Origin of the sequence: Massilia horti (assembly GCF_004614195.1) — a bacterium.
GTDB lineage: Bacteria > Pseudomonadota > Gammaproteobacteria > Burkholderiales > Burkholderiaceae_D > Telluria > Telluria horti.
The window spans coordinates 1-115,343 of sequence record NZ_SPUM01000107.1; the positions used below are offsets into that span (position 1 = coordinate 1).

The 115,343-nt window shown below is 63.7% G+C and carries 94 protein-coding genes and 1 tRNA gene (1 of these 95 running past the window's edge); 61 read left to right on the top strand and 34 right to left on the bottom strand.

Annotated elements, in window-relative coordinates; translation table 11 throughout:
• Positions 1–92: 92 nt before the first annotated feature.
• Complete coding sequence (locus E4O92_RS15465) at positions 93–2,444, bottom strand: penicillin-binding protein 1A (protein ID WP_135190634.1); 2,352 nt, start codon at positions 2,442–2,444, stop codon at positions 93–95.
• A 317-nt stretch (positions 2,445–2,761) separates the two neighbouring features.
• Here E4O92_RS15465 and E4O92_RS15470 point away from each other — a divergent pair, with 317 nt between their 5' ends.
• From E4O92_RS15470 to E4O92_RS15505, 8 genes are all read left to right on the top strand, one after another.
• Positions 2,762–3,838, top strand: coding sequence for a pilus assembly protein PilM (locus E4O92_RS15470; RefSeq protein ID WP_135190635.1), 1,077 nt, complete (start codon positions 2,762–2,764; stop codon positions 3,836–3,838).
• The gene (locus tag E4O92_RS15475; protein ID WP_135190636.1) at positions 3,838–4,443 is read left to right on the top strand and encodes a PilN domain-containing protein; all 606 of its coding nucleotides are present in this window, start codon (positions 3,838–3,840) and stop codon (positions 4,441–4,443) included. Before E4O92_RS15470 ends, E4O92_RS15475 begins: the two co-directional genes overlap by 1 nt.
• On the top strand, positions 4,440–5,120 hold the full coding sequence (locus E4O92_RS15480) for a type IV pilus inner membrane component PilO (protein ID WP_135190637.1): 681 nt from the start codon (positions 4,440–4,442) through the stop codon (positions 5,118–5,120). The genes E4O92_RS15475 and E4O92_RS15480 overlap by 4 nt, the downstream gene beginning before the upstream one ends.
• On the top strand, positions 5,117–5,656 hold the full coding sequence (locus E4O92_RS15485) for a pilus assembly protein PilP (protein ID WP_307721751.1): 540 nt from the start codon (positions 5,117–5,119) through the stop codon (positions 5,654–5,656). The genes E4O92_RS15480 and E4O92_RS15485 overlap by 4 nt, the downstream gene beginning before the upstream one ends.
• Positions 5,653–7,803: a type IV pilus secretin PilQ gene (locus E4O92_RS15490; RefSeq protein ID WP_135190638.1), complete on the top strand. Its 2,151-nt coding sequence runs from the start codon at positions 5,653–5,655 to the stop codon at positions 7,801–7,803. Before E4O92_RS15485 ends, E4O92_RS15490 begins: the two co-directional genes overlap by 4 nt.
• Positions 7,804–7,841: 38 nt before the next feature.
• Positions 7,842–9,794, top strand: coding sequence for an Ig-like domain-containing protein (locus E4O92_RS15495; protein WP_135190639.1), 1,953 nt, complete (start codon positions 7,842–7,844; stop codon positions 9,792–9,794).
• A 65-nt stretch (positions 9,795–9,859) separates the two neighbouring features.
• A complete protein-coding gene (aroKB, locus tag E4O92_RS15500) occupies positions 9,860–11,497 on the top strand; it encodes a bifunctional shikimate kinase/3-dehydroquinate synthase AroKB (RefSeq protein WP_135190640.1) in 1,638 nt (545 codons plus the stop codon).
• Positions 11,497–12,633 (top strand): deoxyguanosinetriphosphate triphosphohydrolase, encoded by a 1,137-nt coding sequence (locus E4O92_RS15505; RefSeq protein WP_135190641.1) that lies wholly within the window; start codon positions 11,497–11,499, stop codon positions 12,631–12,633. Before aroKB ends, E4O92_RS15505 begins: the two co-directional genes overlap by 1 nt.
• Before the next feature lie 137 nt (positions 12,634–12,770).
• On the opposite strand, the gene mutY is transcribed toward E4O92_RS15505, so the two are convergent.
• From mutY to mutM, 3 genes are read right to left on the bottom strand one after another with little or no spacing between them, the layout of a single operon-like run.
• A complete protein-coding gene (gene mutY, locus E4O92_RS15510) occupies positions 12,771–13,874 on the bottom strand; it encodes an A/G-specific adenine glycosylase (protein ID WP_135190642.1) in 1,104 nt (367 codons plus the stop codon).
• Positions 13,871–15,799: a dynamin family protein gene (locus tag E4O92_RS15515; RefSeq protein WP_135190643.1), complete on the bottom strand. Its 1,929-nt coding sequence runs from the start codon at positions 15,797–15,799 to the stop codon at positions 13,871–13,873. Before E4O92_RS15515 ends, mutY begins: the two co-directional genes overlap by 4 nt.
• 28 nt (positions 15,800–15,827) lie before the next feature.
• Positions 15,828–16,661, bottom strand: coding sequence for a bifunctional DNA-formamidopyrimidine glycosylase/DNA-(apurinic or apyrimidinic site) lyase (mutM, locus tag E4O92_RS15520; protein ID WP_135190644.1), 834 nt, complete (start codon positions 16,659–16,661; stop codon positions 15,828–15,830).
• 134 nt (positions 16,662–16,795) lie between these two features.
• Here mutM and E4O92_RS15525 point away from each other — a divergent pair, with 134 nt between their 5' ends.
• The 7 genes from E4O92_RS15525 (at position 16,796) to pth (ending at position 22,952) form a co-directional block, all read left to right on the top strand.
• Positions 16,796–18,556 carry a tetratricopeptide repeat protein gene (locus E4O92_RS15525; RefSeq protein ID WP_370660014.1) on the top strand — a complete coding sequence of 587 codons (1,761 nt, stop codon included), beginning with the start codon at positions 16,796–16,798 and terminating at the stop codon, positions 18,554–18,556.
• A 109-nt stretch (positions 18,557–18,665) separates the two neighbouring features.
• On the top strand, positions 18,666–19,256 hold the full coding sequence (locus E4O92_RS15530; RefSeq protein ID WP_135190646.1) for an outer membrane lipoprotein LolB: 591 nt from the start codon (positions 18,666–18,668) through the stop codon (positions 19,254–19,256).
• Between the two features lie 3 nt (positions 19,257–19,259).
• Complete coding sequence (ispE, locus tag E4O92_RS15535; protein ID WP_167759807.1) at positions 19,260–20,165, top strand: 4-(cytidine 5'-diphospho)-2-C-methyl-D-erythritol kinase; 906 nt, start codon at positions 19,260–19,262, stop codon at positions 20,163–20,165.
• 68 nt (positions 20,166–20,233) lie between these two features.
• A tRNA-Gln gene (locus tag E4O92_RS15540) sits at positions 20,234–20,310 on the top strand.
• Between the two features lie 146 nt (positions 20,311–20,456).
• Positions 20,457–21,407 (top strand): ribose-phosphate pyrophosphokinase, encoded by a 951-nt coding sequence (locus tag E4O92_RS15545; RefSeq protein WP_135190647.1) that lies wholly within the window; start codon positions 20,457–20,459, stop codon positions 21,405–21,407.
• Between the two features lie 201 nt (positions 21,408–21,608).
• Positions 21,609–22,208 carry a 50S ribosomal protein L25/general stress protein Ctc gene (locus E4O92_RS15550; protein ID WP_135190648.1) on the top strand — a complete coding sequence of 200 codons (600 nt, stop codon included), beginning with the start codon at positions 21,609–21,611 and terminating at the stop codon, positions 22,206–22,208.
• A 159-nt stretch (positions 22,209–22,367) separates the two neighbouring features.
• Positions 22,368–22,952, top strand: coding sequence for an aminoacyl-tRNA hydrolase (pth, locus tag E4O92_RS15555; protein ID WP_135190649.1), 585 nt, complete (start codon positions 22,368–22,370; stop codon positions 22,950–22,952).
• Between the two features lie 18 nt (positions 22,953–22,970).
• Here the strand turns inward: pth and E4O92_RS15560 are convergent, their stop codons facing one another.
• From E4O92_RS15560 to E4O92_RS15575, 4 genes are all read right to left on the bottom strand, one after another.
• Positions 22,971–24,821, bottom strand: coding sequence for a DUF3857 domain-containing transglutaminase family protein (locus tag E4O92_RS15560; protein ID WP_135190650.1), 1,851 nt, complete (start codon positions 24,819–24,821; stop codon positions 22,971–22,973).
• A 100-nt stretch (positions 24,822–24,921) separates the two neighbouring features.
• Positions 24,922–26,271: a dihydrolipoyl dehydrogenase family protein gene (locus E4O92_RS15565; RefSeq protein ID WP_135190651.1), complete on the bottom strand. Its 1,350-nt coding sequence runs from the start codon at positions 26,269–26,271 to the stop codon at positions 24,922–24,924.
• A 23-nt stretch (positions 26,272–26,294) separates the two neighbouring features.
• Complete coding sequence (locus tag E4O92_RS15570) at positions 26,295–27,053, bottom strand: SDR family NAD(P)-dependent oxidoreductase (RefSeq protein ID WP_229483415.1); 759 nt, start codon at positions 27,051–27,053, stop codon at positions 26,295–26,297.
• Between the two features lie 16 nt (positions 27,054–27,069).
• Positions 27,070–28,200 (bottom strand): family 1 glycosylhydrolase, encoded by a 1,131-nt coding sequence (locus E4O92_RS15575; RefSeq protein WP_229483403.1) that lies wholly within the window; start codon positions 28,198–28,200, stop codon positions 27,070–27,072.
• Positions 28,201–28,767: 567 nt separating this feature from the next.
• Between E4O92_RS15575 and ychF the strand changes: the two genes are divergently transcribed.
• Entirely contained in the window at positions 28,768–29,859 is a 1,092-nt protein-coding gene (ychF, locus tag E4O92_RS15580) for a redox-regulated ATPase YchF (RefSeq protein ID WP_135190654.1), read from the top strand.
• 1,266 nt (positions 29,860–31,125) lie between these two features.
• Here the strand turns inward: ychF and E4O92_RS15585 are convergent.
• The 11 genes from E4O92_RS15585 to E4O92_RS15635 form a co-directional block, all read right to left on the bottom strand.
• A complete protein-coding gene (locus E4O92_RS15585; protein WP_135190655.1) occupies positions 31,126–31,446 on the bottom strand; it encodes a hypothetical protein in 321 nt (106 codons plus the stop codon).
• Positions 31,433–32,329, bottom strand: a complete 897-nt coding sequence (locus tag E4O92_RS15590; protein ID WP_135190656.1) for a hypothetical protein — start codon at positions 32,327–32,329, stop codon at positions 31,433–31,435. The genes E4O92_RS15585 and E4O92_RS15590 overlap by 14 nt, the downstream gene beginning before the upstream one ends.
• A gap of 24 nt (positions 32,330–32,353) precedes the next feature.
• On the bottom strand, positions 32,354–32,566 hold the full coding sequence (locus tag E4O92_RS25505; RefSeq protein WP_135190657.1) for a helix-turn-helix transcriptional regulator: 213 nt from the start codon (positions 32,564–32,566) through the stop codon (positions 32,354–32,356).
• Positions 32,567–32,991: 425 nt separating this feature from the next.
• Positions 32,992–33,270 carry a PAAR domain-containing protein gene (locus tag E4O92_RS15600; RefSeq protein WP_135190658.1) on the bottom strand — a complete coding sequence of 93 codons (279 nt, stop codon included), beginning with the start codon at positions 33,268–33,270 and terminating at the stop codon, positions 32,992–32,994.
• 12 nt (positions 33,271–33,282) lie between these two features.
• Positions 33,283–34,059 (bottom strand): hypothetical protein, encoded by a 777-nt coding sequence (locus E4O92_RS15605; RefSeq protein ID WP_135190659.1) that lies wholly within the window; start codon positions 34,057–34,059, stop codon positions 33,283–33,285.
• Positions 34,060–34,062: 3 nt separating this feature from the next.
• Positions 34,063–35,445 (bottom strand): hypothetical protein, encoded by a 1,383-nt coding sequence (locus tag E4O92_RS15610; RefSeq protein ID WP_135190660.1) that lies wholly within the window; start codon positions 35,443–35,445, stop codon positions 34,063–34,065.
• 12 nt (positions 35,446–35,457) lie between these two features.
• A complete protein-coding gene (locus tag E4O92_RS15615) occupies positions 35,458–38,061 on the bottom strand; it encodes a type VI secretion system Vgr family protein (protein WP_135190661.1) in 2,604 nt (867 codons plus the stop codon).
• 664 nt (positions 38,062–38,725) lie between these two features.
• Entirely contained in the window at positions 38,726–41,509 is a 2,784-nt protein-coding gene (locus tag E4O92_RS15620; RefSeq protein ID WP_167759808.1) for a TonB-dependent receptor plug domain-containing protein, read from the bottom strand.
• Between the two features lie 208 nt (positions 41,510–41,717).
• Positions 41,718–43,331: an ABC-F family ATP-binding cassette domain-containing protein gene (locus tag E4O92_RS15625; RefSeq protein ID WP_135190663.1), complete on the bottom strand. Its 1,614-nt coding sequence runs from the start codon at positions 43,329–43,331 to the stop codon at positions 41,718–41,720.
• Between the two features lie 173 nt (positions 43,332–43,504).
• Positions 43,505–44,728, bottom strand: a complete 1,224-nt coding sequence (locus E4O92_RS15630) for a right-handed parallel beta-helix repeat-containing protein (RefSeq protein ID WP_135190664.1) — start codon at positions 44,726–44,728, stop codon at positions 43,505–43,507.
• Positions 44,729–44,977: 249 nt separating this feature from the next.
• Positions 44,978–46,690: an AMP-binding protein gene (locus E4O92_RS15635; RefSeq protein ID WP_135190665.1), complete on the bottom strand. Its 1,713-nt coding sequence runs from the start codon at positions 46,688–46,690 to the stop codon at positions 44,978–44,980.
• A gap of 255 nt (positions 46,691–46,945) precedes the next feature.
• Here E4O92_RS15635 and bla point away from each other — a divergent pair, with 255 nt between their 5' ends.
• The 4 genes from bla (at position 46,946) to E4O92_RS15655 (ending at position 52,618) form a co-directional block, all read left to right on the top strand.
• Entirely contained in the window at positions 46,946–47,842 is an 897-nt protein-coding gene (bla, locus tag E4O92_RS15640; protein ID WP_135190666.1) for a subclass B3 metallo-beta-lactamase, read from the top strand.
• A gap of 129 nt (positions 47,843–47,971) precedes the next feature.
• Positions 47,972–48,817 carry an MOSC domain-containing protein gene (locus E4O92_RS15645; RefSeq protein ID WP_135190667.1) on the top strand — a complete coding sequence of 282 codons (846 nt, stop codon included), beginning with the start codon at positions 47,972–47,974 and terminating at the stop codon, positions 48,815–48,817.
• A gap of 145 nt (positions 48,818–48,962) precedes the next feature.
• Complete coding sequence (locus E4O92_RS15650; protein ID WP_167759809.1) at positions 48,963–51,401, top strand: sensor domain-containing protein; 2,439 nt, start codon at positions 48,963–48,965, stop codon at positions 51,399–51,401.
• A 98-nt stretch (positions 51,402–51,499) separates the two neighbouring features.
• The gene (locus E4O92_RS15655; RefSeq protein WP_135190669.1) at positions 51,500–52,618 is read left to right on the top strand and encodes a GGDEF domain-containing protein; all 1,119 of its coding nucleotides are present in this window, start codon (positions 51,500–51,502) and stop codon (positions 52,616–52,618) included.
• Positions 52,619–52,796: 178 nt separating this feature from the next.
• On the opposite strand, the gene E4O92_RS15660 is transcribed toward E4O92_RS15655, so the two are convergent.
• The 3 genes from E4O92_RS15660 to E4O92_RS15670 form a co-directional block, all read right to left on the bottom strand.
• Positions 52,797–54,515, bottom strand: a complete 1,719-nt coding sequence (locus E4O92_RS15660) for a S8 family peptidase (RefSeq protein ID WP_229483405.1) — start codon at positions 54,513–54,515, stop codon at positions 52,797–52,799.
• A 444-nt stretch (positions 54,516–54,959) separates the two neighbouring features.
• On the bottom strand, positions 54,960–56,504 hold the full coding sequence (locus tag E4O92_RS15665; RefSeq protein WP_135190671.1) for a S8 family serine peptidase: 1,545 nt from the start codon (positions 56,502–56,504) through the stop codon (positions 54,960–54,962).
• A gap of 295 nt (positions 56,505–56,799) precedes the next feature.
• Complete coding sequence (locus E4O92_RS15670) at positions 56,800–58,776, bottom strand: monovalent cation:proton antiporter family protein (protein ID WP_135190672.1); 1,977 nt, start codon at positions 58,774–58,776, stop codon at positions 56,800–56,802.
• A 119-nt stretch (positions 58,777–58,895) separates the two neighbouring features.
• Between E4O92_RS15670 and E4O92_RS15675 the strand changes: the two genes are divergently transcribed.
• The 9 genes from E4O92_RS15675 (at position 58,896) to E4O92_RS15715 (ending at position 67,335) form a co-directional block, all read left to right on the top strand.
• Positions 58,896–59,894, top strand: coding sequence for a KpsF/GutQ family sugar-phosphate isomerase (locus tag E4O92_RS15675; RefSeq protein ID WP_135190673.1), 999 nt, complete (start codon positions 58,896–58,898; stop codon positions 59,892–59,894).
• The gene (locus tag E4O92_RS15680; protein WP_206076889.1) at positions 59,894–60,427 is read left to right on the top strand and encodes a KdsC family phosphatase; all 534 of its coding nucleotides are present in this window, start codon (positions 59,894–59,896) and stop codon (positions 60,425–60,427) included. Before E4O92_RS15675 ends, E4O92_RS15680 begins: the two co-directional genes overlap by 1 nt.
• Before the next feature lie 18 nt (positions 60,428–60,445).
• The gene (gene lptC / locus E4O92_RS15685; RefSeq protein WP_229483407.1) at positions 60,446–61,036 is read left to right on the top strand and encodes an LPS export ABC transporter periplasmic protein LptC; all 591 of its coding nucleotides are present in this window, start codon (positions 60,446–60,448) and stop codon (positions 61,034–61,036) included.
• Between the two features lie 28 nt (positions 61,037–61,064).
• On the top strand, positions 61,065–61,634 hold the full coding sequence (gene lptA / locus E4O92_RS15690; RefSeq protein ID WP_135190675.1) for a lipopolysaccharide transport periplasmic protein LptA: 570 nt from the start codon (positions 61,065–61,067) through the stop codon (positions 61,632–61,634).
• Between the two features lie 5 nt (positions 61,635–61,639).
• Positions 61,640–62,404: an LPS export ABC transporter ATP-binding protein gene (gene lptB, locus E4O92_RS15695; RefSeq protein ID WP_135190729.1), complete on the top strand. Its 765-nt coding sequence runs from the start codon at positions 61,640–61,642 to the stop codon at positions 62,402–62,404.
• A gap of 3 nt (positions 62,405–62,407) precedes the next feature.
• Positions 62,408–63,877 carry an RNA polymerase factor sigma-54 gene (locus E4O92_RS15700; protein ID WP_135190676.1) on the top strand — a complete coding sequence of 490 codons (1,470 nt, stop codon included), beginning with the start codon at positions 62,408–62,410 and terminating at the stop codon, positions 63,875–63,877.
• A 60-nt stretch (positions 63,878–63,937) separates the two neighbouring features.
• Positions 63,938–64,291 (top strand): ribosome hibernation-promoting factor, HPF/YfiA family, encoded by a 354-nt coding sequence (gene hpf, locus E4O92_RS15705; RefSeq protein ID WP_135190677.1) that lies wholly within the window; start codon positions 63,938–63,940, stop codon positions 64,289–64,291.
• Between the two features lie 383 nt (positions 64,292–64,674).
• Positions 64,675–66,132, top strand: coding sequence for a hypothetical protein (locus E4O92_RS15710; RefSeq protein WP_229483409.1), 1,458 nt, complete (start codon positions 64,675–64,677; stop codon positions 66,130–66,132).
• Between the two features lie 120 nt (positions 66,133–66,252).
• On the top strand, positions 66,253–67,335 hold the full coding sequence (locus tag E4O92_RS15715) for an enoyl-CoA hydratase/isomerase family protein (protein WP_135190678.1): 1,083 nt from the start codon (positions 66,253–66,255) through the stop codon (positions 67,333–67,335).
• Between the two features lie 133 nt (positions 67,336–67,468).
• On the opposite strand, the gene rapZ is transcribed toward E4O92_RS15715, so the two are convergent.
• From rapZ to ilvA, 5 genes are all read right to left on the bottom strand, one after another.
• The gene (rapZ, locus tag E4O92_RS15720) at positions 67,469–68,332 is read right to left on the bottom strand and encodes an RNase adapter RapZ (RefSeq protein WP_135190679.1); all 864 of its coding nucleotides are present in this window, start codon (positions 68,330–68,332) and stop codon (positions 67,469–67,471) included.
• Positions 68,333–68,606: 274 nt separating this feature from the next.
• The gene (gene hprK / locus E4O92_RS15725; RefSeq protein ID WP_135190680.1) at positions 68,607–69,542 is read right to left on the bottom strand and encodes an HPr(Ser) kinase/phosphatase; all 936 of its coding nucleotides are present in this window, start codon (positions 69,540–69,542) and stop codon (positions 68,607–68,609) included.
• A 45-nt stretch (positions 69,543–69,587) separates the two neighbouring features.
• Entirely contained in the window at positions 69,588–70,070 is a 483-nt protein-coding gene (locus E4O92_RS15730; protein ID WP_135190681.1) for a PTS sugar transporter subunit IIA, read from the bottom strand.
• 338 nt (positions 70,071–70,408) lie between these two features.
• On the bottom strand, positions 70,409–71,248 hold the full coding sequence (queF, locus tag E4O92_RS15735) for an NADPH-dependent 7-cyano-7-deazaguanine reductase QueF (protein ID WP_135190682.1): 840 nt from the start codon (positions 71,246–71,248) through the stop codon (positions 70,409–70,411).
• 66 nt (positions 71,249–71,314) lie between these two features.
• The gene (ilvA, locus tag E4O92_RS15740; protein ID WP_135190683.1) at positions 71,315–72,850 is read right to left on the bottom strand and encodes a threonine ammonia-lyase, biosynthetic; all 1,536 of its coding nucleotides are present in this window, start codon (positions 72,848–72,850) and stop codon (positions 71,315–71,317) included.
• A gap of 188 nt (positions 72,851–73,038) precedes the next feature.
• On the opposite strand from ilvA, the gene E4O92_RS15745 reads away from it, so the two are divergent.
• From E4O92_RS15745 to E4O92_RS15795, 11 genes are all read left to right on the top strand, one after another.
• Positions 73,039–73,542, top strand: a complete 504-nt coding sequence (locus E4O92_RS15745; protein ID WP_135190684.1) for a YqaA family protein — start codon at positions 73,039–73,041, stop codon at positions 73,540–73,542.
• Positions 73,543–73,766: 224 nt separating this feature from the next.
• On the top strand, positions 73,767–77,777 hold the full coding sequence (locus E4O92_RS15750) for a DUF3683 domain-containing protein (protein ID WP_135190685.1): 4,011 nt from the start codon (positions 73,767–73,769) through the stop codon (positions 77,775–77,777).
• Positions 77,774–78,202 carry an HIT family protein gene (locus E4O92_RS15755; protein ID WP_135190686.1) on the top strand — a complete coding sequence of 143 codons (429 nt, stop codon included), beginning with the start codon at positions 77,774–77,776 and terminating at the stop codon, positions 78,200–78,202. The genes E4O92_RS15750 and E4O92_RS15755 overlap by 4 nt, the downstream gene beginning before the upstream one ends.
• A gap of 36 nt (positions 78,203–78,238) precedes the next feature.
• Positions 78,239–78,658, top strand: coding sequence for a gamma-butyrobetaine hydroxylase family protein (locus E4O92_RS15760; protein WP_135190687.1), 420 nt, complete (start codon positions 78,239–78,241; stop codon positions 78,656–78,658).
• Positions 78,659–78,863: 205 nt separating this feature from the next.
• Positions 78,864–79,598, top strand: a complete 735-nt coding sequence (gene ubiE / locus E4O92_RS15765; RefSeq protein ID WP_135190688.1) for a bifunctional demethylmenaquinone methyltransferase/2-methoxy-6-polyprenyl-1,4-benzoquinol methylase UbiE — start codon at positions 78,864–78,866, stop codon at positions 79,596–79,598.
• A gap of 9 nt (positions 79,599–79,607) precedes the next feature.
• Positions 79,608–80,555, top strand: a complete 948-nt coding sequence (locus E4O92_RS15770; RefSeq protein ID WP_135190689.1) for a Tim44 domain-containing protein — start codon at positions 79,608–79,610, stop codon at positions 80,553–80,555.
• 102 nt (positions 80,556–80,657) lie between these two features.
• Positions 80,658–81,323: a ubiquinone biosynthesis accessory factor UbiJ gene (locus tag E4O92_RS15775; RefSeq protein WP_370660013.1), complete on the top strand. Its 666-nt coding sequence runs from the start codon at positions 80,658–80,660 to the stop codon at positions 81,321–81,323.
• Positions 81,320–82,882 (top strand): ubiquinone biosynthesis regulatory protein kinase UbiB, encoded by a 1,563-nt coding sequence (ubiB, locus tag E4O92_RS15780; protein ID WP_135190691.1) that lies wholly within the window; start codon positions 81,320–81,322, stop codon positions 82,880–82,882. The genes E4O92_RS15775 and ubiB overlap by 4 nt, the downstream gene beginning before the upstream one ends.
• A 1-nt stretch (position 82,883) precedes the next feature.
• Entirely contained in the window at positions 82,884–83,486 is a 603-nt protein-coding gene (locus E4O92_RS15785) for a methyltransferase (RefSeq protein ID WP_135190692.1), read from the top strand.
• Positions 83,487–83,537: 51 nt separating this feature from the next.
• Positions 83,538–84,464: an RpnC/YadD family protein gene (locus tag E4O92_RS15790; RefSeq protein ID WP_135190693.1), complete on the top strand. Its 927-nt coding sequence runs from the start codon at positions 83,538–83,540 to the stop codon at positions 84,462–84,464.
• Positions 84,465–84,537: 73 nt separating this feature from the next.
• On the top strand, positions 84,538–84,765 hold the full coding sequence (locus E4O92_RS15795; protein ID WP_167759811.1) for a DUF4351 domain-containing protein: 228 nt from the start codon (positions 84,538–84,540) through the stop codon (positions 84,763–84,765).
• Between the two features lie 16 nt (positions 84,766–84,781).
• Here the strand turns inward: E4O92_RS15795 and E4O92_RS15800 are convergent, their stop codons facing one another.
• Positions 84,782–85,099 (bottom strand): hypothetical protein, encoded by a 318-nt coding sequence (locus E4O92_RS15800; RefSeq protein ID WP_135190695.1) that lies wholly within the window; start codon positions 85,097–85,099, stop codon positions 84,782–84,784.
• A 411-nt stretch (positions 85,100–85,510) separates the two neighbouring features.
• Here E4O92_RS15800 and E4O92_RS15805 point away from each other — a divergent pair, with 411 nt between their 5' ends.
• The 13 genes from E4O92_RS15805 to E4O92_RS15865 all read left to right on the top strand — a co-directional run bounded on the left by E4O92_RS15805 (position 85,511) and on the right by E4O92_RS15865 (position 99,100).
• Positions 85,511–85,810, top strand: coding sequence for an FmdB family zinc ribbon protein (locus E4O92_RS15805; protein WP_135190696.1), 300 nt, complete (start codon positions 85,511–85,513; stop codon positions 85,808–85,810).
• A 36-nt stretch (positions 85,811–85,846) separates the two neighbouring features.
• Complete coding sequence (locus E4O92_RS15810) at positions 85,847–86,449, top strand: DUF502 domain-containing protein (protein WP_135190697.1); 603 nt, start codon at positions 85,847–85,849, stop codon at positions 86,447–86,449.
• Positions 86,450–86,524: 75 nt separating this feature from the next.
• Positions 86,525–88,318, top strand: coding sequence for an aspartate--tRNA ligase (gene aspS, locus E4O92_RS15815; RefSeq protein ID WP_206076890.1), 1,794 nt, complete (start codon positions 86,525–86,527; stop codon positions 88,316–88,318).
• A 108-nt stretch (positions 88,319–88,426) separates the two neighbouring features.
• Entirely contained in the window at positions 88,427–88,879 is a 453-nt protein-coding gene (gene nudB / locus E4O92_RS15820) for a dihydroneopterin triphosphate diphosphatase (protein WP_135190699.1), read from the top strand.
• Between the two features lie 271 nt (positions 88,880–89,150).
• A complete protein-coding gene (locus E4O92_RS15825) occupies positions 89,151–89,366 on the top strand; it encodes a hypothetical protein (RefSeq protein WP_135190700.1) in 216 nt (71 codons plus the stop codon).
• 72 nt (positions 89,367–89,438) lie between these two features.
• A complete protein-coding gene (locus tag E4O92_RS15830; protein ID WP_135190701.1) occupies positions 89,439–90,251 on the top strand; it encodes an endonuclease/exonuclease/phosphatase family protein in 813 nt (270 codons plus the stop codon).
• Between the two features lie 4 nt (positions 90,252–90,255).
• On the top strand, positions 90,256–91,416 hold the full coding sequence (clsB, locus tag E4O92_RS15835) for a cardiolipin synthase ClsB (protein WP_135190702.1): 1,161 nt from the start codon (positions 90,256–90,258) through the stop codon (positions 91,414–91,416).
• A gap of 17 nt (positions 91,417–91,433) precedes the next feature.
• Positions 91,434–91,814, top strand: a complete 381-nt coding sequence (locus E4O92_RS15840) for an RNA-binding S4 domain-containing protein (protein ID WP_135190703.1) — start codon at positions 91,434–91,436, stop codon at positions 91,812–91,814.
• Positions 91,815–92,108: 294 nt separating this feature from the next.
• Positions 92,109–92,717, top strand: a complete 609-nt coding sequence (locus E4O92_RS15845; RefSeq protein ID WP_135190704.1) for a TetR/AcrR family transcriptional regulator — start codon at positions 92,109–92,111, stop codon at positions 92,715–92,717.
• A gap of 51 nt (positions 92,718–92,768) precedes the next feature.
• Positions 92,769–94,559 carry an acyl-CoA dehydrogenase C-terminal domain-containing protein gene (locus E4O92_RS15850; RefSeq protein ID WP_135190705.1) on the top strand — a complete coding sequence of 597 codons (1,791 nt, stop codon included), beginning with the start codon at positions 92,769–92,771 and terminating at the stop codon, positions 94,557–94,559.
• A gap of 24 nt (positions 94,560–94,583) precedes the next feature.
• A complete protein-coding gene (locus E4O92_RS15855; protein WP_135190706.1) occupies positions 94,584–96,980 on the top strand; it encodes a 3-hydroxyacyl-CoA dehydrogenase/enoyl-CoA hydratase family protein in 2,397 nt (798 codons plus the stop codon).
• Between the two features lie 23 nt (positions 96,981–97,003).
• Positions 97,004–98,200: an acetyl-CoA C-acyltransferase gene (locus tag E4O92_RS15860; RefSeq protein WP_135190707.1), complete on the top strand. Its 1,197-nt coding sequence runs from the start codon at positions 97,004–97,006 to the stop codon at positions 98,198–98,200.
• Positions 98,201–98,320: 120 nt separating this feature from the next.
• Complete coding sequence (locus E4O92_RS15865) at positions 98,321–99,100, top strand: enoyl-CoA hydratase (protein ID WP_135190708.1); 780 nt, start codon at positions 98,321–98,323, stop codon at positions 99,098–99,100.
• 79 nt (positions 99,101–99,179) lie between these two features.
• Here E4O92_RS15865 and E4O92_RS15870 read toward each other — a convergent pair whose 3' ends face one another.
• Together E4O92_RS15870 and E4O92_RS15875 are read right to left on the bottom strand one after the other, a co-directional pair.
• Positions 99,180–100,073, bottom strand: a complete 894-nt coding sequence (locus tag E4O92_RS15870) for an NAD(P)/FAD-dependent oxidoreductase (RefSeq protein ID WP_135190709.1) — start codon at positions 100,071–100,073, stop codon at positions 99,180–99,182.
• Complete coding sequence (locus E4O92_RS15875; protein ID WP_135190710.1) at positions 100,063–100,527, bottom strand: Rrf2 family transcriptional regulator; 465 nt, start codon at positions 100,525–100,527, stop codon at positions 100,063–100,065. The genes E4O92_RS15870 and E4O92_RS15875 overlap by 11 nt, the downstream gene beginning before the upstream one ends.
• A 263-nt stretch (positions 100,528–100,790) precedes the next feature.
• On the opposite strand from E4O92_RS15875, the gene E4O92_RS15880 reads away from it, so the two are divergent.
• The 3 genes from E4O92_RS15880 (at position 100,791) to E4O92_RS15890 (ending at position 104,162) form a co-directional block, all read left to right on the top strand.
• The gene (locus E4O92_RS15880; RefSeq protein ID WP_135190711.1) at positions 100,791–101,261 is read left to right on the top strand and encodes a GyrI-like domain-containing protein; all 471 of its coding nucleotides are present in this window, start codon (positions 100,791–100,793) and stop codon (positions 101,259–101,261) included.
• Between the two features lie 206 nt (positions 101,262–101,467).
• Positions 101,468–103,132 carry an acid phosphatase gene (locus E4O92_RS15885; protein WP_135190712.1) on the top strand — a complete coding sequence of 555 codons (1,665 nt, stop codon included), beginning with the start codon at positions 101,468–101,470 and terminating at the stop codon, positions 103,130–103,132.
• A 160-nt stretch (positions 103,133–103,292) separates the two neighbouring features.
• Complete coding sequence (locus E4O92_RS15890; RefSeq protein WP_229483412.1) at positions 103,293–104,162, top strand: DUF4142 domain-containing protein; 870 nt, start codon at positions 103,293–103,295, stop codon at positions 104,160–104,162.
• 67 nt (positions 104,163–104,229) lie between these two features.
• On the opposite strand, the gene E4O92_RS15895 is transcribed toward E4O92_RS15890, so the two are convergent.
• The gene (locus E4O92_RS15895; protein WP_135190713.1) at positions 104,230–104,757 is read right to left on the bottom strand and encodes an FMN-binding negative transcriptional regulator; all 528 of its coding nucleotides are present in this window, start codon (positions 104,755–104,757) and stop codon (positions 104,230–104,232) included.
• Between the two features lie 2 nt (positions 104,758–104,759).
• The gene (locus tag E4O92_RS15900; protein WP_135190714.1) at positions 104,760–105,218 is read right to left on the bottom strand and encodes an OsmC family protein; all 459 of its coding nucleotides are present in this window, start codon (positions 105,216–105,218) and stop codon (positions 104,760–104,762) included.
• Between the two features lie 101 nt (positions 105,219–105,319).
• Between E4O92_RS15900 and pdxR the strand changes: the two genes are divergently transcribed.
• Positions 105,320–106,813: a MocR-like pyridoxine biosynthesis transcription factor PdxR gene (gene pdxR / locus E4O92_RS15905; RefSeq protein ID WP_135190715.1), complete on the top strand. Its 1,494-nt coding sequence runs from the start codon at positions 105,320–105,322 to the stop codon at positions 106,811–106,813.
• Positions 106,814–106,943: 130 nt separating this feature from the next.
• Here pdxR and E4O92_RS15910 read toward each other — a convergent pair whose 3' ends face one another.
• A complete protein-coding gene (locus tag E4O92_RS15910; RefSeq protein WP_135190716.1) occupies positions 106,944–107,855 on the bottom strand; it encodes a carbohydrate kinase family protein in 912 nt (303 codons plus the stop codon).
• A gap of 84 nt (positions 107,856–107,939) precedes the next feature.
• Here E4O92_RS15910 and E4O92_RS15915 point away from each other — a divergent pair, with 84 nt between their 5' ends.
• From E4O92_RS15915 to E4O92_RS15930, 4 genes are all read left to right on the top strand, one after another.
• Entirely contained in the window at positions 107,940–108,503 is a 564-nt protein-coding gene (locus E4O92_RS15915) for a DNA-3-methyladenine glycosylase I (protein ID WP_135190731.1), read from the top strand.
• The gene (gene mnmC1 / locus E4O92_RS15920; RefSeq protein WP_307721752.1) at positions 108,479–110,173 is read left to right on the top strand and encodes an FAD-dependent 5-carboxymethylaminomethyl-2-thiouridine(34) oxidoreductase MnmC1; all 1,695 of its coding nucleotides are present in this window, start codon (positions 108,479–108,481) and stop codon (positions 110,171–110,173) included. The genes E4O92_RS15915 and mnmC1 overlap by 25 nt, the downstream gene beginning before the upstream one ends.
• Positions 110,174–110,268: 95 nt before the next feature.
• A complete protein-coding gene (locus E4O92_RS15925; RefSeq protein WP_135190717.1) occupies positions 110,269–110,991 on the top strand; it encodes a sensor histidine kinase in 723 nt (240 codons plus the stop codon).
• On the top strand, positions 110,988–112,670 hold the full coding sequence (locus E4O92_RS15930; RefSeq protein ID WP_167759812.1) for a tetratricopeptide repeat-containing response regulator: 1,683 nt from the start codon (positions 110,988–110,990) through the stop codon (positions 112,668–112,670). The genes E4O92_RS15925 and E4O92_RS15930 overlap by 4 nt, the downstream gene beginning before the upstream one ends.
• Before the next feature lie 117 nt (positions 112,671–112,787).
• Here the strand turns inward: E4O92_RS15930 and E4O92_RS15935 are convergent, their stop codons facing one another.
• Positions 112,788–115,343, bottom strand: the 3' portion of a protein-coding gene (locus E4O92_RS15935) for a patatin-like phospholipase family protein (RefSeq protein ID WP_135190719.1). It continues 789 nt past the right edge of the window; 2,556 of the gene's 3,345 nt are visible here — the last part of the coding sequence; its start codon lies off the right edge, out of view — the gene reads right to left on this strand; the stop codon is at positions 112,788–112,790.

Consider the following 115,343-nt stretch of genomic DNA (forward strand, 5'->3'; position numbering starts at 1 on the left):
CGCGCCCCCTACGATGTGCAGGAGACGTAGGTGGCGGCGCGCGCCGGAGGCTATCATGGGTGCGCACTTTCGTGCGCACCCTCCCTCATCCCTTAGAACAACTCGTTCCTCACCGCGTCGCGCGTCTTCTGGTCGCTTGGCGGCGGCGTGCCGACGTCCAGCGACGTCACGCCCGTCCCCGGCGGGTTCTCGGCGTAGTAGTACTCGTCGCCGTACAGCACCAGCCCTTCCGGCACCGGCCGCTCCTCGACCGGCACGTTTTTCAGTGCCTTTTGCATGTAGCTGATCCAGATCGGCAGCGCCAGTCCGCCGCCGGTTTCCTTGTTGCCCAGGTTCTTGGGCTGGTCGTAGCCGATCCAGGCGATCGCCACCAGCTTGGGCTGGTAGCCGGCAAACCAGGCGTCGATCGAGTCGTTGGTGGTGCCGGTCTTGCCCGCCAGGTCGGGGCGCTTGAGCATCTGCCCGGCCTTGGCAGCGGTACCGTAGCGCACCACGTCCTTGAGCATGCTGTCCATCAGGTACGCGTTGCGCGCGTCGATCACGCGGTTGGTCTCCACGCCGGCGCGCTCGGGCCGCGCCTCGGACAGCACCTTGCCGTCCGCATCCGTCACCTTGGAGATCAGGTAGGGGCTGATGCGGTAGCCGCCGTTGGCGAACACCGCGTAGGCGCCTGCCATCTGCAGCGGCGTGGTCGCGCCCGCACCCAGCGCCAGCGTCAGGTAGGCCGGGTTCTTGTCCGCGTCAAAGCCGAAGCGGGTCGCGTATTCCTGGCCGTAGCGCGCGCCGATCTTGTTCAGGATGCGGATCGAGATCATGTTCTTCGACTTGGTCAGGCCGCGCCGCATCGACATCGGGCCTTCGTACTTGTTGTCGTAGTTCTTCGGCTCCCACGCCTGGCCGCCGGTGGCGCCGGCATCGAACGAGATCGGGGCGTCGTTGATGATCGTCGCCGGCGACAGGCCGCGCTCGAGCGAGGCCGAGTAGATGAACGGCTTGAACGAGGAACCCGGCTGGCGCCAGGCCTGGGTCACGTGGTTGAACTTGCTGCGGTTGAAGTCGAAGCCGCCCACCAGCGCGCGGATCGCGCCATCTTCGGTGCTGGCCGCGACGAACGCCGATTCCACCTGCGGCATCTGGGTGATGTTCCACTCCGAGTCGTCGTCCTGGCGCACGCGGATCACCGCGCCGCGCCGCACGCGCCGTTCGGGCGCCGCGTTCGTGGCCAGCCAGGCCTTGGCGAAGGCCAGGCCCTGCCCCTGGATCGTGATCTCTTCGCCGGAGGCGATCACCGCGCGCACCTTGGCCGGGGAAGCTTCGAGCACGATCGCGGCGACGATGTCGTCGCTGTCCGGATGCTCGGCCAGCTCGGCCTCGATCGCCTCGTCGGCCTCGGTCTTGTTGCCCGCGAGGTCGATGTAGGATTCCGGTCCGCGGTACGCGTGGCGCCGCTCGTAATCGATCACGCCGCGCCGCAGCGCGAGGTAGGCCGCGTCCTGGTCCGCCTTGGTGATGGTGGTGAACACGTTCAGGCCGCGGGTGTAGGTGTCTTCCTTGAACTGTTCGTACACCAGCTGGCGCGCCATCTCGGCCACGTACTCGGCGTGCACGCCGAAGGTGGTGCTGTCGGTCTTGATCTTGAGCTTTTCGTTCTTGGCCTGTTCAAACTGGGCTTCGGTGATGTAGCCCAGCTGGCGCATGCGCAGCAGGATGTACTGCTGGCGGGTGCGCGCCCGGGTCGGGTTGACCACCGGGTTGTAGGCCGACGGCGCCTTGGGCAGGCCGGCCAGCATCGCCGCTTCGGCCACGGTGATGTCGCGCAGGTCCTTGCCGAAATAGATCTGGGCCGCCGACTGGAAGCCGAACGCGCGCTGGCCCAGGTAGATCTGGTTCATGTACAGCTCCAGGATCTGGTCCTTGGTCAGGTTCTTTTCAATCTTCCACGCCAGCAGCGCTTCGTACGCCTTGCGCTTCCAGGTCTGCTCGGACGAGAGGAAGAAGTTGCGCGCCACCTGCTGGGTGATGGTGGAGGCGCCCTGGCGCGAGCGGCCGGTGGCGTTGTGCAGCATGGCGCGCGCGATGCCCAGGTAGTCGATGCCGCCGTGCTCGTAGAAGCGGTCGTCCTCGATCGCCAGCACCGCTTTCTTCATCACGTCCGGGATGTCCTTGAAGTGCACCAGGGTGCGGCGTTCCTCGCCGAATTCGCCGATCAGGACGTTGTCGGCGGTGAAGATGCGCAGCGGCATCTTGGGCCGGTAGTCCGTGATCGTGTCCAGCGCCGGCAGGTTCGGGTAGGCCATCGCCAGCGCAAACACGATGACCAGGGCGCCAACCACGCCCAGCCCGGCCAGGGAGCCGATCGCTATCAGGATCAGCCGCTTGAGGCTGAACTTGCCCGAACGAGGCTTGGGATCAGGGGGCGTCGCGCCAGATTGCGTTGATTTCATGCTCGCTTTCGCTACTGTTGACTCAATTCATTATAAGACAGGCCTTCACCGCACCACCCCTGCGTTCCGCGCGCAGTATGGGCGTGGCAGAGTAAAGAACCTTGATCTGCCTCAATCCAAAACTGTCGTTTTCTCGCGCCGGATCATAATGTTCCAGTACAGAAATTTCTTGCCGGTACTCAGCCGAATTGCTACGATCTAATGTAGTGCCTCATAAACGTGCACTAGATAGTTGTTTTGTAACAAACATTCCCCCAGCGGGCGTTCAATTGGTATTCCTGCGCGGGTGCAGGTGTTGCAGGTGAGGGAGTACGCTCGTGATCAATCTCGGTTCCTTGTTTGGAAAGTCCAGCCCGCCGTTGGTCGGGCTCGACATCAGTACGTCCGCGGTGCGCCTGGTCGAGCTGGCCGACGCCGGCAAGGGTGACATGCGGCTCGAGCGCTACGCGTCCGAGCCGCTGCCGCGCGGCGCCATTGTCGACGGCAATATCGAGAACATCGAAGCGGTGTCGGAAGCGGTGCAGCGCGTCTTGAAAAAGAGCGGCACGCGGGCCAGGCTGGTCGCGCTTGGCATGCCGCCGGCCGCGGTCATCACCAAGAAGATCATCCTGCCGGCGGGCATGTCCGAAGACCAGCTCGAAGTGCAGGTCGAGTCCGAGGCGAGCCAGTATATCCCGTTTGCGCTCGATGAGGTAAGCCTGGATTTCGACGTCATCGGCCCGGCCGCCAATTCAAGCGACGACATGGAAGTGATGCTGGCCGCGGCGCGCCGCGAGAAGGTCGAGGACCGGGTCGCGGTCGCCGAAGCGGCGGGCCTGAAGGCGACCGTGATGGACATCGAATCGTACGCGGCGCGCGCCGCGCTCGAGCCGGCGATCGCGCGCCTGCCCAATGAAGGAAAGGACCAGGTGGTGGCGCTGTTCCAGATCGGCGCCCAGGCCACCCACATCTCGGTGCTGCTGGGTGGCGAGGCCGTCTACGAGCGCGAGCAGCCGTTCGGCGGCAACCAGCTCACCCAGGACATCGCGCGCGCCTACGGCATGTCGTTCGAGGAGGCGGAAACCCGCAAGAAGGCGGGCGAGCTGCCGGAGAACTATGCTGCCGACCTGCTCGCGCCGTTCCTGGAAAGCGCGGCGCTGGAAATCACGCGCGCGATCCAGTTCTTCTACACCTCGACCCCGTACACCCGGATCGACCAGCTGTTCCTGGCCGGCGGCTGCGCCCGGATTCCTGGCCTGCTCGAGATTATCGGCAGCCGCACCCGCATCCCCAGCAGCGTCGCCTCGCCCTTCGCCGGCATGCAGCTCGCACCTGGCGTGCGCGAACACCAGCTCAAGGCCGAGGCGCCGGCCTACCTGGTGGCGTGCGGGCTGGCCAAGAGGAGGTTCGGCTGATGATCAAGATTAACCTGCTCCCGCACCGGGAAGTCAAACGCCGGCAGAAGCAGGCCGCCTTCGTGGCCCTGCTGGCGCTGGGCGGCATCCTCGGGGTGGCGGTGGTGCTGGCCGTGGGCGGCTACAACGCGCGCCGGATCTCGATCCAGGGCGAGCGCAACCTGGTGCTCAAGGGCGCCAACGCGGAGCTGGACAAGAAGATCGGCGCGATCAAGGCGCTGAAAGAGGAAATCGAGGCGCTCAAGGCGCGCCAGCAGGCGGTCGAGGACTTGCAGGGCGACCGCAACCAGCCGGTCTACCTGCTCGATGAACTGGTCAGGCAGACGCCGGACGGGGTCTACCTGAAGAACTTCAAGCAGGACGGCCAGCGCGTGACGCTGCAGGGCTACGCGCAGTCGCAGGAGCGCGTGGCCGAGCTGCTGCGCAACCTGTCGGGCAATTCGCCGTGGCTCGAGCGCCCCGACCTGACCGAGGTGCGCGCTGCCACGCTGGCGCAAAACAGGACCGCCCGCAAGGTCGTCGAATTCACGCTCGCGGTCCACATCAAGCGCGCGCGTGAGGCCGACGAGCCGGCCAAGGGAACGCCGGGAGCAAAATCGTCATGAACATCGACCTGAAAGACCTCGGCGGGGAGCTCGCGGCCCAGTTCCACGGGCTGCGCGGACGCAAGCCCGGGCAGTGGCCGCTGGCGCCGCGCCTCTTGTGCGCGGCCGGCGTGATGGCCGCCGTAACCACCCTGGGCTACTTTGCCTACTGGAGCGGCCAGTACGAGGACCTCGAAACCGGCGCCAGGCAGGAAGAAAAGCTGCGCGCCGACTACCGGGCCAAGATGGCGCAGGCCATCAACCTGGAAGCGTTGCAGGCGCAAAAGCTGCAGGTCGACCAGTCCGTGGAGCGCCTGGAGAAGCAGTTGCCGAGCAAGGCCGAGATGGCCGCGCTGCTGTCGGACATCAACCAGGCCGGCATCGGCCGCGGCCTGCAGTTCGAGCTGTTCAAGCCGGGCCAGGTGGTGGTCAAGGATTACTACGCCGAGCTGCCGATCGACATCAAGGTCACCGGCAGCTACCACGACGTGGGCGCGTTCGCGGCCGACATGGCCAACCTGCCGCGCATCGTCACCCTGAACAACCTGTCGCTCACCGCCGGCAAGGACGGCATGCTGTTGCTCGATGCGGTGGCCAAGACCTTCCGCTACCTCGATCCGGACGAACTGGCGTCGCAGAAGGCGGCGCGCGCCAAGAAGAAGGATGCCAAGGCCAAACCGCATGGAGGCGCGGCATGATGGCCCGCACCACAATACTCGCGCTCGCGGCCCTGCTGCTGGCCGGCTGCGGCGACAGCGACGTCAAGGAAGTGCGCGACTGGATGGCGCAGGTGCGCAAGGAAACCAAGCCGGGCGTCAAGCCGCTGCCCGAGCCCAAGGAGTTCATCCCCTACGCCTACAAGCTCAGGGACGCGGTCGATCCGTTCAGCCCGAACAAGCTCCAGGTCGAGCTGGCCAACGGGGCCGAGGCGTCGGAAAACCCGCTCAAGCCGGACTCGCGGCGCCCCAGGGAACTGCTCGAGCAATACCCGCTCGACACGATGCACCTGGTGGGCACGCTGCACAAGGCCGGGGTCGGCTATGGGCTGGTGCAGATCGACAAGAACGTCTACAAGGTCAAGGCCGGCCAGCGCATCGGCGAAAACTACGGACTGGTCACGCGCGTGACCGAAAACGCAATCGACATCAAGGAAACCGTCCAGGACGCGGCCGGCGAGTGGGTCGAGCGCAAGACGAGGCTGGAGTTGCAGGTAAGTAAGGAGAGTGGCAAATGACCCGACTTGGAACCGTGCTGGTGCGCCTGTGCGCGCTGCTGCTGGCACTGGCGAACGGCACCGCGCTGGCCCAGGATAACGCGATCGAATCGATCAGCGCCACCCAGCACGGCGCGAACGTGATCGTCAACATCGCGCTGAAAGAGGCCCCGGGCAAGCTCCCGATCGGCTTTTCGATCACCAACCCGGCGCGCATCGCGCTCGATTTCGGCGCCACCGCCAACGCGACCGGCAAGACCTTTCATGAGATCAACCTCGGCGACCTGCGGGGCGTGAACCTGGTGCAGGCCGGCGAGCGCACGCGCCTGGTGTTCACCCTCAAGCGGCCGCTGAACTACGCCACCGCCATCGACGGCAAGTCGGTGATCGTGACGATCGACGGCTCGGGCGGCGTGGCGCACGCCGTCGACGCAGGCGGCGTGCCGGTGGGAGAGGCGCGAGTAGCGAGCGCGCCGCGCCAGCAATTGCGCGACCTCGACTTCAAGCGCGGGCCGAACGGCGAGGGCCGGATCGTGGTCGACCTGCCCAACAGCCAGGTGGCGGTGGACGTGCGCCAGGCCGGCAACCAGATCCTGGTCGATTTCCTGCACACCAGCCTGCCGGTGAACCTGCGCCGGCGGCTGGACGTAACCGACTTCGGCACCCCGGTTTCGCGCGTGACCACGGCGGCGCAGGGCGATAACGTGCGCATGACGATCGACGCCCACGGCCTGTGGGAGCAGAGCGTGTACCAGAGCGACACCCAGCTGGTGGTCGACGTCAAGCCGGTCAGGGAAGACCGCAACAAGCTGGCCCAGGGCAGCGGCGGCTACCGCGGCGAGAAGATGTCGTTCGACTTCCAGAGCGTGGAGGTGCGCGCGGCGCTGCAGATGGTGGCCGATGTCTCGGGCCTGAACATCATCGCCAGCGACACCGTGACCGGCAACCTGACCCTGCGCCTGAAGGACGTGCCATGGGACCAGGCGCTGGACGTGATCCTGCAGGCCAAGGGCCTGGACATGCGCAAGAACGGCAACGTGCTGTGGATCGCGCCCAAGGAAGAGCTGCTGACCAAGGAGAAGCTCGAGCTCGAGCAGAAGGCGCAGATCGCCGACCTGGAGCCGCTGCGCTCGGAGATCTTCCAGCTGAACTACCAGAAGGCCGAGGCGTTTCGCGCCGTGTTCGGGCTGGACGCGAACGGCGCGGCCGGCGGCGACGGCAAGAACCGCGTGCTGTCCAAGCGCGGCAGCGCGATCATCGATTCGCGCACCAACCAGCTGTTCGTGACCGACATCGCGTCCAAAATCGAGGACGTGCGCAAGCTGATCCAGAAGGTCGACATCCCGTCCAAGCAGGTGCTGATCGAAGCGCGCCTGGTCGAGGCCAACGACGGCTTTTCGCGCAACCTCGGCGCCAAGCTTGGCTTTGCCGACCTGCGCGGCTTTCGCGGCGGCGATCCCGGCTACCAGGTCAGCGGCAACCAGCGCGTCGCGATCGGCGGCAACCTGACCGGCGTCGGGCAGGTGACCATGCAGACGCCGGACAAGGGCGACGGCTACACCAACACCACGATGGTCAACCTGCCGGCGGCGAGCATCAACGCGGTGCAGCCGTCGTCCATCGCGTTCAGCCTGTTCTCCTCGGCCGCCAACCGCTTCCTGAACCTGGAGCTGTCGGCGCTGGAAGCGGACGGCAAGGGCAAGGTGACCTCCAGCCCACGCGTGGTCACCGAGGACAACGTGCCGGCGGTGATCGAGCAGGGCGTCGAGCTGCCGTACCAGCAGTCCACCAGCAGCGGCGCGACCTCGGTGGCGTTCAAGAAGGCCAACCTGCGCCTGGAGGTGACGCCGCAGATCACCCCGGACGGCAACGTGGTGCTCGAAGTGGACATCAACAAGGATTCGAAGGGTGACCTGACCCCGGCCGGTTTCGCGGTCAACACCCAGCACGTGAAGACCCGCGTCATGGTCGAGAACGGCGGCACGGTGGTGCTGGGCGGGATCTACCAGCAGGTCGAGCGCAACGACGTGAACAAGGTGCCGCTGTTGGGCGACATCCCGGTCGTGGGCCACCTGTTCAAGACCAACAGCCGGGAAAACAACAAGACTGAATTGCTGGTATTCATCACGCCCAAGATCGTGACGGAAAAGCAGGCGACGGCACGCTGAGCGCCGCCAAAAACAACATCAAGAACAATCAGGCATCCATGAACAACAACCAAAACAATCTGGCAGGGAGGGCGCAAGCGCGCCTGCTGGCACTGGCGCTGGTGCTGGCGCTGTCGAGCTGCGGCGGTGGCGGCGGCAATCCCGGCGCGGTGATCGGGGGCGGCGGTAACCCTGCTCCTGGCGGCGGCACCGGTGGCGGCGGCACCGTCCCGGCCGCGCCCACCGTCACCCTGGCTTTCGTGAACGCTGCCGGCCAGCCCTCCAACTCGCTGACCGGCGCCACCCCGCTGACCGTCAAGGCGACCGTGCGCGACGCCGCCGGCAAGCCGGTTCCGAACGTGATCGTGGCTTTCGCGACCGATGAAAAGCTGGCGCTGTTCTCCCCCTCGGCCGGCACCGCGCTGACCGATCCCAACGGCGTGGCGAGCGTTACCATGCGCGCCGCCAGCCTGGCCGCCGGCGGCGCCGCCAAGGTCACCGCCACCTCGACTGTGGCCGGGACCACGGCCACCGCCGAAGGCAACTATTCGGTCGGCGCCACCGCGCTCAGCTTCGGTCCGCTCACCGCCACGCCGTCCAAATTGGATGCCTACGGCTCGACCGTGCTGTCGGTCGACCTGCTGGCCAATGGCGCCAAGTACATCGACCAGCAGGTTAACGTGAATTTCTCCTCGGCCTGCGTGGCGGCCGGCAAGGCGACCCTGGCATCGGTCGTGCCGACCAATAACGGCACCGCCCAGACCGTGTACCGCGACCAGGGCTGCGCCAACAATGACGTGATCACCGTGTCCGCCGACGGTGTGGTCAAGTCGGCCACCGCAGCGCTCACCATCGCGCCGCCCGCTGCCGCCTCGGTCCAGTTCGCGTCCGCCTCGCCCACCGACAAGTCGATCGTGATCCGCGGCCAGGGCGGGGTGGGCCGCACCGAGACCGCGACCCTGACCTTCAAGGTGTTCGACACCTTCAACCGTCCGCTCGCCGGGCAGACCGTCACCTTCAGCACCACCTCGCCCTACGTCACGCTGAACAAGACCACCGACAACACCGACCAGGACGGCGTGGTCATCACGACCGTCAATTCGGGCGCGGTGCCGACCACCTTCCGTGTCCAGGCCACGCTCAAGTCGGGGGTCTCGACGCTGTCGGACTCGATCGTCGTGACCACCGGCCAGCCGGTCCAGCGCGCGATGTCGCTGTCGGCCACCAAGAGCAACGTCGAAGGATGGTCCTACGACAGCGGCACCAGCATCCCGGCCAGCGTCATCAACGTGCTGCTGGCCGACATCAACGGCAACCCGGTCGCGGACGGCACGCCTGTCGTGCTCCAGACCAACATCGGCGCGATCGGCTCGTCGGACAAGGGCGGCTGCCTCACCGTCAACGGCGGCTGCTCGGTCGACTTCCGCACCCAGCAGCCGCGTGTGGCCGTGCCCGGTTCCCCGGTGACGCCCTGCAACAGCGGCTACGGCGCCACGCCGGACAGCACGCGCCCCGGCGTGGCCACGATCTGCGCCAGCAGCAACGACGGCACCAACACGCTGTCCACGAAGATCGCGCTGTTCTTAAGCGACAGCCATGTCGCTTTTGCCTACCTGGACGGCGGCAGCACCCCGTTGTCGAAGACAGTCGCGACTGACCTTGGCAGCGTGCACTCGGACGAGTCGAAAGTGTTCAGGCTCCAGTTCAATGACCTGCACATGAACCCGATGCCGGTCGGTAGCAAGGTCGAGATCACCGCCCTGGCCAACGGCACCGCGGTCGGCGTGGCGCCGGCGACTGTGCTGAATATCTTCCCGCATTCGGACCAGGGAGATGACATCACCGGCAACAACGTCAGCGGAGCGCAGGGCTCGACGCATACGATCAGCCTGACCAGCAACCAGCAGAAGAACTGCACCGGGCCCGCCACGGCCACGTTTAACGTCACGGTTACCACGCCGCTGCAATATGTGACGGCGTTTCCGTTTAAACTGACGTTTACCTGCCCGTAAATGGCATAACGTCAACTTGAGCGGCCAGGATCGAACCTGGCCGTTTTTATTTTCAGACCGTTCTCGTGCCTGACGCAAAAAACAACAATATCTTCCTCGTCGGCCTGATGGGGGCCGGCAAGACCACCATTGGCCGCCTGCTGGCGCGCCGGCTCGGCGCACGCTTCGTCGACTCCGACCACGCCATCGAGGCGCGCACCGGCGCGTCGATTCCCTGGATCTTCGAAATCGAGGGCGAGGCGAGCTTTCGCCGGCGCGAAGCCGACATGATCCGCGAGCTCACCGCCCAGCAAGGCATCGTGCTGGCCACCGGCGGTGGCGCCGTGCTCAATCCGGACAGCCGCAAGCTGCTGGCCGAACGCGGGACCGTGATCTACCTGCGCGCCAGCGTCTCGAGCATCCTTGCGCGCACCTCGCACGACAAGAACCGCCCGCTGCTGCAGACTGCCGACCCGCGCGCCAGGCTGGAGGAACTGACCGCCCAGCGCGAACCGCTGTACCGCGAGATTGCCGATCTCGTCATCGACACCGGCCGACCTAACGTACAATCGATGGTCCAGACCATTATTGACCAGCTGTCCGCGCTGGGGCAGCAGGAACCGACCTCGATGAACGAACCGACCACCATCTCCCTTAACGTCGAACTGGGCGAGCGCAGCTACCCGATCACGATCGGCCCGAACCTGCTGGCCGATCCCACACTGCTGGCGCGCCATGTGACCGGCACCAAGGCCGCGATCGTGACCAATACCACAGTCGCGCCGCTGTACCTGGAACAGGTGGCCGCGCCTTTGACGACGGCCGGGCGCGAAGTGGTCGAAATCGTGCTGCCGGACGGCGAAGAGTTCAAGACCTGGGAATCGCTGATGCTGGTGTTCGATGCCCTGCTCGCCAACAAGTGCGACCGCAAGACCACCCTGGTGGCGCTGGGCGGCGGCGTGATTGGCGACCTGACCGGCTTTGCCGCCGCCAGCTACATGCGCGGCGTGCCGTTCGTGCAGGTGCCCACCACGCTGCTGGCCCAGGTCGATTCCTCGGTCGGCGGCAAGACCGGCATCAACCACCCGCTGGGCAAGAACATGATCGGCGCGTTCTACCAGCCGCGCGCGGTGCTGGCCGACACCGCCACGCTCGCCACGCTCCCCGATCGCGAACTGGCGGCGGGCCTGGCCGAAGTGATCAAGCACGGCGCGATCCTGGACGCCGCATACTTCGACTGGATCGAGCAGAACATCGCCCGCCTGGTCGCGCGCGAACCGGCCGCCATGGCTTACGCGATCGCGCGCTCGTGCGAGATCAAGGCCGACGTGGTGCGCCAGGACGAACGCGAAGGCGGCCTGCGCGCGGTGCTCAACTTCGGCCACACGTTCGGCCACGCGATCGAGGCCGGACTTGGCTTTGGCACCTGGCTGCACGGCGAAGCGGTCGGCTGCGGCATGGTGATGGCGGCTGACCTGTCGCACCGCATGGGTCTGGTCGACGCCGCCACCGTGGAACGGGTGCGCAGCCTGGTCAAGGCCGCCGGGCTGCCGACCGTGGCGCCCGACCTGGGTGCCGAGCGCTGGATCGAGCTGATGGAGGTGGACAAGAAGAACGAGGGCGGCGCGATCAAGTTCATCCTCATCAAGCCTCTGGGCAGCCCCCAGATCACCAGCGTGCCGCGTGAACTGCTGCTGGCGACGTTGGCCGCCTGCGTCGGCTGATGGATTTCGACGCCCACCTCGCCCCGTACGCTGCGCACTCCGCAAAATCGCGCGGGCGGCGACATGCCGAACCGGGGCCCGGTTCGCGCAGCGAGTACCAGCGCGACCGCGACCGCATCATCCATTCGACCGCCTTCCGGCGGCTGGAATACAAGACCCAGGTATTCCTCAACCACGAGGGCGACCTGTTCCGCACACGCCTGACGCACTCGATCGAAGTGGCGCAGATCGGGCGCACGCTGGCGCGCCGCCTGCGCCTGAACGAAGACCTGGTCGAGGCCACCGCGCTCGCGCACGACCTCGGGCACACGCCGTTCGGGCACGTGGGCCAGGATGTGCTCAACGAGTGCATGAAGGACTACGGCGGCTTCGAGCACAACCTGCAAAGCCTGCGCGTGGTCGACGCGCTGGAAGAACACTACGGCGCCTTCGACGGCCTGAACCTGACGTTCGAAACGCGCGAAGGCATCCTCAAGCACTGCTCGCTGGCCAACGCGCGCCAGCTGGGCGAACTGGGCGAGCGCTTCATCAACCGCACCCAGCCGAGCCTGGAAGCGCAGCTGACCAACCTCGCCGACGAAATCGCGTACAACAACCACGACATCGATGATGGCCTGCGATCGGGGTTGCTGACGATGGACCAAATGGCGGAGGTGGAGCTGTTCGCGCGCCACCGGCACGCGGTCGAGGCCCAGTATCCGGGCCTGCCGGGACGGCGCGCGCTGTACGAGACGATCCGGCTGATGATCACGGCGATGACGGCGGACCTGGTCGAGACCTCGGCCGCGCAGCTAGCCGATGCGGCGCCGGGCAGCATCGACGACGTGCGCGCGGCGCCGCCGCTGATCCGCTTTTCCGCGCAGATGCGCGCCGAGACCACGCAGCTCAAGCGCTTCCTGTACGCGAACCTGTACCGGCATTACCAGGTGAACCGGATGCGTGTGAAGGCGAGCCGCATGGTGCGTGAGCTGTTCGATGCGTTCATGGACGATACGCAGTTGCTGCCGCCGGATTATCGGGCGGAGGCGGGCGATACGGTCAAGCAGGCGCGCAAGATAGCGGATTACATTGCGGGGATGACGGACCGGTATGCGGTGCGCGAGCACCGCAGAATCTTTTCGCTGGAAGAGCTGTAGCGTACGCAGGCGTGCCACCTGCTGCGCGTAAACAGGCGTAGGGTGCGCACCTGTGCGCACGCGGTCACCGCATGCTGACTTGCGGCTGCCGCTTCACTACGCAACGTTCGCGAACCGCGTGCGCACAGGTGCGCACCCTACGGGAACAGTCCCGGCTGCGTCAGCCCGGTCAGCAGCTTCTTGATGGGCGCGGGGAGGGCAGCGTCCGCGATGTCATCGAGCCTGACCCACACGTATCCCGCCGGCGTCTTCCCCCGCCGCACCAGCGCCACCTTGTACGGCACGATATGCAGCTTGTAGTGCGTGAACACGTGCACCAGCGGCAGCAGCGCCTGCATCTCCTCGACTTCGCCAAACGCGGCCGCCGCGCGATCTACCTGTTCGATATCCTCGCCGGCCTGTTCAAACGCCACATGCCCGTCCACTTCCGGCAGCGACAGCAAACCACCCCAGATGCCGCTGCCCGCGCGCTGCTGCAGCAGCACTTCGCCACCATCGATCACCACCAGCATGCGCGCGCGCTTTTCCGGTGACGCTTTCTTCGGTTTGCGCACCGGCAGCTCGGCCGTGCGCCCGCTCGCATAGGCCACGCAGCGCGCCTGCAGCGGGCAGCGCGCGCAATCGGGCTTGCTACGCGTGCACAAGGTCGCGCCCATGTCCATCAGGCCCTGCGTGTACGCCTCGATTCCTTGTTCCGGCAGCAGCGCGTCGGCGCGCCGCCACAGCGCTTCCTCGACCCGCTTCTCGCCCGGGTACTCGTCAACGCCGAACACGCGCGCGAACACGCGCTTGACGTTCCCGTCCAGGATCGCCGCGCGGGTGCCGCTTGAGAACGCCGAAATCGCAGCCGCCGTCGAACGGCCGATGCCCGGCAGCTCGGCCAGCAGCGCCGGGTCGCTCGGGAACACGCCCCCATACTGTTCCATCACTCGCTTGGCGCAGGCATGCAGGTTGCGTGCACGGGTGTAGTAACCGAGCCCGCTCCAGTGCGCCATCACGTCGTCGATTGGGGCACAGGCCAGGTCGGCCAGCGTCGGGAACCGCTCCAGAAAGCGCGTGTAGTAGCCAAGCACCGCCGCGACCTGGGTCTGCTGGAGCATGATCTCGGACAGCCAGACGCGGTAGGCATCAACCGTGTTCTGCCACGGCAGGTCGTGGCGCCCGTGGGCGCGCTGCCAGTCGATCACCGCCTGGGAAAACGTCGGGTCGGTCAGTTCGTCAAATTCGGTCAATCGCTTCATGCAGCTCGTTCCAATGGCTTCGGGTCGGCGTCCAGCGCCGTGCGCACGCCTTGCGCCAGTTCCGTCAGGCGCGTCTTGAGTTCGTCGAGATCGCCCTGGATCGCCTCGAACGCCGCGATCTTTTGTTCCAGGCTGTCGGTCGCGTCGTGGATGCGCTGGATCGACGCCTGCCGTCCCCGCAATTGGTCGCGGTGCTGGCGGATCTGCGCTTCGAGCGGCGCCATGGCCACCTTCAGCCAGGCTTCCACCTCGCCGTTTGCAAGGCGGAAGGTGTGCCGTATGCGCGAGGCGATCGAGTCGAAGAAGCGCTGCAGCAGCGTGCCGCGGCTGGTGATAAGCAGGGTGGCGGTGCCGAACTGCTTTTGGTAGATGTCCTCGATCTCGTCGATGTCCTTGCGGTAGCGATCGAGCGAGAGCGCGCCTGGCACCGCCAGCGACAGGCCATGCTCGGCCGAGAACTTGCGGTACATGGTCTCCATCATCGCCGCGATCTCGGAGAGCTTGGCGTTGGACTGGACGAGGTTGGCGCGCGCCTGGTCGAAGAACTCGCGCACCGGAGCGCGCATGCCGGTGGCAAAGCGCGCCGCTTCCATGGCCGTGCGCACGGCCGCGGTCTCGCGTTCGACCACGTCCATGCCCAGCGTCGTGTACAGCTCCGTCGACAGCCGGGTGAACACGGCGCGCGTGCCCTGCAGCTTGAACAGGCTAGCGTCGAATTCCTTCTTTTCGAGCTCGACGCGCTTGACCATGTGCGCGATGACAGTCCGGTTCTTGCCGCGCAGGCTTTTGAGTTCCTGTAGCTGCTCGAGCTGGCTGCGTCCGCGCGAGCCGGCCAGCGCCTGCTGCGCGGCCAGGACGCTGTCCACGTCCTCTTGCAGCTGCCTCCTCAGGATGTCCTGCCTGGCCGGAATCAGCTGGTTGAACAGCGCCGCCTCGAGCTGGGCGATGCGGCTTTGCTCGAGCAGCGCCGTGTCGCCGTTGATCCTGGCGACCAGCGCTTTTTGCGCGGAGACCGGGAACACCTGGTGCGCCTCCAGCCCAAGCAGCTGGGCTGCGCTGTGCTGCTGGCGTGCGATTTCGGCGTCGTTCTCAAGGGGCGTTTTCAGTTCGTCCCACATCGCGTCGATCTTGTTGAGCACCGCGATCCGTCCCGGCGCGCCGCCGATGTGCTTGCGCCAGACCTCGATGTCGCTTTTGGTCACGCCGGTTTCGGCGGCCAGGATGAACAGCACCGCGTGCGCATTCGGGATCAGGTTAAGCGTCAGTTCCGGCTCGGTGCCGATCGCGTTCAGGCCCGGGGTGTCGAGGATCACCAGCCCCTGTTCGAGCAGCGGATGCGGGAAGTTGATGATCGCATGGCGCCACTGCGAGATTTCGACGAGGCCGTCCTCGCCCAGCGTGACCGCGAGGTCGGGATCGGTCTCGTCGTACAGCCCGTAGCGCTGCGCCTCCTGCACCGTGACCCGGCGCGTCATGCTGACCTGGCGGAACGCCTCGTGCATGCGCTCCGGCGAGGCCGGGTCGAGCGGCACCTCGGTCCACGCGCCGGGATCATCGCGAAAGTCGCTGGTGGACAGGTGCCGGGCGCGCGTGTCGATCGGCAGCAGGCGGATGCAGGGCGCGTGGCCCGAGTCGTACCGCAGCTCGGTCGGGCACATGGTGGTGCGCCCGGCGGCGGAGGGCAGGATGCGCTGGCCGTAATCGGCGAAGAAGATCGCGTTGATCAGCTCGGATTTCCCGCGCGAGAATTCGGCCACGAATGCGACCGTGAGCTTGTCCTCGCGCAGGCGGTCGAGCGCGCGCGCGAGGCGCTGCTCGCTGGCCGCATCGAGCAGGTCGGTCGTCCTGGCCCAGTCGCGCCAGCTCTCCAGCGCCGCCGCCACGCTTGCGCGCCATGCGCCATGTTGTTGAAAATCGTGCACCATGTTGTCGCCCGCCTGTTGTTGTCGCCCGTTACCGCTGGCAGTGTACGCAGTAGAACGTGGAGCGCTGGCCCTGCTTGATCTGGCGGACCGGCGTGCCACAGTTGCGGCAAGGCACTCCAGCACGATCATAGACGAAATAGGTCTGCTGGAAGTAGCCGGATTGGCCATTTACCGACAGAAAATCCTTCAAGGTGCTGCCGCCTTGCGCAATCGCGGCGGCGAGCACCTCTTTAATGGCCGTGGCCAGCTTGTCGTAGCGGGCGCGGCTGATGCGCGCGGCCGGCGTCTTGGGGTTGATTCCGGCACGGAACAGGCTTTCGCAGGCGTAGATGTTGCCCACGCCCACCACAATGTCGCCCGCCAGCAGCACCTGCTTGATCGGCGCACTGCGCGTGCGGGTGGCGCGGTGCAGCAGGGCGCCCGAGAAGGCGCCGCCCAGCGGTTCCACGCCCAGGTCGCGCAGCAGCACATGCTGTTCCAGCGAGCCCTCGTGCGCGCCGTGCCAGAGCACCGCCCCGAAGCGGCGCGGGTCGTGCAGGCGCAGCACCTGGCTTCCGGCCTCGCTGGCAACTTGCAGGTCGAAGTGATCGTGCTTGTTGGGATCGATGCCGGGCGGCAGCACGCGCAGGTGGCCGGACATGCCCAGGTGGATGATCAGGGTGCCGTGCCCGAAGCCCAGCAGCAGGTATTTACCGCGCCGGCCAGTTGTCAGGATGCGCTGGCCGGCCAGCAGCGCGTCCAGGTTTGCCGGAAACGGCCAGCGCAGCCCAATGCGCCGCAGCACCACCTGTTCGACCACGCGGCCTTCCAGGTACGGGGCGACGCCGCGCCGGGTAACTTCGACTTCGGGGAGCTCAGGCATGAGAATCGGTAAAAACAATGTAAATTCGTGTTGCGGCCTCGCACGCGCGCTTAGCCATCAGCGTAGAATCGGACATCCATCACGACCTTGGACTTGCCTTGAAAAACGCTTTCGTCATTGTAACCCTCTCCGCCATGCTGTCGGCATGCGCCGTCGCGTCAAAGCAGCAGGGGGAAACTCCGGCCCCGGCGCCGCAGCCGCCAGCGGCCAGAGCGCAGAGCGGCGACGCGGCGGCCGACCCCGCAACCGACGCCAGCCAGACTGACGAGAAACTTCCGAACGTCAAGCTCACGCCCACGCTGATGTACCAGCTGATGAAGGCCGAGCTCGACTACAAGAAGGGGGACTGGCAGGGACCGTACCTGACGATGCTGAGCCTGGCGCAGCAGACCAAGGATCCGCGCCTCGCGCAGCGCGCGGCCGAAATGGCGCTGTCCGCCAAGCAGCCGGATGACGCGCTGGCCGCGGTGCGCCTGTGGCGCCAGCTGGCCCCGGATTCGGAGGAGGCCTCGCAGTACTACCTGGGCCTGGTCGTCATTTCGGACAACATCGCGGAAGCGGAGCCGATCTTCCGGCAGCGGCTCGCGCAGGCCGATTCGACCATCCGTCCCCTGCTGCTGTTCCAGATGCAGCAGTTGCTGATGCGCGCCAAGGACAAGGAGGCGGGCAACGCCATGCTCGAGCGCCTGGTCGAGCCCTACCGTAACACGATGGAAGGGCACGTGGTGCTGGCCCAGGCGGCGCAGGCGCGCGGCGCCAGGGACGTGGCCCTGCGCGAGGCCAACGCGGCGCTGGCGATGAAGCCCGATTCCGAGATCGCGGTCCTGACGCTGGCCCAGGTGACCGAGGACGAAGCGAAGATCGTCGACCTGCTCGGCAACTTCCTCGCCAGCCACCCCAAGGCGCGCGAGGTGCGCGCGGCGCGGGCAAGGGTGCTGGTCAACCAGAAACAGTTTGAGGCGGCGCGCAAGGAATTTTTGGTGCTGCTCGCGGACCAGCCGAACAACGCCGGCACGCTGTACGCGCTTGGGCTGTTGTCGCTGCAGATGAACGATTCGCCGGCGGCGGAAAAGTACCTGTCGCATTTCGTCGACGTGCTGGGCGACAACCCCGACGATGAGCGCGATCCATCCAAGGCGCTCCTGATCCTGTCCCAGATTGCCGAGGACCGGCGCGATTACAGCGCCGCGCTGGGCTGGCTCGACAAGATTCCGGACGACGACTCGAAAGTCGCGTTCGGCACCCAGTTGCGGCGCGCCCAGTTGATGGGCAAGCAGGGCGATGTGGAAGCCGCGCGCAAGCTGCTCGCCACGCTCAAGCCCGAAGACGTCGCCGACCAGGCCCAGGTCGCCGTGACCGAAGCCATGGTGCTGCGCGACGCTGGCCGGATCGAGGACGCGTACCGGCAGATGGCGGCCGCGGCCAAGCGCTTTCCGGCCAACACCGACCTGCTGTACGACTTTGCGTTGATGGCGGAAAAGGCCGGCCACCTGGACGTGATGGAAACCACGCTGCGCAAGGTGATGGCGCAGGCGCCGGACAACCACCACGCCTACAACGCGCTGGGCTATTCGCTGGCGGAACGCAACGTGCGCCTGCAGGAGGCGTTCCAGCTGATCGACAAGGCGCTGAAGATGGCGCCGGGCGATCCGTTCATCATGGATAGCATGGGCTGGGTGCAGTACCGCCTGGGCAACCTGAACGAAGCCGAACTGCTGCTGCGCCGTGCCTACGCGCTGCGCAGCGATCCCGAGATCGCGGTGCACCTGGGCGAAGTGCTGTGGAAGAAGGGCCAGAAGGCAGCCGCCCAGCAGTTGTGGCACGAAGCGCACGCCAAGGACCCGCAAAACGACGCGCTGCGCGAGACGCTGGCGCGCCTGCACCTTTCGCTGTGAAATAATTGGCGCTGTCACCGGTAGGGTGGGCAGGAGAACCTGCCCACCCTACGCCCTCCAGCTAACGGTGACAGTGCCTATTGTGCCCAATTAACCACCTACCCAACCAATGCCGATTACCCGACGCCTGACTCTTTTTGCGCTTGCCGCCGCCCTGGCCGGCTGCGCCACCGCCCCCGCCAACCGCGCCACCGTGGGCGCTTACCGCGACACGATCGACCTGACCGGGCGGATGTCGGTGAATTACCAGAAGGAGGGCAGGCCGGAAGCGGTGACCGTCAATTTCAACTGGATCCAGCGCCCGGGGCGTGTCGACGTGAGCGTGGCTTCGCAACTGGGCCAGACGGTGGCCGAGATCAATGTCACGCCGCAGGAAGCGACCCTGACCCTGCCCAACCAGCCGCCGCGCGTGGCCAGCGACATCGACACCTTGACCTATCAGGCGCTGGGCTGGGAGCTGCCGGTGTCGGCCCTGCGCGACTGGCTGCAGGGCTTCGCCAACGACGCCCAGGGCCAGCGCTTTGTCGCTTCGCCCGCCAACAACAGCGTGTTCACGCGCGACGGCTGGCGCCTGCGCTTCGTCAGCTGGCTGGGCGAGAACTCGGCACACCCCAGGCCGCGCGTGATTTACGCCGAGCGCGGCACCATGGGCAACAGCGATGCACTGGAGATTCGCATCGTCATCGACCCGGAAACCTGACGCATGGCTTTGACTTCGCTGCACAACTGCCCCGCGCCGGCCAAGCTCAACCTGTTCCTGCACGTGGTAGGGCGGCGTTCGGACGGCTACCACCTGCTGCAAAGCGTGTTCCAGCTGATCGACCGCGCCGACCGCCTGCATTTCGACCTGCGTGAGGACGAGCGCATCGTGCGCACCACCGATGTGCCCGGCGTGCCGGAAGAGCAGGACCTGATCGTGCGCGCGCTTAAGCGCCTGGCGTCGGAATACGCACGCCGCCACGGGCACAATCCGCCGGGCATCAGCGTGGCGGTCGAGAAGGTGCTGCCGATGGGCGGCGGCCTGGGCGGCGGCTCGTCCGACGCGGCCACCGCGCTGATGGCGGCAAACTGCCTGTGGCAGGCAGGCTTCACCAGTGATGAACTGATGGCCGTGGGCCTGCCGCTGGGCGCGGACATCCCGTTTTTCCTCTTCGGCCAGACGGCGTTCGCGCAAGGGGTGGGCGAGGCGCTGGCCCCGGTTGCCGGTCCGGATTGCTGGTATGTGGTGATCGAACCGGGCGTGGCGGTGCCCACGCCGGCGATATTTGGCGCACCTGATTTGACAAGGGATACGAAAGGCGTCACAATATCGGACTTTTCCAGACACCTCGAAAATCGTCGCGATTTAAGTGGGTTTGGGAAAAATGATTTGCAAGCCGTGGCAATCCGCATGTTTGCGCCAGTAGCAGAGGCGCTTGAATGGCTGGGACGGTACGGGGATGCCAGGATGACTGGCTCGGGGGCATGCGTGTTTTGCGCGTTTTCCAGCGAAAGCGAAGCAGATCAGGTGCTGGCCGATGTGCCGGGCGCTTGGTCCGCATGGAAAGCCAAAGCGCTGGACAGCCATCCGATGAAATCCCTCTTGCAAAATCAACGAGTTGTAGAATAAAATTTTGCCTGTGGTTGGGTTTGACGGTAAAATAGTCGAGCTTAACGGCAAGCAGTAAAAGTTAGCGTAGGGGAATCGCCAAGTTGGTTAAGGCACCGGATTTTGATTCCGGCATTCCAAGGTTCGAATCCTTGTTCCCCTGCCACCGTTTTGTCTGGCCTGTCGATGCCTTGAGCGTCCAGCAGACGAAGCCGGAGATGTTGCTCTCGCAACTCATCCTTTACGCATCGTCAGCCGGTCAAGCCGGCTGATTGTTTTTCAAGTTTCAAGATTACCTCACTGGGACTCCCAATGGCTTACGAAAACCTGATGGTTTTTACCGGCAATGCCAATCCGGCGCTAGCAGAAGGGGTCGCAAAAACCCTCGGCATTCCTCTCGGCAAGGCCGTGGTCTCGAAGTTCTCCGATGGCGAAGTCATGGTCGAAATCAACGAGAACGTTCGTGGCAAGGACGTCTTCGTTCTGCAATCGACCTGCGCTCCCACCAATGACAACCTGATGGAAATCATGCTGATGGTCGACGCTCTCAAGCGCGCATCGGCTGGCCGCATTACCGCCGCCATTCCATACTTCGGCTACGCCCGCCAGGACCGTCGCCCGCGCTCGGCGCGTGTCGCGATCTCGGCCAAGGTGGTGGCCAACATGCTGCAACAGGCTGGCTGCGAGCGTGTCCTGATTATGGACCTGCATGCCGACCAGATCCAGGGTTTCTTCGACATTCCCGTCGATAACATCTACGCTTCCCCGATCCTGCTGGGCGACCTGCAGAAGCGCAACTACGAAGACCTGCTGGTCGTGTCGCCGGACGTCGGCGGCGTGGTGCGCGCCCGCGCGCTGGCCAAGCGCCTCGGCTGCGACCTGGCGATCATCGACAAGCGCCGCCCGAAGGCGAACGTGTCGGAAGTGATGAACATCATCGGTGAGGTCGAAGGCCGCAACTGCGTGATCATGGACGACATGGTCGACACCGCCGGCACGCTGACCAAGGCGGCCGAAGTGCTCAAAGAGCGCGGCGCCAAGAAAGTGGTTGCCTACTGCACGCACCCGGTGCTGTCGGGTCCGGCAATCGAGCGCATCACCAATTCGCCGCTGGATGAGCTGGTCGTCACCGACACCATCCCGCTGACCGCTGCAGGCCAGGCTTGCACCAAGATCCGCCAGCTCACCAGCGCGCCGCTGCTGGCCGAGACCTTCAAGCGGATCGTCAAGGGCGACTCGGTGATGTCGCTGTTCGTCGACTGAGCAATTCGACGGCCGTTTGACCGGCGCGCCAGGCTGAAATCAGCCGGCGCGCCGTTGTAGTATCTGGATTTTCTTGAGTGCAAAGGTAACCTTGCGCTCAACTTCCCGGTAGCCCCTGGTCGCGGGGGCTGCCATCAACCTGGGCAACCGGGTCTGGAGCAGTGCTCCAGGCATTCGGGCCCGTATTTTTTGGAGTTACAAATGAAAGTAGTCGCATTTGCCCGTACGCAGCAGGGGACCGGAGCGAGCCGCCGCCTGCGCAACGCTGGCCAGACCCCGGGTATCGTTTACGGTGGCGCAGACGCCCCGCAACTGATCGCCCTGGATGGCAACGCGTTGTTCCACGCGCTCAAGAAAGAAGCTTTCCACGGCTCGATCCTGGACCTGGAAATCGACGGCAAGACCCAGCAAGTCCTGCTGCGTGACTTCCAGATGCACGCATACAAGCAGCTGGTCCTGCACGCGGACTTCCAGCGCGTCGACGCATCGAAGAAGATTCACACCAAGGTCGCCCTGCACTTCGTCAACGCTGAAACCTCGCCGGCCGTCAAGCTGGGTGGCGCAATCGTTTCGCACGTGCTGAACGAACTGGACGTCGAGTGCCTGCCGGCCCAACTGCCGGAGTTCATCACCGTTGACCTGGGCAACCTGGAAGCCGGTGGCTCGGTCCACGTGAACGACCTGACCCTGCCGGCAGGCGTGACCGCGCTGACCCACGGCCAGAACCTGACCATCGCCACCGCTTCGGTGCCGGCTGGCCAGGCTGCTGCCGAAGCTGCTGCAGCTGAAGAGAAGAAGTAATTTGCACCCGGCCGCAGCGATGCGGCCTTGCAAAGGAAAACCCGCCACGGCATGCCCGGCGGGTTTTTTGTTTTTGTTTCACCATCCGCTGAGGTCGCCGGCTTGTTTTCTACCGGTTTGCACCGATAATGCTGTCTTTGCGCTTATTCTCACTCTTCCATGTCCATCCGCCTGATCGTCGGCCTTGGCAATCCTGGCCCCGAATACGAACAAACCCGCCACAATGCCGGCTTCTGGCTGGTCGATAACCTCGCCAACACCCTGCCGGGCTGTCGGCTGCAGCGCGAATCGCGCTTTAATGCGCTGGTCGCGAAGACCTCGATCGCGGGCAATGACGTCTGGCTGCTCGAGCCGCAAACCTACATGAACCGTTCCGGCCAGTCGGTGGGCGGGCTGGCGCGGTTCTTCAAGGTCAACCCCGACGAAATCCTGGTCGTGCACGACGAGCTCGACATCGCGCCGGGCGTGGCCAAGCTCAAGAAGGGCGGCTCGTCGGGCGGGCACAACGGCTTGAAGGACATCACCGCCGCGCTCGGCACCCAGGACTACTGGCGCCTGCGTCTGGGCATTGGCCATCCGCGCACACAGAACCTGCAGCAGGTGGTGGCCGACTACGTGCTGCACCGGCCGCGGCGTGAGGAGCAGATGCTGATCGAGGAATCGATCGACAAGGGGCTGCGGATTATCCCGCTCGTCTGCGAGGGCAAGTTTGACGTGGCGATGATGCGGCTGCATACGCCGTAACGGAAAGCGCCCGGCTGTTCACGGCCCTTGCACCACGACCTGTCCGCGCAGGTCGCGCATCATGCGGTCCAGCGCCGGTTGCAGGCTGCGGTAGTCGCCGGTTGAGCAGATGACGCTGGCACGCCTGAAGACCAGGCTGCGCTTGACGAGCACCGCATTGTTTTTCAGGACATAGCTTGAGCGGTAAGCAAAATTCGCGTCCCTGATCGTCACCGGTTTGGGAATGGCGAGGATGCGCACACCCTTCGGGAAGCGCAATCCCAGCTCGTCCTCGACATCGATCGACGGGCACACGAAGTCCTGGCGCCGGTCTTTTTCCTGTCCAAAATTGAAAACAGCTTCGCCGACGCCGCCCCAGAAATTGTAGGTGGTGGCCAGCCCCGTCGGCCCGGGCAGGTTGATGAAATTTTCGCTGGTGCCCGCGAACGACAGGCTGTACTCATCGGCATTGCTGTCGACCTGGCCCGGGTTGAAGGTGCCAAAACCCTTCTGGCCCAGGCCTTGCAACATGCGCTGCACTAACTGGTCGCGGTCGGCCTGTTTGGTGTCGCGCACGGCTTGCCGGTATGGCTCCGCGATCGCGCCGAACGTGGTCTTGGTCACCTTGAAATCGCTGCGGCCGTCCGGCCTGATGTCGAACCAGGCCGTGGTCCGGTGTTTTGCCCGCTGCGCCGAAGGCGTGGCGGCGAGCATGCCCGTTTTGGTCAGCAGGACCGGTTTGCCCAGGGCGCCCACGGGCAGGTAGCCGGCGGCGGTCGATTCGGCGGTGGAGTCGAGGTACAGGTCCAGGCCCGGCACGTAGGTGATCATGTGGTTGAAGATGCCTAGCGTGGGCGTGCGCGGCAGCCGGTAAGCGTTGCCGCTATTGATCAGTACGCTGGTGCTCTCGATGCCTGCCGCAGCCAGCAGCGTTTCCAGCAGGGCGGCATGGTCCTTGCAGTCGCCGTAGCGGTTCTCCAGCACCTGCGCCGCGCTGTGCGGCACGACGCCGCCGGGGCCGATGTACACGCCGACGTAGCGGATGTTGTGGCGGACCCAGTCCGACAGCGCCAGGGCGCGCGAGCGCGCATCAGGCAAGCCGGCGGTGATCTGGCGGGCCAGCGCCGCGATTTCCGGCGTCGACTGCGTCTTGCCGGCGGCACCTAGCTGGTAGGCACGGGCGAATGCGGCGTAGTCGGCGAAGGTCGATACCGCGAGGCGCTTGCCATAGTCGAGGTAGCTGACTGAATCGGCCTCGATGCGCTCGTTCTCGCCATTAACGTAGCGCCACTGGTAGCGGCGCCGGCCCGCCGGGCTGTCGCCAGCCACCGGCGTGAAGCCGACCGCATCCGCATACAGCGGCATCGACTCGGGCATGTCGTAGATCAGCCGGAAGTCCTTGTTCAAGTAGAACTGCGACGAGGACAAATCCTCGAAATGGCCGGGGAACAGCGGCGTGGCGCGGTGGATCACATAGCGCACGGCCAACCGGTCGCCGACCGCAACCTCGGGGAAGATGACGATCTTCAGGCGCGTGTCCTGGAACATGGGGGCGTCGGTGGACGCGCTCTCCTGCTGGTCACGCACCTGTTCCGGTTGCACCGGCACGCGCCGGCCATCGGGCTTTTCGGTGTAGGCCTCGACCGCCGTCACTTCGTCGAGCGTCTTGTTGTAGGCAATGTAATACTGGGCGTTGGACTGGATCGCGCGCTGCTCGTTGATCGTCTTGGCGTGATCGACCGTAACGGTGTAGCTGCCGTCGCGCTCGACCACGAAGTGCTGGATGTACTTGTCGATCACCATGGCAGGGTCGGTGCCGGTGTCGCGCGCGCCGGCGCGGCAGCACAAAGCCAGGAGGAAAGTGAGCACTGCGGCGAGGCGAAAGGGCATGGCGTGGGCTCCACAGGCGGTGAGCGCATGAGCTCGACCGACCCATGTTACTCAAGAGCAGTCTCGTACTCTTGAGCGGCCGCAAGTCCACCGCTGCGAGTTACCCGAGCATCGAGCCGATATCCGATGCACCCGTGGGGTAAGCGAACAGGGTTTCTTTCAGCGCATCGGCGCTTAGCCCGTGACGGATCGCGAGCGCAAACAGGTTGATCAGCTCGTCCACGTTGGGACCCACAAGGTGCGCGCCCAGGATGCGGCCACTATCCTCCTCGACCAGGATCTTGTAACCATACACGGGTTGCGCCGAGCGGCGCGCGGTGAACCAGTCCGCAGCATTGGCGCAACACACCCGAAACTTAAGCTGCTTGTCGTTTGCTTCCTGCTCGTCGAGGCCGACCGTCGCAATCGGCGGAATGGTGAACGCAACGCTTGGAACGACCGAATAATCCACAGTTCGATGGTTGCCCTTCAGGATATTGTCGATGGCAACTTTCGCATCGTAGGTAGCGACCGGCGTCAGCTGCGGGCCCATCGATGCCGCGTCTCCCGCTGCATATACCGCCGGGTTCGACACGCTCTGCAGGTATCCGCTCAGCCGCAGGCGGCCATGCTCAAGTTCAATCCCGGCCGCCTCCACCCCGAGCGCCTGCAGGTCCGGTTTGCGACCGGCCGCATGCACCACCAGGTCGGCATTGAACTGAAGGGGTTTGCCGTCCTTGGATGCGCGCACGAGGTAGGCGCCGTCGCGTTGTTCGATCGCCTCCACAGCCGTTCCCGTATGCACCTCGATGCCCGCGGCATCAAACGCGGGCATCAGCCAGTCGACGGTTTCGGCGGCGAACTCGGACAGCATCCTGTCGCTTTCGCCCACAATGGTCACCTGGGCGCCGCCGCGGGCAGCCACGTGCGAAAATTCGGCCGCGATAAAGCCGCCGCCGACGATCAGGATCCGGTGCGGCAGCAAGTCGAGCGTCAGCAGCGTCTCACTGGTCACCAAATACTGTTCGCCCGGGATGCCGAGATTGGCTGGTTCAGCGCCGGCGGCGATCAGGATGTAGCGGCCTTCGAGCGTATCGCCATCAACGTCGATCACGTTGGCGCCCGTGAAGCGCGCGTGACCGTGAAAGGCGGCGATGCCCTTGTCGGCATATAAGGCTTCCCTTTTTTCAGGAACAGGATCGGTGAAAGTTCGCTTGAAGTTCATCAGCACCTGCCAGTCCAGCCGAACTTCGCCTGCCAATCCTTTTCCGTGCCGGCGCTTGGCGTCGTCATATGCCGCCGCGGCGTCGACCAAAACCCTTTTCGGGTCGCAGCCGCGCAATGCGCAGGTGCCGCCAAAACGTCGATAATCAATGACGGCCACGCTCCATCCCGCGTCGCGCGCGCGCCATGCAGCCACCGTGGCCGCAGTGCCGGTTCCGACGACAAGCAAGTGGAATTGTTTATGCATTGTTGGCTCCGGATGTCGGGATATCAGCTTGCGTGGCTGGCCAGGATCGGCAAGCGGCCGGCGTCGGCGGTGAGCACGGCGCCGGACACGAATCGCGAGCGTTGGCTTGCCAGGAACAGGGCCAGTTCCGCAATCAGTTCCGGGGATGCGACCTCATTAAGATCGACCTTTTCTTCGCCGGACTGGACATCGGGGTTATTCCACAACATCCCGGTATCCACAGCGCCAAGCCGCAGCGCGTTGACGCGAATCTTGCGCGGGTAGCACTCGATTGCCAGCGCGCGCGTCAAGGCCTCCAGGCCGCCCTTGCTAGCGGTGTAGGCGGCAGTATTGGCATCGGTCGCAATCGCGTGCACCGACGAGATGTTGACGATCGCAGCCTCCGGCGGCATGACTGGAATCGAATATTTCGACAGCAGGAACGGGCCTCGCAGGTTGATCGCCATGGTCTCGTCCCAGTCAGCCACATCCATGTCGACCAGGGCCCCGCTCTTCATGATGGCGGCGTTATTGACCAGAACATGAACCTGGTGCCATCGCTCTGTCACTACCCGCAGGGTGTTTTGGACCTCGGTACTGTCGCTGACGTCGGTGTGCAGGTAGATGCAGTCAGCGACGCCGTGTTTTTTGGCGGTGGCCCGCAGCTGCTCCTGCACCTCGTTGCCCTTCACATCGTTCAGTCCAAGAATGACGACATGCGCACCCTCTTCGACGAAGCGGGTGGCGATTGCCTTGCCGACGCCTGAGGTGCCACCACTGACGATCACTACCCGGTCCTGCATCTCCACGGAGCCTCCGTCATTTCAAACAAGGGAAATCGTTATCAACCTCGAACCGCCAGGTGCGAATCAGTTCGCGATACGCCTCCCCGATCGGGCGGATCTGGCGTTCCAGGTCGCATAACCCATAATGATTCACGGTGCCGACGTTGTTTTCCAGCGAGCTGTCCCAATCGACCTGGTCGATCAGGCTGTACCAGGTAAAACCGATAATCGGCACGCCATCGGCCTTCAAGCGGACCAGGTTCGACCACTGCTTTTCCAGCCAAATGCGTGCGTCCTTTTCGCCGGTCCCCAGGTCGCGGTTGTTCGTTTCGGTATGCATGACGGGGATTCGGTAACGGTTGTAATACTGGCGGGTGATAACGTAGTACCCAAACATCTCGCAGATGTAGGTGCTGCCGTCCGGGTAGACGATATGTTCGTTGGTCGCGTAGTAGTCGTTCCCCATGATGCAGCGTGCCTTGACGCCGCGGTCAAGGAAGAAATGGTACTCGTCGCGAGTCAGCCCATTGTCAGCCAGGAATTCGTACATTCTCCCGTAGACATCCGTGCCATAGGCCAGGTCCAGGGCCAGGAAGCGCATCTCGTTCAAGTGCCGCACCACTTCCATCGCGTCTGGACCAGAAGGATGGAAGTATTCCGACGATTCGCTCTGGATGAATCTGGCCGAGGGCTGTGCTTCCAAAATCGCTTCCGTCGCGAGGATATTTGCCTTGGCCAAGTGCTTGACCGCGGTGACGAAAGCGCGGTCCGAAGCAAGGCGCTCGTTCCATAAGCCTTCATGCGCCGAGAATTTGGCCGTGACGTACATTTCGTTAACGGGAGTGTAGAACTCGACCCAGGGGAAGCGCTGGGCGAAAGCCCTTGCATATTCTGCGAAGAAGTAGGGGAACTCGGGGTTCTGGAAATTGCCGAGCCAGTCGGGCACGCCGAAGTGGCAAAGGTCCACGATGGGTGTAATGCCCAGCCGCCGGATTTCCGCAAATACCTGGTCGGTAAATTCCCAATCGTAGCGGCCTGGACCCAAGTGCACCCGGTAATAAGGCGGGCCGTAGCGCAGGGCATCGATCTCGAGCGCGCGGACAAGGGAGAGATCTTCTTTCCAGCGGCGGTAATGCCCGGTTTTTTCCATCTCGTCGACGCGCACGGACGCGCCGTCGCGCTGGCCGATAACCGGATAGCTGCATTCGATTCCAGTGGCAAATAAGAACCTTGGCATACGATATCCCTAGTCCTTGCGTGGCGATGCTGGAAGGACCGCCCCGGAAGCCCTTCGGTGGCACTTGCAAGACAGCATTGAGTGCCAGGAGGATTCTGGAACGCGACTGGCGCGGTCAGTTTGATGATAGCGTCGTCGTCGAATTGCTGCCGCAACGTAGCGACCCAGGGTACCCCCATCTGCCGCACCGCCGCGCTCGGTATGGCAGGAACCTGCGGTGCCGGCGGCGAGACGGACACCAAAGCCGGGCAGGGGACGGTTGGCAGGATGACTTCGTCACGGACGGGGGAGTTTTTGGAGAAGGGCGCCGGTGAGGGTTACAATAGACATATTTTTCGTAAAAGCGAATACAAAATCTGGTGAACGGCGCTCACTTTCGTTGAGTTCCGCGAGCCGTGTCTGGGACCATCAACCGCTGCTTCGCCAGCGTCGGTTCGGCAGCGCTTTTCGCGTGTGCGCGTTCGTTTAACTAACTGATCACTAAAGGTTTTTCCCATGAGCCTCAAATGCGGCATCGTCGGCCTGCCCAACGTTGGCAAGTCCACCCTGTTCAACGCACTGACCAAGGCCGGCATCCCGGCTGAAAACTATCCGTTCTGCACCATCGAGCCGAACGTCGGCGTGGTCGAGGTGCCGGACCCGCGCATCAACGCGCTGGCCGAGATCGTCAAACCGGAACGCGTGGTCAAGGCCATCGTCGAGTTCGTCGATATCGCGGGCCTGGTGGCCGGCGCTTCCAAGGGCGAGGGCCTGGGCAACCAATTCCTGTCGCACATCCGCGAAACCGATGCGATCGTCAACGTCGTGCGCTGCTTCGAAGACCCGAACGTCGTGCACGTGGCCGGCAAGGTCAGTCCCATCGACGACATCGAAGTGATCCAGACCGAGCTGGCGCTGGCCGACATGAGCACGGTCGAGAAAGTGCTCCAGCGCGAACAGAAGAAGGCGCGCTCGGGTGACAAGGAAGCGGCCAAGCTGTGTGCGCTGCTCGAGCGCCTGCTGCCGCATCTGAACGAAGGCCAACCGGTGCGCACGCTCGGCCTGGACGAGGAAGAGCTGGCGCTGATCAAGCCGCTGCAGCTGATCACCGCCAAGCGCGCGATGTACGTGGCCAACGTTTCCGAAAGCGGCTTTACCAACAACCCGCTGCTCGACCAGCTGACCGAATTTGCCAACAAGCAGAACGCCCCGATCGTCGCGATCTCGGCCGCCATCGAATCGGAAATCGCCGGCCTCGACGATGCCGACAGGGAAGTCTTCCTGGCCGACATGGGCATGCAGGAGCCGGGCCTGGACCGCCTGATCCGCGCCGCATACAAGCTGCTGGGCCTGCAGACTTACTTCACCGCGGGCGTGAAGGAAGTGCGCGCCTGGACCATCCACATTGGCGATACCGCCCCGCAGGCGGCCGGCGTGATCCACACCGACTTCGAGCGCGGCTTCATTCGCGCGCAGACGATTTCGTTCGATGACTTCATCACCTACAAGGGCGAAGCCGGCGCCAAGGAAGCAGGCAAGATGCGCGCCGAGGGCAAGGAATATGTCGTCAAGGATGGGGATGTGCTGAACTTCCTGTTCAACGTCTGATTCGAGTAACCCATTTCAGACGGTTTCAGCAGCTTGCAAAAATCGTCCGAAATCGTTCAGAGAGCCCCGTAGATCGGGGCTTTCTTATTTCTTGTTGTTGCATGAAACATCTTGCAGATGTGCTGAATAAGTGCATATGGAGGTGTATATGAAACTTGCGGATCGGAACGAATGGTGTATATGATGGGTGCGTCTCCACAACGACCTTGCTCACATGCTCACCGATGCTCAGTGCCGCGCTGCAAGGCGCAAGGAAGGAATCTATCGGCTCAATGACTGCGTTGCAGAATTGCGGCTTGTGCGGGAAGGGCAACACTTTCCCGTGCCCATTGAGCCCTGCTCAAGCGCCGACGCCCAGGTCCGAGCCGAGCGAGCCCAGACGGCCCTGCCACATGTTCCCAGAATCTATCCTGGAATGCGCGCATCGCTGTGTTGTATGCGACGCGTTGTTCTTTCGGCGTTGGAGCGCCCTTCGATGCACGAAAACCCGGATGCATGTCCTTCACGTTGCCGCTAGTGGAGTTGACTGCGTAGAAATGCAAGTGCGGATGCGCCTCATCGGTGTGCTCGACCACGGTGCGAAGGCCTTCGCCGAATTCCAGTTGTAGCCATTCAACGGTGGCTCGCTTCCAGTATTCGTATTCACTGCCGTCACGGCGATACGAAGCGACGCCAGCGAGCAACACGGAGGCATCCCTTCGCAATCGTCGACCAGCAGCGTCGGTGCTGCGCCCATGGATAGTAGCTACCTCGGCTTCAAGCTCGGCAAGAGTGGGGCCATGTAACAGAATCGGGGGCGTTGGCGAGGGAACGTGCAGACATGCCTGCGGTTCGCGGCTGGCCTCAGCGATGATGTCGCGGACAGCCCACTTTCTACCGGCGTCGCGCGCAGTTTTTGCTGGTGACCCAGCGAGTACACGGCGATGTGGACAAACTGAATTCAGCCTGTCGTCATGCAGCACCGTGTTGGCAAATATAGTGACCGACTATATTTGTCGCGGCGTTCGCCGCAACAAATGTCGGCCAGGAGCTATGCCCCTGGACCCACGCTTCGAGTGTGTCATCAATGTGATACGCGGGTGCCAATAGTGCTCCTACATTGCGCCGAGCAGGTGTCACAGTTTGTGCGACCAAAGGTGCCGCTTGATGCCAGCAATGTGCCAACAGACGGCTACATATTGTGTCGTCAATGTGTAAGCTGACCACGGCGTTTTCTTGGTTGGGATGGAGGTACAAACTTCAGAAGCCCGTCACTGGCCAGTCCATCTAACAGCTCATACGCTGCCAAGTGTGCTTTCGGCGAAGTTGCCGATCGAAGACGAGACCGAACTGCGTCGAACGACATGGCTGCAATGTACTCGCGAAGTATGGATTCGCTGTTGGTAGTTCAATGAGCGTTACTTCGTCGCACGCGATGATGGTAAGCTTTATCAGCTTAGTGAACACAGCTTCCGGAACCTGCCGACACGCGATATCGATACGGTCGTTGCTCAGAAGGCAGTGCTGAGCCCACCCCACGCCCGCCCATACGCCATCGGCGATCACATCCTCCCACGTAAATCGGCGTTCGAAATCAAGATCGTTCATGCTCGGTCTCCAGTTGGCAGGCATCCCGCTTGGGATGCTTGAGCAAATGCTTTATGTTCTCGATGTGCTCCTTTGGTGAGGTAATGTTGACACTGCCGTGTGGCACGCTAGGAGCTAAAGCGGGCAGGGCAGCAAGCTGTACTGCGCGCTGTCGCCTCAAAATTTCTGGCATGTCTGCCCGGATGTGGGCCCCTGCGCACAGGTTAAATTTGCCGTCGCGCGCGCGGTGGATCAGTCCGGTCAGCAGTTGCGGTACGGAGGTCCGAATGCTGCCCTGTTGCTTGCGGCCGTAGGCTTCGGCTAATAAGTCGATCGCCATAGCTTGGTCGAGGCCTCCACAGTCTCGTCGAGTCTTTTCGGGGTCTAACGAGAGCTTTTCGCAAAACCACAACCACGACTCGCGGTTTCGATCGTCAATCGATAGCGATTGCAGCGTGGACGGCTTCATTGCTGTAGTAGTTCTTATTGTTTTCTGTTTTTCTAGAAGCTTAGTATTAGTATGAGGAGGTATGTCGTTTGCTGGCGGAGCGACGGCTGGCTTATCCACGGCACGATTTCCAAGGTATGGAGTCCAATCCATGATTGGCTGGTCGCTAACTAACCATCGTGTACGAACAAATTGGCCGGTTGGCCCGCGCTCACGCACGACGTGAAGGTATCCATGCTTTTCCAGCTCTTTCATTGCACTGCGCACCGCAGCCTCCCCGTCGAGTTTTCCTGCGGATAATCTGTCCAGACTCACGTGAGCCTTTGGCGACAGCGATAGCAATAGCGCAAGAAGACCGCGTGCCTTAAGGCTCAGTGAGAAATTTCTGACGAGGTCATTTGGAAGTTGGGTGAAATTCGCCGAGAGAGGGCGCCTCACTTGGACGAGCTGATACATTGGGACAGCGCCGTTCTACGCGGTTTACGCCTGGTTGGCGCTTCTGGCCGCGGCTTGCTGTGCAATCCAAGCTTCAACTTCATCAGCTAAAAAGCCAACCGCGGTCGTCCGCTTACCGTTCGCCAAGGGGATTGGTCGAGGGAACGTGGGGGCGCACTTCATCCGTCGCCAGATTGTAATCCGGTCCAGCCCAAGCTGAACTTCGAGATCCGAATACCGCAGGATTCGCGCTGTCATAGTTATGCCCTTTCATGAAGTAATGCGCCGATTCTTCATGTTTCAGCTTGCTTTGTCGACAGTGCTAAATCCGGTCGGTAATCTGCGAAGCGCATCTGGAATGTCGAATCTCTCTTCAAAACGAAGAAACTTGCGACGACGTTTTTTTGACTAAGCTCCTTGTGAGCGAACCGCGTCATGCAACGGGTTTGTCCGGCGATCTGAGCTTACAGGGGGAGTTGGAATTTTGCGCAGTCAGCAGATAGAGAAAGCGAAAAATTTGACGCGGCGATCGAATACTGCAACGACGAAATTCTGACAGAAAAAAACCTTGTTTTTCAGGCACTTGCAGCGAGGGCTGGTTTTGACATAAGCAAAACGACGTGGCACAAATTATTTTTCGTGGTGTTGTGGTTTGACGACACTATTGCCGAGTCCTCTCGACTTCACCATGCACTCGCTCGTTTTTTGCCGATGAGCTTACACCCGCATTCGGTGACGCAACCGTCGACCGCAACAGGAACCCCTCCAACTTTGACAGTTGGATGCCCGGTGATGATTTTGTTCACACCGTGGGGCTTACCGCCCGGATAGTGCTGAGGACAATCTACTTCGTCTCCAAGCCGAGCAATTGGCACGCCATCAACAGCGTGTACTGGCGAGCCGCTGATGACTGTTCCATTATGGTCCGTAGAGTCACCTACCACGATAATCTTATGGGTCACGTTGAGCTCCTATCAATCTTTCAGCAATACTGGCTTCCCTGTACTTTGCTGCAACTTAATAGGGTAGTAAATCATCGTAACGATCGTTTGCACAAATAGCTCCACACCCCAGAGCAAGATCGGAACGGCGAAAAAAGTGCCAACTATAAAAACGCCATGCCCGTGTCCTAGAAGGGGGCTTAATAATCTGTCCAATGTCAGTACGAACGGTGAAACAATCATCGCAGCATAGGCATGGATTGATGTGAACGGATTGCGCTCCCTACGCGCTTTTTGCAGCCACCCATAGGCTTCGCCGTTGTAGGTAATACTAATCGCGTTAACGCTATACATCTGGTCAAACAAATTCTTGTTTTTACGAAACGCTTCACGGATATCGAGAACAATCTGATAAACTCGGTAGAGCAGTGCTCCGGTGACAACCGTCAACACTCCGGCTCGAGCATAAGGATTCATCGGTGCGAATATGAAATATGCGTAAAACATCGCGAACCCGAACAGCCAGAACGAACTGAACAACATGAAGAGCGACATCAGGCCGTGGCCGAGGAGCTTATCCGTATTTTTGAAGGGGAGATAAAGGATCCAAGTCATCACAAAAGCAACTAGGTTGAGGGCGAGTGAGATCTCCCAGATCAACGCTGAACAATGAAAGGAGTTGACTGCCGCCCAGACGATAAGAGTACCGACTAGAGAAAGGAATAGCCCACCAAATGATGCCGCGCGGACCATTGCTTTCATGTGTGAGCCGGCAGAGGGAGGCGCAGGGGCGAGTATTTTTTCTTGCATGCTTCACCTCATTATCGGCAAAACCGGAGTTAGTGAATAGCGCACATACCGAAAATCCTTACTCGTTTTCTCAAGATATTCTGCTGTCTCACGGAATTTTTTCGCAAGCCAAGTAGATGAGTCTTCCTCGCCCAACGCATGTCCAATTGTTTTGTCGACCCAGTCGACACCAAGTGCCACGAAAACACTAACTGCGATTGTGCCCACGACTACGAGGACCACGGGGGCAGCAAGTGCAGCACTGGTGACCATCGCGGCCAAACCAAACAGTGTGGCAACTGAGGCGGTGGTTAGCGCTGCAACCAAGCCGGCTTTGGCTAGATCGATTCCCACTTTTGCAAACAGGTCGTAAAGATCTTTCTTCGGCTTACCGTCGGGACCGATCTCAGAATAGTCTTTGTGCCACTCCGTGAAGTCCAGCGCAATGGTGAAGATGAGTGCGACGCCTGCGCCTTTTGCCACCATTTTTCCTTCTTCTTTGGCAAATACCTTGAAGGCGTCTTTAGTTGCTCCTTTTGCCGCATCCCACCCTTGTTTCATTCCTCCTGCCCCGCCGGTTATTCTCACGATTTTTGCGTGTCCCAGGCCATAGCGGGTGGCCGACATCATCTCGCGTAGCCTGTGGTTTCCGTTAAAAATCATGTACACCTTCGTCCCGGACTTGTGAGCGACCTTTTGTAAATGAAATTTGCAACCCATCAGCTCTTTGATCCACACACGATTGTCGAAACCGTAGCCACCCACGCCCCCGAGCTGGGCAATGATCCAGTTGCGGGTAACGATGTTTTCGCTGTCTAAATGCAGCGGTTCCCCGCCCTCTTCGAAGAACTTGAGTACGGCCGCTGGTGCACCTTCCTTCGATACTTCGTGCACATGAAGAGATTGTTCTTCTTCATGATGAGCGGCCTCATTTACCCGCTTCGCTGACTCCTGCGGTCTTGCCGTTGCAGGAGCGGCACCCATCGCTACGATAATTGGTGCAGGTTTCTCTTTTGGGTCGTCACTGTGGCGCTGCCTATCCCATTCATTTGGCTTCACCTCGGAGATGACGTGGCTATCGCACTTAAGGATGAGCGACCCGCGGAAACCCCGGCTAACCCAGACGTGCATTCGCTCGCCGTCTCTGAACGTGACCTTACCGTGCTGAGCGGCAAAGACGAGCTTCTTGTCACGAGCATTGTAAAAATCGGACTCGGTAGCCTCCAATGTGTAGGTTTTACCGTTGCCGAGGTGGATATCAAAAATGACATCGCGGTGCTTCCGCAATATGACCTTGAGCTTGTCTGTGCCTCCACCGATCCAGCACTGGACAGTTTCCCCCGGGAGGTCGATGCAATGCTCTTGCACTGACAGGTCGTCGTCGCTATTTTTAGTGGCTGTCGTCATCGTTTATCTCGACTATTTCCGCCTGATTTGTTCGGCCCGGAACGAACCACGGGAGACATTCGCGAGGGTTGTTCTACCTGAACCGTCGAGCCTGGTGTCATGCTTCTCACCGTCCCAGGCGTGGGCTTGGATAGGATCGTCTTGCAGCGGAACCTCATCTGCGTCAACGTATTCCAGATGCAAGTCCCGCTTCACGGCAATGTCGACCACGTCTGTTTTCAGGTCCGGAGCTGCCATGCTCTTGCTACTAACGAAATCGTGTGTGGCAGCGTGGGCGACAAAAGTGCCGTTGGTCCCGTGCTCGATGCCCCCGGCGCTTAATTTCACATAGCTGCCACCGCCATTGATCACGATGTCTTCTGTGGCGTTAATGAGGATTCGATTGGCAGTCTGGGTAATGTTCAGCTTGGCGAGCAGATTGATGTTGTCAGTGAGCGCCTTGATGTCGATATCACCGGCAGAAGCGATCAACTTCATCCCGGCTCGCTGCACGAAAAGGCGAATCGTTTGGCGGACGCTTGCAAAGAAACCATCTCCGGCTGCGATGGCCACGCTCTTGCCAGTCGTGATAGCTGTATTCAAATCACTGGCGATGTGCGTGGATTGGGCCGTGGTAGTGGCGATGCCTGCCGGGCTAGCGAGAACTAAGTGCGGCTCAGACAACTCTGGAAAGCTGTTTTGTGAAGAGGCATCTTTGCCACGGATCGCATCAATTTGCGCCTTCAGCGTGTTCGCAACGTCCGATTGTTGCCCCTGCTTTTCTTGGGCCCCGTTCTGCTCGGCCAACTCAGCTTGGCTCTCCTGCATTTCGCGAGCGGCGGTAAGACGCTGCACGGTCTCGCCCATGTCCTTGATGTGTCCGGCAGCGTTGGGCCTGGCTTCCGTTGTAATCAGCATGCCGCTGCCGGCCCTCGCGACGCCCCAAGCATCTGTGGCGATCTCCCAGCCTTCGCCCCTAGCATCGCGGCGGCCGGCGGTGTCTGGTATCCGGGTGATGTGCCCTAACGAGAGCTGGCTACACCGATGATCGCTTTTTAGCTGGGCCTGGATTTGCTGGTAGGTATCGTCGAGGATCAGGTGGTTGCTGCGGCCGGTCGGTGAATTGCCGCCGCGAGGCGCAAGCTCCCGGCTTCGGAACCCAGCGAGTGCTTGCTGGGATGGTACCGTCCACGGCGGCATGTTCCGTTCGTTGAATACTGCCCCCGTAATGATCGGACGATCCGGGCAGCCACCCAGCCACTGGACGACTACTTCAGTGCCCACCCGTGGGATCGCGATAGCTCCGAGTTCGCTGCCAGCCCAAGAACTGGACACTCGAAGCCAGGCGGAGCTCCGCTCATCATTAGTGCCCTCTCTGTCCCAGTGGAACTGCACCCGTACACGTCCGTATCCGTCGGTATAGATTCGGTCCGGCCCGGGAGGGCCGACGACCGTGGCCGTTTGAGGGGCGAGAATCCTCGTATCTGTGCTGTTGAAGCCGCGACCGGGTCGCCAGCGAACATTTTTACGGGTGCAGGTCAACCAGTTGCGATAGTTGATTTTTTCATCTGGCTCCTGAAGGTAGTTATTTGTGGCGATATGACGGACTGACAAAACCAAAAAGTCGTCCTTCTCGGACGTAGCGTAAGAGTAGTGATTGAAGTGATCAATCAGTTTGAACCAACGACCCGGAAGGAGGCATCGGTTGTTGCTCTCCGCTTCAACGTACTTGGCTACAGCCTCGATTTCTTCCATGCGAACTCGGCATTGCGCATCGCCATCTGCCCAGTCTTTGAAGCCGTATGCGCCGGCGTATTCGTAGGATTCGAGCGCTGGCACATTCCCCTGCTTGTTTAACGTCGGAACCTCGACCGGGCGCGAGACCGGTGATTTGAAATTGAAACTAATTGAGGCAAAGCTGGATGGCATGACGTGACGCACTGGCGACCAACGGTCGATTGCGTCCTCCTCCACGGCGCCGCCTTCGCCGTGGAAGCGGACCTCTGTGTCACCATCAATCGCAGGCGCGTAGGTGGAGTCGCTGGCGACGATAAGCGTGTGCCCATCGGCATCGTGTTCGTACCAGTAATACCAACCTGCTGCCTCCCAGCGCCGGCTCAAATAGTTGAAGTCAGTCTCGTCGAACTGGCATGCGTCGGTCATGGCGGGATCGTCTGCGGTCACTCGCCATTGCCATTTCGAGTAGATGCCGTAGTCCTGCAAAATCGTTTCTGTCTGCGCCCGCAGTGTCTTGCCATGGAAGAGATAGTTATTTTTACGCAGGCTGAGGAACTTCAGCCAAGGGCCTAGCTTGGCTTCATAGAAGGTGATTCCGCCATCCGAACGCCAACGGCGAAAGCTGAACACATAGCCGGAGAAGTAGCGCAAGCTACCGTCTCTGCGGACCAGTTCGATGTTGAGCAGCTTACCCTGCACCTCTTTCAGCGCAATGCTTGGGTCATCCGACAGTAACTCGACCGTGAACTCAAAGTCCTTGGACAAGCCTTCCACTGCAACTAGCTTGTTGACTAGAAGTTGGGCTGCGGGGGAATCATTATGGGGAAACGACAGTCGCAGGATGCGGTTGTACTGTCTGCCGTAAACCAAATCGTAAATTGATCGGCTCATATTCGTCATACATGACCCTAAAATTCCAGAAGAGAAGTCCCGCGGCGATCGCACTCTAGCCAAATGCGCCCGATAGCTTGAAGCGACGGCAGGACGCTCGTGACGAGCGCTTATGCGGTTGTTGCCTGAAGGCTGCGATGTTGGCATGAAGACGCATCGGCTGAGTTGCGTTGCCACAACTACAGTTGACGCCCTGCACAACTGCCGGCCTGAATGAAGGAATTTCTGACGCGGTTCCTATAGCCCGTGAATCCCGATGTGATAGGCGCAAACGGATCGGTCGATTTGATTGGATGAAATCTGGAACCAGGCCGGCTAAGCTGGGAGAGTTCATGTCGATTTCTGGCACGAAAGATTTGCATACGAAACAGTGCCATGCCGCACAATGGGGCAAGTTGACATTCGTCATTGCAAACGTACGAGGGGACCGCTGACAACTGCAGTTCGTTGTCTGTCAGGGCGGGCATGCGTGCGTTGTTAACGCGGACACATGCGGGGCGTGAAAGCGCGCGGCCTGTGGATTGCCACGCACGGATAGATGTGAATGAGGCATCTGCGCTTGGCGAGGCAGCGCAAAAAGAAAACGCCCCGAAGGGCGTTTTCTGCCGATTAAGGCAAATGCTCGTGTCCGGCATCGTCGCGCGCTCCGGGAGGAGCGCGCGAACGGAGTACCTTAGAACTGATACTCGCCAGCGAGCTTGAACGAACGCGGACGCAGGGAATAGCCGTCACGCAGGTTGACAGGCGCCGAAGCGAGCAGCGCGTTGCGGATGTTGAGCGTCACACGCGTGTTCTTGAATCCCGAGTACACGAAATTCAGGTCGGTGCGCACGTCGGCACGGCGGAAGCACTGCAGGTCGTCGCCAACCGGCTTGATGCGCGCCACGCAGCCAGCTTCGCCCCAGCTAGCTTCGTCCGCTTCACTGTTGTTCAGCATGGTCGCCGAGGTGCGGGTCACACGCATCGTGGAGGTCAGGGCGCCCTTCTTCCAGGAACCGGTGAACACCGAAACCAGGCGCGGGGTATTACGCAAACCGACGGTGTTCGGACGATAGGTACCGCTATCGACGTCCCAGGTGCGACGGGACAGCGACAGGGTATTCGTCAAGCCGAGGTTGAGCGTGCCATAGCTGCCCATGTTAAAGCGCGTGGTCGTGTCAAAGTCGATGCCCGAGGATTGGGTCTTGCCGAAGTTCTCGTAGCCCAACAGCAGCGACTGCATAGTGCCGACCGCAAACGCCAGGTTCGCACCGGGCTGGAGCTCGTTCGCACGTGCGGCCAGACGACGGTCTTGGTCGCTCACTGCATTGCGGACCATGAGCTTGGCGTATGCCGGGTCGCTTTCGCGCGCCATGACGTAATCAATGTCGCGGTACGCAATCTCGTCCTTACGCTCGATCTTGAAGTAGTCGAGGGTAAAGCTCGTGTTTTTCACCGGCTCGAACACGAAGCCCAGGGTCAGGCTGCGCGAAGTCTCGGGCGTGAGATCCTTGCTCGACGAAATCATCGCAGGAACCGAGGTCAGGCAGCCCGAGTTGTACGCAGTGGTGGCATCGGTCTTGTCGGTCGAAGTGCCGTTCTTGAGGATGTCACGAATCTTGGTTGCAGTGTCGCAGCGCTTCGGGTCCAGCGTGCTGTTGAAGAAGCCGGTCAAGCCCACCTTGCCCAGCGTTTCCGGGATGTTCGGCGTGCGGAAACCGCCAGCCAGCGTTCCGCGGAACATCAGCTGTGGAGTTGCAACAAATTTCGCGCCCAACTTCGGCGATACGTGCGACTTAAAGCCGCTGGCTGCGTCGACGCGCAGTGCGCCGTTCAGTTCCAGCTGCTTGGTCACGGGTGCATTCAGTTCCGTATACAGTGCCGACAAGTTGCGCTTGCCATCGATCCACAGCGAGCCGCGGCCGATGATCTTGGCATACAGGATGTCATCGGACGACTTCACGGCCATGCTCTCGCGACGGAAATCGCCGCCGATCGCAAACGACAGCGGTCCTGCGGGCAGGGACATCAGTTCGCCAGTCAGCTTGGCATCCACGAAATCTTGCGAGGTTTTACCGTTGGTTTCGACTTGCGGGAACATCCGGTCCAGCAACGCCTGGCTATTCTGGCCACCGATCTTGTATTCACCGCTTTCCACCGCTGCAGGCATCGCGTCGCGGTGCGCACCGCGGTCGGTTACCCTGGTATCGGCAGACAGGCGGCCGGCGGCGGCTTGCCATTCCCAGCCATTGGCGAGCGAGCCTTCCAGGCCAGCCATCACGCGATACTGGTTCGACTTGGACGGGTTGGACCACATGCCCAGATTGTCCATGAAGCGGTAATCGATCCCGACTGGGAACGAGTACGGGTTAGCCGGGTTGCCAACCGGGAGCTTAGGCTTGGCAACCGACTGCGACTTCTTGGCAAAGCCGTCGAACCAGGTGGTCGGGCTACCGGCCGCGTTGGCATAAGGCAGCGGGAGGTAGGTGGTCTGGGTCCTGGAATACGACACTTCGGCAAAGGCGCGCAAGTCGTTGTTGATCTTCAGGCGACCTTGGCTAAAGAAGGTGAGGCGTTTAGCAGGGTCGGTGACCTGGCTGATGCCGGTCAGGTCGCTCGTGCACAGCCCGGCGGAATTGATGGTCGGGCAACCCTTGATTGCCTCGCGCACCGCTTTGTTGCCGTTGGCAGCCGCTTCGTTCAAGTTGCCGGGGTATGACGTCAGGACTGGATCGCCGTACGCGGGGCTGACATATTTCTTGTACCACGCCGGGTAGAACCCCATGACTTCCGACTGCATGACCTGCTTGCGCTGGTAGAGTTCCAGGTCGGCGAAGATGTTGTAGCCGTCGCGCTCCAGGTTGCCCAGGCCACCGACGAGGCCTGCCGTATCTTGGCCGCCGTAGTGGTGGCTCTCGTTCCTTTCCGAGCTGCCGCTCACCCGCACACCTTCATAGGTGTTACGGGTGATGACGTTGATGACGCCAGCCATCGCATCGGAACCGTACAGTGCCGATGCGCCATCGCGCAGCACTTCGATACGATCAATCACGTCGGCCGGGATCGCGTCCAGGTTCACGAAAGTGGTCTGGCCGCCGTCAGCCAACGCATAGTTCGAAATGCGCCGACCATTGACCAGCAACAGGGTGGCGCCCATGCCCAGGCCACGCGTCGCCGCGCCAGTCGCGCCGGACGCGAAGCCGGTACGGCCGCCATTGTCCGACAGGCTGGTGGTGTCAAACGAGGTCAGCGTATCGAGCACCTGGCGCACGGTGTTGGCGCCGGTTGCCTTGATGTCCTCACGGCGCAACACGGTCACCGGCGAGGCGGTCTCGCCGTCGATGCGCTTGATGTTCGAACCGGTGATGTAGACCGTGGCGGTGGGTTTAACAGTCTCTTGGGCAAATGCAGCTTGGGAAGCTCCAATGGCAAGCGCGACAGCGAGCACGCTCGGCTTTAATACTAGATTTTTATTCAACTTTTTCTCTCTAATGCCTATTGATTTGCGAGATGCATAAAATGTATGCATCGCTACAAGTCTGGCAGACATAGTGTCAGAATGAAAGAGTTCCTAAATTGAAATGTTCAATTTGTTGTTTTTTTACGAGTGGAAAACTTCTGGTCATCGCCCGCACGTCATTTCACTGCCTCGTGTGTTATGCCAATGTCATCAAAACCTGATGTGATTAGCATGGCTCCAGGCGCCACCCGTGCTCGGCCGCCAGTAACCGATCCGTCAGCCCAAGGTTGTCCATGAACGCATCGTCGTGCGACACAACGATCAAGGCGCCTTTGTAGTCGCGTAGCATGGCTTCCAGTGCCTGCGCCGAAGGAAGATCGAGGTGGTTGCTGGGCTCATCGAGCAATAGCAGTTGCGCGGGCGGATCGGCATAGAGCACACAGGCCAGCGCGGCCTTCAGGCGTTCTCCGCCGCTGAGCGCGCCGCTGGGAGCCACAATCTTCTGTGCATCCAAACCGAGCTGCGCCAGCCGCATGCGCAGATCGCCTTCCGTCAACGTGCGGTTGACCGCCTGTATCTGTTCGAGCACCGGCCGCTTTGGGTCCAGATTGGCCAGCTTCTGGTCGAGATAGACGCACTCAGGCGTGACCTTGCAGACTCCGGCCAACGGCTCAAGCTGGCCCGCCAGCACCTTGAGCAGGGTGGATTTTCCGCAACCGTTCGGGCCGACTACGCCCACGCGCCGCTGTCCGCCCAACGTCAGGCTGATGTGGCGGGTGGGGCCGGATACGAAAGGCAGCTCCACCGCGTCAAGTTCCGCAACGCGGCGCTGCGGGGCCTGGATTACCGGCAGGGCGTGCAAGGAAATGGGCGCGTCGTCTTCTACCTGCTGCGCAGCCTCGCGCACGCGTTGGGCGAGCTGTTCCCGGCTGGCCGCATGTTGCTGGCGCTGCTTGCCCGCCGAACTTTCGCTGCGCTCCTTCTGGCGGCCCAGCAGGATTTTGGCCTGGTTAGCGTCTTTTCCATGCTGGTTACCGCGGGCCTGCCGCCGCTCCTGGCGCTCTCGCTGTTCGCGCATGGCTTGTTCTTCGCGCTGGCGTTCGAGCTTGCGTTGATCGAGCTGTTGGAGGGCGTTCTGCCGCTCCTGCGTCTTGCACTGGGCATAGAACGTGTAGTTCCCGCCATAGCTTTGCAGTCCGAGCGAGGACAATTCCACGATGCGCTCCATGGTCTCCAGCAATTGCCGGTCATGGCTGATCACCAGCAGGCCACGCGCCCAAGTCTGCAATTGCTCGATCAGGGCCTGCCGGTTCGGCCGGTCAAGGTGATTGCTTGGCTCATCGAGAATCAAAAAGTCCGCGTCCGACAGCGTGGCGCCGATCAGGGCGATGCGCATGGCCTCGCCGCCGCTGAGCGTGGCGGCTGGCGTCGTCACGTCGAGATGACCGAGGCCATTACGCTCCAATTCATGGCCCAGCCGCTGGTGGATGTCCCAGCGATCGCCGACGGCATCAAAATCCTGTGGTTCGGTGCTGCCCGCCTCGATGCGCGCCAGTGCATCCAATGTATCCTGCACGCCCGCAAGACCTGCAACGGTGCAGAGCGCGGGATGCGATACCTGCTGGGCGAGGTAATGCACGCTGCCCGAGCGCACACAGCGTCCGGTGGTTGGTTGCAGTTGGCCGGCAAGCATATGTGCCAGCACCGTCTTGCCGGTGCCATTGCGCCCGACCAAGCCCGTGTGGCGTGAGTCGAACTGTTCACGCAGGTCGGAGAAAAGGGTCCTGCCATCCGGCAGAACATAAGACACGCTTTCCAGCGCGAGATAAGTATTCGTCATGCTTGATTCCAAAGATGCCAAGAACTCCGCCTTTTCGAGCGGGACCGGTGGAGACTGGCCGTCATGTCGACGGCGGCATCAATGGCGCATGGGACGAATACCTCAGTGATAGATGATGAGTCCGTATTGTAAAAGCACTTGTGGGAATGGGTAAAGCCGTTTTACGAACGACATCAGTTGATGCAATGATCTGTCGACTGCAGGACGGGATCGATCGGAACGTGGTTCAGGTAGTTGGTGCCGAGCGAAATTGCTGATTGCGCCAGATCGGGATCGCGCGAAAAAGCGGATCGCACCAATGTACCGGCCTTGCGGCACGCTACCTGGTCATTGGGATAGGAGCCGAGCAGATTATTGTCGCCAACGTACATCCGCTGGGTGCCATCCATCGTGCCGCTGACATTCAGGCCAATCGTGCCGCCGGTGATGGTGTTCCCTTTGAGACTACCGCCGAACACCGGTTTATTTTCTGGATACCAGGGACGCGGGCCGATATTGATCCCAAAGAAGCATTTGCCCGGGGAGCAGCTGACAGTGTTGTGGGCGATCTGCGTATCGCTGAAGTCGCCCGTGTTCAGCGAATCGAGCATCAAGCCTGCAAACGCCTCGGCGTTGGCTTGGGCGATCACGTTCCCTGCAATGGTCGAGCGCGCCGCGCCGAACGAAATCAGGCCCACGTCGCTGTTATCGGTCAGGCGGTTGTTTTGGATGGACGAATCATTGGCCATCTCCACTGACAAACCATCGGACCACAACGATGGCGCGTCATGATCGCCATTATTCGCGAAGATATTGTTCTCGATCGTCGCGAAATTCCCAGCCCAGTTCATGCCTGTTCCGCAAAGTGCATTGATCGAAGCGGAATAGACCATTTTGCATGAGCTGCAGTTCTGTACGGTTGCGTTGAATCCGTACCTATTGTCGCCCGAGATACAACCGTCGCGTGCTTTACCAGTCAGCCGGGCCGCGCGGTTGCCATCCAGGGTCACATGATCGAGTACAAAGTGATCGATACTTCCAGCGCCGCCTACAAAGATAATGCCGAAGCGCTCCGAGAATGCCGGGGCTGCCTTCAGCGTGGCGCAATTCGCGCCCGCGGTGCAGGTTTGCGTCGATCCCGACAGGCCTTGCGTTTGCAGGGTAAATGGAAAGACGATCTTCAATTGGGAGGTCATCAGGTACGTGCCCGCCGGGAGCGCCAGACTGCCGCCCGGCCCGCGCTGGTCGATGCAGGCCTGGATGGCCTTTGATGCGGACACCTGGCCTGTTTGATCGGCGCTTTGTCCGGGACAAATTTGAACAGCAGGTGCACTCCGTGCGGGCGTGGCGTTGGCAGCGGGGGAATTGTCGCCACCGCAGGCGGCAAGAGCGGTTGCACAAAGCAGGGCAGATAGCATCCGGCTCGTCAGGCAAGATGATTGGAACGTCAAGTGTGTCTCTTCAGGGTAAGACGGTGTGTGTGGTGACACACCGAAACCTTGAAGAATACGTGAAAGAAATTAGCGCGGCTCAACGGAATCGCAATGTGCGCGCAAGATGTTCACCGGATGTAACGGAACGTCGCGCTTGGGGGCCGAAAGGGCCGCAACCGGGCCAAGCCTGGGATGGCTGGAGGACCGGTCGGGATAGGAAATCAGACAGGGGAACTAGCGCGACGCCTTGCGCGCCGATGCGTTCTGCTGTGTTTTGGCAAGCTGCGATTCGTCTTCCATGACCACCCGCCGCAGAATTTTGCCGATGCTCGACTTGGGCAGTGGCACGCTGCTGAAGCGCACGTATTTCGGCACCTTGGAAAGGGGCAGGTTCTTCTTGCAGTGCTCGATCAGCTGCTCGGCCGACAGCGTCGGGTCGCGCTTGACGACGACAATCTTCACCGCTTCGTCCGATTGCTCGTCGGGCGCGCGGATCGCCGCCACTTCGAACACGCCGGGATGCAGCGCGACCACGTCCTCGATCTCTTTCGGAAATACCTTGTAGCCGGAGACGACGATCACATCCTTCTTGCTGTCGACCAGTTTAATGTAGCCATCGTCCATCATGTAGCCCATGTCGCCGCTGCGCAGCCAGCCGTCATCGGTGAATGCCAGCGCCGTCTCGTCCGGCATGTTCCAGTAGCCCTTCATGACCTGCGGGCCGCGTACGCAGATTTCCCCGACCTCGCCGAGCGGCACTTCGTCGCCCTCGTCGTCCAGCAGAGCGACATCGGTCGACGGCAAGGGCAGCCCGATGCTGCCCGAGTAGGTCTGCAGGTTGAGCGGATTGGCACACACGATCGGCGCCGCTTCAGTCAGGCCGTAGCCTTCGATGATCGGCACACCGAACCGGGCCTGCCAGCGCTCGGCCACCGAACGCTGCAGCGCCAGGCCGCCGGCTATCGCGATCTTGAGGGCACTGGTGTCGACCGTGTTGATGTCGCGCGCATTAAGCAGGCCGTCGAACAGCGTGTTCAAGCCGATCAGCGCGGAAAAATGAATCTGCTTCAGTTCCCTGACCAGCGACGGGACGTCGCGCGGATTGGTGATCAGCACGACGTGTGCGCCGAGGCGGCAGAACATCAGCATCACCGTCAACGCGAAGATATGGTACAGCGGCAGCGGCACGACCGCTGTCTCGCGGCCCGCGACCAGCGCGCCACCCACCCAGGCGGCGGTCTGCTCGATGTTCGCCACCAGATTACGGTGAGTGAGGATCGCACCCTTCGGCATGCCAGTGGTGCCGCCCGTGTACTGCAGGAATGCGGTGTCCTCCGGGCCAAGCTTGGGGTCGGGCGGCGTCACGTTCTCGCCTTCGCGCAGCGCCTCGGCCAGCGTGACCGCCCCGCTGATGTTCCAGCGCGGCGCGGTGTAGCGGACGCGCTTGACCGAGATGTTGACCAGCGTCGCGCGCGGGAACTCGAGCATGTCGGCAACACGGGTTGTGATCACGTGGCGCACCGGGGTCGAGTCAAGGACCCGTTCCAGCGTATGGGCAAAATTGTCCAGAATCAGGATCGCGCTGGCGCCAGAGTCGTTCAGCTGATATTGCAACTCTTGCGCGGTGTATTGTGGATTGACGTTCACCACCACGCACCCGGCGCGCAGTGCGCCGAACAGCCCAACCGGGTATTGCAGCAGGTTGGGCAGCATGATCGCGATGCGGTCGCCCTTGCGCAGCCCGATCTTGTGCAGGTAGGCGGCGAACTGGCGCGCGAGGGTATCGAGGCGTTCCCAGCTCAGGGTCGATCCCTGATTGGAAAACGCGTCTTGCGATGGAAAGCGGTCGGCAATCCACGCGAGCAGGTCGCTGAGCGAATTGAACCGGTCCAGGTCCACCTCGGCTGGCACCCCCGGCGGATAGCTTTTAAGCCAAATCTTCTCCATGGATGGCCTCTCTACGGCATGACTTACATTGCGCGCAGATCGGCTGTAGCACGCTTTGGATTCCCCCTCGGTCTGCGACGACTCATCCCACGATGCGCCCCATGTCGCCGCGTGATCTTGATTTAGATCAGAGTGCGGATATGGACACACGGTATGCACCGCAGCGCGTCTGCCTGCCGGTTTGCCGGGCTTGCGGTATAGAATTGCCGACGGCGCCAGCGCGTGCCGGCGTTTCCCCTATCGACAAGGAAAACAATGAAAAAGCTGAGTCTTGCCTTCACACTGCTGGCGCTGGCATCCGTTAGCGCGGCACAGGATTCTTCCATTCACTGCCAGTCGTGCGACGACTGGAACCGCCCACAGGCTCCGTTCAATGTGTATGGCAACACCTGGTATGTCGGCACCGCCGGCCTGTCCGCGCTGCTGGTCACCGGTCCGCAAGGACACATCCTGCTCGACGGCGGCTTGCCGCAATCGGCGCCGCTGATCGAGAAGAACATCGCGGCGCTCGGGTTTCGCATCCAGGACGTCAAGCTGATCGTCAATTCGCACGCGCACTTCGACCATGCCGGCGGCATCGCGGCCCTGCAGCGCGCCAGCGGTGCGGTAGTCGCGGGCAGTGCCGCCAGCGCCAAAGGCATGCAGCTGGGTACCAACATCGAGGACGATCCGCAGTTCGAGCCGGACGGCACGCGCTTTCCCAAGATTGCCAAGGTCAAGGTGGTGGCGGACGGTGAAACCCTGGACGTCGGCCCGCTCAAGCTGACCATGCACCTGACTCCCGGCCACACGCCCGGCGGCACCACCTGGACCTGGAGCTCATGCGAGAAGGGCAAATGCGCCGACATGGTCTATGCCGAAAGCCTGACGGCGGTGTCATCGGATGATTTCCATTTCACCGGGGACGCCACGCATCCCGACATCTCGAAGTCGTTCCTGGCCACCATCGACAAGGTGCGCAACCTGCCGTGTGACGTCATCGTCTCGACCCATCCGTCGTTCACGCAGACCTTCGAGAAGCTGGCGGCCCGGACCCCGGCCAACAATACCTTCGTGACTCCGGGCGGTTGCCGTGCCTACGCAGACGCCGCGGGCAAGGCACTGGCCACCCGGCTGGACAAGGAACGGCGCGAGAAGGCTGCCGCGCATTAAGTACCCCCACAAATCGTCGTTTCCGCCTGCCCGGGAACGACGAAGTCAATGCGGGTCTGGCCGAATCAAGCGCATGCGAAAACCTTATATTCGATGCCATACTTTGGCTTTTGAGATCGGATCACGCGTATGGCCGTCCTGTCCCAACTCATCCTGTACCCCATCAAATCCTGCGGCGGCATCGCCGTGGACGAAGCGGTTGCGAACATCAGCGGCCTGTCCGCGCAGGGCGTGCACGACCGCGAATGGATGCTGGTCACGGAGGATGGCCAGTTCCTGACCCAGCGCGAATTGCCGCGCATGGCGCTGGTGGTGCCGCACATCGAAGGCAATACTTTGACAGTGGCCGCGCCAGGCATGGCGCCACTGGCGCTGCCCATCGACCAACACTACTCCGGACCGGTCAAGACCGTACGCGTCTGGGACGATACGGTCGACGCCGCGGACTGCGGCGATGCCGCCGCGGCCTGGTTCTCGCAGGCCATCGGCACGCGTTGCCGGCTGGTGCGCTTCCGCCCGCAGGTGGTGCGCCCGACCAGCACCAAATGGACCGGCGGCGTGCCCGCGCAGACGCGTTTTGCGGACGGTTATCCGATGTTGCTGATCGGCGCGGCCTCGCTGACCGACCTGAACGCGCGCCTGGTCGCGGCCGGGCGTAGCACGCTGCCGATGAACCGCTTCCGCCCCAATCTCGTGGTCGATGGCATCGACGCCTACGAGGAGGACTACGTCGAGGCGTTCCAGGCCGGCGACCTCGCGCTCAGGCCGGTCAAGCCATGCGCGCGCTGCCCGATTCCGGCGATCGACCAGGCCACCGGCGAGCCCGGCCCTGATCCGCTCGACATCCTCCAGAGCTACCGCGCCAAGCCGCAATTGGACGGCGGCATCTGCTTTGGCATGAACGTGATCGTCAGCTGCGGTGCGGGCGCTGTTCTGCGCACCGGCCAGGAACTTGACGTCACCCTTGCATTCTGAACCGCGCATGTTTGCGCGGCTGCGTTTGACATCGCACGCTCGCCGGGAGTAAAAGACCTTTAGCTGAACTAGTTGTCGGACAGGGCATGGCAGTGAGGCGCGGATGGCGGAGCAAAGTGTGGCAACGGCAGAGACGGAAAGCGGAGTGCTTGCCCGCACCTCGGTCGCGCCTGGCGTCGCCATTCTCGGCACGGACGAGAACATCCGCTTCGCCAATGCCGCCTTCGTCAGCCTGATCGGGCACCCTGTCGACGAGGTGGTCGGCAAGCCGTTGTCCGCGTTCTACGACATGCACCGCGCCGAGTTTGCCTGCCTGGCAGGCGTGCGCGAGGCGATAGCGGCCGGCAAGGAGTTTTGCGGCACCCTGCACGCTGAGCAGTTCGTTGCGGAATTGTGCCTGGTACCGGTGCGTGACGAGGCGGGCGCGCCGCGCCAGTTCGTCGTCGTCATGCGCGACATCACCGGCGCCGACCGTGCCGAGGTCGAGCTCAAGGAAACCAGCAGGCGTTTCCACGACCTGTTCGAGCACCTGCCGGCGGGCGTCGTCGTCCACGGCCCGGATACGAAGATCCTGGCCGCCAACCACGTGGCGGCGCAATGGCTGGGCACGAACGTCGAGCAAATGATCGGACGCGGCGCGGATGATCCTGCCTGGCGCTTCATCCGCAAGGATAATTCCCCGATGCAGGTGGCCGAGCAACCGGTGTGCCGCACCATCGCCAGCAAGCGCAACCTGTCCAACCTGGTTATCGGCGTCGAGCATGGCGAGCCGCAGGGGAAGCTCTGGGCGCTGTGCAATACCTATCACGTGTGCGAGAACGGGCAGTTGAGCGAGGTGGTGGTGTGCTTTACCGATTGCACCGAACTCAAACGCACCGAGGAGTCGCTGCAAAAGTCGGAGGAACGGTTGCGCCTGATCCTGCAGGGTTCCAACGACGCGTCGTGGGACTGGAACCTTACTACCGGCGAGCTGTACTATGCGCCGCGCTGGTGGCAGATGGTGGGCCGCGCCGAAAACGAGCTGCCCGCCGACGAGTGGCTGTGGCTGCGCCTGACCCATCCGGAAGACCAGTCGCGGGTGCTGGAAACGTTCGAGCGCGCGCTGGTCGGCGAAAAGTCGGCGTACGAGTTCGAGCTGCGGCTGCAGCACAAGGACGGGCATTACGTGCCGGTGCTTTTGCGCGGGCACATACAGCGCGACGCGCACGGCAAGGCGGTGCGCGTGTCGGGCACCAACACCGACCTGACCGAACGCAAGGCGGCCGAATCCCGGATCCACCAGCTGGCCTACTTCGACTACCTGACCGGGCTGCCGAACCGGCGCTTCCTGATGGAGGAGCTGCACAAGCTGCTCAGCCGCAGCACGCGCAACGGCCAGATCGGCGCGCTGCTGTTCATCGACCTGGACAACTTCAAGCTCCTGAACGACACGATGGGCCACGACGTGGGCGACCTGCTGCTGCGCCAAGCCGCGCACCGCCTGCGCCACACGGTGCGCGAGGGCGACTACGTGGCGCGCCTGGGCGGCGACGAATTCGTGATCGTGCTCGACGAGCTGGGCACCGACATGAAGACCGCCGCCGCCGAGGCGGACCTGGTCGGGCACAAGGTGCTGGCGGTGTGCGCCGAGGACTACGCCCTGCCCGGACGCGCCTACCGCAGCACGGCCACCATCGGGATCACCCTGTTCGACGGCCACAGCGAAGGCGTCGAGGCGCTGCTCAAGCAGGCCGACGTGGCGATGTACCAGGCCAAGGCGGCGGGGCGCAACACGCTGCGCTTTTTCGATCCGATCATGCAGGCGACGATCGACCAGCGCTACGAGCTCGAGCACGACCTGCGCGAAGGCCTGCTGCGCCACGAGTTCCGCCTGTTCTGCCAGCCCCAGTTCGACGCAGCCGGCCGGCTGGTCGGCGGCGAGGTCCTGCTGCGCTGGCAGCACCCGCAGCGCGGGCTGGTCGCGCCGGCGGAGTTCGTCGCCACCGCCGAGGCGACCGGGCTGATGGTGCCGGTCGGGCGCTGGGTCCTGGGCGAGAGCTGCCGCCGCCTCGCGGCGTGGGCCGACGACCCGGTGCTCGGCACGATCCCGCTGTCGGTCAACGTCAGCGCCCAGCAGGTGCGCACGCCGCGCTTCGCGGCCGACACGCTGGCGGTGATCGCCGACACCGGGGCCGACCCGTCCCGGCTGAGCCTGGAACTGACGGAGAGCCTGCTGGCCGAGAACATCGAGGACGTGATCGAGAAGATGAACCGGCTCAAGCAGGCCGGCATCCATTTTTCGATCGACGACTTCGGCACCGGCTACTCCTCGCTCAGCTACCTGAAGCGCTTTCCGCTCGAAACGCTCAAGATCGACCAGTCCTTCGTGCACGACATCCTGCGCGACCCCAACGCGGCGGCGATTGTCGAGGTCATCATCACGCTGGCGCGCAAGCTCGGCCTGCAGGTGGTGGCCGAGGGCGTGGAGCAGGAGGCGCAGCGCGAACTGCTGCGCCAGGGCGGCTGCGACCGCTTCCAGGGCTATTTGCTGGGCATGCCGGTGAGTATCGACGAGTTCGCACGGCGCTACGGCGCAGCCCATTGACTCCGCCGTCCAGCGGTTTTCCCCCACATTTGTTCAATAGCCGATTTTCAATAGATGCAAGATCGGCTACATTTGCATTTCTTGTTGAAAGGGAATGTATGGACAACGTGGACACGGCGACCCGGCAACTGATGGCGGAGAATGAAAGCCTGCGCGCACGCATGGCCCAGATGGCGGCACAGGCCGAATACAACCATGAGATCATGCGCCGCCACCAGGCGTTCGACCTGCAGATCGTCGCCGCCGCCACCTTCGAGGAGCTGGTCGGCACGATCCTGCGCACGCTGCCGGTGATCTCCGAGCTGGACACCGTCACGCTGTCGCTGGTCGACCCGGACGCCGACATCCATACCGTCATGCTCAAGCTGGGCGTCCAGTTCGACGCGTTCCCGGGCCTGCTGTTTTGCGCGAGCGCGGACGATCTCGACTTCGAGCGGGGACCAAGTGACGTGCCCCGGCCGCGCCTGGGGCCGTTCGCGCCCGCCACGCATCGCGCCGCGTTTCCGCATCCGCCCCAAGGACTGCAGAGCGTGGCGCTGGTGCCGCTGCTGCGCAACAAGCGCCTGATCGGCAGCCTGAACCTGGGCAGCCTTGATCCCGCGCGCTTCACGCCGGCGCTGGGCACCGATTTTATCGAACACATGGCCTCGATCATCGCGATCTGCCTGGAGAACGTGATCAGCAACGAGATGCTCAAGTACATCGGGCTGACCGACGCGCTCACAGGCGTGTACAACCGGCGCTACATCGACCGCCGGCTGGTCGAAGAGATCGCACGGGCGCGGCGCCAGCAGTACCGCGTCTCGTGCATGTACATCGACATCGACCACTTCAAGCAGGTCAACGACACGGTCGGGCACCAGGGCGGGGACGACGTGCTGCGCGAAGTCGCCGCGCGCATCAAGGCCGAGCTGCGCATGTCGGACGCGCTGGCGCGTTTCGGCGGCGAAGAGTTCGTGGTGCTGCTGATCGATGCAGACCTCGACAGCGCGAGCCGGGTGGCGAACCGGATTCGCGCCAGCGTGGCCAACGCGCCGGTCCAGCTGGCCAGCGGGGAGCTGGTGTCGGTGTCGGTGTCGATTGGGGTCGCCACATTGGACGATTTCGAGCGCGACCACGCGATCGAGGGCGTGGCCCAGGCGCTGGTGGCGCAGGCCGATTCGGCGCTGTATCAGGCCAAGGAGAGCGGGCGTAATCGGGTGGTGGCCAGTACCTGATGCGGGTTCCGTCATTTGCATGCGTGAACGCACATGACGGGCGCCGGCGGATCGCGTGCGTTGACCGCGTGCGCACAGGTGCGCACGCGGTACGTTTGCATACCGCCGGCTTTGAACGAAAAAAGGCCGCGATCACTCGCGGCCTTTTCGCATGCCAGGGGTGCTGTCAGCGCACCGATTACCAGACAAGCTTGAGCGTGTACTTGCCGCTCGTCGACCCGGTGCCGCCGCTGTAGTACACCACGCGGATGTAGGCGGACGCACTGGTGGTGCCATTGTTGATGACCGCCGTGGAATCGACCGCTCCCGCGCCGTTGGTGCTGCTCGTCACCAGTGTGCCGGCGCTGTTGTAGATGTACAGGTCGTAGTCGGCGGTGCTCGAGCCCGGCGTCAGCGTCGAGGTCAGGGTCTTCCCGGCCGGCAGCTGGACCAGGAAGTAGTCGGTGTCGGTGGTGCTGCCCATGTTGCCGTTCACGACCGTGCCGCTGGTGGTCACGCTGTTGGCGGTCCCCATCGTGTTGTTCGGCTCGACCTCGTTATAGGTCGACCCCGATCCTCCCGTCGCGGCCGCCACAGCAGCGGCCGCATCGACGATGCCGGCGCCGCATTGGCTGCAGGTGCCCGGGAAGGGCCGCGCGCTGCTCTTGAGCTTGCTCGCAACCTCATCCGGCGTCAGGCTCGGATTGACCGCCAACATCAGCGCGACCGTGCCGGCGACGTGCGGCGTCGCCATGGAGGTGCCCATGTACGAGGCATAGCTGTCCGCACCCGGCGCCTTCAGGCCCGCGTTGAGGGTGGACAGGATGCCGTTGCCGGTCCCGCTGTCGCCGCCCGGCGCGGCCACGGCCACCACCGAGCCATAGTTCGAATACGACGCCTTGCTGCCCGAGCGGTTGGTGGCCGCCACGGTGATCACGCCGGCGCAGTTGGCCGGGCTGGCGTTGCTGGCGTTGACGTTCGAGTTGCCGGCCGCGACCACGACCACCGTGCCGCGCGAACGCGCGCCGTTGATCGCGTTCTGCGTCGTGGTGTCGCAGGCGCCGCTGCCGCCGAGCGACATGTTGATCACCTGCGCCTTGTTGGCATTGGCCGGCACCCCGCTGACCGTGCCGCCCGAGGCCCAGATGATGCCGTCGGCGATGTCGGAGGTGTAGCCGCCGCACTTGCCCAGCACGCGCACCGGGACGATCTTGGCGTTGAATGCCACCCCGGCCACGCCGGTGCTGTTGTTGGTCAGCGCCGCGATCGTGCCGGCCACGTGGGTGCCGTGCCAGCTCGAATTCGAGGCCGAAGAGCCGGCGCCGCATTCGCCCGCGTTCACCCCGTCGCCCGGGTCGGACGCATCGCTGTCGCGGCCGTTGCCGTCATTGGCCACGGCGAGGTCGGAGATGAAATCGTAGCCCGGCAGGATCTGGCCGGACAGGTCCGCGTGCGGCCGGTAGCCGGTGTCGATCACGGCCACCTTGATGCCGGTGCCGGTCGACTTGTCCCATGCCGGCGGCAGGTTCAGGCCGCCCGTGGCTTCGAAGTAGTGCCATTGCTCGCCGTAGCGCGTGTCGTTCGGGATGAAGAGCGGCGTCATGATCCGGTCCGGCTCGGCATACTCCACCGATGGGTCGCGCATCATCAATTCGGCCGCCAGCGCCTTCGCCTGGTCCAGCGACATCGTTTGATTCAGCTTGAAGACATGGGCACCGGTGGCGATGCTGTGCAGTACCTGCATCTTCATGCCGAACTGCTGGCCGGCGCGGTCGATGATCGCCTGGCGCGCGGCGCTGATCGCCGCCGCCTTGGCCGGCCCTTTGCCGGCGGGGACCGAGTCCTTGTACTTGACGATCATGCGGTCGGTGTGCAGCACGAACTGCTGCGCGGGCGCAGCGTCGGCAACTGCCGCCATTGCCGTGGCCGAACCAGCGCCGATGACAGCCGCAACGCACAGCTTCAAAACAGTGAAACTCAGGGAATGCCTTGATTGCATGTGATTTCCTTTCGATTTTCCGCAGGCCGTGAGGCCCGAACTGTCGTTATCGATCCGGTGTCGGATCGCCCGTCTCGAAGCGGGCTGATCAGCGTAAATCGAAGTCGGAAATTTCCTGTCGTTTTTTGATCAGTGTTCGCAAAAAAAATCGTTTGTTCGGTCAAGCTCGGCAGTCACTGAACGATCTTTTCCACCGTCCATTGTCATTTGAAAACGATAGTTGCGGCATTAGAAATCAGGTTGCCTGATTGACTGGTGAAGATGGCAAGCGAGGCCGCAATAATCGGCGTTTGTCGAAAAAACAGCGCGGCTCATCGTAGGGTGCGCACAGGTCCTCGGCGGCCCCGCGCCCCCTACGGCATGCTACGGCCCCGGACTCGGGGGCGGTCGGGTGCCGTACACGACGGTGCCGCTGGCCGTCACGCTGTTGGCGGTCGCCATGCTGTTGTTCGGCTCAACCTCGTTCCGGGTAGGGGGCAGCGTGCTCGTCACGGCCGCCACTGCCGCCGCCGCATCGACGATGCCGGCGCCGCATTGGTAGCAGGTGCCCGGGAAGGGGCGGGCGCTGCTCTTGAGCAGGCTCGCAACCTCGGCCGGATTCAGGTACGGATTGACCGACAGCATCAGCGCGACCGTGCCGGACACGTGCGGCGTGGCCATCGAGGTGCCGATGTCGAAGGCATAGGTGTCCGCACCCGGCGTCGTCAGGCCAGTATTGAACGTGGACAGCACGCCCTCGCCGGTCCCGCTGTCGCCGCCCGGCGCGGCCAAGGCAACCATCACCCCGAAGTTCGAGTACGAGGCCTTGCTGCCCGAGCGATTGGTGGCCCCCACGGTGATCACCCCGGCGCAGCTGGCCGGGGTGGTGTTGCTGGCGTCGGCGTTCGAGTTGCCTGCCGCGACCACCACGATCGTGCTGCGCGAAAGCGCGCTGTTGATCGCGTTCTGGGTCGTGCTGTCGCAGGGGCCGCTGCCGCCGAGCGACATGTTGATCACCTGCGCCGTGTTGGCATTGGCCGGCACGCCGCTGACCGTGCCGCCCGAGGCCCAGATGATGCCGTCGGCGATGTCGGACGTGTAGCCGCCGCACCTGCCCAGTACGCGCACCGGGACGATCTTGGCGTCGAATGCCACGCCGGCCACGCCGATGCTGTTGTTGGTCAGCGCCGCGATCGTGCCGGTCACGTGGGTGCCGTGCCAGCTCGAGTTCTGGTCTTGTGCCGGCGCGCCGGGGCCGCATTGGCCCGCGAGCGTCCAGTCGCCGGGGTCGGTCGCGTCGCTGTCGCGGCCGCCGCCGTCATTGGCCATGAAAGGGTCGGAGATGAAATCGTAGCCTTGCAGGATCTGGCCAGCCAGGTCCACATGGGGGCGGTAGCCGGTGTCGACCACGGCGACGTTGATGCCGTCGCCGGTCGACGTGTCCCAGGCCGCGGGCAAGTCAAGGCCGCCAATGGGCTCGAAGTAGTGCCACTGCTCGTCGAAGAGCGGGTCGTTTGGTATGAAGAGCGCCTTCATGATCCGATCCGGCTCGGCATACTCCACTTGAGGATCGCGCGCCATCAGGTCGGCCGCCAGCGCCCGCACCTGGTCCAGGGGCATCTTCCGGTCCAGCTTGAAGACATGGGCGCCGGTGGCGATGCTGTGCAGTACCTGCAACCTTACGCCGAACTGCTGGCCGGAGCGGTCGATCATCGCCTGGCGCGTGTCACTGATTGGCGCCACTTTGGCCGCCTCCTTGCCGGCCGGGATGGAATCCTTGTACTTGACGATCAGGCGGTCGGTTTGCTGCACGGTCTGCTGGGCGGGCGCCATGTCCGCAATCGCTTGCGGAGCGGCCGAACCGACGGCGACGACAGCCGCAACGCACAGCTTCAAAACAGTGAAACTCAGGATACGCCTCGATTTCATGGTTTTTCCTTTCGCTGGAGAAGGGGCCTGAACTGTCGTTGTCGGTCCGGCTGTGCCTGACCGCCCGTCTCGAAGCGGACTTTTGAGCCTAAATCGAAGCGTCCGTGTACTTGTGGTTTTTTGATCAGTCTTCGCAAAAAAATCGGGTGTTTGGTGAAGACCGGCAATGGCGGAGCGATCTCGTCCACCGAAAAACGAAGCTTGTGGGAATCAAAGTGCGGGATGCCAAACGCGGCGCAATCCGGCGATTGGAACGAGAAGCGGCAGGGCCGGCATTGCACCGGCCTGCCTGTTGCTACAACAGCCGCTCTTCGGCGCGGTTGACCGCGTCCTCCGACCCGCGCAGCACCACCACGTCGCCCAGCAGCAGCTCGATCTCGGGCTTGGGTTCGATGCGTTCGTTGCCGCGCCTGATGGTGGTCACTTCCGCTCCCAGGTCGTCCAGCTCCAGATCGAGCAGGCGATGCCCGATCGAGCTCGCGTCGTCGCGCAGCATCACGGAGTGCAGCCGGATGTAGGTGTGGTCGTCGCGGATGTCGCTGGTGCCCAGGAAGTGGCCGCGCAGCGAAGCGTAGCGCTCGTCGCGCGCGGCCTGCACCCGGTGCACCACGCGCCGCAACGGCACCCCCATCACCACCAGCGCATGCGAGGCCAGCATCAGGCTGCTCTCCAGTGCTTCGGGCACCACCTCGGTGGCGCCGGCCTTCTTGAGCACGTCCAGTTCGGTGTCGTCGTGCGCCCGCACGATCACCGGCAGGCGCGGCGCCAGCTCGTGCACCAGGCTGAGCACCTTGAGCGCGGCGCGCGTATCGGCAAAGCTGATCACCAGCGCGCTGGCGCGGTTGATGCCGGCCGCGACCAGGGCTTCGCGCCGGCCGGCGTCGCCGTACGAGACGTTGGCGCCCGCCGCCTGCGCTTCCTGCACGCGCTCGGGGTCCAGGTCGAGCGCGTGCCACGGCAGCTTCTCCTCGGTCAGCAGCGTGGCCAGGCTTTGCCCGCTGCGCCCGAAGCCGGCGACGATCACGTGCTTTTGCGCCGCCATCGTGCGCGTGGCGAGCTGGGTGAGCTGGAGCGATTGCAGCATCCATTCGTTGGCGGCGATCTTCATCGCGATCCAGCCGGAATTGGCGATCACGAACGGCGCAACCAGCATCGACAGCACCATCGAGGCCAGCACCACCTGCATCAGGAACGGCTCGACCAGGCGCGCGCCCGATGCCAGGTTGAGCAGCACGAAGCCGAATTCGCCGGCCTGCGCCAGCGCCAGGCCCGTGCGCAGCGCCACCCCGAGCGAGGAGCCGAAGGCGCGCGCCAGGAGCGCGATCAGCGCGAACTTGAGCAGCACCGGCAGCGCCAGGAGGAGCAGCACCAGCCACCAGTTGGCGATCACCAGCTTCAGGTTGAGCAGCATGCCGATGGTGATGAAGAACAGCCCGAGCAGCACGTCGCGGAACGGCTTGATGTCTTCCTCCACCTGGTGCTTGTACGGGGTCTCGGAGATCAGCATGCCGGCCACGAACGCGCCCAGCGCCATCGACAGCCCGGCGCGTTCGGTGATCCAGGCCGCGCCCAGGGTCACCAGCAGCACGTTGAGCATGAACAGTTCCTGCGAGCGGCGCTTGACCACCGAGGTGAACCACTGGCCCATCAGCTTCTGGCCAACGACCAGCAGCAGCAACAGCACCAGCGCCGCCTTGAGCGCGGCCCAGCCCAGCGTGACGGCGAGCTGTTCCGGCGGTTCGGCCAGCGACGGGATCATGATCAAGAGCGGCACCACCGCGAGGTCCTGGAACAGCAGGATGCCGATGATGCGGCGTCCATGGTCGCTGGAGAGCTCCAGCCGCTCGGTCAGCAGCTTGGACACGATCGCGGTGGAGGACATCGCCAGCGCACCGCCCAGCGCGAACGCGGCCTGCCAGCCGACATGCCATGCCGGCGGCAGGTAGCGCGCGACCAGCCAGCTCACGACCATGGTGGCGACGATCGTGAGCACCACCTGCGCCAGCCCGAGCCCGAACACGATGCGGCGCATCGCGCGCAATTGTGCAAGAGAAAACTCGAGGCCGATCGAGAACATCAGGAACACGACGCCGAATTCGGCGAGCGCGTGGGTGGCGGTATCATTCTCGGCCAGGGCCAGCGCGTGCGGGCCGATCAACACGCCCACGGCAAGATAGCCGAGCATGGGCGGCAGGTGCAGCATCCTGAATGCCACCACGCCCAGTACGGCGCTGAATAACAGGAGGAGAGTCAGTTCAAGTCCTGAGACCATGCGCCCGCTTCGAATAGGGAAAGAGAGTGGATTAATGCGATGTTTGTTACGACTGGCAAGTTTTTTGCTTTCCCAATTCGTTTATACTTTCAGGCATGAGTGTAACCCATGAAAAAACAATGCTGAAAAGTTTCGACGACAACCAAGCCCAGCGCGCGCTGCAACTGGCGCGCGAGACGCTCGCGATCGAAGCCGACGCGATCCGCGCGTTGCATGAACGCATCGGGGATGATGACGGCGTGGCGCGCGCGGTCGCGGTGCTGTTTTCCTGCACCGGGCGCGTGGTGGTGTCGGGCATCGGCAAATCCGGCCATATCGGCCGCAAGATCGCGGCCACGCTGGCTTCGACCGGCACGCCGGCGATGTTCGTCCATCCTGCCGAGGCGGCCCATGGCGACCTGGGCATGGTCACGGCCCAGGATGCGTTTATCGCCATCTCCAATTCTGGGGAGTCGTCCGAGCTGATGGAAATCCTGCCGGTGGTCAAGCGCATGGGCACGCCCCTGATCGCGATGACCGGCCGCCCCGGCTCGCGCCTGGCGCAGCTGGCCGACGTGCACCTGGATATTTCGGTGGCCAAGGAGGCCTGCCCGCTGAACCTGGCGCCGACCGCCAGCACCACCGTCACCCTGGCGATGGGCGACGCGCTGGCCGTGGCGCTCTTGGACGCGCGCGGCTTCAAGGAAGACGACTTCGCGCGTTCGCACCCGGGCGGCGCGCTGGGCCGGCGCCTGCTCACCCACGTGCGCGACGTGATGCGCAGCGGCGACGCGGTGCCAAGCGTGACGCCGGATGTGCCGCTGGCGCGCGCGCTGGTGGAGGTGAGCCACAAGGGCATGGGCATGACCGCCGTGGTTGACCAAGACCGTCGCCCGATCGGGGTGTTCACCGACGGCGACCTGCGCCGCCTGGTCGAGCGCGTGCAGGATTTTTCCACGCTGACCATCCGCGACGTGATGCACGAGAACCCGCGCCGGGTGCGCCCGGAACAGCTGGCGGTGGACGCGGTCGCGATCATGGAAGAATTCCGCATCAACCAGATGCTGGTGGTCGACGCCGACGACCGGCTGGTCGGCGCCCTGCACATCCACGACCTGACCCGCGCCAAGGTGATCTGATGGTGACCCAGCTCGAACACATCCAGCGGGCCGCGCGCGTGAAGGTCATGATCTTCGACGTGGACGGCGTGCTGACCGACGGCAGCCTGACCTACGGGCCGGAAGGCGAGGTCACCAAGACCTTTTACGTGCTCGACGGCCTGGGTATCCAGCTGCTGAACAGGACCGGCGTGCAGACCGCGATCATCAGCGCCCGCAATTCGCCGATCGTGGTCAAGCGCGCGGCCGACCTGGGCATCACCCATGTGTTCCAGGGCCAGCACGACAAACGCCTGGCGTTCGCCGCGCTGCTGGAAAAGACCGGGGTCAGCGCCGAGCAATGCGGCTACATCGGCGACGACGTGATCGACCTGCCGCTGTTCACGCGCGTCGGCCTGGCCGTCACGGTGCCCAGCGGGCATCCGGAAGTGCAGCACCGCGCGCACTACGTGACCAAGAACCCGGGCGGGCGCGGCGCCGTGCGCGAGGTGTGCGACATGGTGATGCGGGCGCAGGGCACCTACGAGCAGGCGCTCGCGCCTTATTTCGGCTGAAAGGCCATGGCGACCTACGTGAACAAGCGTACTGCACACCGTGGCCGGCTGCTGGCCCTGATGCTCATGGGCCTGTTGTGCGCCTTCGGCAGCTTCTGGCTGCTGCAGGTCATGAGCGGCGGCGAAGAGACGCAGGCCGGCGTAGCCAGCACCGAGCCGGATTACATCATCGACAACTTCTCGTTCGTGCGCATGTCCGAGCACGGCCAGCCGCGCTACGTGCTGTCCGGCGCGCGCCTGACGCACCGCCCGGTCGACGACGTCTCGGAGATCGAAAAGCCGGTGATGCACAGCCTGACGACTCAGCATCCACCCATGACGGTGACCGCCAACCATGCGCGCGTGCTGCACGCGAAGGACCAGGTGGACCTGATCGGCGATGTCGACGTGGTGCGCCCGGAGACCCCGAAATACAAGCCGCTGCGCATGCGCACCGAGGAGCTGACCTTGCTGCCGGACGACGAGATCATGAAGACCGACAAACACGTCACGCTCACGCTTGGCGGCATGAGCGTCTCCGGCACCGGAATGGTCGCCAACAACGCGACCCAGCAGGTGCACCTGGACAGCCAGTCGCATATCGAGCTCCCGCCGCGCGACAAGCGCTGACGGCCAACCCACTTTAGGACGAGCAAACATGAAAAAAATTATCGCCGCCATGCTTTCCCTGATCGCGCTGGCGGCCCATGCCGAACGGGCCGATTCGCTCAAGCAGGCCTCGGTGACAGCCGTCAAGGTCGACGCTGACACTGTGACCAACAACACCATCGCGAGCGGCGATGTGGTGATCACGCGCGGCACGCTGCTGATCAAGTCCGACAAGGCGGTGGTCTCCCAATCGCCGGAAGGTTACATGACCGTGACCCTGACCTCGGACCCCGGCAAGTTCGCGACCTTCCGCCAGAAGCGCGACGGCGGCGCCGACCTGTGGGTGGAGGGCCATGCCCAGCGCATCGAGTACGACGAGCGCACCGAGATCGTCAAGCTGTTCAATAACGCCGTGGTCAAGCAGCTCGAGAATGGCCGCCTGACCAACGAGATGAACGGCGAGTTCATCTCCTACGACAACCGCAAGGAAGTGGCGGCGCTGCGCAACGACGCGAGCGGCGAAACGAAGCAGGGCGCCGGCCGCACCACGGTGATCTTCCAGCCGCGCCGCCAGCCGGCCGCGGCGCCTGCGCCTGCACCCGCGGCGGGGAAGCAGTGATGGAAATGCGCGTCGAGGAGATCAGTACGGTCAGCAGCACGCTGATCGTGCGCGGACTGCAAAAGAGCTACGGCAAGCGGCTGGTGGTGCGCGACGTGTCGCTGCAGGTGGACAGCGGCGAGGTGGTCGGCCTGCTCGGCCCGAACGGGGCCGGCAAGACCACCTCGTTCTACATGATCGTCGGCCTGGTGCCGTCGGACGCCGGCTCGATCGACATCAACGGGGTCGACATCTCGAGCCTGCCGATCCACCGCCGCGCGGTGCTGGGCCTGTCTTACCTGCCGCAGGAAGCGTCGGTGTTCCGCAAGCTGACGGTCGAGGAGAACATCCGCGCCGTGCTCGAACTGCAGAAGGTCGACGGCAAGGCGCTGTCGAAGGAACAGATCGGCCAGCGCCTGGATGCGCTGCTGTCGGAGCTGCAGATCGAGAAGCTGCGCGAAAGTCCGGCGCTGTCGCTGTCCGGCGGCGAACGGCGCCGGGTCGAGATCGCGCGTGCGCTGGCGACCAACCCGCGCTTCGTGCTGCTGGACGAACCGTTTGCCGGCGTCGACCCGATCGCGGTGATCGAGATCCAGCGCATCGTGCGCTTCCTGAAGGAGCGCGGCATCGGGGTGCTGATCACCGACCACAACGTGCGCGAAACGCTGGGCATCTGCGACCGCGCCTACATCATCAACCAGGGCGCGGTGCTGGCGTCCGGACGGCCAGACGACATCATCGCGAACGAATCGGTGCGGCGCGTCTACCTGGGCGAACACTTCCGGATGTAGAGCATGAAACAGTCACTGCAACTACGGACGTCACAGCATCTTGCCCTCACCCCGCAACTGCAGCAGTCGATCCGCCTGTTGCAGTTGTCCACGCTCGAGCTGCACCAGGAGCTCGAACAGATCCTGTCCGACAATCCGCTGCTCGAACGCCTTGACGATCCGCTCGATCGTTCGGTGCGCCTGCTGGCGGACGGCGCGATCAGCAGCGGGCAGGGCCAAGCCGAGGCGTCGGCCCAGCCGGGTGCCGAAGAGGGGCAGGGCGCTGGGGAGACCGAGGACAGTGGCGGCGGCATGGCCGACGACGCGCCGGGGGGCGAGAGCGATGCCGACTGGGGCGAGCTTGGCGCGCCGCGGCTTGAAGACGAGGACGGCCGTCCGCAGCTGGAAGCGGGCGGCATCACGCTGCGCGAACACCTGATGGAGCAGGTGCGCGTGACCAGCCTTTCGGTGCGCGACCGCGCGCTGGCCGAACTGATCGTCGATGCGCTGGACGACAACGGCTACCTCGAAGAGCCGCTGGACGACATCCACGCGCGCCTGCCGGCCGAACTCGAGGTCGAGCTGGACGAACTGCGCACCGCGCTGGCGCTGGTGCAAAGCCTGGACCCGGTGGGCGTGGGCGCGCGCAGCGCGGGCGAGTGCCTGGCGCTGCAGATCCGGCGATTGCCGCACGTGCCGCTGGTGACGCGCCGCATGGCCTTGAAGATCGTCGAGGGCTACCTGGCCTGGTTCGCGCAGCGCGAGTTCACCAAGCTGAAAAAGGCGCTCGACTGCGACGACGAAGACCTGCGCGAAGCCCAGGCCGTGATCCGCCAATGCCATCCGCATCCGGGCGCGGCGTTTGCGCCGGGCCAGTCGGATTACGTGGTGCCGGACGTGATCGTGCGCCGCGCGAAGAACGGCTGGAGCGTGGCGCTGAACCAGGAGGTGATGCCGCGCCTGCGCGTGAACAGCCTGTATGCGGCGCTGCTCAAACAGGGCAGAAGCGAGAGCCAGTTGAGCGCACAGCTGCAGGAAGCCAAGTGGCTGGTGAAGAACATGCGGCAGCGCTTCGATACCATCCTGCGCGTCGCGCAAGCCATCGTCGATCGCCAGCGCAATTTCTTTTCACATGGGGCAGTTGCCATGCGGCCCCTTGTATTGCGCGAGATTGCTGATACACTAGGACTACACGAGAGCACAATCTCTCGGGTCACAACTCAAAAATACATGCTGACCCCGCACGGCATGTTTGAGTTGAAGTATTTCTTCGGCAGCCACGTAGCCACCGAAGCGGGGGGAGAAGCCTCCTCGACGGCAATACGGGCTCTCATAGCGCAACTGACAGGAGCAGAAGACCCTAAGAACCCTTTATCCGATAGCAAGATCGCGGAAATGCTCGGGGAACAAGGAATGGTCATTGCGCGCCGCACGGTCGCGAAGTACCGCGAAGCGCTCAAGATACCCCCGGTCAGCCTCCGCAAATCCTTGTAATTGCGCTGTTCGCCTGCGCATCGGCGCTACGCAATGGCGCGCATCTTCAGAGGAGTGTGTATGAATCTCACAATCAGCGGACATCATGTCGAAGTGACTCCCTCCATTCGTAATTACGTACAAAGCAAACTTGAGCGCATTACCCGCCATTTTGACCAAGTAATCGCGACTCACGTCATCGTTGCCGTCGACAATCTCGCCGAAAAAGAAAAAAGGCAGAAAGCCGAGATCAACCTCCAGCTATCGGGCAAGATTCTCCACGTCGAAAGCGTCGCCCAAGACCTTTATGCGGCAATCGACACGCTGATGGACCGGTTGGATCGCCAGGTCGTCAAGTACAAAACCATGCTACAGGATCATAATCACCAGGCACACAAGCGTATGTCTGAAGGCGGAGCTGAAGCTACCGCATAAAAACACCCTGAGGGTATAAACCATCAAGCAAGGGCGCGTCAGCGCCCTTTTTGCTTTTGCGCCCAGCTTGGGCGCATTCTTGCGCGTAGCACAGGTGTGCTCACGCAAGCTGCCCCTATCCGATTCCGATAAGCCTGCAGCCTTCGCGCCTGAACGATGCCCTGCGGCCTCGAATTCGTGCCCCGGGTTCGAGCCAGACCAAGTTGCCCGGGTCTTTTGGCGGGAACTCGCCTGGTCCAAGGGATCGGCGGCAGAGATACCTCATCTAAACCTCCAGACTGCTGAGATTTGCGAAGCCATCCCGGTAACGGGCATGCGTGCCGGCCCCTGTGCGGGCGGTACATCTTTCCCCGATTGGGGCAACTTTCTAAGGATGAAGACTCATGACACGCAAAACTCAAATCCGCATCACGGAACCGAAGTGTCTCGTTCGCCTGCTGGCAGGTGCGTTCATCGGACTGTTGTCCACCCAGGCATTCGCGGAACAGCCGCCTCCGCCTTGCCATCCCAATCCCAACGCAGCTGCCGATCGCGCCGCAGTGGCCAACCGCGGCGACGTCAAAAACGTGCCGGGCCCGTTGAAGAATACTTTGGTACGGATGGCGGACCGGCCGCACTCCTATCTGCCGCTCCAGATCTTTGCCGAGGCCGACAAGCCAAGCATGCTGTTCCAGTACTTTCTGCTGTCCACCGAGGGTTTCGAACCCAACCCGTTCACGGCAAGGTTCCCCGGCATCAACGACAAGGCGATGCTCACCGCAACCGGCGCCAACTGCTTCCTGCCGACGATTGGCTCCGCGCGGCTGGCGCTCGAGCCCAAGCCCGGCCTGCCGACCGATCCGAACAATATCCGCGCATTCATCGACGTGTTCACCGATCTGTCTTACCTATTCGTGATCAACAACGAAAGCGGCTGGTACGAGGGCTGGATGATCCACGACATGCACGTGCCCAATGTGGCGCAACCGCATCAGGGAGGGCGGCCCCAGTTCGGCACCATCACCGCGGCCGACGCCGCGGCGCTCAAGGCCATGGGCACGCACAACAACGTGCCGGGCGCGATCTTTACGATGGACGGCAACGCGCCGCATTTCCCCAGCAACAACGACCACTTCCCGGACCGCCAGACCAACGTGGTGCCGATCCAGCTCTCCATGGGCGCGATGAACTGCATGCAGCAGTCCGACTGCCACGGCTACTGGGAATTCAACTACACCACAAACTGGATCCATCCGCTCTACGAGTTGCCGTTCACGGGCGGCATTCCCGGCACCTATGAGGCGGGCAAGATCGGCGCCCTGTCGTCGCTGATTCCCGGTTCCGGCCCGTCGGGCGTGAAGAACAACCCGATCAACTACGGCGACAACCCGAACAACGCCGCGCCGTTGGGGGCATCGGGGCCGCGTGACCCCGACAAGTTCGATGCGGACGTCGACAACCAGCGGGAGTACCGGCAACGCTTCATCCCGAGCGGGCTGGCGCATGAGATCTTCCTGGACACCTACATGCGCCTGGCCTCGTTCGAACCCGGCGTGCCGTTCCCGCAGCGGCTGTTCGACGCCTACGCGGCCGAGGTCAAGCGCGTGGATACGAACGGCGACGGCGTGATCTCGGCGGTCGAGGGCGACCCGGACACGGCCAGCGACGGGTTCCCCGACAACACCCGCCTGTACCTGCCGGCCACCTCGTTCAGGCGGTTTGCCGTGACCCGCGAGATCAATGACGGCTTCCTCGCGCCGCGCTTCGCACCCAGCCAGCGGGCCTGGGTGCAGACCGGCAGCGCGGTCGACGTGCGGCCGCCGGTCGCGGCCTCGGCGGGGCGTGACGGCGACGACCGATAAGCTGCGCGTAGCAAGTGCCCGAACGCGGGGATGGTCCGCCAGCGTCGGGCATGCGCAGGCTCGGACGAATTGACCGTGGGGCGGTAGAATTGCGGGTGTAGTCAACTACGCAATGATGCCATGAGTGAAACCGTCCTGACCCGCGTTGCCAACGGCACCGGAGTGATCACCCTCGACCGTCCCAAAGCCCTGAACTCGCTGTCGCTAGAGATGGTCAGAAAACTCACCGAAGTACTGCTCGCGTGGCGCACCGACCCGGCGGTGGACGCGGTGGTCATCACCAGCACCAGCGAAAAGGCGCTGTGCGCGGGTGGCGACATCCGCTTCTTCTACGAGGCGGGGCGCGCGACCCCGCTTGGCGGCAGCGCGCTGCTGGAGGATTTCTTCACCGAGGAATACGCGCTTAACCACCTGGTCCACTACTATCCCAAGCCTTACATCGCCTTGATGGACGGCGTGGTGATGGGCGGCGGCATGGGCATCGCGCAAGGCGGGCCAGGCTGCGGCCTGCGCATCGTCACAGAGCGCACGAAAATGGCCATGCCCGAGGTGAACATCGGGCTGTTCCCGGACGTGGGCGGCAGCCACTTTCTTTCGCGCGCGCCGGGGCGGCTCGGGTATTACCTGGGCTTGACGGGCTTGACCATCGGCGCGGCCGATGCGCTGTATGTGGGGCTGGCGGATCTGTACGTGCCGGGCGGGGAGAATGCAGCGTTGATGGAGCTGGTCGCGACGACGCCGGGGCGGCAACTGCCTGATGCGATTCGCGAGTTCGCGGCGCGCTTTGCGGCTGATGTCGGCGTGAGCCAACTGCAGGCGCAGCGCGCGCTCATCGACCGCCACTTCGCATCGCATTCTGTGACGGCGATCATGGAGTCGCTGGCACAGGATGACGATCCGTTCGCGCAGAAGGCGCTGGCCGCGATGCGCCAGCGCTCGCCGTTGTTGATGTGCGTGACGTGCGAGATGCTCGAGCGTGGAGCGAAGCTGGACGTGGCCGATTGCCTGCGCATGGAGCGCTCGCTGGTGCGGCGCACGTTCGAACATGGCGAAGTGCTCGAAGGCGTGCGTGCGCTGGTTATCGACAAGGACAATGCGCCGAAGTGGAATCCGCCCGAGCTCTCGCAAGTGACGCCGGAGATGGTGGCGCACTTCTTCGAGCCGGTGTGGCCGGATCACGCGCATCCGCTGCGCGATTTGTAGTCGTACAATTTGCAGGAGGCGTAGGGTGGGCACCTGTGCCCACGCGGTTCGTGGACGTAGCGTAGTGAAGCAACAGCCGCGAGCCAGCACGCTCAGACCGCGTGCGCACCCTACGATATGCTACGGCTACGGGCTACGACTGCTCGCGGTGCCGCAACACCACCCGCTCGGTCGGCGCAAAGTAGGCCGCCAGCCGCTCCGCCATGTACACCGAGCGATGCTGACCGCCGGTGCAGCCCAGCGCCACGGTCAGGTAGCTGCGGTTGTCCGTCTTGAACGAGGGCAGCCACTTCTCGACGAACTTGCGGATATCCTCCAGCATCTCGCGCGCGCTCGGCTGCGCGTCGAGGAAGGCGATCACCGGCGCGTCCTTGCCCGTCAGCGGGCGCAGCTCCAGGTCGTAGTAGGGGTTGGGAATGGCGCGCACGTCGAACACGAAGTCGGCATCGAGCGGCACGCCCAGCTTGAACGCGAACGATTCGAAGAACAGGGTCAGCGGCGCGTGATCGATCTGCGCCAGCTCCCTGATCCAGGTGCGCAGCTTGCTGGCGGACAGCTCCGAGGTGTCGATCACGTGCCCCAGCTGTTCGATCGCCGACAGCCGTTCGCGCTCCTCGGCGATGCATTCGATCAGGGTACGGCGCGCGGCCGGATTCTCGCCCGGGCGCAGTTCGTGCGACAGCGGATGGCTGCGGCGCGTCTCGGAAAAGCGCGCGACCAGCGAATGCGTGTTCGCGGTCAGGAACATCACCGTGACGTCGTGCCCATCGTTCTTGAGTTTGCGCACGTCGGCCGGCAGCCCGGCCAGCGATTCGGAGCTGCGCGCATCCACCGCGACGGCCAGCTTGGCCGTACCTTCGGCGTTGACGGTGCCGACCAGTGAAGGCAACAGCGCCGGCGGCAGGTTGTCGACGCAGTAGTAACCCGCGTCTTCGAGGACGTTCAGGGCAACCGACTTGCCCGAGCCCGAGATACCGGTGATAAGTACGATGTGCATGTACGGATGATACCCCAACGGTTAGCGTTTTTGTCGCTTCGGCACCATTGTTGGTAATTGGTTAAGGCGAGTGGCGCGCCTGCGGCTTCGTCATCGATGTTGGCAGTTGAAATGGCGTAGGGTGCGCACCTGTGCGCACGCTGTACGTTCGCGTGCTGTTGGCTCTTGCATACGCACGTACTGTACACACGCGGTACGGGCGCGTGCAGGAGCAAACGAGGTTCGAACGTACCGCGTGCGCACAGGTGCTCGGCGGCCCCGCGCCCCCTACGATCTAATCGCCGCTCATGGCCTGGCGCTGCCGCTCCATGAACTCCTGCAGCGTGTCGATGCCGCGCAGTTGCAGGATGGTGTTGCGCACGGCGGCTTCGAGCAGCACCGCGATGTTGCGGCCGGCCGCGACCGGGATCACGACCTTGCGGATTGGCAGGCCCAGCACGTCTTCGGTCGGGAAGTGGAACGGCAGCCGCTCCACTTCTTCCTCCAGCGCGCCGCGGCGGACCAGGTGGACGATGAGCTTGAGCCGCATCTTGCGCCTGACCGCGGTCTCGCCAAAAATGGCCTTGATGTCCAGCAGGCCCAGCCCGCGCACTTCCAGCAGGTTCTGCAGCAGCGGCGGGCAGCGGCCTTCGATCATGTTGGGCGCGATGCGCGAGAATTCGACGGCGTCGTCCGCCACCAGCCCGTGCGAGCGCGAGATCAGTTCCAGCCCCAGCTCGCTCTTGCCAAGGCCGGAGTCGCCCGTGATCAGCACGCCCACGCCGAGCACGTCCATGAACACGCCGTGCATGATCACGCGCTGCGCCAGCTTCTTGGACAGGTACACGCGCAGGAAGTCGATCACCTGCGCGGCCGGTAGCGGGGTGGAGAACAGCGGGATGTTCTGCTCGTCGCAGATGGCCAGGATGTCCGGCGGCGTTTCCAGCCCCTGGGCGATGATCAGCGCCGGCGGGCCGCCCGCGATCAGTTCGCCGATCACGTGACTGCGCGAGCCGGACTTGAGGCGCTGGTAGTAATTCAGTTCCTGGTGCCCGAACACCTGGATGCGGCCGGGGTGGATCAGGTTCAGGTGGCCGACCTGGTCGGCGGCGGAGACCGCGTCGCCCGAGATCAGGCGTTCGCCGCCGGGAAAGCCGGCAAACCAGCCCAGTTGCAGACTATCGCGATTGTCGTCGTACAGCCGTTGGATGGTCAGCGGAGTTTGCAGCATGGCGTCCTTGTAAAGTTACCGCGGCGGCGTGCCGCCGCGGAAAGTTTAACCCAAGGCTTGCAGGCTGGGTTGCCAATTGATGATGCGTTCGTGGACCGAGCGCGGGTCCGGGTCGGTGAGCAGGGCGTTGCGCACCGCTTCGTCGGAAAACAGTTCCGCGATTTCGGACAGGATCTCCAGGTGCTGCTGGGTGACGTGATCCGGGATCAGGAGGAAGAACAGCAGCTTGACCGGCTGGCCGTCGGGCGACTCGAACGGGATCGGGTCGCGCAGGCGCACGAAGGCGGCCAGCGGCGACTTCAGGCTCTTGCTGCCCTTGATCCGTCCGTGCGGCACGGCGACCCCGTGGCCCAGGCCGGTCGAACCGAGGCGTTCGCGCGCGAACAGGTTGTCCGAAACGGTCGAGCGCGCGATGCCGCAGTTGTTTTCGAACAGCAGGCCGGCCTGCTCGAATGCGCGCTTCTTGCTCGACACTTCAATGTCGAGCTGCACGTTTTCGAGCGATAGAATTTTGCTTAGGTTTGTCATAACACACTTCAATTGTGCAGTGCACAAGGAGGCCCTTGCGAGGCAGAATTATAGGCCTGTTTTGAGGCTGTGTAATTCGAATTCGCATCGGTTTGCCTCATTGTCCGCGCTGCCCTGAAGACCCCGCCGGCCGGGGTCCGGTTCCCGACGTAGATTACCGGCAATTTCCATTGCGAAAACCAGAATTCACCTTGCTAAACGGCGGCACCAGTCGCGTTTCGCCCACTTTTCGCTCGCTCATGCATCATTTTTGAGCAGGCGCGGGCGACCGCCTTGCGTTTGCGCTGACCGGCGTGCGAACGCATCGCAGGTGTCGCCCAAAAGGTACAGGGCCGGTCTTACTGGCGGGCGGCGCGCAAGTTCAGCGGCTTTCCGGTGGTGAAATTGGCGCGCCATGGGTTGATGTCGAGCCCGCCGCGGCGGGTGTAGCGTGCGTACACGGCCAGCTGGCTCGGCCTGCATTGGTGCAGGATATCCATGAAGATGCGTTCGACGCACTGCTCGTGAAATTCGTTGTGTTCGCGAAAGCCGATCAGGTATTTGAGCAGGCCTTCCTGGTCGATCTGCGGGCCGGCGTAGTGGATTTGCACGGTGGCCCAGTCCGGCTGTCCGGTGACCAGGCAGTTCGACTTGAGCAGGTGCGAGACAAAAGTTTCCTCGACCGCCGCCTCGTCGTGTTTGGCGGTTAGAAGCGCGGGGGAGGGCGAGTAGCTGTCGACCTCGATGTCGAGGCGGTCGAGCAGCAGGCCTTCCAGTTCGCCCATCTTCACGCTGCCGAAGTCCTCGGGCGTCGCCAGCTTGACGTGCACCGCCTTCCCGAACGCGTTTGATAAGTCGTCGCGCAGCAGGGTGAGCAGGGCGTCGGGACCCGCCAGGCGCGTCTGGTTGAACGAGTTCAGGTACAGCTTGAAGGACTTGGATTCGACGATGTTGGGCGAGTCGGCCGGCACCGTGAAGGTCGCGATCGCCACCTGCGGCTTGCCGCGCATGTTCAGCCACGAAATCTCGTAGGCATTCCAGATGTCAACGCCGAAGAACGGCAGGGTCTTGCCTGCGGGCAGGCCGATCTCGTCGCGCTTTTGTTGGCGCGGAATCGGGAACAGCAGTTCGGGCGCGTACTGGGTCTGATACGCGGAGCTCTTGCCGAGGGGGGATTGGTCTGGGGTATTGGAGGTCATGGTGAATAGGCGGGCGAATCAATGGTCCGCGTGGGGCTTGTGGCGCCACGCGGATTGAAGCATGAATCACCCCAAAAATAGTTTGTACACGGGGTTGGAGCTTTCGTCCCAGTGCCGGTAGCCGAGCGTGGCGAGGAAGCGGCGGAATTCGTCCATTTCCTCGCGCGGCACCTGGATGCCGACCAGGATGCGGCCCACGTCGCCGCCCTGGTTGCGATAGTGGAACAGCGAAATGTTCCAGTTCGGCGCCATGCTGTCCAGGAAGCGCATCAGCGCGCCCGGCCGTTCGGGGAACTCGAAACGATAGAGTAACTCATCATGCGCGAGCGCGCTTTTGCCGCCCACCAAGTGGCGGATGTGCAGCTTGGCCAGCTCGTCATGGGTCAGGTCGAGGGCGCGGAAATCGTTGTCTTCGAACGTGCGCAACAGGCGCGCCGATTCCTCGCGGCTGCCGACCTGCACGCCGACGAACACGTGGGCTTCGCGCGCATCGCTGACGCGGTAGTTAAATTCGGTCACGTTGCGCTGGCCGACCAGCGAGCAGAAGCGCTTGAAGCTGCCACGCTGCTCGGGGATCGTCACGGCGTACACGCCTTCGCGGTCTTCGCCCACTTCGGCCCGCTCGGCCACGAAGCGCAGGCGGTCGAAGTTCATGTTCGCACCGCAGGCGATCGCCACCAGGGTCTGGCCCTGCACCGGGTGGCGCGTCATCTGCGAACGCTCGACGTAGGCCTTGGCGCCCGCGATCGCCAGCGCGCCGGCCGGCTCGAGGATGCTGCGCGTGTCCTGGAACACGTCCTGGATCGCCGCGCAGATGGCGTCCGTGTCGACCAGGATGATGTCGTCGACCACCTCTTTGGCCAGGCGGAAGGTCTCCTCGCCCACCAGCTTGACGGCGGTGCCGTCGGAGAACAGGCCCACGTCCGGCAGCGCCACGCGCTGGCCCGCCTTCAGGCTCTTGGCCATCGCGTCCGAATCGACGGTCTGCACGCCGATCACCTTGATGCTTGGCCGCACCGCCTTGATGTAGGCGCCCACCCCGGCGATCAGGCCGCCGCCGCCGATGGCGACAAACACGGCGTGGATCGGCCCAGAATGCTGGCGCAGGATCTCCATGCCGATCGTGCCCTGGCCGGCGATCACGTACGGGTCGTCGAACGGGTGCACGAAGGTCAGGCGCTGTTCGCGTTCCAACGCCAGCGCGTGCTGGGCCGCGTCGCTGTACGACTCGCCATGCAGCACCACTTCGACGCTGGCGCCGCCGCGCGCCTTGACCGCGTCGATCTTGACCTGCGGCGTGGTGGTCGGCATCACGATCAGCGCGCGGCAGCCCAGGCGCGCTGCCGACAGCGCCACGCCCTGCGCGTGGTTGCCGGCCGAGGCGCAGATCACGCCGCGCTTCAATTCCTCGGGCGCCAGGTTGGCCATCTTGTTGTAGGCGCCGCGCAGCTTGAACGAGAACACGCTCTGCATGTCCTCGCGCTTGAAGTAGATGTGGTTGTCGATACGCTGCGACAGCGTCGGCGCCAGTTCCAGCGGGGTTTCTTGGGCGACGTCGTAGACGCGCGCGGTCAGGATTTTCTTGAGGTAATCGGTAGTCATATTCGTGAGGCGAGGTATTCTTGAGGTCAGTGTCCTGGAATTCCGGAGCGACGCGAGACTGTCCTTCTTGGCGGGTGACCGAGGCGTGCAGTGCGATACGATGCTGGGTGGCAGACTCGTCGTATCGTGTCGTTACGAGGGTTTTTCCTCATTATAATGGACGCTTCCCACCCCCGCTGCTTGTGCCGATGATTGAAAACGCTGTTCTCTGGCTGCTGAATGTCCTTGCGGTGCCGACAGTCGGTTTGACCTCCGTTTTCATCATCAGCTTCATTTCCGCCACCTTGTTGCCGCTCGGTTCCGAGCCGGCCGTGTTTGCCGTCATCAAAGCCAACCAGGCGATGTTCTGGCCGGTGATCCTGGTTGCCACCGTGGGCAACACGCTGGGCGGCGCGCTCAACTACTGGATCGGCTACCGCGCCAAGGTGGCGTTTGCCAAGGAGCGCCAAAGCCGCTGGTTCGGCTGGCTGGCGCGCTACGGTTCCAAGACCATGCTGCTGGCATGGCTGCCGGTGATCGGCGACCCGCTGTGCTCGTTGGCGGGCTGGCTGCACCTGCCGTTCTGGCCGAGCGTGATCTACATGGCGATCGGCAAATTCGCGCGCTACATCGTGATGACCGTGTTCCTGCTGTTCATCCCAGACGGGTTGTGGGAGCACCTTGGCCAACTGCTCAATCAAGTTTTTGGTTGATTTGCAGGAACTTTCCAACCCTATGGCCTTCGGCAGTCCTTGCTGTGCCCCGTATTTTTATTCTGCCAATGTTACTTCGCGTGAATAAAATTTGAACGGGGAACAATTTCCCGCAATTTCATAGCGTTAGGGGCGAACGGGAAACTGGCCGCAGCCCAGCGTGGTGCATCGCAATAAGCTAGAATGAACATCCTTCGGGGCAGTCCGATCGCTGATTTCATTCCATGAACGCACCTGCACAACTCCACGCTTTGCTCGAAGATAACGCGCCGACCCGCCTGCGCGAGATCCCCTACAACTATACGTCGTTCTCGGATCGGGAAATCGTGATCCGGCTCCTGGGCGAGTCCTCGTGGAAGCTGCTCGACGAGCTGCGCGGCGCGCGCCAGACCGGCCGTTCCGCGCGCATGCTGTACGAGGTGCTGGGCGACATCTGGGTGGTGCGCCGCAATCCGTATCTGCAGGACGACCTGCTCGACAATCCCAAGCGCCGCGAAAAGCTGATCGAGGCGCTGCACCACCGCCTGGCCGAAATCGACAAGCGACGGCTGTCGGTCGATGCCGGCGGCGACGGCGACGCGGCTGCCGCCAGTGCCAGGAGCGAAGCGGTCGAGCAACTGCTGGCGGCCGCGCGCCGCGCGGTGGACGACTTCGGCCGCGAATTCCAGCAGACCTACGACCTGCGCAAACGTGCGCAGAAGGTGCTGGGCCGCTACACCGACAAGCGCAACATCCGCTTTGACGGCATGCACCGCGTCTCGCACGTGACCGACGCCACCGACTGGCGCGTCGAATACCCGTTCCTGGTGCTGCTGCCGGATACCGAAGAGGAGATGGCGGGCCTGGTCAAGGGCTGCATCGAACTGGGCCTGACCATCATCCCGCGCGGCGGCGGCACCGGCTACACCGGCGGCGCGATTCCGCTCACCGCCATGTCGGCCGTGATCAACACCGAAAAGCTGATCCAGATGGGCGACGTCGAGATGACCCGCCTGCCGGGCGTTGAGCGCGACTACGCCACCATCTGGACCGGCGCCGGCGTGGTGACCCAGCGCGTGTCGCAGGCGGCCGAAAAGGCCGGCTTCGTGTTCGCGGTCGACCCGACTTCGGCGCATGCCTCCTGCATCGGCGGCAATGTCGCGATGAACGCGGGCGGCAAGAAGGCCGTCCTATGGGGCACGGCGCTGGACAACCTGGCCTCGTGGCGCATGGTCGACCCGAACGGCGACTGGCTGGAAGTGACCCGGATCGGCCACAACCTGTCCAAGATCCACGATGCGCCCACCGCCGTGTTCAAGCTCGAATGGACTCATCCGTCGCCCAAGGGCGCGCAGAAGGGCGAACCATTCCGCACCGAGACCCTGACCATCGAAGGCCGGCGCTTTCGCAAGGAGGGCCTGGGCAAGGACGTGACCGACAAGTTCCTGGCCGGCCTGCCGGGCATCCAGAAGGAGGGCACGGACGGGCTGATCACGTCCGCGCGCTGGATCCTGCACAAGATGCCCAAGTACACGCGCACCGTGGCCCTCGAATTCTTCGGCCAGGCGCGCGAGGCGATTCCTTCGATCGTCGAGATCAAGGACTACCTCGACAGCCTGCCGGCCAGCGGCAAGCCGGAATTCGCGAGCCTGCGCCTGGCGGGCCTGGAGCACCTGGACGAGCGCTACCTGCGCGCGGTCGGCTACGCCACCAAGTCCAAGCGCGGCACGCTGCCCAAGATGGCGCTGTTCGGCGACATCGTCGGCGATGACGAAAACGCGGTGGCGATCGCCGCCTCCGAAGTGGTGCGGCTGGCGAACACCCGCGTGGGCGAGGGCTTCATCGCCGTGAGCCCGGAAGCGCGCAAGAAGTTCTGGCTCGACCGCGCCCGCACCGCGGCCATCGCCCGGCACACCAACGCCTTCAAGATCAACGAGGATGTGGTCATTCCTCTGAACCGGATGGGCGAGTACACGGACGGCATCGAGCGCATCAACGTCGAGCTGTCGATCAAGAACAAGCTGCAGCTGGCCGACCAGCTGCATGCCTGGTTCGCTGCCGGCGTGCTGCCGATCACCAAGGCCGACGACGCCAACCTGGAGGGCGTGTCCTACGAAGAGATCCTTGGCGACCGTCCGCAGCAGGCCGACGAGCTGCTGTCGAACGTGGCGGCGCGCTGGCGCTTCATCCTGTCCAATCTGGATACCCGCCTTGGCGAGATCGGCGGCGAGCTGGCACGGTACGGCCTGGAGCAGCACGGCCAGGCCCTCATGGCGCGCCTGGTGCAGCAGCCCAATGCCACTCTGTTCGACGTGGTGCAGGACCACACGATACGCGTGTCGTGGAAAGTGGAGCTGCGCGCGCCGCTGCGCCAGATCTTTGGCGGCGCGGCGTACAAGCCGATCCTCGACGAGTGCGCCGAGATCCACAAGCGCGTGCTGCGCTCGCGAGTGTTCGTCGCGCTGCACATGCACGCGGGCGACGGCAACGTGCACACCAACATCCCGGTGAACTCGGACGACTACGAGATGCTGCAGGACGCGCACAAGGCGGTCGAGCGCATCATGAAGCTGGCGCGTTCGCTGGACGGCGTGATCTCGGGCGAGCACGGCATCGGCATCACCAAGCTCGAGTTCCTGACTGATGACGAGATCCGCGACTTCCGCGCGTACAAGGAACGCATCGATCCGGAAGGGCGCTTCAACAAGGGTAAGCTGCTCAACCGCGAGGGCGCGTTTGCCGACCTGCGCAACGCCTACACGCCGTCGTTCGGTCTGATGGGGCACGAGTCGCTGATCATGCAGCAGAGCGACATCGGCGAGATCGCGGCCAGCGTCAAGGACTGCCTGCGCTGCGGGAAGTGCAAGCCGGTGTGCACCACCCACGTGCCGCAGTCGAACCTGCTGTACTCGCCGCGCGACAAGATCCTCGCCACCTCGGCGCTGATCGAGGCCTTCCTGTACGAGGAGCAGACCCGGCGCGGTGTATCGATCCGCCACTGGGAGGAATTCGAGGACGTCTCGGACCACTGCACCGTGTGCCACAAGTGCGTGACGCCATGCCCGGTCAACATCGACTTCGGCGACGTCTCGATGAACATGCGTAACCTGCTGCGCAAGATGGACAAGCGCAGCTTCAAGCCGGCCAGCCGCGCCGCCATGTTCTTCCTGAACGCGACCGACCCGACCACCATCAATGCCACCCGCAAGGCGATGGTCGACATCGGCTTCAAGGCCCAGCGCCTGGGCAACACGCTGCTCAAGGGCTTGGCGCGCGAGCAGACCAAGGCACCGCCGCCGACCACCGGCAAGACGCCGATCCGCGAGCAGGTGATCCACTTCGTGAACAAGAAGATGCCGGGCAACCTGCCGAAGAAGACTGCGCGCGCGCTGCTCGACATCGAGGACGACAAGATCATCCCGATCATCCGCAACCCCAAGGTGACCACGGCCGACACCGAAGCCGTGTTCTACTTCCCGGGCTGCGGGTCGGAGCGCCTGTTCTCGCAGGTGGGCCTGGCGACCCAGGCCATGCTGTGGGAAGTCGGGGTGCAGACCGTGCTGCCGCCGGGTTACCTGTGCTGCGGCTATCCGCAGCGCGGCGCTGGCCAGTACGACAAGGCCGACAAGATGATGACGGATAACCGGGTGCTGTTCCACCGCATGGCCAACACCCTGAACTACCTCGATATCAAGACCGTGCTGGTGTCGTGCGGTACCTGCTACGACCAGCTCGCGACTTACGAATTCGAGAAGATCTTCCCGGGCTGCCGCATCATGGATATCCACGAATACCTGCTGGAGAAAGGCGTCAAGCTGGAAGGCGTGACCGGCACGCGCTACATGTACCACGAGCCGTGCCACAACCCGATGAAGCTGCAGGACTCGGTCAAGACGGTGAACGCGCTGGTGACCACAACCGACAACGTGAAGATCGAGAAGAACGACCGCTGCTGCGGCGAGTCGGGCACCTTCGGCGTTTCGCGGCCCGACATTGCGACCCAGGTGCGCTTGCGCAAGGAGGTCGAGATCGACAAGGGCGCGGCCAAACTGCGCGAGGACGGCTTTGACGGCAAGGTCAAGGTGCTCACCAGCTGCCCGTCGTGCCTGCAAGGGCTGTCGCGCTATAACGACGACGCCGGCACCGAGGCCGACTACATCGTGGTCGAAATCGCCCGCCACCTGCTGGGCGAGAACTGGCTGCCGGACTACGTGGCGCGCGCCAACAGCGGCGGCATCGAAAGGGTGCTGGTATGACGGCCCGTCCGTGCGAGCTGTGCGAGCTGGCCGAGCCCACCGTCTACCGCGACGAGCGGTTGGCGGTGATCCTGGTGGACGATCCGAACTATCCGGGCTTTGCGCGCGTCATCTGGAACGCTCACGTGAAGGAGATGAGCGACCTGTCGCGTGAAGAGCGGCAGGTTCTTAACGACGCGGTGCTGAACGTTGAACTGGCGGTGCGCGAGGTGATGAACCCGCTCAAGGTGAACGTGGCCAGCCTGGGCAACGTAGTGCCGCACCTGCACTGGCACGTGATCCCGCGCTATGCGGACGACGCGCATTTCCCGAACCCGGTATGGGCGGCGAGCGTGCGCGCCGTCGACGAAAAGACCCTGGCGGCGCGCCGTGCGCAGCTGCCGCAGCTGGCTGCCGCGATCGGGCGGCGCATGGCGAACGGGTAAAATACAGGCTCGGGCTGACATATCAATGGGACCACGATGCCAACTCCAACCGAACTAACGATCCACCAGAAATCGCGCGTGCTCGACATCGCGTTCGACGACGGGGCCGCATTTTCGATTCCGTTCGAATTGCTGCGCGTGTATTCGCCGTCGGCGGAAGTGAAGGGGCACGGGCCGGGGCAGGAAGTGCTGCAGGTCGGCAAGCGCGACGTCGGCATCAATGGTGTCGAGCCGGTCGGCAACTACGGCATCAAGCCGCTGTTCACCGATGGACACGCTTCCGGCATCTACACCTGGGACTACCTGTACAAGCTCGGCAGCGAACAGCAGACGCTGTGGCAGGACTACCTGCAGCGCCTGTATGCCGCCGGGTTCGCGGGCGATACCGGCCGCGAGCCGGGCACCGTGCTGCCCGGTGCCGCGCCGCGCGGCGGGGCATGCGGCCACGCACACTGAACGGTCGGCGTAGGGTGCGCACCTGTGCGCACGCGGTCACAGCATGCGGGCTCGCGGCTGCCGCTCCTCTGCGCTGCATTCGCGAACCGCGTGCGCAGCAAAGCTGCACACCCTACGGTCCCCGGCCTGCGGCCACGCGCTACCATTGCGACGCCTGCCGGCGGTGCGCTTGTATAATGCGCCAAGATCAATCCGGCAAAGCGTTATGACCAACACCACCCATTTCGGCTACAAGACCGTCGCGGAAGACGAGAAGGTCCACGAAGTCGCCAAGGTATTCCACTCGGTCGCGTCGAAGTACGACGTGATGAACGACCTGATGTCGGCCGGCCTGCACCGGCTGTGGAAGACGTTCACCATTGCCCAGGCCGGCGTGCGTCCCGGCTTCAAGGTGCTCGACATCGCGGGTGGCACCGGCGACCTGTCCAAAGCCTTCGCCAAGCAGGCCGGGCCGACCGGCGAAGTCTGGCTCACCGACATCAATGAGTCGATGCTGCGCGTGGGCCGCGATCGGCTCTTGAATAAAGGCCTTGTCACCCCAACATTGCTCTGTGACGCGGAAAAGCTGCCGTTTCCAGATAACTATTTCGACCGGGTCAGCGTGGCTTTCGGCCTGCGCAACATGACGCACAAGGACCAGGCACTGGCGGAAATGCGCCGCGTGCTCAAGCCGGGCGGCAAGTTGCTGGTGCTGGAGTTTTCGAAGGTGGCCGCGCCGCTGCAAAAACCGTACGACCTGTATTCGTTCTCGGTGCTGCCGTGGCTGGGCCAGCAGATTGCCGGCGATGCCGAGAGCTACCGCTACCTGGCCGAATCGATCCGGATGCACCCGGACCAGGACACGCTCAAGTCGATGATGGAACAGGTCGGACTGGAACGCGTTCAATACTTCAACCTGACCGCCGGCGTGGCTGCACTGCATACCGGCATCAAACTGTAGGATGACAGCATGAAAAAATTTTTGGTCGGCATGATGCTTGCGGTGACGGCGCTTTCGCTGGTTACGGAGGCCATTGCCCGTCCGATGGGTGGCGGCCGTTCGTTCGGCCGCCAGTCGCAGTCCGTACGCCAGATGAGCAAGCCGGCACCCGCACCGGCGCCTGCGCAGCAGCAATCCCAAATGCAGCGCCAGGCCACGCCTGGCCAGGCCGCACCGGCCCCGATGCCGCAGCAAAAGCCCAGCATGTGGAAGGGCATGCTGGGCGGTGCGCTGCTCGGCCTGGGCCTGGGCGCGCTGCTCTCGCACTTTGGCATCGGCGGCGCGATGGCCAGCATGCTGTCGTCGATCCTGATGATCGTGCTGCTGGCGCTGGCCGTCATGTTTATCGTCCGCATGTTTCGCCGCAAGGACACGCCGGCCAACCCGTCGTATCCAATGGGCGTGCCGGGCACCCTGACGCCGGCATCGGCCAGCGCAACCCCTGAAATCGGCTCCGGCCTGTCGGGCTACCAGTCGCAGCCGAACGCCTTCCAGGGCCAGTCGCAGGCGCCAAGCAGCTCTGCCGCGCCGCACGTGGCCTGGGGCGTGCCGTCCGACTTCGATACTGACGCCTTCCTGCGCCAGGCCAAGTCGATGTTCATCCGCCTGCAGGCGACCTGGGACCGCGGCGACGTGGCCGACCTGCGCGAGTTCACCACGCCGGAAGTGTTTGCCGAGCTCAAGACGCAGATCATGGAGCGCACCGGCAACGACTTCACCGACGTGGTCTCGATCGACGCCCAGTTGCTGGGCATCGACAAGACCGAACAGGACTACCTGGCGAGCGTGCAGTTCAACGGCATGATCAAGAGCGCGCCGAACGCCCAGCCGGAACCGTTCGTGGAAGTGTGGAACTTGTCCAAGCCGCAGCATGGCACGGGCGGCTGGGTGCTGGCGGGTATCCAGCAGGTCGCCTGATCATTTCTTAACAATTTTCCCGTGCTGCCGGGTTTGTGCCCGGCAAACTGGTAAGATCGAAACCGCCCGCATCCCGGGCGGTTTTGTTTTGTGATGCGTACCATGAATCCATCGACCCTGTCGCCGCAACGCGTGCTGACCACGTCCGCGGTTGCCGCGCTTAACCACTTGCTGGCCCAGGAAGCCTGGGCGCGCGATTCGCTGGCGCTGCATGCCGGTAAGGAAGCGTGCATCGATACCGGCCACTTGCAGCTGCGCCTGCGCGTGGGCCGCGACGGCATGCTCGAATCCTCGCTGTCCGAGGAACCGGCCACCGTCACGATCCGCGTCAAGCTCACCGACCTGCCGCTGATCGCGGCCAATCGCGAGCGCGCCTTCTCGTATGTGCAGATCGAGGGCGACGCCGAATTTGCCAACGCCATCTCGCAGCTGTCCAAGGGCCTGCGCTGGGACGCCGAGCATGACCTGGAACGCTGGCTGGGACCAGTGGGCGCGGTGCGCGTGGCCGGCGCCGCGCGCGATGTGGTTGGCGGCGTGGCCGCTACCGGGCGCCGGCTGGCCGAGAACGTCGCCGAGTTCCTGCTGGAAGAGCGCCCGGTGCTGGTGCGCCCCGCCATCGTCGACGAGTTCGCGCAAGAGGTGACGCGCCTGCGCGACGACGTCGAACGCAGCGCCAAGCGCATCGCCAAACTGGAGCAGCGGCTGGCGCAGCGCGACGCGGCCGCGACCACCCGCCCGAGCGGGGACCCCACCCTGGACAGCCGATGATATTGAAATTCCTGCGCCTGCTGAAAATCTTCACGGTCGCGACCCGCTACGGTCTCGACCAGATCGCCATCTCCCAACTGCAGGCGCCGCGTACCGCAAGGCTGGTCAACGCCATGCTGTTCTGGCGCCGGATCACCACGCCGCGCGCGGTACGCCTGCGCCAGGCGCTGGAGGAGCTGGGGCCGATCTTCGTGAAGTTCGGGCAGGTGCTGTCGACCCGGCGCGACCTGATGCCGCCCGATATAGCCGACGAGCTGGCGCTGCTGCAGGACCGCGTTCCGCCGTTCAGTTCCGAAATCGCGATCGCCCAGATCACGCGCGCGCTCGGCGCCCATCCGGACGAACTGTTCGCCCGCTTCGAGCGCACGCCGGTGGCCTCCGCCTCGATCGCGCAAGTGCACTTCGCAACATTGAAGGACGGCCGCGAAGTGGCGGTCAAGGTGCTGCGCCCCGGCATGCGCAAGTCGATCGACGAGGACCTGGCCCTGATGCGCGTGGCTGCTGGCCTGCTTGAGAAAGTCTGGGCCGACGCGCGGCGCCTGAAGCCGCGCGAAGTGGTGGCCGAATTCGACAAGTACCTGCACGACGAGCTCGACCTGATGCGCGAGGCGGCCAACGCCAGCCAGCTGCGGCGCAACTTTGCCGACTCCGACCTGCTGCTGGTGCCGGAAATGTTCTGGGATTACTGCTCCAGCAGCGTGATCGTGATGGAGCGCATGAACGGCATCCCGATCTCGCAGATCGACCGGCTGGCCGCGGCCGGCGTCGACCTGAAGAAACTATCGAGCGACGGGGTCGAGATCTTCTTCACCCAGGTGTTCCGCGACGGCTTCTTCCATGCTGACATGCACCCCGGGAATATCCTGGTCTCGGTCGATCCGACCACCTTCGGGCGTTACATCGCGCTCGACTTCGGCATCGTCGGCACCCTGAACGACTACGACAAGGATTACCTGTCGCAAAACTTCCTCGCCTTCTTCCGCCGCGACTATAAGCGCGTGGCCGAGGCGCACATCGAATCGGGCTGGGCGCCGCGCGACACGCGGGTCGACGAGCTGGAGTCGGCGGTGCGCGCGACCTGCGAACCGATCTTCGACCGGCCGCTGAAGGACATCTCGTTCGGCCAGGTGCTGCTGCGCCTGTTCCAGACCTCGCGCCGCTTCAATGTCGAGGTGCAGCCGCAGCTGGTGCTGCTGCAAAAGACGATGCTCAACATCGAGGGCCTGGGCCGCCAGCTCGATCCCGACCTGGACTTGTGGAAGACCGCCAAGCCCTACCTCGAACGCTGGATGGCGGAGCAGGTGGGCTGGCGCGGCATGGTCGAGCGGCTGCGCGCCGAAGCACCGCGCTACGCGCACATCTTCCCGCAGCTGCCGCGCCTGATGCACCAGGTGCTGGAACACCAGGCCCGCCCGGGCGACGACGAACTGCTGGGCAAGCTGGTGAGCGAGCAGCGCCGCACCAACCGCCTGCTGGTGTTCGTTGCCTGCGTGACCAGCGCGCTCGCGGTCGGCATGGTGGCGCTGCACCTGTACACGCACTTTCACGCGCTGGCTTGACATGAACCAGTTCGCGCACCGCGACCCGCGCGAGCCGGCGTTCTGGGACGAACGCTTCGAGCGCGGTTTCACGCCCTGGGACCGGGGCGGGGTGCCGCACGATCTGCAGCGCTTCGTGGCGGGCGCCGCGCGTCCATTGGTCACCTTGATCCCCGGCTGCGGTGCCGCGCACGAACTGGCGTACCTGCTGCGCGCCGGCTGGGATGCCACCGCCATCGACTTTGCGCCAGCCGCGGTGGCCCGCGCCAAGTCCCTGCTCGGGCCGATGGGCGAGCGGGTGGTGGAGGCGGATTTTTTCGGCTACCAACCGGCGCGTCCGCTCGAGCTCATTTATGAGCGGGCGTTCCTGTGCGCGCTGCCACGCGCGATGTGGCCGCAGGTGGCGCGGCGCTGGGCCGACTTGCTGGCGCCCGGCGCGCTGCTGGCCGGCTTCTTCTTCTTTGACGATGCGCCGCACGGGCCGCCATTCGGCATCACCCGGGAGCTGCTCGACCAATTGCTCACGCCGCATTTCAGCTGCATCGAGGACGCCCCGGTGGCGGACTCGATTCCCGTCTTCGCGGGCAAGGAGCGCTGGATAGTGTGGCAGCGCGCCGAATATTGAACAATCTCTGCCGTGGCTGGTCTAACGGGACCTCTCCCTTTAGGACAGCCGATGACAACTCCAGACGATTACGACACACCTTGGAAAGATGCCCTGACCCGGTATTTTCCCGAGTTCATGGCGTTCTACTTCCCCAAGGCCTATCGCCAGATTGACTGGTCGCGTCCGCACGCTTTTCTGGAACAGGAATTGGCCCAGGTCGTGCGCGACGGCCAGTCCGGCAGGCGGCGGGTGGACAAGCTGGTGCGGGTGTTCCGCAGCGGCGGCGGCGAGGAGTGGGTCTTTGTCCATATCGACGTGCAGGGAAACTACGACCGGCATTTCGCCGAGCGCATCTTCCAGTACAACTACCGGATCTACGACCGTTACCGGCGCCCGGTGGCCAGCCTCGTGCTGCTGGCCGACGAGAGTCCGAAGTGGAAGCCGACGGCGTATGAATATGCGCTGTTCGGGTGCGAGGTCGGCATTCGTTTCCCGTCCGTCAAACTGAACGGCTACGCCGGGCGGATCAACGAACTGCTGGAAGAGAAGAACGCTTTTGCCGTAGTCACGGCGGCGCACTTGCTGACGCAACAAACAAGGGGGCGGGATGTCGAACGACATGCGGAGAAGTGGCGGCTGGCGCGCATGCTGTTCGAACGCAAATGGGACAGGCAACGCGTCCTCGACCTGTTTAACGTGATCGACTGGATGATGGAGATTGCGCCGCCACTACAGGCTCAATTGATGCAGGACATTAGCACCTTGGAGAGGGAGCGAAATATGCCGTATATCTCATCGTTTGAACGCAAGGGGCGCGAAGAAGGCCGGCTCGAAGGCAAGAAGGAGATGCTGCGTGGCTTGCTCAAGCACCGGTTCGGCGAACTGCCGCAATCGGCGGAAAAACGTCTGGCCAACGCCAGCCAGGATGAGCTGACCGCGTGGAGTGAGGCCGTACTTGTTGCCACGACGCTCGAGCGAGTATTTGAACCTGACTGACGCGTATTGAAGAAGGGCACCACTTCAGGGGCAACGGATGCAGGACATTTGTAGCTTGGAGAGGGAACGAAACTTGCCGTATATCTCATCGTTTGAACGCAAGGGGCGCGAAGAAGGCTTGCGCGAAGGCAGGCTTAAAGGCAAACAGGAGATGCTGCGTGATTTGCTCAGGCGCCGGTTTGGCGAATTGCCGCCGTCGGCGGAAAAGCGTCTGGCCAATGCCAGCCTGGATGAGCTGACAGCGTGGAGCATTGCCGTATTGGAGGCCAAGACGCTTGAGCGCGTCTTTGCATCCGGCTGACCCGGTGCCGCGACGGCTATCTGGTTTCGATTCGCGCTGACGCATGAAGCGTGCAGGCGCGGTGCACGTTCTCGAGGAACCGGATGGCTTCGCCTTGCGAGGTCGTGGCAGGCACCAGCCGCCCGAGCGCGGCATCATCAAGCACGCGGTCGACACCGTACGCGATCGCGCGCGAGACGTCGCGCGCCCGCATGCCGTCGCTATTGTACAGCGCGTCATACACGCCCACCGCCTCCCACAGCGGCACCAGCCCGGGATTGGTCGAATCCTCGAACACGACTGCGGGAGCGGGCAAGCCCTCGTCGTCGCGCACCAGCCGAAACACAAAGCTCACAGTTTTCCTTCCTTGATTCGTGGGGACTGATGCTACCACTACAGCAGCCTGTGCGCTTTCCGCTGCAGGGAGGATAGTCGGATGGACGAAAAAAAACCCGCATGAGCGGGTTTCCCAAGATAAGTTTTCTTGTTCGACAGCGTCGATGTGAACATCGCGCAAGCTTCTGTTTCTTAATCTTCGCGGCAGTTCCGATCTGCCGCCAACAGCGCTGTTGAAGGAATACATTTAATCACTTCAGTTGATCCATAGCAAACGGAACCTGCTTTTCGCAGTGACGAAAAACAACACATACGTCTGCGACCCGTCGCCCGGGCAGGCTTGCGGGCACCCGGCCTTGGCCGTTAACCGGGAAAATCTTCTATAAAAGCTTTATAATTCAGGGTTTTGAAGATTTTTGCGGAGTATCGTATGCCGATTTATGCCTACCGCTGCGACGAATGCGGTTTTGCCAAGGATGTGCTGCAAAAAATTTCGGACCCGGTGCTGACCACCTGCCCGTCGTGCGCCAAGCCAACGTTCAAGAAGCAGCTGACCGCCGCCGGCTTCCAGCTCAAGGGCACTGGCTGGTACGTGACCGATTTTCGCGGCGGTAGCGCGCCGTCGACCGGGACCGCAAGCAGCCCGGCCGCAGCGCCTGCTGCCGCGCCGGCCGCCGCACCAGCCCCTGCGCCGGCTGCCAGCAGCTCCAGCGACAGCGGCACTGCCTGATCCGCGGCCTTTCGGGCCCAACAACAAGAGAACGCGATGCGCAAATACTTCATCACCGGATTGCTGATCCTGGTTCCGCTGGCCATCACGGCCTGGGTCCTGAACCTGATCATCGGCACGCTCGACCAGTCGCTGCTGATCGTGCCCGACCGCTGGCAGCCGCGCAACGTCATCGGCTTTGATATTCCGGGCGTTGGCGCCATCCTGACCCTCGCGATCGTGTTCCTGACGGGCCTGTTGACCAACAACCTGGTCGGCAACTTCGTGGTGCGCCAGTGGGAGCGCCTGCTGAACCGCATTCCCGTGGTCAGCTCGCTGTACGGCAGTGTCAAGCAGGTATCGGACACCTTGTTCTCTTCGTCCGGCAACGCGTTTCGCAAGGCCGTGCTGGTGCCGTATCCGCACGCCCATTCGCACACGATCGGCTTTTTGACCGGCGTGCCGGGCGGCGACGTGAAGAACCACCTCTACGGCGACTACGTGAGCGTGTACGTGCCGACCACGCCGAACCCGACTTCCGGCTTCTTCCTCATGATGGAGCGCAGCAAGGTCGTCGAGCTCGACATGACGGTCGACGCCGCGCTCAAGTACATCGTCTCGATGGGCGTCGTCGCTCCGGACGACGCGCCGACAGAATAAAGGCAGCAAAGAATCCGCCTGCCCGCAGGCAGGCAACCAATACACCAACCTGGAATAGAGAAAAATATGTCCTCCATGCGTACCACTTACTGCGGCCTTGTCACGGAAGAACTACTGGGCCAAACCGTCAGCCTGTGCGGCTGGGTGCATCGCCGTCGCGACCACGGCGGGGTGATCTTCATCGACCTGCGCGACCGCGAAGGCCTGGTGCAGGTCGTCTGCCATCCTGACAACGCTGAAGTCTTCAAGGCCGCGGAACACGTACGCAACGAGTACTGCCTGCGCATCGTCGGCACCGTCAACAAGCGCCTGGAAGGCACCGCCAACCCGAACCTGAAGTCGGGCCAGATCGAAGTCGTCGCCGCCCAACTGGAAGTGCTCAACGCCTCGGTGCCGGTGCCGTTCCAGCTGGACGACGACAATCTGTCGGAAACCACCCGCCTGACCCACCGCGTGCTGGACCTGCGCCGCGCCCAGATGCAGGACAACCTGCGCCTGCGCTACAAGGTGTCGATGGCCGTGCGCAATTACCTGGACGCGCACGGTTTCGTCGATATCGAGACCCCGATGCTGACCAAGTCCACGCCGGAAGGCGCGCGCGACTACCTGGTGCCGTCGCGCGTGCATTCGGGCCACTTCTTCGCGCTGCCGCAGTCGCCGCAGCTGTTCAAGCAGCTGCTGATGGTGTCGGGCTTCGACCGCTACTACCAGATCACCAAGTGCTTCCGCGACGAAGACCTGCGCGCCGACCGCCAGCCGGAATTCACCCAGATCGACTGCGAGACCTCGTTCCTGACCGAGCAGGAGATCCGCGACCTGTTCGAAGACATGATGCGCCACGTCTTCAAGACCACCCGCGGCATCGATCTGCCCAACCCGTTCCCGGTGATGGACTACGCCACCGCGATGGGCAAGTACGGTTCGGACAAGCCTGACATGCGCGTCAAGCTGCAGTTCACCGAACTGACCGAAGTGATGAAGACCGTCGAGTTCAAGGTGTTCAACGGCGCGGCCAACATGCCGGGCGGCCGCGTGGTCGGCCTGCGCGTGCCGCAGGGCGGTTCGATGCCGCGCTCGGAGATCGACGCCTACACCCAGTTCGTCGCCATCTACGGCGCCAAGGGCCTGGCCTACATCAAGGTCAACGAGAAGGCCAAGGGCCGCGATGGCCTGCAGTCGCCGATCGTGAAGAACCTGTCGGACGAAGCGCTGGCCCAGGTGATCGAGCTGACCGGTGCCGAGGACGGCGACCTGATCTTCTTCGGCGCGGACAAGGCCAAGGTCGTCAACGACGCGATCGGCGCGCTGCGCGTGAAGATCGGCCACTCCGAGTTCGGCAAGAAGGCTGGCCTGTTCGACGAGGTGTGGGCACCGCTGTGGGTGGTGGACTTCCCGATGTTCGAGTACGACGAGGAAGACAACCGCTGGACCGCGACCCACCACCCGTTCACCTCGCCGAAGGATAGCCACGAAGACATGCTCGAGACCAACCCGGGCGCCTGCCTGGCCAAGGCCTACGACATGGTCCTGAACGGCTGGGAGCTGGGCGGCGGTTCGATCCGTATCCACCGCGAGGAAGTGCAGAGCAAGGTGTTCCGCGCACTCAAGATCAACGCCGAGGAAGCGCAGGCCAAGTTCGGCTTCCTGCTCGACGCCCTGCAGTACGGCGCGCCGCCGCACGGTGGCCTGGCGTTCGGCCTGGACCGCCTGATCACGCTGATGACCGGCTCCGAGTCGATCCGCGACGTGATCGCCTTCCCGAAGACCCAGCGCGCCCAGTGCCTGCTGACCAACGCGCCGTCCGAAGTGGACGAGAAGCAGCTGCGCGAACTGCACATCCGCCTGCGCAACGAAGCCAAGGTGGCCTGAGCTGATCCAGGCTGACCGCTAGTTGAAGGGCCAGGTCAGTTCGCCGGTGTCGGCGAACATGCCTGGCCCTTTTTCACATTAGCAGGCACCCGAACGGAGCCAACAAGCGTGCACAAGATTCCCGAATCCGTCCTCGTCGTCATCCACACTGCCGAGCTTGAGGTGCTGTTGATCGAACGGGCAGACAAGCCCGGCTTCTGGCAGTCGGTGACCGGCTCGCTCGATGCGCACGACGAACCGCTGATCGAGACCGCCAGACGCGAACTGTTCGAGGAAACCGGTATCGTCGCCGACGGCGAGCGGATCCGCCTGGTCGACTGGCATCTTTCCAACATCTACGAAATTTATCCCACGTGGCGCCACCGCTACGCGCCCGGCGTCACCCACAATACCGAGCACGTGTTTTCGGTGTGCGTGCCGCGCGACATTCCCGTCATCCTCAGCCCGCGCGAGCACCTGCGCTACGCCTGGCTGCCTTACCTCGAAGCGGCCGACCGCTGCTTCTCGTCGTCCAACGCGGAAGCGATTCTTCAGCTGCCGCGGCATGTCCGTAACGACTAGTTACAAATCTTTCGCAACAGAATTCTCGGGCCGTTAGAATCATGGAATGTATTTTTGCCAACCATGGAAACGACCTGAATTTGAGGACTAGCTCAACCGTGCCGACCCATGATCAAATCGCTAATATTTGGGTTTTGTAAATTAAAATTCTGCAAAATTTATAAAACACAATACAATATTTTGTTTGACAGCCGGAAATCATTCTCCTATTGTCTGACACGCGCGTCAGTTTTTGTCTGACGTTCACAATAGATCAACAAGGGGAAAACCGATGCACAACCTGAGCAACGCCGGCAACCGGATCAAGAATACCTTTTTCACTGAGGGCTATTTCCACATCGACTTATTCGATGGAATGCGGATCACCGCCCCGATCAAGGACAATGCCCAAAGCGCAGGTTGCTCGCGCCTGGTTGAAACCGGACCGTCGAACCACTGGGACGAGACCATGAGCCTGGATCACCTGATCGGACAGCATCCAGCTTGAAGCGCGGCGGTTGTTTGCGCACGATTGCAGGGGCGTTCTGACCGCACAGTCCGATGGGGTTAGAATGTTCCCATGAAGATTCGTGTTGCGACTTACAACATTCACAAAGGGGTGTCGTCCTTGCGTAGCATGCCCCGCGTCGTAGCGTTGAAACGGGCCATTGCCCAGTTCGACGCCAATGTCGTTTTTCTGCAAGAAGTGCAGGGCCGCCACGACCGTTTTCAGGCCCGCTACGGGCACCAGAAGGGCGGCAAGCGCCACTGGCCGGAAACGGGGCAGCACCTGTTCTTTGCCGGCGAATCGCATCACTGTGCCTATGGCATGAACGCCGTGTACGATCACGGTCACCACGGCAACGCCCTGTTGTCGACTTTTCCCATCGTAAATTCGCACAACCAGGACGTCTCCGACCATGCCTACGAGCAGCGCGGCATCCTGCACTGCGAACTGGGCACGCCGGCTGGCAAGGTGCATTGCTTCGTCGTGCACCTGGGCCTGTTCGAAGGCGGCCGCACACGCCAGACCGACGCCTTGATCGAGGCGGTCCAGCACAGCGCGGGCAACGATGAGCCGGTGCTCATCGCCGGCGACTTCAACGACTGGCGCAACACGCTGTCGGACCGGCTCCGTCTTGCGCTGGGCGTGAAGGAAGTATTCGACGAGCTCGGCACGCGCAACACGCTGGGCGAACTGGTACGCCACCTGGCAGGGCGCAAGCCGCGCCTGGCCCCGGCCCGTACCTTCCCGGCCGCGCTGCCCTGGTTCCGGCTCGACCGCATCTATGTGCGCGGTCTCGAGGTGACGGACGCCCAGGTGCTGCACGGTCCGCTGTGGGCCCGGCTGTCCGACCACGCGCCCATCGTCGCGACCCTCGATCTGGCGTAAGCGCATGCGCACGGTCCTGTATGTAGCCAACAACGACGTCACCCTTCTCGAAACCGGCCTCGCCTTTTTCCCCGCACTGTTGGCGGCTATCGACGCGGCCAAGTACGACATCCTGTTCGAAACCTACATCTTTTCCGAGGACAACACGGCTGCGGCGGTCGAGGCCGCGCTGATCGCCGCCGCGCGCCGCGGCGTCGAGGTGCGGGTGGTGGTCGACTGGTTCGGCACGGGCCGGCGCATCGCCGCCAGGCTGGGGCAGGCGTTTGCCGAGGCGGGGATCCACTACCGCGTGTTCAATCCGTGGTTCCGCCGCGGCGTGACGCGCACGCACCGCAAGATCGCGGTGATCGACCGCCAGGTCGCTTTTGTGGGCGGCATCAACGTCAACGACGACTGGTTGTGCGACTACGAGCCGCACGAGCCGCTGCCGGCGCCACGTTGGGACTTCGCGGTGCAGGTGCGGGGGCCGCTGGTGGCCGAAATCCACCGCGAGGCGCAGGCACAGTGGTCGCGCGTCGGCCACATGAACCTGATCCGGCGCATCGAGCTGTATCGCGAGATGCGCAAGCAAACGCTGCCGGAAGGCGAACGCCCGATGAAGGCTGGCTTCGTGGTGCGCGACAACCTGCGCAACCGGCGCATGATCCAGCGCACCTACCTGCAAGCGCTCGGCCATGCGCGCAAGAGCGTGCTGGTCGCCACGCCGTACTTCGCCCCCGGGCGCAAGCTGCGCACGGCGCTCGCCCAGGCGGCGCGGCGCGGGGTGGACGTGCGCCTCATGATCGGCGTGGGCGAATTCCGCCTGCAGGACGCGGTGGCGCACTCGTTTTATCCGCGCCTGCTGGCAGCCGGAGTCAAGATTTACGAGTACCGCAAGACCCAGCTGCACGGCAAGGTGGCGGTGGTCGACGACGACTGGACCACGGTCGGTTCCAGCAACTGCGACGGGCTGTCGCTGTTCATCAACCAGGAAGCAAACGTCGTCGTCAAGGACGCGGAGTTTGCGGCCACCGTGCGCGGGCGGATCGAGGCGGGCCTGCTGGACGCGATACAGGTTGAACGACAGCAATTGGCCGACCTGGGATGGATGCGGCGCGCCAGCTATGAAATGGCTTATCTTCTGTATAAACTTGCGATGCGCGTGTTTGCAATCGGCTACGCGTGAAGCGACAGGCAAGGATGATGGAAAAAGAAAACGTACGTATCGACAAGTGGCTGTGGGCCGCACGGTTTTTCAAGACGCGCTCGCTGGCGGCGGAAGCGGTCGACCGCGGCCGGGTGCGGATCGGAGGCGAGCCGGTCAAGCCGGCGCGCGTGGTCAAGCTGGGCGACAAGCTGGCGATCGACAACGGGTCGGATCGCTGGGAAGTGGAGGTGGTGGGCGTGTCCGACGTGCGCGGGCCGGCGCCGGTGGCGCGTTTGCTGTACCAGGAAACCGAAGCGAGCGTGGTGCGGCGCGAGCACGACAAGGAAGCGCGCCGGCTGTATCCCGAGCCGGGCACCACGATCAAGGGCCGGCCGACCAAGCGCGACCGGCGTGCGCTGGACCGGGCGGGCGGCTGATCCGCGTATGCGGCCCGATGCCGTTGCGTTGGCGTAGGGTGCGCACCTGTGCGCACGCAGTCACCGTCTGCGGACTTGCGGCTAAAGCTTCTCTACGCTGCGTTTGCGAACCGCGTGCGCACAGGTGCGCACCCTACGAAGATGCGCACCGGAAACTCGCTCATCTTTGTGTTGCATCAATAGAACCCCACCTCTAAGTTCCCGTTTGACATTTCAAGTCTGGTAGATAATAGTACGAGCGTTCGGATTTTTTTCGTTACCGCGAGGCTCACTATTTCTACTTCCGCCAAATTCATGCGCAAGGGCGAGCAGACGCGCGCCGCGATCCTCGATGTCGCGCTCGAACTGGCCAGCCGCGAAGGGCTCGAGGGCCTGACCATCGGCGTGCTCGCCGAACGGATGAGCATGAGCAAATCCGGCGTGTTCGCCCACTTCGGCTCACGCGAGGACCTGCAGATCGAGGTGCTCAAGCTGTACCACCAACGCTTCGAACAGGAAGTGTTCTACCCGAGCGTCAAGGAACCGCGCGGCCTGCCGCGCCTGATCGCGATGTTCGAGCGCTGGCTGTCGCGCGTTTCGGTCGAGATCGCCTCCGGCTGCATCTACATCAGTGGCGCGGTCGAGTACGACGACCGCCCGGGCCCGATCCGCGAGGAGCTGGTCGCCATGGTGCGCGCCTGGCAGGGCGCCCTGATCCGCTGCGCTCAGCAGGCGATCGACTGCGGCGACCTCAAGCCGGGCACCGATGCCCAGCAGCTGGTGTACGAGATGTATGGCCTGATCCTGGCCGTGCACCACGACGCGCGCTTTTTGCGCATTCCCGGCGCGGTCGAGCGCGCGCGCCGCGGCTTCCAGCGGTTGATCGAGGATTATCGCAACCCCAATTACCAGCAAAGCAATTAAGCAGCGGTCACGCCCGCCTGTTCCACCAATTCTTTTCGTCAGGAGAAAAACATGGGTCAGTACGTCGCTCCACTTCGGGACATGCAGTTTGTGCTGCACGAATTCCTCAAGGTCACCGACGAGTTCAAGAACTTGCCGCGTTACCAGGAGATCGACGCCGACATCATCAACCAGGTGCTGGAAGAGGGGGCCAAGTTCACCCAGGAAGTGCTGTTCCCGCTGAACCACAGCGGTGACCGCGAGGGCTGCCATTACGACGTGGAAACCAAGACCGTCACCACGCCCAAGGGGTTCAAGGAGGCGTACAAGCAGTACGTCGAAGGCGGCTGGGCGGCGCTGGCCTGCGATCCGGAATACGGCGGCCAGGGCCTGCCGGTTTCGCTCAACAACTCGTTCTACGAGATGCTCAACTCGTCCAACCAGGCCTGGTCGATGTACCCGGGCCTGTCGCATGGCGCCTACGAGTGCCTGAAGGAGCACGGCACCGACGAACAGAAGAGCGTCTACCTGCCCAAGCTGGCCTCGGGCGAGTGGACCGGCACCATGTGCCTGACCGAGGCGCACTGCGGCACCGATCTGGGCATGTTGCGCTCCAAGGCCGAGCCGCAGGGCGACGGCTCGTACAAGATCACCGGCTCCAAGATCTTCATCTCGGCCGGCGAGCACGACATGTCCGAGAACATCGTCCACCTGGTGCTGGCGCGCCTGCCGGATGCGCCGGAAGGCTCGAAGGGCATTTCGCTGTTCCTGGTGCCCAAGTTCCTGCCGGACGCGCACGGTATGCCCGGCCAGCGCAACAACATCTTCTGCGGCGCGATCGAAGAAAAGATGGGCATCCACGGCAACGCCACCTGCCAGATGAACCTGGACGGCGCGCTCGGCTGGCTCATCGGCCAGCCGAACAAGGGCCTGCAGGCGATGTTCGTGTTCATGAACGCGGCGCGCCTGGGCGTGGGCATGCAGTCGCTGGGCCTGACGGAAGTGGCGTACCAGAACGCGCTGACCTACGCCAAGGACCGCATCCAGATGCGCAGCCTGTCCGGCCCCAAGGCGCCGGACCGTCCGGCCGATCCGATCATCGTGCATCCCGACGTGCGCCGCATGCTGCTTACCGCCAAGGCGTATGCCGAAGGCGCGCGCGCCTTCACCTCGTACGTGGCCTTGCAGATCGACCGCGAACTGCACCACCCTGACGAGGAAGTGCGCAAGGAGGCCGCCGACGAAGTGGCGCTGCTGACCCCGATCGTCAAGGCCTTCATCACCGACAACGGCTGGATCGCGACTTCCGAAGCCCTGCAGGTGTACGGCGGCCACGGCTACGTATCCGAATGGGGCATGGAGCAGTACGTGCGCGACGCCCGCATCAACATGATCTACGAAGGCACCAACACCGTGCAGTCGCTGGACCTCCTGGGCCGTAAGATCCTGATGGATAACGGCGCCAAGCTGCGCAAGTTCGGCGAAAAGATCCGTAGCTTCGTCGAGGAATTCGGCCTGGACGAATCGCTGTCCGAATTCGTCACCCCGCTGGGCGACCTGGGCGAGAAGGTCAGCAAGCTGACCATGGAAATCGGCATGAAGGCCTTCCAGAACCCGGACGAAGTGGGCGCGGCCGCCGTGCCTTACCTGCGGGTGGTGGGCCATCTGGTGTACAGCTACATGTTCGCGCAGATGGCCAAGATCGCGGCGGACAAGCAGGATTCGGGCGACGACTTTTACAAGGCGAAGCTGGCCACGGCGCGCTTCTACTTTGCCCGCCTGTACCCGGAAACCGCGATGCTGATCCGCCAGGCGCGTTCGGGCGCGGCCAACCTGCTGGCCCTCGACGCAGACCTGTTCTAACGCGACCTTACAAAGGAATCCAGAATGTCCAATTTCATCGTCAAGAAAGTCGCCGTGCTGGGCGCCGGCGTGATGGGCGCCCAGATCGCTGCACACTGCATCAACGCCAGGGTGCCCGTGGTGCTGTTCGACCTGCCCGCCAAGGAGGGCAACAAGAACGGCATCGTGCTGCGCGCGATCGAGAACCTGAAGAAGCTCAGCCCGGCCCCGCTCGGCAACAAGGATGACGCCGACCTGATCCAGGCCGCCAACTACGAGGACAACCTCGAGCTGCTGGCCGGCTGCGACCTGATCATCGAGGCCATTGCCGAGCGCATGGACTGGAAGCACGACCTGTACAAGAAGGTCGCGCCGCACATCGGCCCGAACACGATCTTCGCCTCGAACACCTCCGGCCTGTCGATCAGCACACTGTCCGAAGGCTTCGAAGCCGACCTCAAGTCGCGCTTTTGCGGCGTGCACTTCTTTAACCCGCCGCGCTACATGCACCTGGCCGAGCTGATTCCGACCGCGGCCACCCGTCCCGAAATCCTGGACCAGCTCGAGACCTTCCTGACTTCGACCTTAGGAAAAGGCGTGGTGCGCGCCCGGGACACCCCGAACTTCATCGCCAACCGGGTGGGCATCTTCGGCATGCTGGCCACCATCCACGAAGCCGAAAAATTCGGCCTGACGGTGGACGTGGTCGACGACCTGACCGGCGCCAAGCTCGGCCGCGCCAAGTCGGGCACCTTCCGCACTGCGGACGTGGTGGGCCTGGACACGATGGGCCACGTGATCAGGACCATGCAGGAGACCCTGCAGGACGACCCGTTCTTCGGCGTGTACCAGACCCCGGCGGTTCTGGACAAGCTGATCGAGAAGGGCGCGCTGGGCCAGAAGACCGGCGCCGGCTTCTACAAGAAGGTCGGCAAGGACATCCTGCGCCTGGACTTCGCCACCGGCGAGTACGTGCCGTCCGGCGAAAAGGCTGCCGACATCGTCGGCCGCATCCTCAAGGAGAAGGACCCGGTCAAGAAGTTCAAGGCAATGCGCGAGTCGAGCAATCCGCAGGCGCAGTTCCTGTGGGCGATCTTCCGCGACGCCTTCCACTACATTGCCTATCACCTCGAGACCATCGCCGACAATGCGCGCGACGTTGACTTTGCGATGCGCTGGGGCTTCGGCTGGACCACCGGCCCGTTCGAAAGCTGGCAGGCCGCTGGCTGGACCACGATCGCCAACTGGGTCAAGGAAGACATCGAAGCGGGCAAGGCGCTGACCAGCGCACCGCTGCCGGCATGGGTATTCGAAGCGCCGGTGCTCGATAACGGCGTGCACACGCCGGAAGGCTCGTACTCGCCAAGCCGCAAGGTCTTCGTGCCACGGTCGGACCTGCCGGTCTACCAGCGCCAGGAATTCCGCGCGCCGGTGCTGGGCGCCTTCGGGCCTGACCCCAGGACCGCGGGCATCACCGTGTTCGAGGACGACTCGGTGCGCCTGTGGCACAGCGGCGACGAGGTGCTGGTCATCTCGCTCAAGACCAAGATGCACGTGATCGGCGAAGGCGTGGTGAGGGGCATCCAGCGCGGCCTGCTCGAGGCCGAGAAGAACTTCAAGGGCCTGGTGATCTGGAACACCGACGCGGCCGAAGGCGGCGCGTTCTCGGCCGGCGCCGACCTGCAATCGGCCCTGCCGGCCTTCATGATGGGCGGCGCCAAGGCGATGGAGCCGATGGTGCGCGAGCTGCAGGACACCTTCATGAAGATGAAGTATTCGAACGTGCCGGTGGTCGCCGCGGTGGCCGGCCTGGCGCTGGGCGGCGGCTGCGAGATGGCGCTGCATGCGGGGAGGCGCGTGGCCGCGCTCGAGTCCTACATCGGCCTGGTGGAAGTGGGCGTGGGCCTGGTGCCGGCCGGCGGCGGCCTGAAAGAAGCCGCGCTGCGCGCCGCCAATGAAGCCAAGGGCAACGACATCCTGCAGTTCCTCAAGACCGGCTTTACCAACGCCGCCATGGCCAACGTGTCCAAGTCGGCACTGGAAGCGAAGGCGATGGGCTACCTGAAGGACGACGACATCATCGTGTTCAACTCGCACGAGCTGCTGCACGTGGCCAAGGTGCAGGCGCGCGCGATGTTCGACGCCGGCTACCGCGCACCGCTGCAGCGCCTGATCCCTGTGACCGGGCGCTACGGCTGGGCCACCATCCGCGGCCAGCTGGTCAACATGCGCGACGGCGGCTTCATCTCGGCCTACGACTACCACCTGGGCGACACGATCGCCGAGATCGTGTGCGGCGGCGACATCGACCAGGGCAGCCTGGTTACCGAGCAGTGGCTGCTCGACATGGAGCGCCGCGCCTTCATCTCGCTGCTTGCCAATCCCAAGACGCAAGAGCGCATCATGGGCATGATGCAGAACGGTAAACCGGTGCGCAACTGATGCCGCTGACAAGGACAACTGACATGAGCAAACAACTTCAAGACGCATACATCGTCGCCGCGACCCGCACCCCGATCGGCAAGGCGCCGCGCGGCATGTTCAGCAAGACCCGCCCGGACGATCTGCTGATCGCCGCCATCAAGGGTGCGCTGGCCCAGGCGCCGAACCTGGACCCTCAGCTGATCACCGACGCCGTGGTCGGCTGCTCGTTCCCCGAAGCGGAGCAGGGCTTTAACGTCGCGCGCAACTCGGTGATCCTGGCCGGCCTGCCGAACACCGTCGGCGGCGTGACCGTCAACCGTTACTGCGCATCGGGCTTGACGGCACTGGCGATGGCCGCCGACCGCATTCGCGTGGGCGAAGCGGACGTGATGATCGCCGGCGGCGTCGAATCGATGTCGATGGTGCCGATGATGGGTCACCACCCGTCGATCAACATGGATGTGTTCAAGATTGAAAACGTGGGCCTGGCCTACGGCATGGGCCTGACCGCCGAGAAGGTCGCGCAGCAGTGGAAGGTTTCGCGCGAAGAGCAGGACGCGTTCGGCCTGGAATCGCACCGCCGCGCCATCGCCGCCCAGCAGGCAGGCTGGTTCAAGGACGAGATCACGCCGTTCGAGATCGTCAACCGCAAGCCTGACCTGGCCACTGGAGAGATCAAGATCACGCACCGCACCGTGGACCTGGACGAAGGCCCGCGCGCCGACGCCAGCATCGAGTCGATGGCCAAGCTCAAGCCCGTGTTCGCGGCCAAGGGCACGGTGACCGCCGCGACCTCGTCGCAGATGTCCGATGGCGCCGGCGCGCTGATCGTCGTGAGCGAAAAGATCCTCAAGGAGCACAACCTGACCCCGCTGGCCAGGTTCTGCTCGTTCGCCGTACGCGGCGTGCCGCCGGAGATCATGGGCATCGGCCCGAAGGTGGCGATACCGGTGGCGCTGGCCGCGGCCGGCATCACCCAGGACCAGCTGGACTGGATTGAGCTGAACGAAGCGTTTGCCGCGCAGGCGCTGGCCGTGATCCGCGACCTGGGCCTGGACCCTGCCAAGGTCAACCCGATGGGCGGCGCGATCGCGCTGGGCCACCCGCTGGGCGCGACCGGAGCGATCCGCGCCGCGACCGTCGTGCACGCCCTGCACCGAAACAACCTCAAGTACGGCATGGTGACGATGTGCGTTGGCGCCGGCATGGGCGCCGCCGGCATCATCGAGCGCGTTTAAATCGGCATACACCGCAAGCCGAAAGGGTGGGTACAAGGTGCCCACCCTTTGCCGCAACTGGTATAACCGTAGGGTGCGCACCCCGTGCGCACGCGGTACACACGCAAAAACGGAGCCTCAATGGACATCCTGCTCAATAAAACCAACGGCATCCTGACCATCGAATTCAACCGCCCCGAGCGCAAGAACGCGATCACTTCCGCTATGTACGAGGCGATGGCCGGCGCCCTGCTTGACGCAGGCGAGGCCCCCGATGTGCGCGCCATCCTCATCACCGGCAAGCCCGAAATCTTCACCGCCGGGAACGACCTCGATGACTTTCTCAAGAACTCTGCGCCAATTCCAGGTGTTCCGGACGAGAGCCGCCCCGTATTCCAATTCATGCGCGCTTTGAGCAACTGCAGCAAGCCGGTAGTCGCCGCGGTGGCGGGCGCTGCGATCGGCATCGGCACCACCATGCTGATGCACTGCGACCTGGTCTACGCGGCCGACAACGCCAAGTTCTCGCTCCCGTTTGCGCAGCTTGGCCTGTGCCCGGAATTTGCCTCGTCGCTGCTCTTGCCGCAGCTGGCCGGCTACCCGCGCGCCGCGGAAAAGCTGCTGCTGGGCGAAGCCTTCCCAGCCAGCGAAGCGTTGGAGATGGGCCTGGTGACCAAGGTGCTGCCGGTTGCCGAATTGCTGCCGTTCGCCCAGCACCAGGCAGCCAAGCTGGTGGCGCTGCCGGCTGCGTCGATCCGCACCACCAAGGCGCTGATGAAGCGCCCGCGCCAGGAGGCGATCAAGAGCGCGCTGGCCTATGAGGGCGAGCTCTTCGCCGCGATGCTGCAAGGCCCTGAAGCGAAGGAAGCGTTTACCGCGTTCTTTGAGAAGCGCAAGCCGGATTTTTCCAAGTTCGACTGACGGCTGCGCTTCAGAGAAAAGCCGCGACGAGCGACCGCAGCTTTGGGGTACTCGGTAAAGGTGGGTCGATGAGCGATGGTTAGAAGACCAGCGCGCGATGCACCGCCATTCCAGCCGTGACGCCATCGGCACACGCCCAGGTCACGTTGTGCGCGCCTCGCGTAATGTCGCCGGCAGCATAGACGCCAGGGATCGTTGTCGTTTTTTGCGCATCGGTTCGAATGAAACGTCCCGTCGGGCCATCCTCCATTTCGCACCCGAGCTTTTGCGCGACATCGCTGTTGAGGCGAGTTCGAGGCGCAAGGTAGAGGGCGTCTGTTTCGACCATCCGTCCGCTGGCCAGCTCAATCGCCGCAAGCTGCTGAGCATTTCCGTGCAGGGCCTTCACCGGCTCCGAAATGATGGAGACATTTCGCGCCCGCAGATTGGCGAGCGTCTGTTCATCCGGAAGCTCGGCACCATTGAGGAAGAGCGTCGTTGGGCCCCAGTCTGGAATGAGCATCGCCTGATGAAAAGACACCTCCGAGGTATAGAGAACGCCGAGCCGCTGCCCGCTGAACTCGTACCCATGACAGTAGGGACAATGCAGCACCGAATCCCCCCATCGTTCGGCCAGCCCCGCAATGCCCGGCAGTTCGTCCGAAAGGCCAAATGCGAGCACGAGCTTGGATCCCTCAAGTACTGTGCCATCCGCCAGCGTGACCGAGAACCCGTTCGGGCCTAATTGCGCATCGACGGCAGCCCCTTCTACAAAGCTCGCTGTCGGGTAGGCTGCGACCTGTGACCGCGCGGTAGCGAGCATTTTTAGCGGATTACTACCATCCTGCGCAAAGAAGCCGTGGGAATGCGAGGCGAACCGGTTGCGCGGAGATCCCGCATCGATAATGCAGACCGATCGCCGGGCACGCGCAATATAGGTTGCTGCAGCGAGTCCGGCAAAGCTTCCTCCAACGATGATTGCATCAAAGCGCATGTATGTCCTCCGGTTCTAGTCTGTTACCACGTGCGATGAGGCGCTGATGAAAATCGGCGCTCAACATGGAAAGCGTAACCTGCTGTAAGCGCGCCAGCAGCAACGCCTGTGCGTCTTGGAATGCCTGATCGAGGGCGCCATTGACCGCCTGTTCGACGAGGCATCGAGGCTCCTCGGTTCGGTTGCCAATGGCCAGAAGAGACGGGCTGCCAAGGGCGGTATAAATTTCGTACAACGTCACCTTCGCCAAGTCACAAGACAGCGTCCATCCGCCGCCATGTCCCTTGTCCGATCGGACATATCCTTGGTCCCGAAGCCCGGCCATGATCCGCCGGATCACCACCGGGTTGGTGCCCATGGCACTGGCAAGGGCCTCGGACGTGACGGGGCCGTCACGTTCGGCCATGTGCAGCAGTACGTGGAGCACGCCCGACAATCTACTATCTGTTCGCATACAACTTCATTATCCGGAAATCTCGCAACATCATAAGTTGCGAAAGCGACGAAAGTCAAGCTGGCACACGCCCGGTCGGCGGCACTTCTACGAACTGAACCGGAACTGCAAGTGGTCTTCGAAGGCATCTTCACTCAGTAGCGATGACCAGTTTCATTCGCGCTGGGACGCTGGCGCCGACCCCCGCACGATTGCATCGAAAAACGTATGCATCAGGTATCAAAGATATAATTTTGATTCTTCAATAATGCGTTGTTGATACCATGCACATCACTATCGAAACGCTGCCCGCGCTGAGGCTTGCCGGCCTGCCGTTTGCCGGCCCGCTCACGGCCCTGACAGTCGAGATGCCAGGAATCTGGAAGACTTTCCTGAGCCGGGAGAACGAGCTCGGCAACAACGACGGCGTGCGTTACGGGGTCAACCTGCAGGAGCAGGGCGGGATTTTCATCGAGTGCATCGCCGGCCGGGTATTGGATTTGAACGAGATTCCGGACAAGATGATCGGCCTGCACTTGCCGGAGCGCCGGTACGCCGTGTTCACCCATCGCGGGCCCATGACAGCGGTGCAGGCGACCTACGTGACCGCGTTTGCTGCAATGGAACAGCTTGGGCTGCGCCAGGACACGAGCGGCTGGCGCCTCGAACGTTATGACAGGCGTTTCACGCCCAGCGTCGACAATCCGGCGCGCCCCGAGAATGCCTATGACATCCTGATCCCGCTGCGCAATTAACGCAGCGTGCGAAGACTGGTGCCGGTATGTTTCCCGACCGCCGGCGCCGGTAGGGCAGCTTGCGCTGCCAGGTCCGCTCTTATCCCTAGGAGCAGGTCGCATTCTGCCAATCGAATGTGACAGGCGTTTGACGATCTTTAATGCTTGTTGCATACGGATGAAAGCGCCGATAATCGCATCTCCGATTCGACCGAGATTCACAGGAGATGCGAGTGCAAGACCAAGAACAAAACCAGCCACAGGCTGACCTTCCCGAAAAACCCTCACGCCGCCGGATTTTCCAGGCCGCCGCCGCTGCCGGTCTTGCCGGCGCGCTGCCAGCGGTCGCCGAGGCGGCGCCGGCCCAGTCGAAAGCGGTCAAGGGTTCGCTCGACGCCAAGCTGAGGGCACACGTCAAGAACGTGGTCGTGATCTACCTTGAGAACCGCAGCTTTAACAACCTGTTCGCGAACTTCCCGGGCGTGGCGCAGCCACTGTCCGAGCTGCCGGCCGCCGCCACCGCGCAGAAGGACCGCGACGGCTCGGTGCTGCCGCAGCTGCCCAAGGTATGGGGCGGCATGGTGCCAAATCGCCAAAACCTCGGCGGCAAGGATTATCTGATCGCGGAAGACGCCATCCAGGGCTTGCCGAATGCGCCGTTCAAGCTGCATGACGCCGAAGGCAACCCGCTGCCGGAAGACCTGATCACGCGCGACTTGTGGCACAAGTTTTATCAGAACCAGATGCAGATCAACGGCGGCAAGAACGACGGCTTTGCGGCTTGGGGCGATACGGGCGGCATGGTCATGGGCTACTATGGCGAAACGCAGAAGAACCTTGGCCTGTGGCAGATCGCGCGCGAATACACACTGTGCGACAACTTCTTCATGGCCGCATTCGGCGGCTCCTACCTGAACCACCAGTTCCTGATCAGCGGCCGCACTCCGGAATATTTCAACGCCGCGGACACTCCGGCCAGCAAGAAGATCGCCGTGCTTGAAGACGGCCCGACTGGCTACCGTCTCCAGCTCGACCCGGAATCGCCCAAGTCCGCGCTGGAAGGCAAACCCAAGTTCGTCAACGACGGCGCGATCTCGCCCGACGGCTACACGGTCAACACCATGGCGCCGCCGTACCAGCCGAGCTGGGTGCGTCCGGCTCCGGAAGGCGACCCGATGATGGCCGATCCGCTCGATCCGGTGGTGTGCCCGCCGCAGTCTTACGAGACGATCGGCGACCTGCTCTCGGCCAAGGGCGTGAGCTGGGCCTGGTACGCGGGCGCCTGGCAGGCGGCGCTGGACAAGCGCGGCGAGGGCAGCAAGCCGAACTTCCAGTCTCACCACCAGCCTTTCAACTACTTCCAGCAGTTCGCGCCGGGCACCAGGGCCCGCGCGGAGCACCTGCGCGATGGGGGCCTGGGCGACAGCCCGATCTCGAACAAATTCATCGCCGACGCCATTGCCGGCAAGCTGCCGGCGGTCGCGTTCTACAAGCCGCAGGGGAACCTGAACCTGCACGCCGGCTATTCGGACATCGAATCGGGCGACGCGCACGTGGCCAACGTGATCGAGCACCTGAAGAAGTCGCCGCAGTGGAAGGACATGGTGGTGGTGATCACGTTCGACGAGAACGGCGGCTGGTGGGACCATGTGGCGCCGCCCAAGGGCGACCGCTGGGGCCCGGGCTCGCGCATCCCGGCGATCGTGGTGTCGCCGCATGCAAAGAGGGGCGCGGTCGATCACAACTTCTATGACACCACCTCGATCCTGCGCTTCATCACGCGCCTGCACGGCCTGCCGCTCCTGCAAGGGCTGGCCGAACGAAACAAGGCGTTCGAGGCACGCGGGGCGCGTGGGCCGGGCGACTTGACCGGGACGCTCGCGTTCCGCTGACGCCACGCGCAAGCAGTACAAGGCCGGGCACCGATCGTGGAGATCGGGCCCGGCTTTTTTTGTTCAGGATTTGCCTGTCGGCTAACGCGCGCTGTATGTACGGATCAGGCGATACACTTCGGACTGCCAAAAACCTCCAACCTGAAACAGGAGAAAAACCATGACGAAGAATGTGTTGAAAGGACTGCTGGCAATTTCCACCGTAGCGGCGATGATGAGCGTATTCGGCGCGCAAGCGCAGACCGCCACCAGCACCGCGCCCGATGCGGCAAGCCAAAGCGGCAATGCGGGCCAACAAGCCGGCAGCAGCGCGCCGGGTTCGGCAAGCCAGGGCGGTAGCATGGGCCAGCAAGGCAGCAGCCCCGCGCCGGACCAGTCAGGCCAGGGCGCGAGCATGGGACAGCCGGGCAGCAGCCCGGCGCAAGACCCGGCAAGCCAGGGTGCCAGCATGGGCCAGCAGGGCAGCAGCGGCACGAGCGGCAGCACCGGCACCACCAGTTCGGAACAGATGTCCGGTTCCAGCCAGGGGGCGAGTGCCACTGCTGCTGGTGCAACGAGCGCGGGTGCCGCGAAGCTGAGCAAGTCCGACGAGAAAATCCTCAAGGGTATGGCACAGGCAAATATCGACGAGATCGAGGCCGGCAAGCTGGCGCAGACCAAGAGCCAGAATGACGAGGTCAAGAAGTTTGCCCAGCAGATGATCGACGACCACACCAAGGCGCTCAACGAAGCTCAGCAAGTGGCACAAGAAAAGGGCGTGACCCTGCCGACCGGGCCGGACGCCAAGCACAAGAAGGCGGTCGCGTCGCTCGAAAAACTGAGCGGTGAGGCTTTCGACAAGGCCTACATGAAAAATGCCGGCTTAAATGACCACCGGATGGTCCTGGCGCAACTGCAGCGGGACGAGAAGAATGCCAAGGATGCCGATGTAAAGGGGCTCGCCACCAAGATGACGCCGGTGGTGGAGCAGCACTTGAAGGCAGCAGAGCAGATCAGCGCGTCCAAGGGCGGCGCCACGGCGGGCAAGTGAATGCCGGTTGACGCGGTGCGGGCGCGCGGGCAAGGGAGCCGGCGCGCCGCTTGCTATTTCATTCGAATCAGCTGATTTTCCGTTTGCCGTCCAGGCGTTCGATCACGATCTCGATGCCGACAACGGCTTTGAGCATGCGATCGATGGCCGCGGGCGGCGCATCGTGCAAGGTCCACGGGCGCGCCTGCCCGGCCTCGCGCCGCGCCGTCATGCGTTCGAGCAGGGCGCGCACCCACCCCGGATCGTCGACCGTGCGCAGCGTGCCGTGCGCGTGCACCACCTCATAGTCCCAGGTCGGCACATTCCTGTTGGGGTCCTGCTGTCGATGGCAGAGCGGCGACACGTAGGCGGACGGGCCGCGGAACACGACCATTGCGGCTGTTCCGTCCTCTTTCCACACCGGGTTGGCACGTGCCACATGCGCGCGCAGCACCCCCAGCGGCGCCTGCGGCGTGGGCGGCATCAGCTCGAACGGGAGGTGGTCGGCATCCAGCCCGGCGGCGGCATGGCGGACCAGCGCGCCGAGCGGGTATTCGTCGACCAGCCGGTGCAGGATTTCCAGCCGCTTCTCTTCGGTTCGTGCAGTCAGGTACACGGTCAGCCCTCGACGAGGATGTGAGTCTTCAAGGAATTGGCGATGTAGCACTTCTCATGCGCCTCGTGATGGAGCGCCGCCAGTTCCTGGGCGTTCGGTTGCCGCGCATCGGCAAACGCGATCGCCGGACGCAGGCGGATTTCCGTCATCGCCATGCGGCCGCCGGCATCGCGTTCCAGCTTGCCGACGGCGTGATCGCGATATGCGTCCACGACAAAGCCCTGCTTTGCAGCGAGCGACAGGAAGAACAGCATGTGGCAGCTCGACGCCGCCGCCACCAGCGCTTCTTCCGGATCGATATTGGCCGGTTCGGACATCGGCACCGGCACTGACAACGGCGACGACGACGCGGGCACGTTCATGCCGCCATCAAAGCTCCATGTGTGCGCACGGCTGTAACGCTGGTCGGTGAAGGGCTGCGTGCCGCGTCGCCAGGCAACGGTCGCCTCAAACTGTTGCATCTCTGCTCCTGTTTCTTGATTGGGAGCTCATCTTAGGCAGCAAAGTGGCTTGCTCAAATATCCAATAAGTACGAATATGGCCGTACCAATTTTCCCAGCCAATGCCAGCCTACGACCAGTTCGCCGCCGCGCCCCTCGATCGTGCCGCCGCCACCCCGCTGTTCCGGCAGCTCTACGTCCACCTGAAGGAATCCATCCTCAATGGCGCGCTGCCGGCGGGCGCCCGTTTGCCGCCCACGCGCACGCTGTGCCGCATGCTGGGCGTATCACGCCAGACGGTGCTCGCCGCCTATGACCAGCTGATGGCCGAGGGTTACCTGAGCGGCACGGTTGGACGTGGCACCTTCGTCAGCGGTTCGATCCCAAGCGTGGCACGCGCCGCGCCAAACGCCGAGCGCGAGCTGTTGCGGCCCTTGTCCGCGCGGGGCACGGCAATGGCGCAGGCCATGTCCGCGGTGCGCTTCCACTCTGGCCGCCTGCGCGCTTTCCGCGCCAGCATGCCGGGGCTGGACCTGTTCCCGTTCGACGTCTGGCGCCGGATCGAGGCGCGCTACCTGCGTCGCGCCGGCCCGGACCTGGGCTACGGCGATCCTGCGGGCCTGCTGCCGCTGCGCGAGCTGCTGTGCGCCTACCTGCGCACATCGCGCGGCGTCGACTGCACGCCCGAGCAGGTCGTCGTCACCTCCGGCTCGCAGCAGGCGCTGTACCTGCTGGCGCAGCTGCTGCTTGCTCCCGGCGATGGCGTCTGGATCGAGTCACCCGGTTACCAGGGCGCCTGCGCACCGTTTGTCGCGGCGGGAGCGCGCATATGCACGGTGCCGGTCGACCAGGAAGGGATGAATATCGCGTACGCCGCGGCAGTTTGCCCGGACGCGAAGCTGGTGTTTGCCACGCCATCGCACCAGCTGCCGCTGGGCGTGACCATGAGCCTGCCGCGCCGGCTCGAATTGCTGCGCTGGGCCGCGGCGCACAAGGCCTGGGTGATCGAGGACGATTACGACAGCGAGTACCGCTACACCGGACCGCCGCTCGCCTCGCTGCAAAGCCTGGACCGTTCCGGTTGCGTGATCTACGTCGGCACGCTGTCCAAGGTGCTGTTCCCTGGGCTGCGGCTCGGTTATGTGGTGGCGCCACCGGCGCTGGCGGCGGCGCTGGCGCAGGCCCGGGGCCTGGTCGACCGCCACAGTGCGATCGTGCCGCAGGCGGCGCTGGCCGACTTCATGGCCGCTGGCCACTTCACGCGCCACATCCGGCGCACCCGCGAGGCCTACGCGCAGCGGCGCGCGGCACTGCTCGGCGCGATCGATGCGCACCTGAGTGACGAGCTGGCATGCGGTCCGTCCGACGCCGGGCTGGACCTGTGCGTGCACTTCAGGCGCAGCCACGACCAGGCGCGTGTGGTGCAGGACGCCGCGGAAGAAGGGATAGATGTGCGGCCGCTGTCGTACTACGCCAATCCTGCGGCGGGTCCGGAATGCACGGTGGCGCCCGGCCTGCTGCTCGGCTTTTCCGCACTGACGCCCGCCCAGATCGAGGAGGGCGCGCTGGCGCTTGCTCGGGTGTTGGCGCGCCAGCCGCGAGCCAGGATGCGGTGAGCGCGTGCGCACAGGTGCGCACCCTACTAGGGCTACGGCTTCCGGCTTCAGCAGATCGTAGGGTGCGCACCAGTGCGCACGCGGTACGGCTGATCTGACGTTGGCGCCTCATGCGCTCAACGAGCGCCCACTACGATCGCTGAATGAGCGACTCGATCAGGGCCAGCGACGGCGGACTCGCACCGGCTCCCAGACACGCCGCCGCCCCGGCGCAAACCGCAAACCGCAGATGCGCAAGCGGCGTGCGCGCCGGCTCGCGCAACAGGCTCCACGCCAGCGCCGCGATGCTGGCGTCGCCCGCACCCACCGTATCCACGACATCGACCTTCGGCGCAGCCACCTGCCAGGCTTGACCGTCCACATGCAGCGCAGCCCCTTGCGCCCCCTTCGTGTACAGGTAACTCGCCCGCGGATTAAACGCTCGCAATGCCGCAAACGCCCCCTCCACATCGCTTGTCCGGAACAGCCCCGCCAGATCCTCTTCCGACACCTTGACCACATCGGCAAGCTGCGTCATGCGGCGCAGTGTCGGGTCGTAGCGCTCGTCCATCAGCGACCGGAAGTTCGGGTCATAACTGATCCGCACACCGCCCCGTTTGAGTTCTTCGGCCAGCGCCACCAGCCTGCGCGCCAGCGGTTCGCGCGCCAGGCTGATGCCGCCGAAATGCACCCAGCGGCAGTGCGCGCGCCAGCCATCGGGCAGCAGGGCGGCGTCGAAATGCAGGTCCGCGCTGTCGTCGCCAACGAAGAAGTAGCTGGGCGGGTCGAGCCGATGGACGATCGCCAGCAGCGGCGACTTTGCAAGGCGCTGCAAAAAGCGCAGGTCCAGCCGCGCCGCCTCGCTGGCGCTCCATAGCTGGTCGCCGAACACGTCCCGGCTGATGGCGCCTGCAAATGCGCTCGGCACATCGAGCGCCGCCATCGCCCGCGCCACGTTCCAGGTCGAGCCGCCAGCCTGACTGGTCCAGCGCTGCTGGCCCGGATCGGCGATCATGTCGGTCAGCGCCTCGCCTGCCGCGACGAATTCGGGGAATGCATTCATGCCTGGTCCTTTAGCACCTTGGGTCAAAGCCAATGGTACACGCTGGTGCGGGAGATCGGCCGGCGCATGCTTTATACTGTGGCGATGACTTTGATCCGCTGCGCCTGGGCCAATCCGGCCAATCCACGCTACCTCAACTATCATGACGATGAGTGGGGCATCCCCTGCCATGACGAGAACCGCCTGTTCGAGATGCTCAATCTCGAAGGCGCGCAGGCTGGCCTGTCGTGGGAAACGATCCTGAACAAGCGCGAGAACTATCGCGCCGCGTTCGACGGCTGGGACCCGGAAAAAATCGCGCGCTACGACGAAGCCAAGGTTGCCGAACTGCTGGCCAATCCCGGCATTGTGCGCAACCGGCTCAAGGTCGCCGCCGCGATCTCCAATGCCAAGGCATATCTCGCTTTGCGCGAACAGGGGCTGACGCTGGACCAGTACCTGTGGGCTTTCGTCGACGGCAAGCCGATCGTCAACCGCTGGGCCAAGGGCGAGCGGCCGGCCAGGACCGAACTGTCGGACCGTATTTCGAAGGACCTTGGCAAGCGCGGCTTCAAGTTCGTGGGCTCGACCATCGTGTATGCGTACATGCAGGGCATCGGCATGGTCGATGACCACGATGTCGCGTGCTTCCGCCACGCCAAGGGCTGATGGACTATCGCGAGCACTGGCGCGGACGCGAACGCTATACGGTGTTCGATTCGGCCTTTGGCGACGGCAGCGCGGTACGCGCGCTGATCGGCACGTGGCGGCAGGACCCCGAGCGGCCGCAGCGGCTGCACATCGTGGCGCTGGCCGACGGCCTGCTGCCGGGGTTTCACCGCATCCCGCAAGCAGACCCGAACGTGACATTGGACCTGCTCGCCAATCCGTTCGAAAGCGCGCTTGCCCAACTGCTGGCGCGGATCGACTTTATCCGTCTGCATGGCATCGCGGATGCCGGCGCCGGTTTTGCGCGTGCGCTGGCGCGGCTCGCCTCAAGCGACGCCATCCTCCATGCCGAAGGCCTTACCCTTGAGCAGATCGGCGCTCTGACAGGGCAGGGCTTCGCGTTTGAAGCCAGTCGCCAGACTGGTGCGCTGCGCGCACGCTTTGCCAGCCGCAAGCCGCGTCCGCCGCTGCCACCAAGCCCCAGCCGGCGCGCGATCGTCATCGGTGCCGGAATTGCCGGTTCGGCCGCTTGCGAGCGCCTGTGCGCGCGCGGCTGGCACGTGACGCTGGTGGAACGGCACCCGCGCCCGGCGATGGAAGCGTCGGGCAACCTGGCCGGCATCTTCATGCCGCTGCTGTCGCGCGACGACAGCATTCCCACCCGGCTCACTCGCGCGGCCTATCTGTACGCGCTCAGGTACTGGGAACAGCTGGGCGGCATCGGCGACGCGATCGAAGGCGCGGCGTGCGGTGTGCTGCAACTGGCGCGTGACGCGGAACACGCACAGGTGTCGCGCGCGATCGCACGCGAGGCGCATTTCCCGCGCGAGTTCGCCGAATGGCTGGAGCGCGACGCGGCCGAGGCGCTGCTCGGCTTGCCGGCGCCGGATGGCGCGTGGCTGTTCCGGCAGGGCGGCTGGGCGCGGCCGGGCAGCGTGTGCGAGGCGATGCTGGCCGCCTGCGGCGCACGCCTTGAGCAGCGCTTCGGGGTGGGCGACGTGCAGCTCGAGCGGGTCGGCGACGAATGGCTGGTGCGCGACGCGGCCGGCGCCGAACTGGCACGTGCGCCGAACGTGGTGCTGGCGGGGGGCGCTGGCGCGACCCGCTTCGCGCAGGCGGCGCGCCTGCCGCTCACCGCAATCCGCGGCCAGGTCACGCACCTGCCGGCCGCCATGCTGCCGCCGCTGCCGTTGGTGCTGTGCCGCGAGGCTTACCTGACGCCGGAAAGCCACGGCATCCGCAGCGCCGGCGCGACCTATGACCTGGACAGCGAGCGCGAACTGCGTGAATCCAGCCAGCTTGAAAACATCGACAAGCTGCGCGCGCTGGTTTCCGACCCGGCCACCGCCGCTGGCGCGCCGCTTGCCGGCCGTGTCGGCTTTCGCTGCGTGGCGCCGGACCGGCTGCCGCTGGTCGGACGCCTGCCCGACTTCGAGTCCGCTGGCACCACCGAACGCTTGCGCGACGTGCCGCGCCATCCTGGCCTGTACAGCCTGCTGGGCTATGCGTCGCGCGGGCTGATCTGGGCGCCGCTGGCGGCCGAACTGCTGGCAGCCCAGATCGAAGCCGAGCCGCTGCCGCTCGCCGCGAACCTGGTCGATGCGCTCGACCCGGCACGCTTCGTGTTGCGCGCGCGTCGCACCAGCCGCGGCGTGACGCACACGGATTGATCCTAATTGCATAATGGCAATTATCGGAATGTCAAATTTCGAATCGGGATATAATTTACGTTAAGGAACTTTCCCTCGAACGGAGGAGTGGACGGATGGACGAAACATCCCATTCGGCTGAGCTGTCGCTGTTTTTGGCGTCGACCGCGCACGACATGAAGAATTCGATCAGCGTGCTCTCGGGTACTCTGGAGCGGCTGCTGGACGACGCCTCACCCCAGCGCGACGCGGCCGATCGCGGCCCGGACTATCAGCAGATGGCGCAGATGCTGTACCAGACGCGGCGCCTGAACGACAGCCTGATGCAGCTGCTGGCGCTGTACAAGCAGGTCGGCACACAGCACTACCCGCTCGACATCCAGCAGCTGGAGATCGGGCACCTGGTCGAACAGGTCGTCGGGCTGCAGCGCGTGCTGCTGCACTCGCGTGGCATTGCCCTGGAACTGGACGTTGACACCGGCTTGATCTGGCACCTGGACGAAGACCTGATCATCGGTGTGCTGGCGCACGCGATCAACAACGCGACCCATTACACGCGCGACAAGGTGCGGCTGGCGATCCGCGCGGTCGACGAATACCTCGAAATCCGGGTCGAGGACAATGGCGTGGGCTTTCCACAATCGATGCTCGAAGCCGGCGCGGCGGCGGCCCGCGGCCGCGCCAGCGGCGTCAACTTCCTCACCAATAGCGCCGGCCTGGGCCTGTACTTTGCAAGCGAGGTCGCGAAGATGCATCGCCACCGTGCGCGCCATGGCGAGCTGCGGCTGGAGAACGGCGGCGCGTATGGCGGCGGCTGTTTTGTCCTGAGGTTGCCGTGAGCGTGAATCCGGCCACCGTTGTGGACCAGGTCGACTGGGCCGGCAAGAACTACCTCGTGGTCGACGACTTCGTCGGCGTGCGCCAACTGCTGCGCGAAAGCCTGCGCAGCCTTGGTGCGCGCAACATCGACCAGGCATCGAGCGGCGGCGAGGCGGTCGGCATGCTCTCGCGCATCCGCTATGACGTGGTCCTGTGCGACTACAACCTCGGCGAAGGCAAGAACGGCCAGCAGGTGCTGGAAGAAGCACGCGTCCGCAATTTCCTCACGCCGTCCTCGGTGTTCCTGATGGTCTCGGCCGAAAAGAGCGTCGAGTCGGTGATGGGCGCTGCCGAACACCAGCCGGACGCCTACCTGATCAAGCCGATCACCGAGGGCGTGCTGCTGTCGCGCCTGAACCGGGCATGGCACAAGAAGCAGGTGTTCCGCATGATCGACCAGGCCTACGTCGAAAAGGACTACCTGCGCGCGGCGCGCCTGTGCGACGAGGCGGTGGCGGCGAACCCTGCGCACGAGATCGAACTGCTGCGCATGAAGGCCAGGCTGATGGAAAAGAGCGGCGAGCCGGACAAGGCGCGCGAGGTCTACGAGCGCGTGCTGGCGCAGCGCGAATACCAGTGGGCGCGCGCGGCGCTGGCCAAGATCCGCATGGCCAACGGCGAATTCGAGCAGGCACGCCAGATGTTCCAGGCCGTGATTGCCGAGAACCGCTACTACATCGACGCCTACGACCAATTGGCCGCGACCTACCAGGCCATGGGCCAGCTGGAGGAGGCCGGTGCCATCCTCGAGCGCGCGGCCAAGCTCTCGCCCAACTCCGTGCCGCGCCAGCGCAGGCTGGGGCAGGTGTGCCTGAAGCTGGGGAATATCGCCCTGGCGGAGAAGGCCTTCCGCAAGTGCATTGCGATCGGCGAGTACTCGGTCCGCAAGACGCCGGACGCCTACCTGGGGTTGGCGCGCGTGTGCGGACTGAAGAACGACCCGAAGGAAGCGCTGCAACTGCTGCTCGCGGCGCAGCGCGATTTCGTCGCCGAGCATCCGGACATCGTCCTGCGCGCCAAGATCACCGAAGGGCTGGTCTACCACGAAAGCGGCGACTACCGCCGCGCGCGCAAAGCCGGCGACGAACTGGAGGAGCTGCTCGGTACGACCGCCGAGCGCCCCGACGTCCAGACCTGCATTGAGCTGGCGACCTTGCTGTTCGCGGTGGGCGTGAAGGATGCGCCGGCCGACCTGCTGTGCTACGTGATCCGCAATAACCACGACAATCCGCTGTTGCTGGACGAGGTGCAGCAGATTTTCGAAAAGGCGCGCATGGGCGAGGAGGGGCTGGAGCTGATCCGGGCGTCGAAGAAGGAAGCCTCGGACCTGATGAACCAGGGTGTGCTGCTGTGGAAGACCGGGAAGCTCACCGAGGCGGTCGAATGGATGCGCAACGCGCGCCGTGCGGTGCCCAACAACCAGCGTATCCTGTTCAACGCGGCGCAGATCCTGGTGTCGCACATGCAGCAGCAGGGCTACGATCCGGCGCTGGCCGCGGAGGCGGTCGAGGTGCTGCTGCATGTCGACAAACTGCTGCCGGGGCAGCAGCGCTTTGCGCAGTTGATGGAGCAGCTGGCGGCGCTCAAGCCCGGAGCGGAGCCTGCCGAGACAGAGAACGAGGTCGCGGACGACGCATAAGCCGGACCGCGTGCGCACAGGTGCGCACCCTACGATTTGCGACAGCCAACAACCGTAGGGTGCGCACCTGTGCGCACGCTGTACGGTTCCGCAGAGTTTGCGTCCGCATACACAACGTTACGTGGGAAGCGCCCCCTCGCGCACGCGACCGCCGGTGTTGCAGTTGCACTCCGCCGCAGCCTGCCCGCACGCACAGCGAACAACATCGCGCGGCGCTTCGCCCGGCAGCGCATTCTCATCCGGCTTGACCGGCCCCGAGTGCCGGCGCATCAGCTCTTTGCACAGCGCTTCGATGTCATGCGTGCCGTCGCCGCGCCGCGCCGTTTCTGCCGCTTCGCTCAAGGCGCAGCGCGCAATGTGGTACCCGAGCGCGCGGTAGCTTTCGAATTGCGCTTCGTCGAACCACTGGTCGGCCGTGCTCTGGTGCGGATATTCCGGGTGCGCCTTGCGGTAGTTGAGCACGTCCGCATTTTCGGTGCCGACGATCGCCGGCTTGACGTACAGGAGCACCCCGTCCACGCCGTCCTTGTCCACGTGGCTGTAGCAGATCTTGCCCGCGGCGCAGCTCGCGCCGCACAAGTCGCTGTCCTTGAGCAGGTCCATGCGCGAGACGCACAGCTCGATCCCCACGTGCAGGTCGGTCGCGCATTTGCGGATGGCGTTGCCCAGGTCCTCGAACGCGAGCCGCTTGTCGCTGGCCACGTCGACCGCGATGATCAGGCGGCAGCGCCGCCGCACCAGTTCGTAGATGCCGAGGTTTTCGAAGTGCCCGCCGTCCGACAGGTACACGTAGTTGGCGTCGGCGTTGGTCATGCCGAACAGCTCGGCGATCAGCGAGAACAGCCCGATCGGCGGCGAGGAGTTGGTCCACACGCTCTTGCGCGGGTTCGGACACCAGCGCCCCAGGCGCACGTTAAACATCGTCATCAGGAAGTTCAGCGGCGGCGACGAGTGCGAGCCCATGTTCGGGCTGGCCGCCGCGCCAGACAGCGAGACCGCCATCCCGAGCTTGACCTTGGCGTCGTCGTCTGCCAGGGCAGAGCGCGACGCGTACAGGCGCGTCGGCCGGTAGGTGCCGCGCTGCGCGTCGCGCAGGGCGAGGCTGGCGGCCTGGCCCGGCATCAGGGGCATCTCGAAACCGCAAAAGCGCGGGGTGAGCGCGAACGAGGCCGCCTTGCGCGTCTGCCAGGCCAGCTCCTCGCCGCTGACCAGGTTGAGCGAGGTGTTGACGATGTGGTAGGGCTTCTGGTCCTGCAGGTCGGCGAAATGCGGGTCGTCGTTGGGATCGAAGCCGGTGAAGGGATGGGGCTTGCGCCGGGCGCTGCTGGCGCCGAAGTAGGCGCGCACCACGCGGTTCCGGTACAGCATGTAGAGCGAGAACTTGTTGATGTCCACGCGCCAGCCCAGCAGCAGCGCGCACGCGAGGAAGATGACGAAGGCGACCACCAGCCGGGTGCCGTCGCTGGCCAGGGTGGCGCGGGTGTGGGCGAGGTACACGCATTCGAGCGTTGCCGGGCTGGGGCAGGTGATCGTGGGCCAGTTGACGATGCGCTGCACGAGCGCCGACAGCAGCGCGAAGATTCCGAGCGTGAACAGGTAGGGCGCCAGCCGCGCCACCACGTCGAGCCGGCTTTTGGCGGCGTCCTTGAGGCCGGTGGCGCCGCCGCTGCCGGCCTTCAGGCCCAGCCAGGTCATCAGCAGCCAGCCGATCGCGGTGCCGGCATAGGTGGCCGGCTGGTAGGTCAGCCATGCCCAGTGCAGCAGCGGAGCGAAGAAGAAGGAGACGCCGAACATCATCAGCCAGACCAGCGCGAAGATGAAGGTCCAGGCGCCCTGGCGGCTCCACCATTCGCGGCTGGCGTCGTTGTACAGGCGCCCGACCAGGCCGATCATCAAGGTCATCGTGACCGAAAACAGCGTCATCATCAGCGGCATGCCGAACGTGGTCAGTGCGATCGCGTTGTTGAGTACGGGGTGGCGCGCCGGATCGGGCATCGCCGCCAGGCCGACGATGAGCAGCACCGTGCCGATGGTCAGCGCAGCCATGGCGCAGGCGAAATGCGATATGCCTTCGATGAATTCGGCGCGCGACAGGTCCGGACTCGGATAGTGCCGGCGCAGGCGCTGCACCAGCCCTATCGCCACCGCGGCCACTACCAGCAGGCCGATCAGCGCCGGGCCGCCGAACCACGCCAGCTTGTGCGCGATCGCCGGCGTCATGATCCAGTCGACCGCATCCGGGGCGAATTCCTGGGTACCGGCCAGCATGATCGCGGCAACGGCCACCGCGCCGGCGCCGCACAGCACGTAGCCCGCGCGGCTGTAGGGGCTGGTGCGGTCGTGCGCCAGGTACCAGCCGCTGGCCCAGACGATGAAGTAGACCAGGCCAGGCATGAACAGCCAGCCAAGGCGCCACTCCAGGCGGGCCTCCAGCGCCGCCTGCCAGAATTCGGGGGCGCCGCCGCCGTGACGCCACAGGCCGATGCTGACCAGGAACCCGGACAGCAGCAGCGGCAGGTTGATGAGCCACAGGACCGCGACCTGGCTGAGCGGGAAGCGGCGCTGGCCGCGCGAGCCGACTTCCGGCTTGCTGGAGATGGACAGCGCGATGCAGAACACCGCCCACAAAAATAGCAGGGTGCCGAGCATCCACGCCGGGTCGGACCAGCTGGC

Coding starts and splice junctions, on each gene's coding strand:
- E4O92_RS15465 (WP_135190634.1), bottom strand. CDS start 2,444: ATGAAATCAACGCAATCTGGCGCGACGCCCCCTGATCCCAAGCCTCGT.
- E4O92_RS15475 (WP_135190636.1), top strand. CDS start 3,838: ATGATCAAGATTAACCTGCTCCCGCACCGGGAAGTCAAACGCCGGCAG.
- E4O92_RS15480 (WP_135190637.1), top strand. CDS start 4,440: ATGAACATCGACCTGAAAGACCTCGGCGGGGAGCTCGCGGCCCAGTTC.
- E4O92_RS15485 (WP_307721751.1), top strand. CDS start 5,117: ATGATGGCCCGCACCACAATACTCGCGCTCGCGGCCCTGCTGCTGGCC.
- E4O92_RS15490 (WP_135190638.1), top strand. CDS start 5,653: ATGACCCGACTTGGAACCGTGCTGGTGCGCCTGTGCGCGCTGCTGCTG.
- E4O92_RS15495 (WP_135190639.1), top strand. CDS start 7,842: ATGAACAACAACCAAAACAATCTGGCAGGGAGGGCGCAAGCGCGCCTG.
- E4O92_RS15505 (WP_135190641.1), top strand. CDS start 11,497: ATGGATTTCGACGCCCACCTCGCCCCGTACGCTGCGCACTCCGCAAAA.
- mutY (WP_135190642.1), bottom strand. CDS start 13,874: ATGAAGCGATTGACCGAATTTGACGAACTGACCGACCCGACGTTTTCC.
- E4O92_RS15515 (WP_135190643.1), bottom strand. CDS start 15,799: ATGGTGCACGATTTTCAACAACATGGCGCATGGCGCGCAAGCGTGGCG.
- mutM (WP_135190644.1), bottom strand. CDS start 16,661: ATGCCTGAGCTCCCCGAAGTCGAAGTTACCCGGCGCGGCGTCGCCCCG.
- E4O92_RS15525 (WP_370660014.1), top strand. CDS start 16,796: ATGCTGTCGGCATGCGCCGTCGCGTCAAAGCAGCAGGGGGAAACTCCG.
- E4O92_RS15530 (WP_135190646.1), top strand. CDS start 18,666: ATGCCGATTACCCGACGCCTGACTCTTTTTGCGCTTGCCGCCGCCCTG.
- ispE (WP_167759807.1), top strand. CDS start 19,260: ATGGCTTTGACTTCGCTGCACAACTGCCCCGCGCCGGCCAAGCTCAAC.
- E4O92_RS15545 (WP_135190647.1), top strand. CDS start 20,457: ATGGCTTACGAAAACCTGATGGTTTTTACCGGCAATGCCAATCCGGCG.
- E4O92_RS15550 (WP_135190648.1), top strand. CDS start 21,609: ATGAAAGTAGTCGCATTTGCCCGTACGCAGCAGGGGACCGGAGCGAGC.
- pth (WP_135190649.1), top strand. CDS start 22,368: ATGTCCATCCGCCTGATCGTCGGCCTTGGCAATCCTGGCCCCGAATAC.
- E4O92_RS15560 (WP_135190650.1), bottom strand. CDS start 24,821: ATGCCCTTTCGCCTCGCCGCAGTGCTCACTTTCCTCCTGGCTTTGTGC.
- E4O92_RS15565 (WP_135190651.1), bottom strand. CDS start 26,271: ATGCATAAACAATTCCACTTGCTTGTCGTCGGAACCGGCACTGCGGCC.
- E4O92_RS15570 (WP_229483415.1), bottom strand. CDS start 27,053: ATGCAGGACCGGGTAGTGATCGTCAGTGGTGGCACCTCAGGCGTCGGC.
- ychF (WP_135190654.1), top strand. CDS start 28,768: ATGAGCCTCAAATGCGGCATCGTCGGCCTGCCCAACGTTGGCAAGTCC.
- E4O92_RS15585 (WP_135190655.1), bottom strand. CDS start 31,446: ATGAACGATCTTGATTTCGAACGCCGATTTACGTGGGAGGATGTGATC.
- E4O92_RS15590 (WP_135190656.1), bottom strand. CDS start 32,329: ATGTATCAGCTCGTCCAAGTGAGGCGCCCTCTCTCGGCGAATTTCACC.
- E4O92_RS25505 (WP_135190657.1), bottom strand. CDS start 32,566: ATGACAGCGCGAATCCTGCGGTATTCGGATCTCGAAGTTCAGCTTGGG.
- E4O92_RS15605 (WP_135190659.1), bottom strand. CDS start 34,059: ATGCAAGAAAAAATACTCGCCCCTGCGCCTCCCTCTGCCGGCTCACAC.
- E4O92_RS15610 (WP_135190660.1), bottom strand. CDS start 35,445: ATGACGACAGCCACTAAAAATAGCGACGACGACCTGTCAGTGCAAGAG.
- E4O92_RS15615 (WP_135190661.1), bottom strand. CDS start 38,061: ATGACGAATATGAGCCGATCAATTTACGATTTGGTTTACGGCAGACAG.
- E4O92_RS15625 (WP_135190663.1), bottom strand. CDS start 43,331: ATGACGAATACTTATCTCGCGCTGGAAAGCGTGTCTTATGTTCTGCCG.
- E4O92_RS15630 (WP_135190664.1), bottom strand. CDS start 44,728: ATGCTATCTGCCCTGCTTTGTGCAACCGCTCTTGCCGCCTGCGGTGGC.
- E4O92_RS15635 (WP_135190665.1), bottom strand. CDS start 46,690: ATGGAGAAGATTTGGCTTAAAAGCTATCCGCCGGGGGTGCCAGCCGAG.
- bla (WP_135190666.1), top strand. CDS start 46,946: ATGAAAAAGCTGAGTCTTGCCTTCACACTGCTGGCGCTGGCATCCGTT.
- E4O92_RS15645 (WP_135190667.1), top strand. CDS start 47,972: ATGGCCGTCCTGTCCCAACTCATCCTGTACCCCATCAAATCCTGCGGC.
- E4O92_RS15655 (WP_135190669.1), top strand. CDS start 51,500: ATGGACAACGTGGACACGGCGACCCGGCAACTGATGGCGGAGAATGAA.
- E4O92_RS15660 (WP_229483405.1), bottom strand. CDS start 54,515: ATGGCGGCAGTTGCCGACGCTGCGCCCGCGCAGCAGTTCGTGCTGCAC.
- E4O92_RS15665 (WP_135190671.1), bottom strand. CDS start 56,504: ATGAAATCGAGGCGTATCCTGAGTTTCACTGTTTTGAAGCTGTGCGTT.
- E4O92_RS15670 (WP_135190672.1), bottom strand. CDS start 58,776: ATGGTCTCAGGACTTGAACTGACTCTCCTCCTGTTATTCAGCGCCGTA.
- E4O92_RS15675 (WP_135190673.1), top strand. CDS start 58,896: ATGCTGAAAAGTTTCGACGACAACCAAGCCCAGCGCGCGCTGCAACTG.
- E4O92_RS15680 (WP_206076889.1), top strand. CDS start 59,894: ATGGTGACCCAGCTCGAACACATCCAGCGGGCCGCGCGCGTGAAGGTC.
- lptA (WP_135190675.1), top strand. CDS start 61,065: ATGAAAAAAATTATCGCCGCCATGCTTTCCCTGATCGCGCTGGCGGCC.
- lptB (WP_135190729.1), top strand. CDS start 61,640: ATGCGCGTCGAGGAGATCAGTACGGTCAGCAGCACGCTGATCGTGCGC.
- E4O92_RS15700 (WP_135190676.1), top strand. CDS start 62,408: ATGAAACAGTCACTGCAACTACGGACGTCACAGCATCTTGCCCTCACC.
- hpf (WP_135190677.1), top strand. CDS start 63,938: ATGAATCTCACAATCAGCGGACATCATGTCGAAGTGACTCCCTCCATT.
- E4O92_RS15710 (WP_229483409.1), top strand. CDS start 64,675: ATGACACGCAAAACTCAAATCCGCATCACGGAACCGAAGTGTCTCGTT.
- E4O92_RS15715 (WP_135190678.1), top strand. CDS start 66,253: ATGAGTGAAACCGTCCTGACCCGCGTTGCCAACGGCACCGGAGTGATC.
- rapZ (WP_135190679.1), bottom strand. CDS start 68,332: ATGCACATCGTACTTATCACCGGTATCTCGGGCTCGGGCAAGTCGGTT.
- hprK (WP_135190680.1), bottom strand. CDS start 69,542: ATGCTGCAAACTCCGCTGACCATCCAACGGCTGTACGACGACAATCGC.
- E4O92_RS15730 (WP_135190681.1), bottom strand. CDS start 70,070: ATGACAAACCTAAGCAAAATTCTATCGCTCGAAAACGTGCAGCTCGAC.
- queF (WP_135190682.1), bottom strand. CDS start 71,248: ATGACCTCCAATACCCCAGACCAATCCCCCCTCGGCAAGAGCTCCGCG.
- ilvA (WP_135190683.1), bottom strand. CDS start 72,850: ATGACTACCGATTACCTCAAGAAAATCCTGACCGCGCGCGTCTACGAC.
- E4O92_RS15745 (WP_135190684.1), top strand. CDS start 73,039: ATGATTGAAAACGCTGTTCTCTGGCTGCTGAATGTCCTTGCGGTGCCG.
- E4O92_RS15750 (WP_135190685.1), top strand. CDS start 73,767: ATGAACGCACCTGCACAACTCCACGCTTTGCTCGAAGATAACGCGCCG.
- E4O92_RS15755 (WP_135190686.1), top strand. CDS start 77,774: ATGACGGCCCGTCCGTGCGAGCTGTGCGAGCTGGCCGAGCCCACCGTC.
- E4O92_RS15760 (WP_135190687.1), top strand. CDS start 78,239: ATGCCAACTCCAACCGAACTAACGATCCACCAGAAATCGCGCGTGCTC.
- ubiE (WP_135190688.1), top strand. CDS start 78,864: ATGACCAACACCACCCATTTCGGCTACAAGACCGTCGCGGAAGACGAG.
- E4O92_RS15770 (WP_135190689.1), top strand. CDS start 79,608: ATGAAAAAATTTTTGGTCGGCATGATGCTTGCGGTGACGGCGCTTTCG.
- E4O92_RS15775 (WP_370660013.1), top strand. CDS start 80,658: ATGAATCCATCGACCCTGTCGCCGCAACGCGTGCTGACCACGTCCGCG.
- ubiB (WP_135190691.1), top strand. CDS start 81,320: ATGATATTGAAATTCCTGCGCCTGCTGAAAATCTTCACGGTCGCGACC.
- E4O92_RS15785 (WP_135190692.1), top strand. CDS start 82,884: ATGAACCAGTTCGCGCACCGCGACCCGCGCGAGCCGGCGTTCTGGGAC.
- E4O92_RS15790 (WP_135190693.1), top strand. CDS start 83,538: ATGACAACTCCAGACGATTACGACACACCTTGGAAAGATGCCCTGACC.
- E4O92_RS15805 (WP_135190696.1), top strand. CDS start 85,511: ATGCCGATTTATGCCTACCGCTGCGACGAATGCGGTTTTGCCAAGGAT.
- E4O92_RS15810 (WP_135190697.1), top strand. CDS start 85,847: ATGCGCAAATACTTCATCACCGGATTGCTGATCCTGGTTCCGCTGGCC.
- aspS (WP_206076890.1), top strand. CDS start 86,525: ATGCGTACCACTTACTGCGGCCTTGTCACGGAAGAACTACTGGGCCAA.
- E4O92_RS15825 (WP_135190700.1), top strand. CDS start 89,151: ATGCACAACCTGAGCAACGCCGGCAACCGGATCAAGAATACCTTTTTC.
- E4O92_RS15830 (WP_135190701.1), top strand. CDS start 89,439: ATGAAGATTCGTGTTGCGACTTACAACATTCACAAAGGGGTGTCGTCC.
- clsB (WP_135190702.1), top strand. CDS start 90,256: ATGCGCACGGTCCTGTATGTAGCCAACAACGACGTCACCCTTCTCGAA.
- E4O92_RS15840 (WP_135190703.1), top strand. CDS start 91,434: ATGGAAAAAGAAAACGTACGTATCGACAAGTGGCTGTGGGCCGCACGG.
- E4O92_RS15845 (WP_135190704.1), top strand. CDS start 92,109: ATGCGCAAGGGCGAGCAGACGCGCGCCGCGATCCTCGATGTCGCGCTC.
- E4O92_RS15850 (WP_135190705.1), top strand. CDS start 92,769: ATGGGTCAGTACGTCGCTCCACTTCGGGACATGCAGTTTGTGCTGCAC.
- E4O92_RS15855 (WP_135190706.1), top strand. CDS start 94,584: ATGTCCAATTTCATCGTCAAGAAAGTCGCCGTGCTGGGCGCCGGCGTG.
- E4O92_RS15860 (WP_135190707.1), top strand. CDS start 97,004: ATGAGCAAACAACTTCAAGACGCATACATCGTCGCCGCGACCCGCACC.
- E4O92_RS15865 (WP_135190708.1), top strand. CDS start 98,321: ATGGACATCCTGCTCAATAAAACCAACGGCATCCTGACCATCGAATTC.
- E4O92_RS15870 (WP_135190709.1), bottom strand. CDS start 100,073: ATGCGCTTTGATGCAATCATCGTTGGAGGAAGCTTTGCCGGACTCGCT.
- E4O92_RS15875 (WP_135190710.1), bottom strand. CDS start 100,527: ATGCGAACAGATAGTAGATTGTCGGGCGTGCTCCACGTACTGCTGCAC.
- E4O92_RS15880 (WP_135190711.1), top strand. CDS start 100,791: ATGCACATCACTATCGAAACGCTGCCCGCGCTGAGGCTTGCCGGCCTG.
- E4O92_RS15885 (WP_135190712.1), top strand. CDS start 101,468: ATGCGAGTGCAAGACCAAGAACAAAACCAGCCACAGGCTGACCTTCCC.
- E4O92_RS15890 (WP_229483412.1), top strand. CDS start 103,293: ATGACGAAGAATGTGTTGAAAGGACTGCTGGCAATTTCCACCGTAGCG.
- E4O92_RS15900 (WP_135190714.1), bottom strand. CDS start 105,218: ATGCAACAGTTTGAGGCGACCGTTGCCTGGCGACGCGGCACGCAGCCC.
- pdxR (WP_135190715.1), top strand. CDS start 105,320: ATGCCAGCCTACGACCAGTTCGCCGCCGCGCCCCTCGATCGTGCCGCC.
- E4O92_RS15910 (WP_135190716.1), bottom strand. CDS start 107,855: ATGAATGCATTCCCCGAATTCGTCGCGGCAGGCGAGGCGCTGACCGAC.
- E4O92_RS15915 (WP_135190731.1), top strand. CDS start 107,940: ATGACTTTGATCCGCTGCGCCTGGGCCAATCCGGCCAATCCACGCTAC.
- E4O92_RS15925 (WP_135190717.1), top strand. CDS start 110,269: ATGGACGAAACATCCCATTCGGCTGAGCTGTCGCTGTTTTTGGCGTCG.